We start from the raw sequence: 115,343 nt of genomic DNA, 5'->3' as shown, positions 1-115,343 counted from the left end.
TGTACGGCACCGGAACCAAGGCGTTCCCCGACGCAGAACGGGACGGCCTCCTCCCCAGCCGCTGGCTCAACACCGACGACCCCACCCGCCCGCCCGATGCCCCGTGGGGCGAACGCGACCGCCGGGCCTTCGAGTTCGTCCTCGATCACTTGCACCGGCAGGGCGTTGGCATCGACCGCCTTCGCATCATCGCCCCTTTCCGGGCCCTCGTGGCCGAATGCCAGAAGATCTGCCGCGGTCGCGAAGGCTGGACGTCGCAACTGATCGAGGAGCGGTGCGCCACGGTCCACCGAGCCCAGGGCAAGGAAGCCGATGTCGTCATCCTGGTGCTCGGCGGCGGCCGGCCCGGCGCCCGCGACTGGGCCGCCCGCACCCCGCACCTGCTCAACGTCGCCGCGAGCCGCGCCAAACGCCGCCTCTACGTCATCGGCGAGCGCGGCCTGTGGGCCCCGCTCCCCCACTTCGACGTCCTCGCCTCCGAACTGACGGAGTTCCACCATCTCAGCGACCGAACCACTTGGCCGCCGGACATGGAGTGACCGCCAACGCTGTGCTGCGGGGCGGAGGCTACATACCCGTCACGACGCAAGGCCGCGAGCCGCGGATCAGCGCGCGGTCGTGGGGGCCGGGCACCCCGGCAGGGCCGGCCGGTCCTTCGTGCGTACGGCGGGGAGCCAGGCCGTGGGGGGTGTGGAGCCGGGAGGGAGGCGGACGCGGAACCAGCGGGTGGACTGCTGGTCCTCCTCGTTGATGATGGGCTGCCCGTCGGAGACCTGGCAGTCGGCGGCGAGGACGTCGCCGTGCCACACCCGGGTCGCCACGACGTTGTCCGCGGCGTACGGCCGCCGGGGGTCGATCGCCAGGCCCAGACTGCACTGCCGGTCCCGGTCGGCCCGCTCCCGACACCCCTTCTCGGCGTTGAACACCCGGATCGCGCCGGCCTTCGCCTCCGCGCCGCCGGGCGGTGCGGACGGGTTCGCCCGCACCGTGTCCGACCACAGGGTCGCGCCCGCGATCCCGCACAGCGCGGTGGCCAGGACGGCGGCGCGTGCCCGGCCCCGAAGCCGGCCCGCCCCCGTCCCGCGGGTTCCCTGTTCGGCGGCGATACGGGCGAGCAGGCTCTCGGCGGTGTGCGGGGCGCGCGCCGCGTGGGTGGGGGCGAGGCAGTCGGCGGCCAGCGCCCGCCAGAACGGCGGCACCGCGGGGTCCATGCGCAGCGGCACCCGCCCTTCGCCGTACCCCTGCACGGCGGCGCCCCGGGCCATGGGTGTGGCGCCGGAGAACGGGGAGGCGCCGGACGCGAACACCTCGTGGATGATGATGCCCAGGGCCCAGATGTCGGCGCTCGGCCGGACCTGTACGCCGAGTTCCCCGAGCGGCGCCCGCCAGCGCTCGGGCGGGAGGTAGTCCAGGGTGCCTATGGGCGGCGCGTACCCGTGCGTGCCCGTCATCTCGGTGGCGAGGCCGAAGTCCGAGAGCTTCACGGAACGGTCGGTGCCCAGCAGGACGTTCTCCGGCTTGAGGTCGGCGTGGACCCAGCCCGAGCGGTGGAGGTGGGCCAGTCCCTCGCAGATCCCCGCGATCAGCCGGGGGCGGTCGGCCTCGGCCGCCCCCACGTCGAGGAGTTCGCGCAGGCTGCCCGCGGCCCGCTCCATGACCAGCACGATCGCGCCGTCCAGCGTGGGGCGGTCGGGTGCGGCGAGGACGAAGGAGTCCAGGAGACCGATCAGCCGGGGGTGGCTCGCCCTGCGCCCGAGTTCGACCTCGCGGCGCGCGGATTCCACGATCCTGCGCGTCTGGCGCGGGGCGTACCCGGCGGTCAGCATGATTTTCAGCGCGACATCGGCTGGTCCCGCCGGCCCGCCCGCAGGGGCCACCCCGCCGGTCCGCCGGGTCCGCCCGGGGTACCCGTCGGCCGGCCGTGCCGCGTAGACCGTGGACCAGCCCCCGGACCCGATCAAGTCGGTGACCGTCCAGTCCCGCACCCGGTAGCCGGGCGGCAGGAGGTCCCTGCGCTCGCACTCCGTGGTGTCGCGCAGGCCGTTCGGCGGCGTCATCGCGCGCTCTGCCGCTCCCGCCCGCCGGCCCCCGTCAGGGGCGGCAGCAGCGTGAGGTGCTCCTCCCGTACGAGCCCGAACCGCAGCGCGAGCCCGACGATCTCCTCCCGCTTGCCGTTGCGGCGCTCGCTCCTGCCGGGTTCGCGCAGGTCCGGGGCGCCGATGCGCAGCTTCTCCTCGGCGAGGTAGTCGATGTGCGAGCTGATCGCACGCGCGGTCAGCGTGCCGCAGGCGGGGTGTCCCCTGAGCCGCTCGACGATCTGGGGAGTCGTGGGGACCGCCACGCGGGACTGGTCGCGCAGGCGAGGTTCGCAGAGCGCGACGAGTACGAGGAAGTAGGCGGCCGTCTCGTCCAGGGAGTACGCCGTGACCGTGAGGCGGCCCCAGGGGGCGCCCATGGCGTCCGGGTCCAGATAGACGTGGTCGGGCGCGAACACCTGGAAGGACACGGTGACGTCGCTGCGGGTGGGCAGCACCACGCGTGAGAACTCGAACGGGACGGGCGCACCGACCCGGCGCGGCGGGACCCTCAGGTACTCCCCCGCACCTTCCGGATTCTCCACCAGGTAGCTGTGGGTGGCGCTGTGGTTGGTCAGCTGCCAGTGGTCGTCGGCGACGCGGATCTCCCCGGCGAGCCGGGAGATCGCCGGGTCGGCGAGGCGCAGTTCGACGGGGACCGTCGCGGAGCCCCGTCCGAAGCAGGCGGCCTCGCCCGGTCCGAGCCGCAGCGTCACGGGGTCACCGTACGGTTCGCCGCCGTCGGCGCCACTGCACCCCTGCGGCAGATGGACGACTACACCGCTCACGGTTCCCCCTGTTCCACGCGTCGCTGCTCGGACGAGTGGAACAATACTCATCTCTCAAGGGAGTTCATCGGCGTACTTCGGCCACTTCGGCAGGGCGGCGCCGGCTCGGCTTCCGCCGGGGCGGGACGCCTACCCTGGCGGCCGTGGAAGCCTCCCGGGTCTCCCTTCGCATCCGGCTCACCCACCCTCCCGCAAGGGCCGCCCGTTGTGTGCCGGGTCACGTCGACTCCGTGTCAACAGTGGCGCTTTGGGGCTCTTTTCGACTCTCTGCCGAGCGGATCGGAGCAGCAGACAGTGCGGGCGGCACAGGGGCATCGGAGTGGTATCCGTCCCTCCGGCCGTGGCCGCCGATGGCCTGCCCCGGCCCCGGCAGGGTGGGGAAGGTCACCGTGCCCGGGGGGTCACGGCGCCGCCTGCCCGCCCGTTTTCCCCTTTCACTTGGCGAAATCCACACTCCACGATCCGCCCTCCGCGCACCGCCCTCCGCGCTCAGAGAGCGGGACTGCCCGATACGACGGGGGCGGCCGCTCGGTCGCCGAAGGCCGTCCACGGCCGCCATCCGCCGCTCGGCCGGTCCTGGACGCGGGTGCGGATCCGGCCCTCGGCGGTGACGGCGAAGACGTGCGTGCGCCCGGTGGAATCGAGCGCGGTGGCCGGGGTGGCGGCGAGCCTGATGCCGGGCTCGCCGAACTCCCCGCCGGAATCCCAGCTTCCACCCGGGGTGGTCTGCCAGCGGTGGCCGAGCCGGGCGCCACCAGGCGTCAGGGAGAAGGCCTCCAGGCGGCCGTCGGCGTTGACGGCGAACGCCGGGGCGGCGGCGCTCCAGCCGAACAGGGGCAGCCAGTCGTCCCAGCCGCCGTTCGCCGCGGACTGCCGTCGGCCGAAGGTTCCCACGCCCGACGGTCCGATCGCGGCGACCGTGAGCCGGCCGCTCCCGTCCCGGGCCACCCGCGGTGCGGCGCCCGCCGCGGTGCCGAAGCGGTGCCATGCGGCGGTCCAGGCACCGCCCGGGGTCTCCTGCCACCGGTGGAAGATCCCGGAGCCGCCGGGCGAGAGGGCGAACACCTCCAGGCGGCCGTCCGCGTTCGCCGCGACCACCGGGGGCGCGCCCGCGGCCCCGCCGAAGCCGGGCTCCCACGGGTCCCAGGCCGGGGAACCGGGTGACCGCTGGCGTCGCCGGGCGACGGAGGCGCCGCCGGGGCTCAGAGCGAAGACCTCCAGCCTGCCGTCGGCGTTACGGGCGACGGCAGGGGCGGCGCCGGCCGGGCCTCCGAACTCCTCCCAGTCGTACCAGCCTCCGTCCGGCCGCTGCACCCGGTGGTGCAGGTTGGCTCCGCCCGGGGCGAGCGAGAACACCTCGAGCCTGCCGCCGGCGCCCTGGCCGAGGGTGGGAACGGCCCCGGTCGGACCTCCGAAGGGCTCCCACTCCGACCAGGCGTCGGTGTCCGGGGCGAGCTGGACGCGCCGCAGCATCGAGCGGTCGGAGGCGTCGAGCGCGAACACCGTGAGGCGGCCGCCGACGTCCAGGCCGGCCACCGGATTGTCCGCGCTCTGCCACGGCGGCGGGGTGTCCCGCCACTCCAGGGGCGCCACGTGCAGCCCGTAACGGAACCAGCCCGCGGCGCTGGCGTACCAGGTGTCCCCGTCCGCGAAGACCTCGACGGCGTGGCCGGACACATGGCCCGCGTAGCCGTCGAGGCCGAAGCGGTACGGGTCCCGGGACGCCAGCACGTCCGTGCCCTCGTAGCCGCCCCTCGGTCCCGTGAACAGGTAGTACCAGCCGTCCCGTTCGACCAGGTACGGCGACTCGGTGACCGAGACGGTCGCGTCCGTGGTCGCGTCGGTGAACGCGACGCCCGGCTCGCTCCAGTGCAGCAGATCGGCGGACCGCCGGAAGGCCACGACGTGGTGACCGCCCGCGCCGGAGAGCTCCGTGTAGTACATGACCCATTCGTCGCCGACCCGCAGCACCATGGGGTCGCGCGCCGCGAGTCCGCGGAAGAGCGGGCCGGACGGCTCGCGCGTCCAGGTGAACAGGTCGGGCGAGGTCGCGAGGTTGATCGCGGCGCCGCCCGTGCCGCCCGCTCCGCCCGCGGCGTAGAACATCCAGAACCTGCCGCCCGCGGCGACGACGTGGGGCGCCCACAGGTGTTCCTCGCCGAAGTAGGAGGGGTCGACGGTGAGCGCGTCGGCGTGCGTGGTCCACGGACCGTTCGGGCTCGGCGCGGAGGCGTGGACGAAGGAGGTCTCTCCCGTGCTGTCCGGGGATTCGCCGCGCGGAGCGCTGTCCCCGACGATGCTGAACAGGTGCCAGCGGCCCTGGGCCTTGATCAGGGTGTGGTCGTTGAGGTAGCGCGGGCCCGCGGGGGTGGACGGGTCGTAGACGTACGCGAAGGGGCCAGCGCCTACCCACCGGGCGGGCGGCACGGCATCGGCGGCGCGGTAGGCGCCGGCCGGGGCCGCGGCCGCGGTCCGGCCGGTGTCCAGGAACGGGAGCGCGCTTGCCCCGGCGGCGCCCCGCAGGAGGGTGCGTCTGCTGATCGCGGGCATGGGTCTCTCCAAGGAGGCCGCGTGGTCGGCCGTGCCCGAACGGGGGGCACGGCCGGCCACGGGGCGCGTGTGGGGCGGTCGGAGACCGGTCAGCCCTGGGTGGGGCCGGCGGTGGTGTTGAGCCAGGTCCATTCGGACCAGGTGGAGAAGCCGGTCTGCCATTTGTGGAAGGTGCCGGTGCGGTTGGTGCCGAAGACTTCCATCCGGCCGTCGGCGTTGGTGACCGCCGTGACCTCGGTGCCGCCGCCGCCGAAGGCGTTCCAGTCGCCGTACGCCCCGTTGACGGCGCGCTGCCAGGTGTGCATGGCCGTACTGCCGTTCATGGCGAAGACCTCGACCCGGCCGTCCGGTGTGCGTTCGCTGCTGAGTTGCGCGTCGGCGGGACCGCCGGTCCCCTCCCAGCCCGACCAACTGGCCGCGCTGGTCTGGTACTTGTGGAACACCCCGTTCGGGCCGGAGGCGAACACCTCCAGGCGGCCGTCGGCATTGTGGTCGACGGTGAGGTCGTGGCCGCCGCCTCCGAAGGCCTCCCACGTTGACCAGCCGCCGTTCGGGGCCGTCTGGTAGGCGTGCTGGAAGGAGTCGGCGCCCAGGGCGAACACCTCCAGGCGGCCGTCGGGCGACTTCTCCATCTCCACCCGGCTGTCGGCGGGGCCGCCACCGGTGGCCTCCCACTCCGACCACCCGCCGTTGGGGGCGAGTTGGTACCGGTGGAAGAGGCCGACGGGTCCGGAGGCGTAGACCTCGATGCGGCCGTCGGCGTTGACACCGGCCGCGGTGTCGCGGCCGCCACCGCCGAAGGTCTCCCAGTTCGACCAGCCACCGGAGGGAGAGAGCTGCCAGCGGTGCTGGAAGGTGCTGCCCGACAGGGCGAACATCTCCAGACGGCCGTCGGCACTTGGTGCGATCGCCAGCTCGGCGTTGCCCGGCCCGCCGAGCGGTTCCCAGGCCGACCAGTTGCCGTTCACCTCCTGCTGCCAGGCGTGGTGAACCCCGTCGGCGCCGGCGGCGAACACCTCCAGCCGTCCGTCCACCGACCGCGCCGACACCACGCGGCCCGACTCCGCGGGATACACCAGCGGCTTGGGCCGCGGCCCGCTGCCCGGGGTGCAGGGCAGGACGACGCCCCGCTCCGCCAGGTAGACCTCGGGGTCGATGCCGTAGGAGGCGGACTGATCACCCCAGATCCGGAGGTGGAGGTGGGGGCCGTCGACGTTGGTGCCCTCCGCGCCGACCAGGGCGATCTGCTGGCCGGCCACGACGTGGTCGCCCTCGAAGACGTCCCGCCTGGACATGTGCCCGTACTCCGAGATCCGCCCGTCGGGGTGCAGGATCCGGATCCACTGGCCGTAGTCGCCGACGTATCCGGAGATGGTCACCTCGCCGTCGCCCACCGCGTAGATCGGCGTCCCGACGTCGGCCCCGATGTCGACGCCGTTGTGTCCACTGTGGAAGTGCTGGGTCACGGGCCCGGTGGTCGGGCAGGCCGCGGTGAGCTCGGCGGTCCGTGCCTCGGCCGAACCCGTGGCGGCCAGCGCCGACAGCGCCGCAAGGAGTACGGCAGTCGCCGCGAGGACGCGGCTCAGGGGGCCGTTCACGCCTTGCGCAGCCGGTCGATGATGCCATTGATGTCGGCCTCCAGCAGTTCCCGGCGGACATAGTGGCCGCCGCCCACCTCGTGCTGCTCGTAGGGGATGCCCGCGCGGTCGAGGTTCCACTTGAACTCCCGCTGGGTGGCCAGCACCAGGGTCTCGTTGGCGTATCCCTGGATGTCCTCGGGGCTGGTGCCGGCGACCAGGAAGACCCGCTTGTTGCGGTAGCTCTCGATGCGCTCGCACGGGTTGTCCGCGCTGACCCGGGCCTGGTCCCAGAAGGGCACGCCATAGATGCTGCCGCCGTTCAGTTCCACCGCGGCGGAGGAGGCGTTGGCCCAGTGGGTCACCAGGTCACCGTTGCCACCGCGCAGGTTGGCCGGGCCGGAGTGGGCGCTGACCGAGGCGAAGTGGCCGTAGTACTTGGCCGCGTACTTCAGGGCGCCGAAGCCGCCCATGGAGAACCCGGAGACGGCGCGGCCGTCGTATTCGGCGTAGGTGCGGAAGTTCGCGTCGATCCACGGGATCAGCTGACCGATGTGGAAGTACTCCCAGTTCCGGGCACCGATGTTGGAGCTCACCGGGTTGGAGTACCAGCCGGCGCGCCCGCCGTCGGGCATCACGACGATGAGGTCCTTCCAGGCGGTCAGACCCCGGATGTCGTGGAACCGGTCGAAGGTGATGAAGTCCTCCAGGCCACCGTGGAGCAGGTAGAGGACGGGGTAGCGGCGCCCGCTGGTGTGGTAGCCGTCGGGGAGCAGCACGTTGACGGCCGGGGTCCAGCCGCCGATGGCGGAAGTCTGGAACCGGTAGTACCACATCCGGGGATCCTGCTCGCCGCGTTCCGTGATGTGCAGGCCGGGAATGTCACCGACGGCGGAAGCGGTCGACGCGGCGGCGAGGACTCCCGCGCCGCCCATGGCCATCGCGGCCGTGAGGCCACCGGCGGTCTTCAGGATGTTCCTGCGGCTGGGGTGCTGCGCGCTCACTGTGTCCTCCTGGTCGGGAGCCTGACGGTGCGTCCGGAAGGTAGCAACGGTGCCGGGGCCGGGAGACCCCGGAAGATTCCGGACTGACAGGGGCGGGCGCGTCGGCTAAGGGCTGTGGCGGGGGCTCGGGGAACTGCCGGAGCCGGCGTCGGCGTCATCGGGATTTCATCGCTCCTCCCTAGCGTGGCCGCGGTCAGACGAAGGCCCGGACCACAGGGGAAGGACGGCTCGATGGCGCTGAGGAGATTCAGAGCGAGGCTGCCGATGGTGGCCACGGCCTCGGTGGCGGCGGTGATGGTGAGCACGATGGCGGCCACCGGGGCGCCGGCTCCGGGACAGGCGCCCGACAAGCCGACCATCCGTTACACCGAGTACGGAATCCCGCACATCATCGCTTCCGACTGGGCGGGACTGGGCACGGGCTACGGATACGCCGCGGCGAAGGACAACATCTGCACCTTGGCCGACACCTATCTGATGGTCAACGCCCAGCGGTCCCGCTATCTGGGGCCGGACGGCAAGGCGAGCCCCGGCGAGCACCAGAACACCACCACCAATCTCAACAGCGACATCTACTTCCAACGGATGAACGACAACCGGGTGGTGGAGCGGCTGATCGACCTGCCCGCGCCCAACGGGCCGGAGCCGGAGGTCAAGGAGGCCATTCGCGGCTACGTCCAGGGGTACAACCGGTACCTGGCCGAGACGGGCGTGGACCACATCACCGACCCGGCCTGCCGCGGCAAGGCGTGGGTGCGGCCGATCACGGAGCTGGACGTCTACCGGCACGCGCACGCCGAGATCATCATGGGCACCGCCGACGTGCTGCTCGACGGCCTGGTGAACGCGGCTCCCCCGGGCGCTTCGGCCGCCGCCCCGGCCGCCGCACCGCCGCCCTCCTCGGCCGCGGAGACGGCGTCGAAGATCCGTGACGCGATGGCGGTCAGCCGGCAGCAGAGCATGGGCAGCAACGCGCTGGCGATCGGCTCGCAGGGCGTGTCCGGGGGCACGAGCATGCTGCTCGCGAACCCGCACTTCCCCTGGCAGGGCAAGAACCGGATGTGGCAGAGCCAGCTGACGATCCCGGGCAGGATCAACGTCTCCGGGGCCAGCCTGCTCGGCTTCCCCGCGGTGAACATCGGGCACAACGATGACGTCGCCTGGAGCCACACCGTCGCCACGGTGGCCCCCTTCGGGCTCTTCGACGTACAGGTCGATGCACTGCACCCGACCAACTACCTGGTCGACGGCGCCTGGGAGGCGATGACCTCGCAGCAGGTCGGCGTCGACGTGCTGAACGCGGACGGTTCCATCGGCAGGGTCAACAGGACCTTGTGGGCGACGCGTTACGGCCCGATCACCAATCAGGTACTGACCGTCCCGCTGCCCTGGGTGGTCAGCGCGCACGCGGTGCGCGACGCGAACATGGACAACTTGCGGGCGCTGAACACCTGGTTCCGCCTCGACCAGGCCAAGGACGTCGACGAGGTGGTGAACACCCTGGAGACCACGCAGGGCGTCCCCTTCTTCAACACCGTCGCCTCCGACCGCAAGGGCAATGCCCTGTACGCGGACATCCAGGCCACCCCGAACATCACGGACGAGCACGCCCAGTCGTGCCTGACCCTGACCGGCCAGGCGCTGTTCAACCAGGTGCTGCGGCTGCCGAACGTGCCGCCGGTCTCCATCTTCGACGGCAAACGCAGCGCGTGCGACTGGCCCACCGATCCGAACGCGGTCGCACCGGGGCTGCTGGACCCGCACAGGCAGCCGCGGCTGATCCGCAAGGACTTCGTCGGCAACGCCAATGACAGCGCCTGGCTGGCCAATCCCGAGCAACCGCTTTCCTTCCCCCGGGTGATGGGCGACACGACGGCGCCCCGGTCGCTGCGCACCCAGGAGTTGATCCTGACCGCGCAGAAGCGGATCAACGGCACCGACGGCCTGCCCGGCCGGGGGTTCACGCCGGAGAACATGCGGCAGCTGCTGTTTGCCGACAACAGCCGGGCCGCCGATCTGGCCCTCGACGCCACGGTGACGATGTGCCGGGCCCAGCCCTTCGGGCTCATCCTGGTGGACGGCCAGCTGGTCAACGTGAGCGAGGCCTGCCCGATCCTGGCCGGATGGAAGAGCCACGACTTCACGGCGGACAGCCGGGGGTCCTGGCTGTTCGAGAACTACTGGTACGCCCTGCTCGGCGGCCAGTCGGTGGAGAAGCTGCCGTGGCGGATCCCCTTCGACCCCAACGACCCGGTGCACACCCCCAACTCGCTTGACTCCGGAAGCTCCGCCGTCCGCGACGCGTTCGGCCGGACGGTCATCGCCTTCCGCAATGCGGGGATTCCGCTGAACGCGGCGTTGTCGGACGTACAGAAGATCACGCGCAACGGCGAGCAGATCCCGATCCACGGGGCGATCCACGAGCTGGGCGTGCTGAACGTGGTCACCCCCGGCTCGGTCGACGGCAAGATGGACATCACCTTCGGCTCCAGCTTCGTCCAGCAGGTGCGCTTCACCGCCGACGGGCCGCCGCAGGCCTCCTCCGTACTGGCCTACTCCCAGTCGGCCAACCCGAATTCACCGCACTACGCCGACCAGACCAAGTTGTTCTCGGCCGGCCAGTGGGTGACCGAGCGGTTCACCGAGGAGCAGATCGCGGCCTCGCCGGCCTTGGAGGTCGAGGTCCTGAACTGAGACCGGTCTCCCGATCGGTCTCGCACCCGCACGACGACAGAACTCACGAGGGAGCACGCTGTGACGAGGACATCGAGTCGGTGGCGAATGGTGGTAGCCCTGATGGCCGCCGTGGTGGGAATGACGCTGCCGGCGGGTACGGCACAGGCCGCCGAAGGCACCGAACCGCCGAGGATGACGGACGGGTTCGGCCTGACCCAGGTCGACACGACGGTGGGCGGTCCCACCAACTTCTACATCACCGTGACCACACCCGAGGTCTCGGGCAAGCACCACATCAAGATCATCCTGCCGAGCGGTTACTACGACGACCCGGCCAGGCGCTACCCAGTGCTGTACTTCCTGCACGGTTCGCCCGACGACCCGATCCAGCAGAACTACGCGGCGCTGACCACCTCGAACGAGATGATCACCGTCATCCCGGACGGGGGCGCCCGGGGCTGGTACGCCAACTGGCTCAACCAGAGGACCGCGGCCGGTGCCCAGAACTGGGAGAACTTCCACCTCAAGCAGGTGATTCCGTTCATCGACGCGAACCTGCGGACCATCGCCGCCAAGAAGGCCAGGGCCGTCGCCGGTGTCTCCATGGGCGGGTTCGGGGCCCTGCACTACGCCCAGGTCCGCCCCGACCTGTTCAGCCAGACCGCCTCCCTGTCGGGTGACATCGACCTGTCGGTCCGGTCCATGGACCTGCGGATGGCCGTCGTCGCCTCCCTCGTCGGCTACTCCCCCGGCGTGGACAGTGACGCTGCGTTCGGCTCGCCCTACCCGGTGTTCAACGCCGACTGGAGGTTCAACGAGGTGGACCCCGCGGCGCACATGGACAAGCTCGCGGGAGTCGGGGTCTCCATCTACGTCGGCAACGGACGCGGAGACGTCACCGACCTGGAGTTCTGGGTGGAGAGCGCGTCCAAGCACGTCAAGGACAGCATGGACGCCCTGCGCATGCCCTACTACTACGTCGACTACGGCGACGGCGGCGGCTGGGGCACCAACTGCAACGGCGGCCACAACGCCTGGTGCTGGGAAGCGGACCTCCAGGACCTGATTCCGCGGCTGGAACGGTCCTTCGCCTCCTGACCGCGCGGAGCCGGGCCGCCCCGATCCGGTGGCGGCCCGGTCACCCCGGTGGCGCGGTCACCACAGAGACCCGGTCACCTCGGCGCCGTGGTGAGGCCGAGGCCCGCTTCGTCCCCGCGCAGGACCAACTGGCGCGTCCGCTGCAGCAGCCGGCCCGGAGGAACGCCGAGTTCCTCGGACAGCCGGCGGCGGGCCCGGTCGAACACGGTCAGCGCGTCGGCCCGGCGGCCGCTGCGGTACAGCGCCCGCATCAGCATCGCGGCCACCGGCTCGTGCAGGGGGTGGGCCGCGGACAGGGCGAACAGTTCGGCGACCGCTTCGGAGTGCTGCCCCAGCCGCAGCTGCCACTCCAGCTTCCGCTGCGCGATGGTGATCCTGCGCTCGGTGAGCCGCAACCGCTCCAGCTCGGCGAGCGGCCCGGGCAGGCCCGCCAGGGGCTCCCCGCGGAACAGGTCCAGCGCCTGCGAGCACAGCCGGACCGCCTCCGCCGGTTCTCCCGCCCGGTCGGCCGTCGCGATGTCGGTGACCAGCTGCTCCATGCGGGACACGTCCACGTCGACCAGGCCGGAGACCAGCCGGTAGCCGCACCGGTCGTGCTCGATCACCGCGTCGGGGCGGCCGTCCCCGGTGCGCAGGGTCTTGCGCAGCCGGTAGATGTACACCGGCACCACGTTCGTGACCGGCGAGTTGGCCCCCCATACTCCGTCGAGCAGTTCCTGCTGACCGACGGTGCGGCCCGCGCACAGCGCGAGTGCCGCCAGTACGGCTTGCTGGCGCAGATGCCCCAGCTTCAGCGGCCGCCCGTCCTGCCATGCCTGCAGCGGTCCGAGCAGGGAGATCTGCATCGTCGGGCCGGCATCCCGGCGGGTGGGGGCCCGCGGCGCCGGGTTCGTCGCCTCCGTACGCGGGCCGCGGCCGGCGACGACCAGGCCGCTGTCGAAGGCGTGGACGATGGCGGCGGCCCGGTCGCGCAGCCCGAGTTTCACGAGGACCCGCGCGAGGTGTCCCGCGACGGCGTCCTCCGAAAGGGCGAGGGCGACGGCTATCTCGTCGTCCCGCAGGCCGCAGCCGACCGCGTGGAGCACCTCGCGCTCCTGGTGCCCGAGCCCGGTGGCGATCGGTCGGCAGATGGTGGCGGTCGTCGGCATCGCTGCTCCCCCGGGCTCCGGGCTGATCGGTTCGGTCGGTCGGTTCCGCAGGTCTGGCGGAAGCCGTCGACAAAGTAGGGGGGAGAGCGCCGGGCCAGGCATCCGGAACGATCCGGAGTGACAGACGCGAAGCCCTCGACGTCCCTGGACACTGCGCCGCCGCCGCGGCGTGGGACCGATGGCCCATCTTCCCTGCCAGCCAAGGGGGTTGCCGATTCCATCGGCATTTCATCGGTGCGCCCTACTGTCGGCCGCCGACGACGGGAGAGGTTCCGGTGACGACTTTAAGATCATGGTGCGGCAGAGTGCTCCTGCTGCTGATAGCCGGCGCGGCCGCCGTCGCCGCGACCGCGCCCACTGCCGCGATGGCGGCCGTCTCGTCCGACCGCGGCGGCCCGATCACCCGTAGCGAGGTGATCTGGCGGGCCCAGTACTGGATGGACCAGCATCCCCCGTACAACCAGCAGGGTTCCGCGCCCGACGCCGGCGGCGATTTCCGCTACCGCACCGACTGTTCCGGTTACGTCTCCATGGCGTGGCATCTGAACGCGAGCCCGAATACCCAAGGGCTGCCCGGCTATTCGCACGAGATCGCGCGGGACGAGTTGCGCGCGGGGGACATTCTCAATTCGTTCTACGACCACACCCTGATCTTCCACAAGTGGGAGGACGATCACGGCGGGTTCTCCTACTACAGCTTCGGCGGAGGTTCCAGCGGCGTAGAGCCTCCGGGGCACTTCCGCACGAACATCAACAACGCCACGATCGACGGTCACCCCAACGGCGACTACAAGGCACTCCGGTACGACAACATCGTCGAGGAGTCCGCGACGCGGCCGCACCCGTACGCCCCGGGCCGGGTCACCTCGGGGCGGTCCGCGGACGGGCGGCTCGAGGCCTTCGCCGCCGGAGCCGACGGCGTGTACCACTCCTGGCAGACCGCGGTGAACGGCGCCTGGTCGCAGTGGCGGTTCGAAGGCGGACCCCGCAACGCGCAACTCTCCGTAGCCGCCAACGCCGACGGACGACTCGAAGTCTTCGCCCTCTCCGACGCCACCTTCGACCACATGTGGCAGACCGGGGTCAACGGCTCCTGGTCCACCTGGGCCAACTTCGGCGGCGGCGGATACCGACTCGCCACCGGCAACAACGCCGACGGCCGCATCGAAGTCTTCGCCTCCAACACCAACGGAGTCTTCCACCGCTGGCAGACCGCACCCAGCGGCAACTGGGCCAACTGGGAAGGCACCGGCGGCGGTCCCGCGACCTCACGCCTCGCCCTCGAGACCGCACCCGACGGCCGACTCGAGGTATTCGCCCTCTCCGACACCACCTTCCAGCACCTCTACCAGACCGGGGTCAACGGCGGCTGGTCCACCTGGGAGAACTTCGGCGGCGGCGGACACGACCTCACCGTGAATCACAACACCGATGGACGGCTGGAGGTCTTCGCCTCCAACGCCAACGGTGTGTTCCACCGCTGGCAGACCAGCCTTTCCGCCTGGTCCGGCTGGGAGGGGATGAGCGGTCCGGTCAACTCCGAGCTGGCGTCGGACCGTTCGGCGGACGGCCGGGTCGAGGTGTTCGCGATCAACGGCAGTACCGCCGCCCACATCTGGCAGACCGATCCGAACGCCCCCTATTCGGCTTGGGAAACCTTCGGCGGTGGCGGCACGGAGATCACCGCCGGCCACAACGCCGACGGGCGCATCGAAGTCTTCGCGACGAGCAGCGCCGGTGTCTTCCACCGCTGGCAGACCGGTTTCTCCGCCTGGTCCGAATGGGGCTGGGTGGGCACTTCCGCAGGACCGGGCATCGCGTGAACTCCGCACATTTCACTTCACGACAGAGGGGCAGACAATGGCGATAACTGATTTACGCCGCGTGTTCACCAGACTGGCCTTCGTGGCCGGCACCTGGGCGTTGGCCGTCGGGATGACCGCCTCGGTCGCCGTCGCCGCACACGCGCCCGTTCCGCCTCCGGTTCCGGGCAAGGACCACTCCGGGGTCTCCCGGTATTTCAGCGGCCCGCAGGGCTTCGCCATTCCGACCGTGCCGTGTGATCCGGCCGGTCCGTCGGCCGCCGACGGCATCATGGCCGACCAGCTCAACCCGCAGTTGCACGCGAAGATGGCCGGCTACATGGACGCCTACAAGGTGTCCTGCGCGCGGATGGTCACGCAGGCGGTCAAGGACCGGGGCCTCAACCAGAGGGCCGCGGCCATCGCGATCGCCACGATCATCGTGGAGTCCAGCGTCAACAACTACGCCCAGGCCGTCGACTACACCAGCCTCGGGCTGTTCCAGCAGCAGGACTGGTGGGGCACCCGTGAGGAGCGGCTGAACCCGGCCCACGCCACCAACGCCTTCTTCGACGAGGTGGAACGGATGTATCCGGGCGGCTCGTGGAACAACGAGGCGATCGGCGAGGTGTGCTGGCACGTCCAGCGACCGCGCGAGGACCTGCGCGGCCTCTACGCCATCGAGGCGGACGACGCGGTGATCATGGCCAACGCGCTGTGGTCCGGTACGAGCAGCACCGGTCCCAAGCACCCCTACGGCGCCGGCCGTGTGGTGTCCGGGCGGTCCGCGGACGGTCGGCTCGAGGCCTTCGCCGCCGGCACCGACGGCGTCTACCACGCGTGGCAGACCGCGGTGAACGGTGCCTGGTCGCAGTGGCGGTTCGAAGGCGGACCCCGCAACGCGCAACTCTCCGTAGCCGCCAACGCCGACGGACGACTCGAAGTCTTCGCCCTCTCCGACAGCACCTTCGACCACATGTGGCAGACCGGGGTCAACGGCTCCTGGTCCACCTGGGCCAACTTCGGCGGCGGCGGATACCGACTCGCCACCGGCAACAACGCCGACGGCCGCATCGAAGTCTTCGCCTCCAACACCAACGGAGTCTTCCACCGCTGGCAGACCGCACCCAGCGGCAACTGGGCCAACTGGGAAGGCACCGGCGGCGGTCCCGCGACCTCACGCCTCGCCCTCGAGACCGCACCCGACGGCCGACTCGAGGTATTCGCCCTCTCCGACACCACCTTCCAGCACCTCTACCAGACCGGGGTCAACGGCGGCTGGTCCACCTGGGAGAACTTCGGCGGCGGCGGACACGACCTCACGGCCGGCTACAACCAGGACGGCAGGCTGGAGGTGTTCGCCTCCAACTCCACCGGTGTGTTCCACCGTTGGCAGACCAGCCCGACCTCGTGGTCGGAATGGGCGGGCATGGGAGGGATCTCCAACGCCGAGCTGACCCACTCGCGGTCGGCCGACGGCCGCGTCGAGGTGTTCGCGATCAACGCCACCGCCGCGAGCCACGCCTGGCAGACCCGCCCGAACGCGCCGTACTCGGAGTGGGAGACCTTCGGCGGCGGCGGCACCGAGATCGCCGCGGGCAACGACGCCGACGGGCGCATCGAGGTGTTCGCGACCAGCAGCGCCGGTGTCTACCACAAGTGGCAGACCGGCTTCGCCACTTGGTCGGACTGGGCCTGGCTGAACAATTCCGGACCGGCGATCAACTAGCCGCCCCTGCGGGGATCCGATCCACGGACGGGAGCTCCGAAGGGCGCCCGCCGCCGTCCCGCCGACCGCACCCGCGGCAGGCGCCGGACGCCGGCGGGCGTTCGGCGCTCCGCCACGGCCTCAAACATCGGTGCTCCGTGCCTCCTCCTCAGGTCCAAGACACCGGCGCTCTGCGTCGGCCCGTCGCCCTGCACGGGGTGGGTGGCGAGGGGTGCTGACGTGGGGTTTCGGGTCAGCACCAGAGCAGCACGGGAGCCAGCGAGGCGTCCCCAAAACAGGTGTGACTCTGCAATTCCGGCACGGCCTCGCGACCAGTTCCGGAGGGGTTGCCCGGTTGGCCTACGGGTCATGTGGCGCGCGGGCACACCAGTGGCGGCCCGATTGTGATGGCGGGCCACATACACCGCCGAACTGCGGACTTCTACGTTGTGGCAACACCCGACGTCCCCGCAGGCCCCCCTGGAAATGGTTCACATGGTCTCCCCAGCATCCGCCCCGAAGTCCCCGGCGGGCGCACGACGCCGGCTACGGCACCTCGCTGCGTTGTCGGAACGCCCGAATACGCCCAGTATGGGGGCGCCCCTCCGCCTTGCGATGCACCGCATCCGACGCCGTGCGCCGATCCACCGGGGATTACGGGACAGCCCTTAGCCTGGAGGCATGGGCGGTGAGCTCGTGACGGTGTTCCTCGGCGGCGACGTGATGCTCGGGCGCGGTGTCGACCAGATCCTTCCGCACCCCAGTGATCCGGCCCTGGCGGAGGCGTTTGTCACCGATGCCCGCATGTACGTCGAACTCGCTGAGGCGGTCAACGGCACGGTTCCGCGGCGGGCGGCCTTCTCCTGGCCCTGGGGCGAGGCGCTGCGCCTCCTCGACGCGGCCGCGCCCGACGCCCGGATACTCAACCTGGAGACCTCCGTCACCCGGAGCGACGACGCGGCCCCCGGCAAGGCGGTCCACTACCGGATGCACCCCGCCAACCTCCCCTGCCTGGCAGCCGCCCGTCCCGATGTCTGCGTCCTCGCCAACAACCACGTCCTGGACTACGGCCGGCGCGGGCTGGCCGAGACGCTCGACTCGCTCGCCACCGAGGGGCTGGCGACGGCAGGCGCCGGAGGCAACCTCGACGAGGCGCGGCGGCCCGCGGTCCTCCCCCTCCCCCCGGCCGGAAACCGGCGTCTGCTGGTCTTCTCCCTGGGGATGGCATCGAGCGGTGTCCCCCACAGCTGGGCCGCCACCGCGGACCGCAGCGGCATCGACTTCGTCGCCGAGGCCTCGGACCGGGCCGCGGCAGCGGTGGCCGGCCGGATCCGGCGGGAGAAGGGACCCGGCGACCTCGCGGTCGTCTCGGTCCACTGGGGTTCCAACTGGGGCTACACCGTCCCGCGCGACCACGTCCGCTTCGCGCACGCACTCGTCGACGGCGGCGCGGACATCGTCCACGGGCACTCCTCGCACCATCCACGCCCGATCGAGGTGTACGGGGGCCGCCTGGTCCTTTACGGCTGCGGCGACCTGATCGACGACTACGAGGGCATCAGCGGCTACGAGCGGTACCGGGACGATCTGCGGCTGCTCTACCTCGTCGCCCTGGAGCCGGACACCGGACGGCTCGACCACCTGCGCATCATCCCCTTGCAGGCTCACCGGATGCGCCTGCGGCGCGCCTCGCAGCAGGACACCGCCTGGCTCTACGAAGTCCTCGCCCGCACCAGCCTCGGTTCCAGCACGCGCATCACCCGCGAGGAGGACGGCACCCTCCGCGCAGAGGAGGGAAAGCTGCACAATCGAGGGTGAGGAGCGCGGCGCCCGTGCTCCGGCTGGAGGGCAGTCGGATGCCTGGGACCCGGTCTCGTTCCCGCTGTGTCCCGGACAAGGGACTCACCACCCGCATGCGACGACCATGTTCCTGATCGGGCTGCTCTGCGTCGTCTTCGTGGCGCCCTGCTGGCCCTTCTCGGGGGCTCGTGGCCCACCATCCTGGTGATCTCGAGCGGCCTGTTCATCGCGCAGTTCTGGTTCAGCGACCGGATCGCGGCCTTCAGCATGGGCCCCCGCGAGGTCACCCCGGAGCAGGCGCCCGAGCTGCACGGTGCCGTGGACCGCATCTGCGCCCTCGCCGACATGCCCAAGCCGCGGGTGGCGATCGCCGACAGCGACGTGCCGAACGCCTTCGCCACCGGCCGCGGCGAGCGCACCGCGCTGGTCTGCGTCACCACCGGCCTGCTGCGTCGCCTGGAGCCGGAGGAGCTGGAGGATGTCCTCGCGCACGAGCTGTCGCACGTCGCCCATCGCGATGTGGCGGTGATGACCGTCGTCGTTCCTCGGTGTCCTCGCGGGAATCATGACCCGGGTCGCGCTCTACAGCGGACTCGGCCGCAACAGCCGCGACAGCAACGCCGTCGTCGTGGCGCTCCTGATACCACTGGTCAGCGCCCCCGTCTACGTGATCAGCTTTCTGCTGACCCGGCTGCTGGCCCGCTACCGCGAGCTGTCCGCCAGGCGGGTGGTGCCGGGTTCGCTCACACCGGCGTCGGCTTGGTGTGCTTCGCCAGCGTCGAAGGCGGTGCCTTCGCCGGGCTCCAGGAGGACGTACGGGAGCTCCTCGGCGCCGATACCGGGCGCGGGGGCGGTGGCGGCCTGCCGGTCGAGCCTGACCTGGGCCGCTGGTTACCGGTGTGGGGCGCTCCCGGGCTCGGCTGAGCCCGAGGCGTTCCAGTGGCGCGGGAAGATCGGCGAAGGGAGCGGCTTCCAGGACACCATGAGCACGCCGCCGATGTCGATCAGGACCGCTCCGATTCGTTCCATGGGACCGACCGTCCCCGACTTGCGCAGAGGCCGCAAATGGGATTGCTTCGAAGTAGGTGGGCACGAGGTTTCCGTCTCCCCTGCGTAGGGAGTGATCCACCGTGATGTTCGCCGACCGCACGGACGCAGGACAGCAGCTCGCCGAAGCACTCAGGCACCTGGTGAGGGAGGATCCCGTCGTCCTGGGCCTGCCCCGTGGCGGAGTTCCGGTGGCCTTCCAGGTGGCGCGGGCGCTGGGCGCCCCGCTCGACGTGATTGTCGTGCGCAAGCTCGGGGTCCCCTCCCACCGTGAACTGGGTTTCGGCGCCATCGGCGAGGGCGGCGTACGGGTCATCAGCGACGACATCGTCCGCATGGCCCGGGTCGGGCAGGAGGATCTCGCAGCGGTCGAGCGCGCCGAGACGGCGGCGCTCGCCAGTCAGGCGCGGCGCTTCCGCGGCGACCGGCCGCGCGTACCGCTCGACGGGCGGTCGGTGATCCTGGTGGACGACGGGATCGCGACCGGCGCCACCGCCGCGGCCGCGTGCGAGGTCGTACAGGCGCAGGGCGCGGCCCGTGTGGTGCTGGCGGTTCCGGTGGCGCCGCCGGATGCGGTCGCCTGGCTGCGTACCCAGGCCGACGAAGTGGTGTGCCTGTCCACACCGCGCGCCTTCCGCGCCGTGGGCGAGTGGTACCTGGACTTTTCCCAGACCCCCGACGAAGAGGTCCTCGCCCTGCTGACGCAGGCCGCACACGGCCCTGCGGAGCGGCTGTCTGCCGGGGCGGGCGAGGTGGCCGGGGCGGGCGAGGTGGTGGTGGACGCGGGCGGCGTCGCACTGGCCGGAGACCTCACCGTGCCGCCGGGCGCAGGGGTGGTCGTCGTCTTCGCCCACGGCTCCGGCAGCAGCCGCCACAGCCCGCGCAACCGGTCGGTGGCCGCGGCCCTGAACGGGGCGGGTCTGGGCGCCCTGCTCTTCGACCTGCTCACGCCGGCGGAGGAAGCCGACCGCGCGAACGTCTTCGACATCGAAACCCTCGGCCGGCGGCTGGCGGACGCCACACGCTGGCTGGAACACCTTCAGTCCCTGCCGTCCCTCCCGATCGGCTATTTCGGAGCGAGCACAGGAGCCGCCGCAGCGCTGTGGGCCGCCGCATCCGCCGACGCGGACATCGCAGCCGTGGTCTCCCGCGGCGGCCGCCCCGACCTCGCCGGGCCCCGGCTCGCCGACGTACGGGCGCCGACGCTCCTCATCGTGGGCGGCCGCGACACGACGGTGCTCGGCCTCAACCGCCAGGCCCAGCGTGAGCTCCGGTGCGAGAACCGGCTTGACGTCATCCCCGGCGCCACGCATCTGTTCGAGGAGCCGGGCGCACTGGACGAGGTGGCCGGCCTCGCCCGGGACTGGTTCACAGGGCACCTGACGACCGGGGCCTGACAGATCGGTCCGCGGGTCATCGCAGCTGGCGGCGGACCAGGTCGTGGAAGAGTCCGGCCGGGTCGGCGAGCAGTGCCGCGGGCGGGCCCTGCTGGACGACGCGGCCGTCCGACATCACGATCACCCGGTCGGCGTCCATGATCGTGGACAGCCGGTGGGCGATCACGAGGCGGGTGGCGCGCAGGGTGCGGGTGGATTCGATGACCACGCGCTGGGCCTCGTTGTCCAGCGCGCTGGTGGCCTCGTCGAAGAACAGGATGCGCGGCTTGCGGAGGAGGGCCTGGGCGATCATCAGCCGCTGGCGCTGGCCGCCCGACACGGTGCCGCCGCCGTCGGACAGCATGGTGTGCATGCCCATCGGCATGGCCTTGATGTCCTCGGCCAGGCCCGCCAGCGCGGCGGCTTCCCACGCCTCCTCCGGCGAGAACGCCCCGGTGCCGCATATGCAGTCGAGGATCGAGCCGGTGAAGGGCTGGGCGTTCTGCAGGACGACGCCGCACTGGCGGCGCACGGCCGCCTGGTCGAGCGCCGCCAGGTCCTGGCCGTCGTAGAGCACGCTGCCTTCGGAGGGCTTGTCGAAGCCGATGAGCAGCCTCAGCAGGGTCGACTTGCCGCAGCCGCTTGCCCCGACGATCGCGACGAACTCGCCCGGCCGGACCTGGAAGCTGACGTCGTCCAGGACCAGCGGGCCGTCGTCGCTGTAGCGGTAGGAGAGGTTCGCGGCCTCGATTGCGCCGGTCAGATCGCCCGGCCGGGTGCTGGATCGGGCCACCTCGGGGACCTCCCGCAGGAGCGGCTTGACCTGCTCGAACATCGGCAGCACCGCGGCAGCCGAGATGAGCGCGCCGGTCAGCTGCGTGACCGAGGACAGCAGCATCGTCAGGGCGGTGCTGAAGGTGAGGAACTCGGCGGCGGACATGGCGCCACGGGCCGGTCCGGCCAGCAGCACGAACATCACCAGCGTGCACAGCGGCAGGTAGACCGCGCCGAGCACCGTGATGACGTTCTGTATCCGGCCGATGCGCTGCTGGAGCTCGCGGGTACGGGCGAACTCTCGCGCCCAGGCTGCGTAGGCGAAGCTCTCGGCCGCGGCGACGCGCAGTTTCGGCAGTCCGCGCAGGGTCTGGAAGGCCTGGTTGTTCAGCTGGTTGCCGAGCTTGACCAGCCGGCGCTGGTAGCGCAGCTGCCACAGCCCCAGGCCCAGGAAGACCGCCGCGATGACGACCAGCATGGCGACGGCGGCCATGGCCAGCGGGACGCTGTAGACGAGCAGCAGTACGAGGTTCATCGTGCCCACCGCGCCGGCCTGTACGCAGACCGGGCCGATGCCGGACAGCACGCGGCGCATCGCGCTGATGCCCATGGCCGCTCCGGCCAGTTCGCCGGTGGAGCGGCCTGCGAAGAACTTCGTCGGCAGCCGTAGCAGGCGGTCCCACACCGCGGGCTGCAAGGTGGCCTCGATGCGACCCTCCATGCGCAGGATGGAGACGTTCTGCAGCAGCATGAAGGCGGCCGAGACGACGGCGGTCGCGATGAGGGCCAGGGCCGTCTGCACGATGAGGCCGTTCTCGGCGTCGGGCACGTACCGGCCGAGCACCTGGCCGGTGGCGATGGGCACCAGGGCGCCCAGGAGCACCGCGACCAGCCCGCCCAGGACGAGGCTGCGCAGCTCGGGGAGGGTGCCGCGGACACTGAAGCGCAGCAGGGCCGCCAGGCCCACGCGCCCGTCGGGGAGCGGGCGGTAGAACATGACGGCGCGCGGTTCGAAGGCGGCTTCGTCGCCCTTGCCGATGCGCTCGCGCGTGCCGGTGGCCGGGTCGAACGCCTCGTATCGGCCTCGCCGCCACAGCAGGGCGACCGGCGTGCCGTCCTGCTCGCGCAGGCCCACCAGGGGGCCGCTGTTCTCCCGCCACCAGGGTCCGCTGAGCCTGACCGTGCGGGTGCGGATCCGCGAGGCGAGCGCGATCCGCTCGACGGGGTCCATCCGCTCGGAGGCGGAAGACGCCTCGCCCGGTTCGGACCCCGGTTCGGACAGGGTGATGCGGGCCTCGCGGGCGACCAGGCGGCACACGGCGAAGGTCGCGTCGGCGTCCGCGCTCCGGAGGGAACGGCCTCCGGAGCGGCCGATGGAGGCCAGGAGCGCCCGGTCCGCCTGGGTGCGGGCGGTCTGACCGGCCTCGATGCCGGCAGCCGTACGGTCCTCGTGGTCGCGTTCGAGCTGCTCGATCCAGCGGTCCAGGGCGTACAGCAGCCGGTACTGCTGGTCGACCATGCCCTGCCACATCGCCGCGTCGACGAGGAGGGTGCCCACCGCCTCCGTCTCGTACGCGGCTCCGTACTGGACGGCGCCGGGGGTGATCTGCATCCACAGGATGTCGTCGTCGGCTCCGCCCTGCCCGGTGGTGGCGCGGCCGTCCAGCGGTGCCTGGTAGAGCACGCGCAGGCCGCGGCCGATGCCGCGCGCGAAGGCGTCGTCGAGCGGGCTCAGTTGTGGCGCGGGGGCGCCGTACACCCCTTGGCCGGCTGGGTCGGCTTGGTTGGCCCACCACTGCTGGAGCGGGGCGCCGTACTCCGGGCCGGGCAGCTCCCGCAGCTCGATGCGGCGCAGCTGGCACCCCTGCAGGGGCCGGCCGACCAGAGTGTGCTCGGGCCCCTCGGCCGGGCCCAGCAGGAGGGTTCCCGCCTCCAGCCGGCCCAGGAAGTGCCAGTGCCCGGCCTGCGCCGCGTCGACGGCGAAGAGGTCCAGTTCGCCGTGCACGACGAGCCACAGGACGAGCGGGCCCTCCAGCGACAGGCTGCGCAGGCCCGTGCAGTCGACCGGCGAGCCCAGTGCGCCGAGGGCCGCGACGACCGCGTCGCAGTAGTGGGCCGGGGCCCAGCCGGGGTGTGCGGAGGCAGCCGTGGCGTGTTGGGGGTACGTCACCTCAGTGCTCCTTGACCAGTTGGGCGTACGGGCCCTGCGCGGCCACCAGGTACTCGTGCCGCCCGCGTTCCACCACCGTGCCCCGGTCGAGGACGACGATCTCCTCGCTGTCGCGTACGGTGCTCAGCCGGTGGGCGATGACCACGCAGGCGCAGCCGCGGCGGCGCAGGTTGTCGATGATGACCTGCTCGGTCACCGCGTCCAGAGCGCTGGTCACTTCGTCGAGGACCATGATGCTGGGGCGGCGCACCAGCGCCCGGGCGATCTCCAGGCGCTGGCGCTGGCCGCCGGAGAAGTTGCGGCCGTCCTGCTCGACGCGGCTGTGGATGCCGCCGGGCCGGCGGGCGACCACGTCGTGGACGGCGGCGTCCTGCAGCGCGGCGACGACGGCCTCGTCCGGGATGGAGGGGTCCCACAGCGTGACGTTGTCGCGGACGGTGCCTTCGAAGAGGAAGACGTCCTGGTCGACGAAGGAGACGGAAGCGGCCAGCGCGCCGCGCGGGATGTCCTCCAGCCGCATCCCGTCGATGCGGATGGCCCCCTCCCAGGGGGTGTAGAGGCCGGAGATGAGGCGGGAGACGGTGGACTTGCCGCTGCCGGAGCCGCCGACGAGCGCGACCTGCTGGCCGGGGCCGACCGAGAGGGAGAAGTCCTTGAGCAGCGGGGCGTCCAGCGGGCTGTAGCCGAAGGTGACGTGGTCCAGCTGGACGTGGCCCTTGAGGCGGCGGGTGCCGCCGGGGGGCTCGCGCCGCGAGAAGACCGCGTCGACGGGAAAGTTCTCGACGTCCTTGAGGCGGGCCACGTCGGCCGCGAAGTCCTGGATCCGTCCGGCGACGCCGCCCAGCCGGGAGATCGGCGCGGTGAAGCTGGTCACCAGGGCCTGGAAGGCGACGAGCAGGCCGACGGAGAGGTGCCCGTCCACCGCCCGCAGGCCGCCGATCATCAGGATCAGCGCGCTGTTGAGCGCGGCCAGCGAGGGCGCGACGATCGCCAGCCACGCGCTGGGCACGCCGAGCCGCTGCTGCACGTCGAGGGTGACCGCGTGCTGTCCGGCCCAGCGGCGGAAGAAGCCGTTCTCGCCGCCCGTGGCCTTCATCGTCTCGATGAGCTGGAGACCGCTGTACGAGGTGTTCGTCAGCCGGGCGCTCTCGGCGCGCAGCTTCTGCGTGCCGGTGGCCCTCAGGTGGATCACGATCCGCATGGCCACCACGTTGAGCAGCGCGATCATCACGCCGACGAGGGTGAGCTGGGGGTCGTACGTCCACAGCAGCACCGCGTAGAGCAGGACCACGACGGCGTCCACGCCCGCGGCGGCCAGGTCCCGGGCGAGGGTCTCGGCGACGGCGTCGTTGGACTGCAGGCGCTGGACCAGGTCGGCAGGGCTGCGCTGGGAGTAGAAGGTCACCGGAAGTCTGAGCAGGTGCCGCAGGAAGCGGGCACTGCCCAGGGTGGAGGAGATGATGCGCCCGCGCAGCAGATTGGCCTGCTGGAGTGCGGTGAGCGTCGCGGTGAGCACCAGGGTGACGGCCATCGACGCGAACAGCACGCCCAGCAGGGACGTCTGGTCCCCGATGAGGAACATGTCGATGTACGTACGGTTCAGGGCGGGCGCCGACGCCCCGACCGCCACCAGCAGCAGGCTGGAGATCACGACGGCGGCCATGGTGCCCGAGGTGCCGCGCAGGCGGGCCGGCATCGCGCCCAGGACGCCCGGCTTGCGGCCGCCGCGGCGGAAACCGTCGCCGGGTTCGAAGGTGAGCACGACACCGGTGAAGCTGGTGTCGAACTCGTCCATGGGTACGAACCGGCGGCCCTTGCCGGGGTCGTTGACGTACACGCCCCTGCGGCCGAAGCGGCGGCCCGTGCCGTCGTAGACGACGTAGTGGTTGAACTCCCAGAAGAGGACGGCCGGGGCCCTCACCTCGGCGAGCGCGGCCAGGTCCATCTGCATGCCCTTGGCCTTCAGCCCGTAACCACGGGCCGCCTTGAGGAGATTGCTGGCGCGGGAGCCGTCGCGGGAGACGCCGCAGGCGATGCGCAGCTCCTCCAGCGGGACGAAGCGGCCGTAGTGGCCGAGCACCATGGCCAGGGCGGCGGCTCCGCACTCCACCGCCTCCATCTGCAGCACGGTGGGGGTGCGTACGGTCCTGGGCGTCTTGCCCCTGGCGGGGGCGGGCCTGCGGCGCGTGCCGCCCTTGGGCTCGGGGCGCTGGCGGCGGCGCCCGGCGGGGGGCAGCTGGGGCACCTGTGACTGCGGGGCGGTCACGGCAGCAGCCAGTCGACGGGGCGCTGGGCGGCGAGGTGGACTGCGCCGGTGACCGGCGTCGTCGAGCCGATGGCGTACGGGGGCCCGTCCCCGGAGGACCACTGGTAGCCGGACTTGGTGGCGGAGGAGCGCTCCAGCTGCACGAACACCGCGACCGGATTGCCCTGCCGGGCGAACTGTTCGGCGAGCCCCGTGTCGCCGAGGAAGCCGCTGATCTGCGCCTGCGTCTGGGGCGCGCGGCCGACCGCCTTGACGCGGCCGCGCAGCACGCCGAAGCGGGGCTGGGGGACGGACTGGACGCTCAGGTCGACCGGGGCGCCCACCGGGATCGTCGAGCTGCTGCCGGCCGGCACGTACAGCACGGCCACGAGCGGATCCTGTGGGTCCTGCACGCGTTCCACGGTCGCCACGTCCGCGCCGGTCGTGACGACCGAACCCACCTTGGCGACCAGGGTCGTCAGCCTGCCGCCGGTCACCGCGCGAACGGGCCGGTCGCCCTGGTCGGTACGGACGGTCAGCAGGGGCGCGCCGGACGACAGCGGCTGGCCCTCCTCGGCGAGGACGCCGGTCACCTGTCCCGCGACCGGGCTCTGCAGTACGTAACTGCCCTCGCCGTGGGTGAGGATGCCGGGTGCGCTCAGCTTGGAGGACACGGTGCCGGTGAGGGCCCAGAAGCTCGCGGCGGCCATGACGGCGACCGTGACGGCCAGTACGAGCCGCCCTTGAGGGCGCGCGAAGCGTACGGGCAGATCGAGTTCCTCGGGCGATTGCAGCTTGGAAAGCGCCTTTTGACGAAACTGCACGAACTATTCCTTCAACTGCATTTCGGATCGGCCGGGCACGCGGGCGGCCAGGCACGAACCCCGGAGCCGTGGGGGGGATGCTCCGGGGTTCATGGGGATATCTGTCCCGATCAGAGACCGGCGCGACCGACGTTCACCGAAACGCCGGTGATGCCCGAGACCAGGCCGGGGACGTGGGAGACGACGCCCTGCGCGGCCTGGACGGTGTGGAGGGAGCCCGCGAGGCCCACGACGTCGCTGACGTCGCTGGTCACGGCGCCGGCCAGGCCACCGGACACGCTGACGAGGCCGCCGGAAACGGCGTCCAGCTCGTCGTCGGCGATCTCACGGGTCTCAACGTAGTTACGCATTATGCGCACCTTTCATTTGTTGGGGGGATTCCGCGGAAGCCTGGCGGGCCGGAAATTCGGACGCCGTTCTTTGCGCTGCCGCAGCGGACATGATGAAAGCACGCGAAAGCGCTGGCCAGCCAATCCGGCTGATGCCCCTTCAGGGGTGGGCGACCGCTTCATTCACCGAATGGTGACAACTTCTCCGCAAGATCGAGTAACAGATACGGGCAGCCCGCCGACCACACGGAACCAACCAGGACGAAGGATCACCAATCGCATGGGGCATATCCGGCATACCGACGAATGGTGAAGGTGGCAGGCACGCACACGCACGCGATGTGCAGATTTCCAGGAGGATCATGTGGTGACAGGCTCATCACACCGGGTGAGACGCGGTGAATTGGTCCGAGTCCTTGGGGCGGGCCACGGCGTGGGCGGCGCGACGTGGACCGGGGGGCCGGTTCCAGGTGGGGGATGAACTTGGAGCAGTGGGTGTAGGCCTCTTCGACGGCGAGGCGGACCCGTACTTCGGGACTGCGCCCGCTCGTTCACCTCCAGCTCGCTGTCCTCGGCCTTCGGCTCGCCGGTTTGTCCCTGGGCCTGGGCCACCCACAGCCGCACGGCGGTCTCATGAAGCTGCGTGTCGACAGGACGGCCGAAAGCCCGCCTGCTTCGAGCTCCGCGCGAGACGCCCTCAGACGCAGTTCGCCGTCAACCAGCGTGAACTCCGCTCGTACGCTTTCGGGCGGGGAAGCCGACAACCAGTGGGCGACTCGACCACCCGGCGTGCGTCGGCGAGCGACCTCGTGCGTCCGATGCCGCGGGGCTTCCGCCCCAGCGTGTCCTGAGGCGGACCATCGCGCGGCGCAGCTCCCCCACGCTCTCGATGACCTCGGGGTGGGGGCCCGGCCCGGCCCCGAGAGCCTGGGGGCCGGGCCGGTGCGCTCCGACGGGAGCCTGGGATCAGCGCAGGGTGAAGGGTGCCACGTGGGTCGTGGTGTCCGCTCCGCTGATGGTGAATTCGAGGTTGTAGTCGCCGTTCGGCAGGTTCCGGGTGCTGACGGGGAGGCTGTAGGAGGAGAGGAGCGGGGTGTAGTTGAACCGGCCGGTGACGGGCCTGGTGACGGGGCCGGTGATGCGGCTGGCTGTCAGCACGGTGTTCGAGTTGGAGAGGTTGTTGCCGTTCGCGTCGCAGATCCGCAGGCTGATCACGACCTGGCCGAGCAGGCGGACAGGGCGGCTTGGGTCGTAGAGCAGGCAGATCCGGTACGCCACGTTGTAGGTGACGGTCTTGGTGGACGGGTTCGTGGCGTTGTCCGTGGCGTTGACCGTGAACGTGCGGGAGCCGAGCGTCGAGGTGTTGACCGGGCTGCCGTTGGGGACCGTGCCCACGCAGCTCGCGACTCCGGAGGCGGCGTCCGTGCAGGAGTAGGACGCGGTGACCGGCTGGCGGTACAGGTAGGTGCCGGCCGCCGGGCGCACGATGGTGATCGTCGGCCCCGCGGTGTCGAGCCGCACCGTGATCGTCTGCGGTGCGGAGGTGTTGCCGGCGGCGTCCGTGGCGGTGTACGTCACCGTGGTGACGCCGTTGGCGGTGATGGCCACGGTGGCTGCCGCGCCGGGGACGTCGGTGGATCCGGCCGGTTGGGCGCCGCTCGCACTGTAGGTGATCTTCGCAACGCCTGACCCGCAGGTCCCGTCAAGCGCGCCGATGTTGACGTTCGCGGGGCTGGTGGTGTTCCAGCCGGCACTGTTCGGGGTCGGCGAGATGCTTGCGAAGGTGGTGGGTGCGGAGGTGTCCGGGTCGTAGGTGAACCGGCCGGCGGGAGTGACCGGGCTGGTGCCGTTGGCGTTGGTCACGGTGACGTCCACGGTGCCCCGCGCCTGCTGGGGTACATCCGCAGTCAGTTCCTCGGGCCCGGTGACGTTCACGTTCGTGGCCGGGACGGAGCCGAAGCGGACCGTGGCGCCGCTCGTGGGGAACTCCGTGCCGCGGACGGTCACGGTGTTCACGCACTGGGCGAGTTCGGGTGCGTGGTTGGGGGTGACGCTGGTGACGGTGGGCGGGGACAGCGTGACGCGGTCCATCGCGGTGCCCCAGTCGCCGCCGAAGATCCCGGTGTTGGCGATGGCGCCGATCTGCTGGACGGTCCAGACGTCCTTGGGGTTGCCGGGGTCGCGGGCGGTGCCCGAGTAGTCGCCCCAGCGCACCCGGTTGGGGGCGCAGTTGCACGCGTAGGCCTGGGTCCCCGCGGCGTAGAAGTCGCCGAAGGTGTTCGCCGGGAAGTTGCCGCCCGGCACCGCGATGGCGACCGCGGTGGGGAACCTGGTGGAGGAGGAGGCGGTGAATCCGGAGAACAGGTCGTCCTGGGAGACGATCGGGTCCAGTCCTGATACCCCCACACCCGGCGGCCGGTGTCTCGCAGGCCGAACTGGTCGGCGGCGTGCCGTTAGGCGGCCAGCATCCGGTCTACGGTGGCGGGGGCGGGGGCGGGGGCTTCGAACATGGCGGTTCCTGCCTCGGGTGGGAGACGGCATCCTGTGCGACTTGGGCGTGACCCGCAGCGAGTCGTCGCTCTGCCGACAGCCGCACACCGCGCGGACGACCGGGAGCCGCCTGCGCCCTCAGGGGGCGCAGGCCTCCGCGATCGACAGGCTGTTCTCGTAGAGGTGGTGCCTGGTGATCAGACCGCCCTCGACGGTGAGGCGCAGCGCGAACGGGCCCTCGAAGGACTTTCCCGTCGCGCGTACGGTCCCCGACAGGTGCCCCATCAGGACGGCGTCGGCGCCGTCGACGAGGAAGGTGTCGACGGAGGCGCGCGCGTCCTCGGGCACAGTGTGCTCCATCAACTCCGTGAACTGGGCAGCACATTCGGCGGCGGTAGAGCGCGGGCGGATCCACGGGACGGCGGGGTTCTCGGCCAGCAGCCAGTCGACCTCGCCGGCGAAGAGCACGACGAGCCGCCCGGCATCCCCGGCCACCCGGGCGGCAAGGAACTTCTGCACCACGGCCCGGGTGGCCTCGGCGACGGAACTCGCGTCGGTGGCTGACCTGGGTGCGTTCGCTGTGGACTCGACGGACATGACGTTCTCCTCGCGGCTGCGGCCGGGTTCCCGTCGGGGGTTCCCGTCGGTGTGCTTGATCCTGCCGGTGGTGGAGAGAGCGGTCGATTACCCCAGGGGTAATGAGCGGCCAACAGGCATAGGGCGAGGGCGCACCTTCTTCGACGGAGGTCCGACAGAAGGGAAGGCCGCATCCGCAACACGCACAGCGTTGACAGGGAACCCTTGTGCGGGCCAGACGACGGGCTTCAGACCGAAGGCGCCGCGTAGCCGGCTTCCGCGGCTTGGGGTTCGCGGGGGCGCGCGTAGGGCTTGACGGTATTGAGGGACAGGGCCAGGCGGCGGGCGCATTCGAGTAGGCCGACGCCCTTGTCGAGGAGGTCGTGGATCTGGTGCCAGCGTTCGCGGGTGGTCTGCTCGTGGACACCGGCCGGGCGGGGCGTGTTCGCGGTCGCCCAGCAGGCGCTGTGGGAGCGGACCTCGGCCAGGTCGCGTCCCGGGCGCAGGACGCCGGCGTGGATCCGGGCCCGGACACCGGGCTCGGTGAAGCAAGCGCGCTTCACCGTGTCTGCGGCTTCCCTTGATCGTTTGAAGCGGTGTGAGGGTAGGCACCGTCCGGATTCGGGCGACTGGTCGCAGGGCAACGGGCATCGTGCTGGCCGTGTTGTGCGCTGGGGGCTGCGCGGTATCGGCCCAGCCGAAGCTGCCCACGTCGGAGCCGGCCCGCAGTGACCTGATCAAGGCCGCCCAGCAGGAGCTGGTGAACCGCTGCCTGACGGCCCGTGGCGCCGCAGGACCGCCTCCGCGGCAGGATGCGGTGTTCGGGACCGACCCGGCCGAGCTGTCGGTCACGCTCGCCACCGGGTACACGGTCCGTACGCACACCGACGGCTGCCTGGCCCAGGCGCACCGCTTCCTCTACGGAGACCAGGCCCGCTGGTTCCGTGCCGAGGTCACCGTGAACAACCTGCGCTCCGAGGCTCAGGCCCGGCTCGCGGAGGACCCCGGATACCGGGCGGCTCTCGCACGCCGCGCGGCCTGCGCCGATCAGGACGCCCGCTGTATCGGCGCAAGCGGCCTGCAGGAGCTACGCGGCCGGCTGGAGCCCGCCCGGCTCGCCGAGGTCCGCGCCGCACACCGCAGCGACATCGCCACCTACGACCAGTTGCGCGACCGCGCACTGCACCGGGCCGCCCGACTGCTGGCGGCCCACCACACCCCCCACCAGAAAGGCCATGACCCCTCATGAAGAAGAGCAGGCTGTTCACCTCCGCCGCCACGGCGCTCCTCGTCCTCACCGCAGGTCTTGCCGCAGCCGGTTCGGCCGGTGCGGCCGACTGCCCCAGCGGCGAGTTCTGCGCCTGGGAGCACGCCGACTACACGGGACAGCGCGCCAACTGGAGCGGCGACGACAACTGGTGGGAGAGCTATATCGCGGACGAGGACTCCTCCTGGGCCAACCACGGCATCTCCGGGCCGGGCATCAAGGACCACGTGAAGGTCTACTCCGGGTCCGGTCAGGGCGGGCACATGACCATCTGTCTCACCCCCGGCCAGGAGGTCAACTACAACGGCGCCGCCAACGACAACGGCGATTCCCACACCTGGGCCATGAGCTGCTGAGCTGCGACCTGCACACGGCCGTCCGCCCGGGCCGGCGGCCGTGGATCGTCGTCCCCGCAGCGGCGGGATCCATGATCACGGCCGGCTGGTGCCTAAGGGCTGTCCGACGGCTCGCGTGACTGCCGCATGCTCTGGTCGTTCCGGTTGATGCAGGAGCCAGGGGGCAGCCGCTCGGCTGTGGTTCCCGGTGCCGTCCTCGATGGTGCCGCAGTGGTCGGCTATTGCTCGCGGGCGGCTCCGTGGGCTGGTGCGCACCGCAGCATGACCCGGACGAGGCAGCGTCGGCGGGCGGCGTCGGGGGGCCTCGTAGGGCGTGCGGCCGTGCAGGACGCGCCGGTCGTCGATGACGAGGCAGTCGCCCCCCTCCAGCGGGATCGTGACCTTCAGTTCCGGGCGGGCCAGCACTTGGCGCAGGGTTTCGAGGGCCGCGCACTGCTCGGGCGGTATCGGCTCGCCGGTCAGTTCGGCGGCGGTCTCGATGCGTTTGAGATTGCATCGGACCTGGACGCGGCCGCCGGTCTGCTCGAACACCGGCACGCGTACCACCGGACTCTCGCCCTGGGGCGTGACGTGGCGGCGGTCCACGGGGTACGGCGTGCTGAGCGCTTCCAGGAGGCGTAGGGACCATCATCGAGTGGTACGACAACTCATTCGATCAGGGCTACGAACAGGGACTTTCCCTTAGATGAAGCTCCGTAGCCAGCACCGAACCAGCACCGCACAATTTCGTGATGGTGGGACGCGGGCGCCCCGGTACAGGCGCCTGGCCACAGCGTGCCAACGCTGGACGGGCACGGTCACTCACCGTAGCGTCCTCACGTCCGTCACCTCCACGGCTCCCGCAGGTGAAAGCAGTCGCCCGCGCCTGCTACTCCGCGCCGCCTTCGCAGGCACCCGGTGCGGGCTGCCCCGCCACTCGGCGGGGGTGTACCCGACGATCGCCGGATGGCCGCCGGAGCGCCCGGACCTTCAGCCTGGTGGCATGACACATCGCAGGCTCGAAGCAGAACCCGACACGGCCCGTCAGGCCCCGGCCGAAACAGCGGACCGTCGCGACACCGGGCGGCGCAGGAGCGCGTCGCGGGAGTTCCTCGGCATGACGGTGGCGGCGGGCGGCCTCTGCCTGGCGGTGGTCCGCCCCGAGCTCCTCGAAGCAGTGGTGCACACCGTTGCCGCGGCAGGTGCCGGACTGGCGCACTGAGCCCGCCGCCGCGGTGTCAGCGCCGCAGTGTCAGCAGACCGGGCCGGTAGGGCCACAGGCCGTAGTCGCCGTCCACCCTCGGGTCACGTCCCTGGTAGAGGAACTGCAGGTTGCAGGGATCGACGGTGAAGGTCTGGTCGGCGCTGGTGCGGATCAGTTCGCCGTGGCTGATGTCGTTCGTCCAGCCGGCGCCGCTGTTGGCCTTGCCGGCGAAGGGGTTGCTCTCGGTCGCCGCCTGGGGGGTCCAGGAACCGTCCAGGCTGGTGGCCGTGAACGAGCGGAAGTAGCGGCCCTGCGCGCCGATCGCCTCGACGATCATGAGGTACCGGTTCTGGCCCTGGAGCTTGTAGACCTGCGGGGCTTCGAACAGGTTGTTCGTCGTGTCGCTCATCACCACGGTCGAGGTCGTGCCGAAACTGCCCGGGAAGTTCCCGATCGGCATGCCGGCCCGGTAGATCTTGCCGTTGTCGCCGGCGAAGAACAGGTACATGTTCGTCCCGTCACCGATGAGCGTCTGGTCGATGGGTCCCGTTCCCGGCCCGGCGATACCTCCGGAGAAGAGCTCCTGCTCCGCCGACCAGCCGTTCGGGTTGGCCGGGTCGGTCGACGTGCGGTAGGAGAACGCGGTCCTGCCCCACTGGTAGGCGAGAACCCAGATGTTCTTCGGGGCGAAGTAGAAGAGCGTGGGCGCGACCGTGGAGGAGGACATCCCGTTCTGGGCGGCCGAGGCCATCTCCGACCAGTTGGTGAAGGGGCCGAAGTTCATCGAGCCCCAGTTCGTCCCCGTGTCGTGCGTCGTCGCGTAGACGAGCTGCCGGCCGTTGTAGGGGGCGACGGTGAAGTCCTTGAGCGAGGCCCACCCCTGCTTGGGCTGCGCCAGCGGGCCGGTCGATGTCCATCGGTACGCCGACGGGAGGCTGCACGTGCCGGGGGCACCGCCGCCGACCCGGACGAGCTGCCACTGCTGGTTGGTGCCGCCCCAGTCGTCGTACTGGACGACGTTCGCGTTGTCGGCGGTGGATCCGCCCTGCACTTCGAGGGCCTTGCCGCTGTGGCGCGCGATGAGCCGCACGTAGCCGTCGGGGCTGTCGGCGAGCCGCCACTGCTGGTTGGTGCCGCTCACATCGGTCCACTGCACGATCGGGGTGCCGTTCGCGGTGGACCCGTCCCGGACGTCCAGCACCTTGCCGGAGTGACGGGACGTGATGCGGTAGTAGCCGCCGCCGGAGTCGACGAACCGCCACAGCTGCTGGTTCTGGTCGTTCCTGGTCCACTGGGTGATCCGGGCCCCGTCGCCCGTTGCCAGGTTGTAGACGTCCAGGGCCTTGCCACTGTTGCGGTTGACCAGCACGTACGAGGCGCTCGGGTCGACGGCAGGCGCCGCGCCGGCGGGCTGCGCGCCGAGGAACGCGGCCAGGAGCAGCAAGGGCGCCAGCAGGACGAGCAGACGTCGTGTCAGGTGGGCTGGGAACGGATGGCGGAACCGCATCGGAGAGCTCCTTCGTAGGCGGGGGTGAGAGGGGACGAGAAGGTCTGCGGGCCGCCGGGCGCTCCGGCGGACTGGCGATGTTAGCGCTAACAATTTTGCGGTGGCCAGCCCCCCGTCCGTTTCGCTGCGGCTCCTCGGGAGGGGAGGTCGCATGCGCGGCCAGACCTTGGTGGCGCCCGCGGTGAGGCCGCCGGTCAACTGCCGCTCGGCGACGGCGTGGAACGCGAGGGCGCCGGAAGAAGCCGCGCGGAATGATGCTCGCCCGGTTCCGTGGTGGCGATGTTCCACCAGGCGGAGGCCACTGCCGTCGGCCGCCGGCACCGGGCCGGACGAGCCGCCATCGCCGCAGGCGGCGGTGAGCGACGCGGACGGAACGGTAGGCCCGAGAGCGCGAGGAAGCTCCGCCGACTCGGGGGTGTGCTCGCCATAGGACCTCCGGGGTGAGGAGAGCCGGCTCGTCGAGTTCGAAATCTTTCGTAACCTTCTCGAACCACCGCTGCCACAAACTAGAAACGTGGGGCCCTCCGGTCAAGCCTTCTCGCGCAATTGCCTTTAAGGGAAGCCCTCTTACTGCTTGACAATCGGTTCGCGCCGACCGGAAACTCCTCGAAAGTTTGCGATACCTGTCGATAGCGCGAGGCGTCCGCGCGGAGGAGAGAAGTTGAGCGAGCAGCGTCCGACCCTGGCCGTCATCGCCGCCGAGGCCGGGGTCTCCCAGGCGACCGTGTCCAAGGTGCTCAACGGCCGCCCCGATGTGGCGGCTTCGACACGCGAACGGATCGAGGGCCTGCTGCGGTCCCACCACTACCTCCCTCCCGGGCAGCGGCAGGGGAGGGCGCGCAGGTCGGGCCTGGTCGACCTGATCATCGGCGGTCTGGACAGCGCATGGGCTGTGGAGATTCTGCGCGGTGTCGAGGCCGAGTGCGCCCAGCGCAGCGTCGGCACCGTCGTGTCGCTCGTCCCACCGGGCGAGGCGACACCGTCGAGCTGGGCCGCGCTGCCGGTCCTGCACCACAGCGACGGCGTCATCCTCGTCACCGCCTCGGTCACCCGGGCCCAGCGCGCCCAGATCGAACAGGCCGGGGTGGCGCTGGTCGTCATCGACCCGATCGACCTGCCGGGCAACGGCGTGCCGAGCATCGGCGCGACCAACTGGGCGGGCGGCCTCGCGGCCACGGAGCACCTGCTGGAGCTCGGACACCGCCGGATCGCCGCGATCGGCGGCCGCAAGGAGATGCTCTGCAGCCAGGCCCGCATCGACGGGTACCGTGCCGCGCTGGAGCGGGCCGGGATCGAGGTCCGCCGTGACCTGATCCGGTTCGGTGACTTCCAGCACGAGGGCGGGTTCCGGTGCGCCCGGGAGCTGCTCGCGCTTCCCGAGCCGCCGACCGCCATCTTCGCGGGCAGCGACCAGCAGGCGATGGGCGTCTACGAAGCGGCCCGGCAAGGCGGACTGAGCGTCCCGGGAGACCTCAGTGTGGTCGGCTTCGACGACCTGCCGATGTGCGACTGGCTGTCGCCGCCGCTGACGACTGTGCGCCAGCCGCTGGAGGAGATGGGCCGGCTCGCCGCCCGCTCACTGTTCCAGCTGCTGGACGGCCAGCCCCTGGTCAGCCCCCGGATGGAGCTCTCGACCGAGCTCAAGGTCCGCCTCTCCACCGCCCCGCCCCGTCTCTAGGAGAACTCCTTGAACGAGCCCTGGCACGATCCCCTGCTGCCCGTGTCCGTGCGCGTCGCCGATCTGCTGGAACGGATGACACTCGAAGAGAAGGCCGGCCAGCTCACCGCCTTCTGGGCGCGGCCCTCGGATCCGGGGGCACCGGTGGCGCCCGTGGAGAACGAATCCGGCGGGTCCGCCCCCGGGCTCGACCACTTCGCCGCCCACGGACTCGGCCAGCTCACCCGGGTGTTCGGGACCGCTCCGGTCACCGCGAAGGCCGGGATGGAGCGGCTCGCCTCGCTCCAGCAGCAGGTGACCGCATCGAGCCGGTTCGGGATCCCGGCGGTCGTCCACGAGGAGTGCCTGACCGGGTTCATGACGTGGGGGGCGACCGTCTTCCCCGCGCCGCTCGCCTGGGGCGCGTCCTTCGATCCCGGGCTCGTGCGCCGCATGGCCGCCGCGATCGGCGCGGGGATGCGGCGAGCCGGTGTCCACCAAGGCCTGGCTCCGGTCCTCGACGTGGTCCGCGACTACCGGTGGGGCAGGACCGAGGAGTGCATCGGCGAGGACCCCTTTCTCGTCGGAGCGATCGGCACCGCCTACGTGCAGGGCCTGGAAGGCGCTGGCATCGTGGCGACGCTGAAGCACTTCGCCGGGTATTCGGCCTCGCAGGGCGGCCGGAACATGGCCCCTGTCGCGGTGGGGCCGCGCGAGTTCGCAGACGTGCTGGTCGAGCCTTTCGTGCGGGTGCTGCGCGAGGGAGGCGCCCGGTCGGTGATGAACAGCTACACCGACGTGGACGGCGTCCCGGTGGCCGCCGACGAACGGCTGCTGACCGGGCTGCTCAGGGGTGGACTCGGCTTCGCCGGAGTGGTCGTCGCCGACTACTACGCCGTCTCCTTCCTGGAGACCCGGCACGGCATCACCGGTTCACGGGGCGCCGCTGGCGCGCTGGCGCTGACCGCCGGGATCGACGTCGAACTGCCCACGGCCCGCTGCTACGGCGAGCCGCTGACCGAACTCGTGCGGTCGGGAAGCGTACCGGAGGAGCTCGTCGACCGGGCCGCGCGGCGTGTCCTGCTGCAGAAGGCCGAACTCGGCCTGCTCGACCCGGACTGGGAACCCGCCGCGCCCGAGGCGGTCGACCTCGACCCGCCGGAGAACCGGGCCCTGGCCAGGCTCATGGCCGAACGGTCCACCGTGCTGCTCGCCAATGACGGCACCCTGCCGCTGCGGCCCTGCCGGGTCGCGGTGCACGGGCCGTACGCCGACGAGCCCCGGGCCTTCCTCGGCTGCTACGCCCTTCCCAACCACGTCGCGGCTCCCGGCGCTCCCGGGCTGGAGATCCCCACGCTCGGCGAAGCGCTCGGCGCGGCCGGGTTCACGGTCACCTCGGACGACCCGGACGTGAACGTACTGGTGCTCGGGGACCGGGCCGGCCTGTTCGGCCGGGGCACGTCCGGAGAGGGCTGCGACGCCGAGACCCTCGACCTGCCCGGCGACCAGGCCGCCCTGGCCTCCGCCGTCCTGGACTCCGGGGTGCCGACGGTCCTGGTCGTCGTCTCCGGGCGGCCCTACGCGCTGGGCACGGCGGCCGAGCGCGCGTCGGCCGTCATACAGGCCTTCTTTCCCGGGGAGGAGGGGGCGACGGCACTGGCCCGGATCATCAGCGGGGCGGCGGAACCGTCCGGACGGCTGCCCGTCTCCCTCCCCCGCCGGGCCGGCGGCCAGCCCGGCACCTACCTGCACGCCGGGCTCGGCGGGCGCACCGACTGGAGTTCGGTGGACCCGACCCCGCTGTTCCCCTTCGGGCACGGGCTGAGCTGGACCAGGTTCGCCTTCTCGGAGCTCTCAGTGGATCCCGAGGCCCCGACGGACGGGGCCGTCACGGTCTCGGCCACCGTGCGCAACGTCGGCGGGGTGGCCGGGACCGAGGTGGTCCAGCTGTACCTCTCCGACCCCGTGGCGTCCGTCGTCCGGCCGCGGCAGTGGCTCGCCGGATTCGCCCGGGTCGAGCTGCCTCCGGGCGCGGCCGCCAGGGTCGCCTTCTCCGTCCATGCCGACCGGACCTCCTTCACCGGGCTCGACCTGCGCAGGAGGGTGGAGCCCGGGGAGATCGGGGTGGCCGTGGGACGGTCCAGCGGCGACCTGCCGCTCCAGGGCTCCTTCACCCTGCGGGGGCCGGTACGCCATCCGGCCGCCGACCGGGTCCTGTCCGTACCGGCCGAGATCGTCCCGGTTCCATGACCGGGTTCTCCGGGGACCCCTTACTGCCCGGGTTCCGGCCCGATCCGTCCGTCTGCCGGGTGGGAGCGGACTACTACCCGGCGACGTCCAGCTTCGAATGGTTCCCGGCCCCTCCCGTCTTCCACAGCCGTGATCTCGCGAACTGGCGGCGCGTCGGATCCGCGCTCGACCGCGCGTCACAGCCCGGCCTCTCCGGCCGCGCTCCCTCACGGGGCCTGTTCGCACCGACGTTCCGTCACCATGACGGACTCTGGAACGCAAACGACGCCCGGGCCCGTGTGGTGGACGAGGCCGCCGGCCGCACCGAGATCTGGATGCGCGAATACCTTTCCCGCGAACGACGTCTCACGGGGCCCGAGTACGTCCCGCCACCCTCTCCGCCGGCTGGAGCGCCCTGCGCACCCCACCGGCGACGGGCTCCGCCTCCGGCTCCGGCCCGAACGCCTCGGCGCGCGCACCACCCCGTCCCTCCTGGCCCGGCCCCAGGAATGGCCCGACTGCGGCGTCTCCACGGAACTGCGCTTCACTCCCGGCGCTCCGCACGAAGAGGCCGACCTTGCCGTGCTCTTCACCAGCGTCCCGCTCGGCCTCAACGCCACCTCCAACGGCCGCCCCTCCACCAGCCAAGCGCACTTCACGTGGTTCGACATCACGTACCCGAGCCGGCGGGAGCCGCCCGGACACCTGCGTCGGTGACGCCCGCGGCCCGCCCACGGTTCGCCCGCCGGCCCCGTCCCGGGCAGCCCCCACACACAACCGAAAGCGCTTCCCCTTCCCCCCACCGGAGGACCAACCATGCGCAAGTCCGTCCGAGCCGCATCCGCCCTGCTGGCCGGTCTCCTCGCCGGCGGTCTCGCCCTGCTCCACGCGGGCCCCGCGTACGCCGCCGACCCGACCGCGATGACCAGCGGCTTCTACACCGACCCCGACAACTCCGCCCTGCGGTGGACCGCCGCGAACCCCGGCGACGGCCGGGCAGCGGCGATCCGGACGTCCATCGCCAACACCCCGGCGGCCCGCTGGTTCGGCAACTGGAGCGGCGACATCGCCGCGGCCGCCGGCTCCTACGCCGGCCGCGCGGACTCCGCCGACAAGCTGCCGATCCTGGTCGCGTACAACATCCCCGACCGGGACATCTGCGCCGGTCATTCCGGCGGCGGCGCCGGGAGCCGAGCCGCCTACGAGAGCTGGATCGCCGCCTTCGCCACTGGCATCGGCAGCCGTCCGGCCGTCGTCATCCTCGAACCCGACGCGCTCGGTCACGAGAGCTGCATGACGTCCGGCCAGATCGCCGAGCGCAACGCCATGCTCAAGAACGCGATCGCCCAGTTCAACACCAAGGCGCCCAACACCTGGGTCTACCTCGACGCCGGGAACGCCGGCTGGATCGGTGCCCCGGCCATGGCGCAGCAGCTGGCCGCCGCCGGGGTCGGCGGGGCGCACGGCTTCGCGCTGAACGTCTCCAACTACTTCACCACCGACCAGAGCACCTCCTACGGCAACGCCGTCAACTCGGCCCTGCGCTCCTACGGCTACACCAAGCCGTTCGTCGTCGACACCAGCCGCAACGGCAACGGCTCCAACGGCCAGTGGTGCAACCCCGCCGGCCGCCGGACCGGTACCCCCAGCCAGCGCGGGGGCGGTGCCGAGATGCTGCTGTGGATCAAGATCCCCGGGGAGTCCGACGGCAACTGCGGCGTCGGGGCGGGTTCCTCGGCCGGGCAGTTCCTGCCGGAGGCCGCCTACAAGATGATCTACGGCTACTGAGCCCGCCCGCGGGTTCACTCCGCCGCGCTCTCTTCTTCCGTGCTCTTCCTTCCCTGCTCTCTGCCCTGGAGGCTCATTCATGGGATCGAACGCCATTCCCCCACCCCTCGTCCGCCGGATGACGGCGGGTCTGCGCGCGGCCCTTGCCGTCGCCGTCCTCGGTTCGGCCGCCGTGCTGGCGGCTCCGCCGGCCGCACGGGCCGCCGAGGGCACGCTCGGTGCCGCGGCGGCGCAGAGTGGCCGCTACTTCGGCGCCGCCATCGCCTCGGGCCGGCTGGGCGACCCCGCGTACACGACGATCGCGGGCCGCGAGTTCAACTCGGTGACGCCCGAGAACGAGATGAAGATCGACGCCACCGAACCCCAGCAGGGCCGGTTCGACTTCTCCGCCGGTGACCGCGTCCACGACTGGGCGACGCGCAACGGCAAGCAGGTCCGCGGCCACACGCTGGCCTGGCACTCCCAGCAGCCGGGCTGGATGCAGAACCTCGGCGGCGGCGCGCTGCGCCAGGCCATGACGAACCACATCAACGGGGTGATGGCCCACTACAAGGGCAAGATCGTCCAGTGGGACGTCGTGAACGAGGCCTTCGCCGACGGCACCTCCGGAGCCCGGCGCGACTCCAACCTGCAGCGCACCGGCAACGACTGGATCGAGGTCGCCTTCCGCACCGCGCGTGCCGCCGACCCCGGCGCCAAGCTCTGCTACAACGACTACAACATCGAGAACTGGACGTGGGCCAAGACCCAGGCCGTGTACTCCATGGTCCGGGACTTCAAGCAGCGTGGCGTGCCGATCGACTGCGTCGGCTTCCAGTCCCACTTCAACAACGACAGCCCCTACGACAGCAACTTCCGCACCACCCTGCGGAGCTTCGCCGCCCTCGGCGTCGACGTGGCCGTCACCGAACTCGACGTCCAGGGCGCCCCGGCCGCGGCCTACGCCAACGTGACCAACGACTGCCTGGCCGTCCCGCGCTGCCTCGGCATCACCGTCTGGGGGGTGCGCGACACCGACTCGTGGCGAGCGGAGCAGTCGCCGCTGCTGTTCGACGGCAACGGCACCAAGAAGCCGGCCTACGCCGCCGTGCTGGGCGCGCTCAACGCCGCCGGCTCCTCCGCTCCTGCCCCCTCACCCGGTTCCGGGCCGGTCAAGGGCACGGGTTCGGGCCGCTGCCTGGACGTGCCCGGTGCCGTGACCACCGACGGCACCCAGGTCACCCTGTGGGACTGCAACAACGGCACCAACCAGCAGTGGACCCACACCACCGCGGGCGAGCTCAGGGTCTACGGAGACAAGTGCCTTGACGCCGCCGGAACCGCCAACGGGACCAAGGTCCAGATCTACGGCTGCTGGGGTGGCGACAACCAGAAATGGCGCCTGAACCCGGACGGATCCCTCGTCGGAGTCCAGTCCGGGCTCTGCCTGGACGCCGCGGCCGGCGGCACCGTCAACGGCACCCTGATCCAGCTCTACTCGTGTTCGAGCGGCGGCAACCAGCGCTGGACCCGCACCTGAAGCCCGCCACGGCGAGGGTGGCGACACCCTCGCCGTGGCACGGTTCCTTCAGGAGCAGACCGAACCGCCGAGGGTGAAGCGCGCCGGGGGCGCGTTGGTACCCGAGTACGTCGCCTGGAAACCGAGGCTCGCGCTGCCGCCGGGCTCCAGCGTGGCGTTCCATCCGGCGTCCCGGGCGGTGACCGTGCTGCCCGACTGGCTCACCGTGGCGTTCCAGGCATTGCCGATCCGCTGGTCACCCGCGAAGCTCCAGCCGAGGGTCCACCCGGAGACCGCCGAGGTGCCGGTGTTCCGCACGCTCACGGTCGCCGTGAAACCGTTGCCCCAGGCGTTGTCGATCCGGTAGGTCACCGTGCAGGAGGCCGCCGGCGTGTCGTCGTCCGCCTCCGTCGCCGTGAACGTCGCCGACTGCACGCCGGGACCGCCGGCCGTGAACGTCGCGGTGCCCGGCGACGTGTCGGCGTCCTGCGCGGCGGAGACCCGAACCTGCTGCGCCGTCGCCCAGTCGGCCGGAGTGAACACCAGGGTCGCGGCCGCCGACAGGTCCTGGTCGCCGGAGCTGCGGGCCACGGTCACCGTGACGTCGCGGGCGGGCGCCGCCGAGAGCCGTACGCCCAGCTGAGCCGAACCGCCCTCCGGGACCGTCACGGCCGCCGGTACCACCTGGACCGCGGGCGTCGCCGGCGCGCCGCGCCGCTCGGCGGCGAAGGCCGCCAGCCAGGCCAGCGACGCGTTCCAGTTGATCGCCACCTCGTTGGTGGAGTACGAGCCGATGTCGTCCACGTAGCACGTAGCCGGCGCGCAGCCCGCGAGCTTCTCCCTGGCCACCGGGTCCTCCAGCGCCGCGTTCGGCCCGCCCGCGAAGGAGCCGGCGGGCGGGTGGGGCAGCGAGGCGTCGTTCTGGTGGGCCCAGAACCGGTGGTGCTGGTTCTCGGAGTGACGTTCGCCGTAGCCGGTGACGTAGGAGAGGTCGAGGGCGTTGCGGCCGAGCAGGTAGTCCAGGGACTCCAGCGCTCCGGCCCGGTAGCGCTGTTGGCCGGTGAGCTCGTACGCGACGGCCATCACCATGGCGTTGTTGGTGACCGAGCTGTTGGAGCCCCACGCGTACCCGGTGGCCGGGAGCGGCACCGGGTAGCCCTGGCCGGCCATGGTGGAGAGGTGGCCGTCGGCGGCGGAGGTCAGCAGACCGCGCAGCCGGGCGATGTCGTCGGCGGGCAGGCCCCCGCCGGGGACGGTGGCGAGGGTGATGCGGCCGAGGGTGGCCGTGCCGCCCCACCAGAACCCGTCGACGGGCCTGGCGTGGTGCGGGGAGGAGGTGACGGCGTCGCGGTACTGCGGCTCTCCGGTGGTGGTCAGCAGCTCCGCCGCCGCCCAGTAGAACTCGTCGGAGACGTCGGCGTCCTCGTAGGCGCCGCCGCCGGTGTTGTCGCTCGCCGGGGCGAGCACGTCCGGGTTGGCCTTGGCGGCCGTCCAGGCGCGGCGGGCCGCCTCCAGGCAGCGTGCGGCGAACGCGGCGTCGTACGGCGCGTACACCCGTGCGCACTGTGCGGCCGAGGCCGCCAGGTTCAGCGTCGCGGCGGTGGACGGCCTGTGCAGCTCGCGCTGCTCGGCGTCGAGTTCGGGCCGGGTCGGCAGGGCGGTCCACCGGGCGTCGTGCATCTTGTGGAAGGCCATCCCGGCCATCGGCTTCCCGGCCGGGACCTGCATCCGCAGCAGGAACTCCAACTCCCAGCGGGCCTCGTCCAGCACGTCCGGTGTTCCGTTGCCGCGCTCCGGTAGCCGCAGCGTCGCATCGCCGAGCGCCGCGTCGCCTCCCGAACGGCGGGCCCGCTCGAAGGAGTTGACCACCTCCCAGACGGAGATGCCGCCGTTGACGACGTACTTGCCGTGGTCGCCGGCGTCGTACCAGCCGCCGCGCGCGTCCACGCGGTAGTCGCACACCCCCGCCTGGCAGGGGACGTCACTGTCGCCCTTGTTCGGGGCGACACCCAGGTGCCCGGCGGGGCGGGCGTAGGGGCTGCCGCCGGCCAGGGCCGCGTCGATGGCGATGCCGCTGCGCTGCTGGTAGAAGAACGCCATGCTGTCCGCGCGCAGGGAGTCGTACAGCGACGGGGAGATGTCGAACGGGTGGCTGGTGCGGCCGTCGACGCCCAGGGTGTAGCCGGAGCCGGAGCCGGTGTACGCGCCGAAGTCCACCAGGTGCGTGGACTGCCCTGACGCCTGGTCCGCGCCGCGCACGGTGGTGGCGCCCGAGGCGACCACCGCGCCCGCGGCGTCGCGCAGTTGCCAGCCGAGCGGGGCGGTCGCGGCGCTGGCCACGGTGGCCCGCTTGGGGCCGTCGGGCAGGTAGCCGAGCTGGTTGACCCGGACGGGTGTGTCGGCGGCGGCCACGGGGGCGGCGGCCTCTGCCGGAAGGGTCAGGCCGGTCATGGACAGGCCGCCGACGGCGAGCGCCAAGCCGGCGAGTACGGCGGCCGCGCGGCGGGGCACGCCGCGCGCGGGGGTGACAGGAGGCACGGGTGGAGCCTTCCTAGGCGGGGGTGCGGGAGCGCTCCCCATCAGCGTGGGAGCGCTCCCAATCAAGCCAGCAGGCGACGCGGACCGTCAAGTGGGCTTGCGACAAAGGGAGTTGCCTCGGCGCGCACGCGCAGGCGGAAGCCCAGGGCTGCCCCGCTTCGCGCCGGTACGGCCCGGACGTCGGCGGCACGCCGGCGCGGTGGCTCTCCCCGCCCGTCGCGGGGCTGTGCGCGTCTTCAGGGTCCCGGCGCGGGGGCGGGGTTGCCGTAGTAGGCGTCCGGTCCGTGCTTGCGGGTGAAGTGCCGCTCCAGGAGGTGCCTCGGCGGGTCCGAGGCGCCCCCGAGGCGGAACCCCAGCGCAAGGGTGTGCAGCGCCATCTCCGCCACGGCCTCGCAGACGACGGCGTTCTCCAGTGCGGCCTTCGCGGTGGCACCCCAGGTGAAGGGGCCGTGCCGTGAGACGAGCGCTCCGGGGACCTCTTCGGCCCGTCGGGGATCGCCGCCGAGCCGGGCGACGATCACCTGGCCGGTGTTGTACTCGTAGTCCTTGGCGCACTGCGCGGCGGTCAGGTCCTCCGTCACGGGGACGGGCCCGTTGAAGGTGTCGGCGTGGGTGGTGCCGAGCACGGGGATCGGGCGGCGCGCCTGGGCGAAGGCGACGGCGTGCGCCGAGTGCGTGTGGGTGACACCCCCGATGGAGGGGAACGCCCGGTAGAGGCACCGGTGGGTTTCGGCGTCGGTGGAGGGCCTGAGGTGCCCGTCGACGACCCTCCCGTCCGCCAGCGCCACCACCACCAGGTCCTCCTCGGTGAGGTCGGCGTAGGAGACCCCGGACGGCTTGATCACGAACACACCGGCGTCCCGGTCCACTCCGCTGACGTTCCCCCAGGTGAGGGTGGCCAGGCCGGCGTCCGGGATGCGGAGGTTGGCCGCGAGGACCTCGCGGCGGAGCTCCTTGAGATCGGTCTCGCTCACTGCGCTCTCCCCGTCTTTCCGCCAATGGACCGACCGCGGGACGCATCGGCACCACGGCTGCGCTGCGGTTGCTGGCGCTTCAGATTGTGAACGCTAACAAGTGGAAAGCTCAAGGGCTTACTAGGAGATTCCCGTGGAGATTCCCGCTCACACCCCCAGAGAACGCTGCATAATGTGAGCGCCAACATAGATGCCCCGCCGACCGTCCCCCAGCCGGTTCGGTACCTTGAGGGAAGGCCGCTCGATGAGGAAAGGAAGAGAGTTGACCCAGCTCCCGGACGTCTCGCGAGCGCCCACGATGACGGACGTCGCGCGCGTCGCAGGCGTCTCCCACCAGACCGTTTCGCGGGTGCTCAGCGACCACCCGAACGTCAGCGCCAAGACCCGGGCCGCGGTGACACAGGTCATCGAGCAGCTGGGCTACCGGCGGAACTCGGCGGCCCGGGCCCTGGCCACGCGCCGGACCCACACGCTGGGCGTCATCGCGGTGAACACCACCCTGCACGGCCCCGCCAGCACCGTGGCCGGGGTTCAGGAGGCGGCTCGCGACCGCGGCTATCTGACGTCCGCCGTCACGCTCCGGACGGCCACGCAGACGGCCCTCGCCGAAGCCATGCAGCACCTCGCCGGGTGGGGCGTGGAGGGGATCGTCGCCGTCACCCCGCAGCGCGCCGCGGTGCGGGCGCTGGCGGCGTTGGAGGCACCGTGTCCGGTGGTCACCGTGGAAGGCGGCCACACCCTGGCGCTGCCCGGAGTGTCGCTGGACCAGAACCTCGGCGCCCGCATGATCACGGAACACCTCCTCGCCTCGGGCCACACCACCGTGTGGCATGTCGCGGGCCCCTCCGACTGGCTTGAGAGCGAGGCCCGCACCCAGGGATGGGAGGACGCGCTCCGGGACGCCGGAGCCGAGGTGCCGCCCCTGCTGCGCGGCGACTGGAGCCCCCTTTCGGGATACCAGGCCGGCCAGCAGCTCGCGGGGCGGGTCCGGGCGTCACGAGGAGGGGGATCTGGGCTCACGGCGGTGTTCGTCGCCAATGACCAGATGGCCCTCGGCGTCCTGCGGGCCTTGCGGGAAGCCGGACTGCGCACGCCCGAGGACGTGGCGGTCGCCGGCTTCGACGACATCCCCGAGGCCGAGTTCTTCCCGCCTCCGCTCACGACGATCCGCCAGGACTTCGCCTCGCTCGGCCGCGACAGCATCGGACTGCTCCTGGACCATATCGAGGGCCGGGCCGACGAGCCGACCCACCTGGTGGTGGTCCCCGAGCTCATCGTGCGCGCCAGCACGGCCCGCAGGATCGCCCTCCCCGGCGAATGACCCCCGGAACGGCCGGGGCCCGGCCCCTCCTGCGAGGAGCCGGGCATGCCGGGAGGGGAGGTGCAGTGGTCGCGAAACCGTCCGGAGCCCCACGGCCCCGGACTCGGATTCGGTCGCGGCGCCGGCCCCCGGAAGGCGCCGCCCGCGGACCGCCGTCAGCGCGCGGCGGCCCGGCGGCCGCCCACCAGGCGTTGCAGCACGATGAACGCGAGCAGCAGGGCACCGATGACGATCCGGGTCCACCAGGAGCTGAGGGTGCCCTGGAAGTTGACCAGCGTCTGGATCGTGCCGAGGACCAGCACGCCGAGAGCGGTGCCCAGGACGAAGCCGGTTCCTCCGGTCAGCAGCGTGCCGCCGATCACGGCGGCGGCGATCGCGTCGAGTTCCATGCCCATGGCGTGCAGGGCGTAGCCGGAGAGCGTGTAGAAGGTCAGCAGCACACCGCCGAGAGCGGAGCACAGGCCGCTGACGCCGTATACGGCGATCTTCGTGGTGCCCGTCGGCAGACCCATCAGGCGTGCCGAGGACTCGCTGCCTCCCAGTGCGTACACGTTCCGGCCGAAGCGGGTGTGGTGCAGGACGACGAAGGCGGTCACCAGAACGGCCAGCGCGATGAGCACGGGGACCGAGACGAACAGTCCGCCCGGGCCGTAGAGCCTGGTCTGGGCGACTCCCGCGGTGACGGGATCGTTGATCGTGATGGATTCGGTGCTGATCGTGTAGCAGAGCCCCCGGGCGAGGAACATGCCGGCCAGGGTGACGATGAACGGCTGGATCTCGAAGGTGTGGATGATCCAGCCCATGAGCGCCCCGCTCCCGGCGCCGACCAGCAGGACCAGGGGAATCACGATGGCCAGGGGCCAGCCGTGCGACTCGACCAGCCAGGCCGTGATCATGGTCGAGAGGGCAACCATGGAGCCGATGGACAGATCGATGCCCCCGGTGAGGATGACGAAGGTCGCGCCGACCGCGACGACCAGCAGGAATCCGTTGTCGATCAGCAGGTTCAGCACGACCTGCGCGGAGAGGAAGCCCTCGTAGCGCACGGATCCGACGCCGAACATGACGACCAGCAGGACCGCGGTGACGACCAGGGGGATACGGGTCCGGGCGCGCGGGGAAACGGCCGCGAAGGGGCGGGCCGTTCGCGCGGCGGCGTTCACGGTGCCGGTACTCATGCCCGTACCTCCTGCTCCTGCGGGGTGGTGCCCGCCGCAGCGTGGGATCGAGGGGCGGTAGCCCGGCGACGCATGACCCTCGCCCGGAAGACAGGGGACTGCACGAGGCAGACGATGACGACGACGAACGCCTTGAAGACGAGGGTGGTCTCGGGCGGGACGCCGAGGGTGTAGACGGTGGTCGACAACGTCTGGATGATCAGGGCGCCCAGGACCGTCCCTCCGAGGGAGAAGCGCCCTCCGGTCAGGGCGGTCCCGCCGATCACGACGGCGAGGATCGCGTCGAGCTCGATCCACAGGCCGGCGTTGTTGCCGTCGGCGCTGGAGACGTTCGAGCTGATCATCAGCCCTGCGACGGCGGCGCACAGGGCACTGAAGACGTAGACCAGGGCGAGCAGGCCGCCGGCCCGGATGCCCACCAGGCGGCTGGCGGCGGGATTGCCGCCGACGGACTCGATCAGCATGCCGAGGGCGCTGCGACGTGCGACGAAGGCGGTGAGCGCGACGAGGACGGCGGCCAGCAGGACGGCGAACGGGAGGAGCAGCCAGTAGCCGCCGCCGATCATCTTGTAGGGGGCGCTGGCCACCGTGATGATCTGACCGTCGGTGATCAGCTGGGCGACGCCGCGGCCCGCGACCATGAGGATCAGGGTGGCCACTATGGGCTGGACCCGCAGACCGGACACCAGCAGTCCGTTGGCCAGGCCCAGCACCAAGGCGACCCCGAGCGCGAGGGCGACGGCGGTGAGCGTGGTGGCGACGCTGCCGGGACGCGCCGCGGTGGAGATGTGTCCGCAGGCGAGCGCGCCGGCGATGGCGACGGTGGAACCCACCGAGAGGTCTATGCCCCGGGTGGCGATGACGAGGGTCATACCGAGCGCCACGAGGACGAGGGGCGCGCCGAAGCGCAGGATGTCGACGGGGCTGCCGTAGAGGTGGCCGTCACGTACCCGGACCGAGAGGAAGTCGTGGTGGAACGCGAGGTTGCCGAGGAGCAGGGCAAGCAGCACGAGTGCGGGCCACAGCAGGCGGTGGCGGGCCGTTCGCCGTCCGGGGCCGCCGGCGGCCCCGGATGTGGTTGGCTGGGAGGTCATGAGTCCGTTCCGGTGGCGATGGTCGTCAGGAGGCGATCGGGCGTGACGGAGTCGTCGTTGTCCAGGGTGGCCACCATGCGGTGGTCGCGGAGCACGGCGATGCGGTGACTCAGCCGGAGGACCTCTTCGAGCTCCGCCGAGACGAACAGCACCGCGGTGCCTTCGCCCGCCAGGCGGGCCACGAGCTTCTGGATCTCGGCCTTGGCCCCGATGTCGATGCCCCGGGTGGGTTCGTCGAGGATCAGGAGGCGGGGCTCGGTGAGCAGCCAGCGCGCGAGGAGGACCTTCTGCTGGTTGCCTCCGCTGAGGTGGCGTACCTGGGCTTCGGGGTCGGCGGGACGGATGTCCAGGGCCTTGATCCAGTGGCGCGCCAGTTCGTCCTGCTTCGCACGGATGAGGGGCCTGGTCCAGCCGCGGGCGGCCTGCAGGGCGAGGATGATGTTCTCGCGGACCGTGAGCTCGCCCACCAGGCCCTCGGACTTGCGGTTCTCGGAGCAGAAGGCGACGCGCCGGGCGATGGCGTGGCGGGGGCTGCGCAGGACCACCTTCCTACCCTCGATGCCCACCTCTCCGGCGTCCGCGCTGTCCGCGCCGAACAGCAGGCGCGCCGCCTCGGTGCGGCCGGAGCCGAGCAGGCCGGCCAGTCCTACGACCTCGCCGGCGTGGATGTCGAGGTCGTAGGGTTCGATCGACCCCGTACGGGTCAGCCCTCGGGCCCGGAGGAACGGCTCGCCGGCCGCCTGCCCAGCCCCCCGTCCGGGCGTACGGCCCGACAACTGGTCGAGGGCGGCCAGTTCTCCCCCGATCATCCGCTGGACGAGCGTCACGGGGGTGAGCTCGGCGATGGGGTACTCGCCTTCCAGGCGGCCGCCCCGCAGGACGGTGACACGGTCACAGAGGTCGAACACCTGGTCCAGGAAGTGCGTGACGAACAGGATGGCCACACCGCGGTCCCTCAGCCGCCGCACCAGCCTGAAGAGCTGGGCCACCTCCTCGCGGTCCAGGCTGGAGGTGGGTTCGTCCAGCACGAGCACCTTCGCCGAGACGTCCACCGCCCGGACGATGGCGACGAGTTGCTGAACCGCCAGGGAATGCGCGTGGAGCGGGCCGGCGACATCCAGGTCGAGCTCCAGCTCGATCAGCAGCTCGGCCGCCCGCCGCCGCATCTCGGACCAGCGGACGAGACCGAACCGGCGTGGTTCGCGCCCAATGAGGATGTTCTCGGCGACCGAGAGGTTGGGGCAGAGGTTGACCTCCTGGTAGACGGTGCTGATTCCGGCCCGCTGCGCCTGGAGGGGGTCCGTGAACGCGTGGGGGCTGCCATCCACGAGGACGGTGCCGCCGTCGGCGCGGTGGACACCGGTGAGCACTTTGATCAAGGTGGACTTCCCGGCGCCGTTTTCGCCCATCAGGGCGTGCACCTCGCCGGGGAAGAGCCGGAGAGCGACTCCGTCGAGGGCGAGTACGCCCGGGAAACGCTTGCGGACGCCGTGGGCTTCCAGGACCGGCCGCGGGCCGCCGGTGCCCGTGGGCGGCTGCGTGGACGGATGTGTCATCCGCCCTCCTCTCGTGGGGGGGGGTGGTGCGGGCTGGGTCGCCGGGCCTCGCGGGCCGGCGGGATCGGCAGGGGCGGCCGGGTGCGCCGGACTGCGGCGGCGGCTGGGCAGCCGCCCGTCAGTACTTCCGGGACGGCAGCGCGGCCGCGGCCTTGTCCTGCGGGAACACGCCCTCCTCGGTTTCGACCCGGGCGGGCACGCTCTCGCCCGCGACGACCTTCTTGGCCAGCTCCATCAGCTGGTCGCCGAGGAGCGGGTTGCACTCCACCACGACGTTGATCTTGCCCTCGGTCATCGCGACGAAGGCGTCCTTGATCCCGTCCACCGAGATCACCTTGATGTCGGTCCCGGGCTTCTTGCCGGACTCCTCGATGGCCTGGATGGCGCCGAGGGCCATGTCGTCGTTGTGGGCGTAGAGGACGTCGATGTGCTTCTGGGACTTCAGGAACGCCTGCATGACCTCCTTGCCCTTGGCGCGCGTGAACTCACCCGACTGCGAGGCGACGATCCTGAACCTGCCGTCACCCCGGATGGCCTCGCCGAACCCGGCCTTGCGGTCGTTGGCGGGTGCGGAGCCCGTGGTGCCCTGGAGCTCGACGATGTCGACGGGACCCTGCCGGCCGGCGTACGCACCGGTCAGCCACTCCCCTGCGGCCTTGCCCTCCTTGACGAAGTCCGAGCCCAGGAAGGTCTTGTAGAGGGATGTGTCCTTGGTGTCCACGGCCCGGTCGGTCAGGATGACCGGGATGCCCGCGTCCTTGGCCTCCTTCAGCACCGTGTCCCAGCCGGACTCCACGACCGGGGAGAAGGCGATCACGTCGACCTTCTGCTGGATGAAGGTGCGGATGGCCTTGATCTGGTTCTCCTGCTTCTGCTGCGCGTCGGAGAACTTGAGTTCGATGCCCGCCTTCTTGGCCGCATCCTGGACGGACTTGGTGTTGGCGGTACGCCACCCGCTCTCGGCGCCGACCTGGGCGAAGCCCATGGTGATCTTGCCGCCGGAGCCCGCCTTGGCCCCGGAGGCCGGGGCGGGACCGGTGGCGGGGCCCTGGGTCGAGCAGGCACTCAGCGCCGAAGAGGCGAGGAGTGCGGCGGTGAGGACGAGGACTGCTCTGCGAGCCATGGCGGGTGTCCTTTCGGGGTGTGCGGAAGGGGCTCCGCACGGCCGTGGGTGCGGCGGGGCCGAGTGCGGCGGCAAGGGGCCGCCGTCGAGAAAGGGAGCCGTCGCATTGTGAGCGCTAACAAGCACGGTTCTCAACCCTCTTGCTCGCGTTACCTGTCTGTTATCGCGACAGAACAGACTCTCAGGTAACTCGTCGGGCGATCTGAGCACACCCTCTTGCCCTCGACATTGTTAGCGCTCACACTGCATGGCGTCCGACACCCACACTCCTTCGGAAGGCACTCAGTTGACGTCACCCCACCCCCTCACGCCCACCGCCCGTTCCGGAGATCCGGAGCAGTACACGGTCGGTGTCGACTTCGGCACCCTGTCGGGCCGCGCCGTGGTGGTGAGGATTCGCGACGGACAGGAGCTGGCAGCGGCGGTCCACACCTACCGGCACGCCGTCATGGACCGGCACCTGCCCCACGGCGGTGCGCAACTGCCTCCGGACTGGGCCCTGCAACACCCCGAGGACTGGCGGGACGTACTGCGCCGCGCCGTCCCGGAGGCCGTGGCAGCAGCGGGAATCGATCCCGCGGCGGTGATCGGCATCGCCACCGACTTCACCGCCTGCACCGTCCTGCCCACCCTGGCCGACGGGACCCCCCTCGCCGAAACCGAGCTCGCCGGACGGCCGCACGCTTGGCCCAAGCTGTGGAAACACCACTCGGCCCAGCCGTACGCCGATCGCATCAACGAACTCGCCCACGCCTGCGGGGAGAAGTGGATCGCCCGCTACGGCGGCCGGATCTCCGCGGAATGGCAGTTCGCGAAGGCCCTCCAGGTCCTGGAGGAGGATCCGCTCGTGTACGACACCTGCGCGCGGTGGATCGAGGCCGCCGACTGGATCGTGTGGCAGCTCACCGGAACCGAGTCCCGCAACGCCTGCACCGCCGGCTACAAGGGCATCCACCAGGACGGCGCCTACCCGAGCGAGGAGTTCCTGGCCGGCCTGAACCCCCGGTTCGCCGACTTCGCCCGCACCCGCCTCGCGTTCCCGCTCTCCGCGCTGGGCTCACGCGTGGGCCCGCTCGGCACCGAGGCGGCGGCCTGGACCGGGCTGCGCCCCGGGATCGCCGTGGCCGCGGGCAACGTCGACGCCCATGTCACCGCTGCCGCGGCCCAGGCCGTGGAGGACGGTCAGCTGCTCGCCATCATGGGCACCTCCACCTGCCACGTCGTGAACGCCTCCGTCCTCGCGGACGTCCCCGGCATCTGCGGTGTAGTGAGCGGCGGCATCGTCGAGGGAGCCTACGGCTACGAGGCCGGGCAGAGCGCGGTCGGCGACGTCTTCGCCTGGGTACTGGACCAGGGCGTCCCACCGGACTACCTCGCCGAAGCGGCCGAGCGCGACGAGGACCTGCACACCCTGCTGACCCGGAAGGCCGCCGGCCGGCCGGTCGGGGGCCACGGACTGGTCGCCCTCGACTGGCTGGGCGGAAACCGGTCGGTCCTCGTCGACCACCACCTCTCGGGAGTCATCGTGGGTCTGACCCTCGCGACCCGCCCCGAGGACGTCTACCGCGCGCTGCTCGAAGCCACCGCGTTCGGCACCCGCGTCATCGTGGAGGCCCTGGAGGCGGGCGGCGTACCGGTGCGCGAGTTCATCGTCGCGGGCGGACTGGCCAGGAACGAACTGCTGATGCAGATCTACTCCGACGTGCTGCGCCGCCCCGTCTCCCTCGCCGCGTCGGACCAGGCCCCCGCCCTCGGGTCGGCCATCCACGCCGCCGTGGCCGCCGGCGCGTACACCGACGTACGGACGGCCTGCGCCTCCATGGGCCGCCGGCGTCCGGCCGTCTACACGCCCGACGCCTCCCGGGCCGATGCCTACGACGCCCTCTACGCCGAATACCGGCTCCTGCACGACCGCTTCGGCACAGACGGCCAGTTGCACCGCCTGAGGCGCATCCGCGACACGACCCGTACGGCGAACTGATCCGCGCCGCCGTCCACCCTCCCCGCCCGCCCGCTCCGACGCGTCGCGGGACGTCACCCCCAGGAGTCCATGTGCCCAGCCGAACGTCTCCCGCCCAGGAAATCTGGTTCCTCACGGGCAGCCAGCACCTGTACGGCGAGGAGACGCTGAAACAGGTCGCCGAACAGTCGCGGCGGCTGGTCGCCGCCCTGGACGAAGCCTCCGGCATTCCCGCACGTGTCGTGTGGAAGCCGGTGCTCACCGACGCCGACGCCATCCGCCGCCTGTGCCTCGATGCGAACGCCGATGACCGGTGCACCGGTCTCATCGCCTGGATGCACACGTTCTCCCCGGCGAAGATGTGGATCGCCGGACTGGACGCGCTGCGCAAGCCGCTGCTGCACCTGCACACCCAGTCGAACGTGGCCCTGCCCTGGGCCACCATCGACATGGACTTCATGAACCTCAACCAGGCCGCCCATGGCGACCGCGAGTTCGGGCACGTCCAGACCCGCCTCGGGGTGCCCCGCAAGACCGTGGCCGGACACGTCACCGACCCGGTGACGATCGCACGGATAGCCGTCTGGGCGCGGGCGGCCACCGCACGCTCCGAGCTGACCACCCTCAAGGCGGCCCGCTTCGGCGACAACATGCGCGACGTGGCCGTCACCGAAGGGGACAAGGTGGAGGCCCAGCTGCGCCTCGGCGTCTCCGTGAACACCTACGCCGTCAACGACCTGGTGGAGGTGGTCGACAGCGCGGAGGTGAGCGACGTGGCGTCCCTCGTCGAGGAGTACGCGGACCTCTACGACCTGGCGCCGGAGCTTCGACGGGGAGGCGAACGGCACGAGTCGCTGCGCTACGCGGCCCGCGTCGAGGCCGGCCTGCGCACCTTCCTCGAAACGGGCGGTTTCCGGGCCTTCACCACCAACTTCGAGGACCTCGGCGGGCTGCGCCAACTGCCGGGCCTCGCGGTCCAGCGGCTCATGGCCCAGGGGTACGGCTTCGGAGGGGAGGGCGACTGGAAGACCGCCGTCCTGCTGCGGGCCCTCAAAGCGGCCGCCACCGGACTCCCCGGCGGCACCTCCTTCATGGAGGACTACACCTACGACATGACACCGGGCAACGAGCTCGTCCTCGGCGCACACATGCTGGAAGTGTGCCCCACCCTCGCGACCGCCAGGCCCCGCTGCGAGGTCCACCCCCTCGGCATCGGCGGGCGGGAGGACCCGGTCCGGCTGGTGTTCGACGCCGCCCCCGGCCCGGCCGTGGTGGTCGGCCTCGCCGACCTCGGCGACCGCTTCCGCCTGGTGGCCAACGACGTCGACGTCGTGGCACCCCCGCACCCCCTGCCCGCCCTGCCCGTCGCCCGCGCGGTCTGGCGGCCCCGCCCCGACCTGCGGACCTCCACGGAATCCTGGCTGACAGCCGGCGGACCCCACCACACGGTCCTCAGCACCGCCCTGACCTCCGACCACCTCGACGACCTCGCGGAAATGCTCCGCCTGGAGCTCCTCCTCATCGAGGAGAGCACCACCCCGCAGCAGTTCCGGCGCGATCTGCGCTGGAACCAGGCGTACCAGCGACTGGCACTGGGATTGTGAACCAGGAGACCTGGGAGCGCTCCCACTGGCTGAGGCCCGACGGTAGCGCCAACCAGTGCACGGGAGAAGACGCGTTGGGGGGATTCGCGAGCGAAATGCTTTCGATCCTCCGCATACCTTGACGCGGGTGGGTGGCGTCCGCACAGTGGGAGCGCTCCCACTCGTTCACGGCTTGCGCACGGTCCCGCCGTGCCACGACCAGAACGGCGCTCCCGCCCCCGGGCGCGCTCTCCCCGGCCTGACCCTGGCCCGGTTCCGATGCCCGTGCCCTCCCCGTACGACGGAACACCCCCACCGGCGCCGAGCTCCGCCTGCGCGCCCCGACCTGAAAGGCACCCCGCGAAATGAGCCGCCTCATCCCCCGCACCGCGTTACTGGCAGCCCTCGGCCTCGTCACGGCCGCGGGCGCCACCGCCACCGTCTTCGGCACCCCCGCCGGCGCCGCCGCCGCCGGCTGCAAGGTCGAGTACCAGATCACGAACCAGTGGAACTCCGGGTTCGGCGCCAACGTGGTCGTCACCAACACCGGTGGTCCCCTCGCCGCCTGGACCCTGGAGTGGACCTACGCGAACGGCCAGCAGGTCACCCAGGGCTGGAACGCCGCCATCACCCAGTCGGGGGCGGCCGTGACCGCCAAGAGCCTCTCGTACAACGGGTCGCTGGCCACCGGCGGTTCGACGTCCTTCGGGTTCAACGGTTCCCACAACGGCACGAACGCCGCGCCCGCGACGTTCAAGCTCAACGGCGTCACCTGCAACGGTGCCACCGAGCCGACCCAGCCCCCCACCACTCCCCCGACGACCCCGCCCACGACGCCTCCGCCCTCGGGCGGCAAGGTCGACAACCCCTACGCCGGCGCCAGGGTGTACGTGAATCCCGAGTGGTCCGCCAAGGCGGCCGCCGAGCCTGGGGGCACGAGGGTGTCGAACCAGCCCACCGCCGTCTGGCTGGACCGCATGGCCCTCGTCACGGGCACCAGCGGCAGGATGGGCCTGCGCGACCACCTCGACGCGGCCCTGGCGCAGAAGGGCAGCGGCGAGCTCGTCGTCCAGCTGGTGGTCTACGACCTGCCCGGACGGGACTGCTCCGCGCTCGCCTCCAACGGAGAGCTGGGCCCGACCGAGATCGACAAGTACAAGACGCAGTTCATCGATCCGATCGCCGCGATCCTCGCCGATCCCAAGTACGCCGGTCTGCGGATCGTCACCGCCGTCGAGATCGACTCGCTGCCGAACCTCGTCACCAACGTCTCCGGCCGCCCGACCGCCACCCCGGCCTGCGACGTGATGAAGGCCAACGGCAACTACGTCAAGGGGGTCGGCTACGCGCTCGACAAGCTGGGCTCGATCGCCAACGTCTACAACTACGTGGACGCCGGCCACCACGGCTGGCTCGGCTGGGACGACAACTTCACCGCCTCCGCGGAGATGTTCAAGCAGGCCGCGACCGCCGAGGGCTCCACGCTCTCCAAGGTGCACGGCTTCATCGTGAACACGGCCAACTTCAGCGCGCTGAAGGAGGACAACTTCGAGATCGAGGACTCGGTCAACGGCACCTCCGTACGCCAGTCGAAGTGGGTCGACTGGAACCGCTACACCGACGAGCTGTCCTACGCCCAGGCCATGCGGGCCAAGGTGGTCTCGCTGGGCTTCGACGCCGGCGTCGGCATGCTCATCGACACTTCCCGCAACGGCTGGGGCGGCACGGCCCGCCCGACCGGCCCCGGCGCGACGACCAGCGTGGACTCCTACGTCAACGGCGGCCGCTACGACCGGCGCATCCACCTGGGCAACTGGTGCAACCAGGCGGGAGCCGGGCTGGGCGAACGGCCGCAGGCGGCACCGGCCCCCGGCATCGACGCCTACGTGTGGATGAAGCCGCCGGGCGAGTCGGACGGGGCGAGCAAGGAGATCCCGAACAACGAGGGCAAGGGCTTCGACCGGATGTGCGACCCCAGCTACACGGGCAACGTCCGCAACGGCAACAGCATGTCGGGCGCACTCCCGGACGCGCCGCTCGCCGGACAGTGGTTCTCCGCCCAGTTCCAGGAACTCATGAAGAACGCCCACCCGGCCCTGTGACGGAGCGCCGGTGATGGACCCGGAGCCGTGCGGAGCCGCCTGGCCGCCGTACGGCTCCGGCCCGTGCGTGCCCGGGCCCCGGCAGCGGGCGGAACCGGCGCGCGTCCTCCACCGCTCAGGAGGAATCCCGCACGATCAGCTCCGTGGGAAGGACCCGCCGCTTCTCCTCCCCCGCCGCCGGGCCGGCTCCGGGCCCCTCGGCGATCTTCTGCAGCAGCAGCCGCGTCATCGTGCGGCCCATCTCCTCGATCGGCTGGCGCACGCTCGTCAGGGGCGGATCCATCAGACGCGCGCCCACCGAGTCGTCGACGCCGACGAGGGCCACGTCCTCGGGGACCCGGCGGCCGGCCTCGCGCAGCACCCCCCGCGCTCCGGCGGCCATCACGTCGGAGGCGGCGAAGACCGCGTCCAGCCCGGGGGCGCGCTCCAGCAGTGCGCGCATCGCCAGCCTGCCGCCCTCCTCGGTGAAGTCCGCGATCTCCACGAGCGACTCATCGGGCGCGATCCCGGCCTCGGTGAGGCCCGCGCGGTAGCCTCCGAGGCGGGCGCGGGCCACGTACATGTCGAGCGGGCCGCTGATGGTCGCGATCCGGCCGCGGCCCCTGCCCACCAGGTGGGCGACGGCCGCGCGGCCGGCGCCGACGTTGTCGGAGTCCACGTAGTCGACGGGTTCCGCCTCGGAGCGCCGTCCGTTCATGACGACCGGCAGGCCCAGTCGCGCTATCCGGTCGGGCAGGGGGTCGTCCCCGTGGACGGATGCCAGCAGTACGCCGTCGACCCGCTGGGCGGCCAGGTAGTGTTCGAACCGCCGGCGCTCCGCCTCGGTCCGGACCAGGGTGAGCAGCAACTGCTTGTCCGCCCGGGAGAGTTCGGCACTGACTCCGCGGATCAGGTCCAGGAAGTACGGCTCCGAGAACACCCGGGCCTCGGCCTCCGGGATGACCAGGGCGACCGCGTCGGTCCGGCTGCCGGCGAGCGCCCTGGCCGCCTGGTTGGGTACGTACCCGAGCTCGGCGACCGCGCGGGCGACGGCTTCCCTGGCCTGCTCGCTCACACTCGGCGAGCCGTTGATGACCCGGGACACCGTGCCGCGGCCGACGCCGGCCAGGGCGGCGACCTCCTCCAGGGTGGGCCTGCCGTTCCGCTGTCCGCTCACGCCTCTCGAACTCCCCTCGCGCATCGCACTCCGCGTCGGCCCCGATCCGGTGGATCCGGCGAGCATGATGGACCCCGCCGCCTCGCGCGGCACACCTTACGCCGAGGAACACCGTGGGAGCGCTCCCACAGTACTCTTGATTACCCGAACACGTCACGCCCCAATTGGCGTTCAGCCCTTGACACTTGCACCTGCAAGGCAGGAACCTTCCGGCAGCAGCGTGGGAGCGCTCCCATACGTGGGGGTGCCGCAGCGTCGCTTCCGGTCCGCGCGGGCCCTCGCCGAGCCGCGAGCGAGCCGCCAAGACCCCTGGCGCACAACCAGCACCGCCTTGGACGAGGAGAGTGGAATGCGCATTTCCAGCAGCAGACACGGCCGCGGCCGCCGCACCGCGCCCATCACGGCCGTCGCCGTGGCGACCGCCGCGGCCCTGCTCAGCGGTTGCGGGGGCGGCGGGGACGCCGGCGCGGACGCCGGGGGACAGATCACGCTGCGGATCGCGACCTTCGGTTCCTTCGGCTACGACAACGCCACCGGGGCGAAGCTCTACGCCGAGTACGAGAAGTCCCACCCCCGCATCAAGATCGAGGAATCGAACGTCGCGGACGGCCAGAAGTACTGGGACACGCTCAAGCTCCGCCTCTCCCGCGACAGCGGCCTCGCGGACATCCAGGCCCTGGAGGTGGGATACATCGCCGAGGCGACCGGCCCGGCAATGGCGGACAAGTGGACCGACCTGGGCAGGACCGGCGGCGCGGACCTCGGGGCGTTCCTGGACTGGAAGGTGAAGCAGGCCACCACGGGTGACGGCAAGGTCATCGGGCTCGGCACGGACGTCGGCCCGATGGCCGTCTGCTACAACAAGGACCTGTTCGCCCAGGCCAAGCTGCCGACCGATCGTGCGGAGGTCGCCCGGCTCTGGGCGGGCGACTGGGCGAAGTTCCTGGCGGCCGGTGAGACGTACATGAAGAACGCCCCCGCAGGGACCGCGTTCCATGACTCCGCCGGCGGGCTGTTCAACGCGGTGATCTCCAGCGAAGCCGTGCAGTACGCCAACGCCAAGGGGGAGCTGGACTACGAGAACAGCCCCGGTGTGAAGAAGGCCTGGGACACCGCCGTGGCGGCGGCGCGGGGCGGACTGACGGCCAAGCTGCGCCAGTTCGACGAGAAGGGCACGTGGAACGCGGCCTTCAAGAACTCCAGGTTCGCCACGGTCGCCTGTCCCAGCTGGATGACGGGCATCATCAAGGAACAGGCGGGCCCGGAGAACCAGGGGAAGTGGGACATCGCCGCACCGCCCGTGGCCGGCAACTGGGGCGGCTCCTTCCTCGCGGTGCCGAAGGCGGGCAAGCACGTCAAGGAGGCGGCCGAACTCGCCGCCTGGCTGACCGCTCCGGCCCAGCACGCCAAGGTCTTCGGCGTGAACGGCAACATCCCGTCCTCCAAGGGCACCCTCGCCTCCCCCGCCGTCCAGGACGCAAAGCTGCCGTACTTCGGGGACACCCCGGTCGGCAGGATCTACTCGCAGGCCGCGGCCGGCATCACGCCCGCCCCGATCAGCCGCTGGGACGGCCAGGTGAAGACCTTCCTGACCGACAACGGAATCCTCGACATCGAGCAGCGCGGCACCGATCCGGCGAAGGCCTGGGAGAACGTCAGGAAGCTGGTCGCCGACAAGATCGACCGGTAACCCGGGCGTCCGTGACGGCCCGCCGCCACGTCGAGGCGGGCCGTCGGTCACACCGCCCTGACAGCACCGCACGCATCCACCTGGAAGGAAGCCCCCGTGGCCACCTCCGTACGGGCGGCGGGCGACGGCTCCGCGCCGCCCTCCGCACCAGTCCGGGTCCGCGGCGCCGGCCCCGGCTCCCCCAGCCGGCGGCCCCCCGGCCGCAGCGGCCTGCGCAGCACCCTCTACCGCCTCGATCTGAAGGCCGTCCCGTACGTCTTCGTCGCCCCCTTCTTCCTCACCTTCGCCGCTTTCGGCCTCTTCCCCCTGATCTACACGGGCTGGATCTCGCTCCACCGAGTCGAACTCGGCGGGGAGGCCCAGTGGAAAGGCATGGAGAACTACGCTTCTCTGGCGACCAGCGAGTTCTTCTGGAACGCGCTGGCCAACACCTTCACCATGGGTCTGCTCTCGACCGTGCCCCAGCTGCTGATGGCCCTGGGCCTGGCTCATCTACTCAACTACAAGCTCCGCGGCCGCGGGTTCTTCCGGGTCGCGGTCCTCGCCCCGTACGCCACCTCCATCGCGGCGGCGACGCTCGTCTTCGCCCAGCTCTTCAACACCGACTACGGCCTGGTCAACACGGTCCTGGGCTGGGCCGGCTTCGCGCCGGTCGACTGGGAGTCCTCCAAGTGGCCCGCGCAGATCGCGATATCGACGATCGTGACCTGGCGGTGGACGGGCTACAACGCGCTGATCTACCTGGCGGCGATGCAGGCCGTACCGCAGGACCTGTACGAGGCCGCGGCGCTGGACGGGGCTTCGCGCTGGCGCCAGTTCCTCAGCGTGACCGTCCCTTCCATCCGGCCGACGATCCTCTTCACCGCCGTCGTCTCGACCATCGGCGCCACCCAGCTGTTCGGCGAGCCGCTGCTCTTCGGCGGCAGCCTGGGGATCAGCGGCGGCAGCGGCAACCAGTTCCAGACCCTGAGCCTGCTGATGTACGAGAAGGGCTGGGTGACCGGCGCGCTGGGCCAGGCCTCCGCCATCGCCTGGGTCATGCTCCTGCTCCTCCTGCTCATCGGCGGCTTCCGGATCCTGGTCTCGCGACTGCGCACGAAGGCGGGGAGCTGAGCCCATGACCCGCACACCCGACACGACCGCCTCCAGGGCGCCGCGCGTCAGGCGCCTTCGCCCGTCGGCCGGCCGTCAGCACCACGCGGGGCCGCTGGCCTACGTCCTCCTGGTCTTCGCCGCCCTGGTCTCCCTCTTCCCCCTCTACTGGAACCTCGTCGCCGCCTCCCACACCGGCGAGCGGGTGGTCAAGGCCCCGGCGCCGCTGCTGCCGGGACCCCGGCTGCTCGACAACCTCTCCTTCGCCTGGAACCAGGTCGACATGGGCGAGGCGCTGGTCAACACGACGATCGTGGCCGGGCTGGTGGCGCTGTCCACCGTCCTGTTCTCCACCCTGGCCGGATTCGCCTTCGCCAAACTGCCCTTCAGGGGCCGGGGCGCCCTGCTGGCCCTGGTGGTGGCCACGATGACGATCCCGCCGCAGCTCAGCGTGATCCCGCTCTACCAGATCATCACGGACCTCGGCTGGGTGGATCAGCTCCAGTCGGTGGTCCTGCCTTCGCTGGTCGCCGCCTTCGGCGTGTTCTTCATGCGCCAGTACCTGATCGAGGCCCTCCCGGTGGAGCTCGTGGAGGCCGCCAGGATGGACGGCGCGCACAGCCTCCGCATCATCTGGCACGTGGTGTTCCCCGTGGCGCGGCCGGCGATGGCGGTCCTCGGGATGCTCGTCTTCGTCCAGGCCTGGAACGACTTCTTCTGGCCGTTCATCGCGCTGACCCCCGACGGCAACCCGACCCTGCAGGTCGCCCTGGCCGGCCTCGGGGCGGGCAACCACACGGTCGACCAGGCCGTCGTGCTGACCGGCGCCCTCATCTCCACGCTGCCACTGCTGATCGTCTTCGCCGTCCTCGGCAAGTACATCGTGGGCGGCATCACCGCGGGTGCCGTCAAGAACTGACGGCGCCTCACCACTTCATTCGAACCCGTGTTGGGAGCGCATTCCTATGACCGTGCCCGAGACCCGGCCGCTCACCGCCACCCGCACCTTCCCGTCCGGATTCCTGTGGGGCACGGCCACCGCCGCGTACCAGATCGAGGGCGCCGCCCGGGAGGACGGCCGGACCCCGTCCATCTGGGACACCTTCTCGCACACCCCCGGCAAGGTCTTCGCGGGCCACACCGGTGACGTGGCCGTGGACCACTACCACCGGTTCGCCGAGGACGTCCGCCTCATGTCCGAACTCGGCCTGGGCGCGTACCGGTTCTCCGTCTCCTGGTCCCGCGTCCAGCCGACCGGCCGGGGCCCCGCCGTCCGGAGGGGCCTGGACTTCTACCGCCGGCTGGTCGACGAGCTGCTCGCCGCGGGCATCGAGCCGGCGCTCACGCTCTACCACTGGGACCTGCCCCAGGACCTGGAGGACGCGGGGGGATGGCCGGAGCGCGTGACCGCCGAGCGGTTCGCCGCGTACGCGGGCCTCGTGGCCGATGCGCTCGGAGACCGGGTGAAGCGCTGGACGACGCTCAACGAGCCCTGGTGCAGCGCCTTCCTCGGCTACGGCTCCGGCGTCCACGCCCCCGGGCGGACCGACCCGGTCGCCGCCTTGCGCGCGGCCCACCACCTCAACCTCGGCCACGGCCTCGCGGTGCAGTCCCTGCGGGCCTCGCTGCCCGGCGACGCCCAGCTCGCGGTCTCCCTCAACCTCCACGCGGTCCGTCCCCTCAACCCCTCCCTGGAGGACTGGGAGGCGGCCCGCCGCATCGACGCCGTCGGCAATCGGATCTGGCTGGGGCCGATGCTGGAGGGCGCCTACCCCCGGGACCTGTTCGCGGACACCGCGCACCTGACCGACTGGTCCTTCGTCCGTGACGGTGACGCGGCGGCGATCCACCAGCCGCTGGACCTCCTCGCGGTGAACTACTACACCCCGACCCTCGTTTCGCACGTCACGCCGGGCGCCGAGCGGCCGCAGGACGACGGCCACGGCGACAGCGAGCACTCGCCGTGGCCCGGCGCGGACGACGTCGCCTTCCACCGGGGTCCGGGTGAACTCACCGCGATGGGCTGGTCGGTCGACCCCGACGCCCTCTACGACCTCATCGCCCGCACCGCCGCCCGCTATCCCGGCCTGCCGCTCGTCATCAGCGAGAACGGCGCCGCGTACGAGGACGAGGTCGGGCCCGACGGCACGGTGCACGACCCGCGGCGCGCCGCGTACGTCCACGCACACCTCGAAGCCGTGCACCGGGCGATCGCGGACGGTGCTGACGTGCGCGGCTACTTCCTCTGGTCGCTGCTCGACAACTTCGAGTGGTCCTACGGCTACGCGAAGCGCTTCGGCGCCGTGCACGTCGACTACGAGACCCTGGAGCGCACGCCTAAATCGAGCGCGCTCTGGTACTCCCGCGTGGCCCGGACGGGACGGCTGCACGCTCCGGACGGGGCGTAGCCCCGGCAGGCCCCGGAGGGCTCACACGGTCCGGGGGGCCGGCAGGCGGGCGGGGTCGGCGATGATCCGCTGGACGGTCGACCACGCCGCACCGAGTACCGGTCCGCGGCGCCCCAGGGCGGACGGTCGCATCGCCTCCGGGGCCCAGGGCCTGACGGTGACCCGGGCGGCCAGTTCGGAGCGTATCGGCGGGAGGAGCCAGTCGGCGAGTTCGGCGTAGGCACCGCCGAGGACGAGGCCGTCCGGGTCGATCAGGTCCACCGCCGAGACGAGCGCGAGGCCCAGGGCCCGGCCGGCCCGGTCCAGGGCGCGCAGGGCCGCCGCGTCCCCGGCGCCCGCCCGCTCGGCCAGCACGGTCACCGGGTCGCCGGCGTCCGCCAGGCCGGCCTCGCGCAGGACGGCCGCCTCGCCCGCGTACTGCTCCAGGCAGCCGCGGGCCCCGCAGGGACAGGGCGCGCCCTGCGGGTGGACGGGCAGGTGGCCGAGTTCGCCCGCGAACCCGCGGGCGCCCCGGAACAGCCGGCCGCCGATGACCAGCGCGGCGCCGATTCCGGCCTCGGCGGAGACGTGGACGAAGGTCTCGGCGGGGTGTCCCTGCTGCCGCTGCTCGGCGAGCGCTCCGAGGTTGGCCTCGTTCTCCGGCTCGGGCACGGTCCCTGGGTCAGGCCAGTGGTCGGCGGGGCGGACGTCCTTCCAGCCGAGGTTGGGGGCGTTGGCGACCAGGCCGCCGGGGGCGTTCGGCACCACCCCCGGGACGGCCAGGACGCGGCCCTCGACGCGCAGGCCGAGGGTGGCGGCCTCGGACTCCGCGTCGGCGGCGAGCGCGGCGGCCTCCTCCAGTACCCGTGCGGCCGGCCGGCCCGCGTTGGCCCGCTCCACGCGCCGCCACACCCGGGGTTCGCCGCGCAGGTCGACGACGCACGCGGCGAGGTGGGTGACGCCGATCTCCAGGCCGAGCCCTGCGGGGCCCCGGTCGTTGAGGGCCAGGGCCCTCCCGGGGCGGCCGACGCGGCCGCTCGGTGTGGATTCCGTCTCGGTCAGGGCGGTGCGGCCGATCAGCTCGTCGACCAGGGAGGAGACGGCCGGCCTGGTCAGGCCCGTGTGTCCGGCGACGTCCGCCCGGGAGAGCGGGCCGTGCGCGGCGACCGCGCCGAGCACCGCGGCGAGGTTCTGCCTGCGCATTCCCCGCTGGGAGGCGGGTGCGGTATCCGCGCCCCCGCCGGGCCTGCCGAGCGCGGTCATCGCCCCCGTCCTTCCTGTCGCTCTTGCGGCGGTGCCTCCTGCAGGGCCCGCGCCCGCCGCAGCGTACCGGTGATCCGTTCGAGCGTGTCGTCGTCACGGGGTACGGGCTCCAGCACCCTGCCGTCCGCGGTCCGCCAGCGCCGGGCGACGGCGTCGGCGGGCTCACCGGTGAGCAGGGCGGCGGCCTGAGCGGCGGCCCCGAGCGCGACGAGTTCCCGGGCCTCGGGCACCTGGACGGCCCGGCCGGACAGCCGCAGGACCGTCTGCTGCCAGGCCCTGCCCGCCGCTCCGCCGCCGATCAGCAGCAGGGGTTCGTCCGCCGCGGCCGGGTCCTCGCCTCCGGCGCGCAGTACGTCGTCCAGGGCCGTGAGCAGGGCGTGGGCGGCGCCGTCGTAGGCGGCCTGGAGCAGCTGGCCCGGTGTCGTGTCGTGGCGCAGCCCGTGGACCAGACCGGAGGCACCCGGGAGGTCCGGGGTGCGCTCGCCGTCGAGGTAGGGGAGCACCACCACCGTGCCGCCGCCCTCGACGTCCTCGCGGTCGCGGCAGGCGAGGGCGGCGAAGCGGTCGACGGCGAGGGTGCAGTTCAGCGTGCAGGCGAGGGGCAGCCAGCCGCCGAGCGCGTCGGCGAAGCCGGCGACGGTTCCGTTCGGGTCGGCGGGCCGGGTCCGGCCGACGGCGTAGACGGTGCCCGAGGTGCCGAGGCTCAGCACCGGGCGTCCGGGGGGCAGGCCCAGCCCGAGGGCGGCGGCCATGTTGTCGCCGGTCCCCGTGGCCACGGGCACGCCCTCGCGCAGGGGCGTCCCGGCGCGTACGAGGCCGGCCCGGGCGCCGGGCGCGAGGACCTCCGGCAGCAGGGCGGAGTCGAGCCCGATCCGGGCGAGGAGTTCCCGGTCGTAGCCGTCGGGGCCCCACCAGCCGGTTCCCGACGCGTCACCGCGGTCGGTCACCGCCTCGCCGGTCAGCCGTTCCGTCAGGAAGTCGTGGGGAAGCCGGACCGCGGCGACGCGGTCCGCGGCGGCAGGTTCCTGCGTTCGCAGCCAGGCCCATTTGGCGGAGGTGAAGGCGGCGGTCGGGACGCTTCCGGTGCGGCGGGCCAGTTCTGCCGGGCCGAAGGCAGCCGCGAGTGCGGCGGCCTGCGGGGCGGGGCGGACGTCGTTCCACAGCAGTGCGGGGCGCACGGGCCGGCCGGCCGGGTCGAGGGTGACCAGGCCGTGCTGCTGGCCTGCGATCGAGCAGGCGGCGGCCCGGTCCGCCCAGCCGGTGGCCGCCGTGGCCTCACAGAACGCCCGCCACCACTGTTCGGGGTCGCTCTCGCGTCCGGGGCCCGCGCTCACGGTGTGCGCGGCGCGGCCCTCGCCCAGGACGGCGCCGGTCCCGACGTCGACGGCGAGGGCCTTGGTGGACTGGGTCGAGCTGTCGACACCGATCACGACGCGCTGTGCGGGCATGGGTCCCTCCGGTGGGGTTCCTTCTGGCGTCTCGGCATACTAATTTGTTTTTCGCCCTTACAAATAGACCTCGGCCCGATCCGGAGCGCCCATGAGCAGCGACCCGCTCGTCCCCACCCCCGCGCACAGGTTCACCTTCGGCCTGTGGACCGTCGGCTGGCAGGGGCGGGACCCCTTCGGCGACGCCACCCGGCCCGCCCTCGACCCGGTCGAGAGCGTGCACCGGCTGGCCGGGCTCGGCGCCTACGGGGTCACGTTCCACGACGACGACCTCATCCCCTTCGCCTCCGGCGAGGCCGCCCGCGAGCAGGCGGTCAAGCGCTTCCGCACCGCACTCGACACGGCCGGGCTGAAGGTGCCGATGGCCACCACGAACCTCTTCACCCACCCGGTGTTCAAGGACGGCGCGTTCACCGCCAACGACCGCGACGTGCGCCGGTACGCGCTGCGCAAGACGATCCGCAACATCGACCTGGCCGCGGAACTCGGCGCCACGGTCTACGTCGCCTGGGGCGGCCGCGAGGGCGCGGAGTCGGGCGCGGCCAAGGACGTGCGCACGGCCCTCGACCGGCTGAAGGAGGCCTTCGACCTGCTGGGTGAGTACGTCGAGGAGCAGGGCTACGACCTGCGCTTCGCGATCGAGCCCAAGCCCAACGAACCGCGCGGCGACATCCTGCTGCCCACCATCGGTCACGCCCTGGCCTTCATCGGCAGGCTGGAGCGGCCGGAGCGGGTCGGCCTCAACCCGGAGGTCGGCCACGAGCAGATGGCCGGGCTGAACTTCCCGCACGGCATCGCCCAGGCACTGTGGCACGGCAAGCTGTTCCACATCGACCTCAACGGCCAGAGCGGGATCAAGTACGACCAGGACCTGCGTTTCGGCGCCGGCGACCTGCGCCAGGCCTTCTGGCTGGTCGACCTCCTGGAGTCGGCGGGCTACGACGGCCCCCGCCACTTCGACTTCAAGCCGCCGCGCACGGAGGACCGCGAGGGCGTCTGGGCTTCGGCGGCCGCGTGCATGCACAACTACCTGCTCCTGGCCCAGCGGGCCCGCGCCTTCCGGTCGGATCCGGAGGTCCAGGCCGCGCTCGCCGCCTCCCGGCTGCCCGAACTCGCCCTCCCCACGGCCGAGGACGGCCTGGCCGGGCTGCTGGCCGACCGGTCCGCGTTCGAGGGGTTCGACGTCGACGCGGCCGCCCGCCGTGGCATGGCCTTCGAGCAGCTGGACCAGCTGGCCCTCGAACACCTCCTCGGCGCCCGCTGACATCGGCGCGCCCGCGGGCCGGGCCGCGCCCTTGCGCGCCCCGGCCCCCGAAAGAGATGTTAACGCTAACAATTCGCGCGTCAAGGACCGCTGCGCCGCCGTCACCGCGGAAGCACGGCCTCCTGGCCCCATCCGACGACCCGGGGGCACTCACGCCCCGGACAGCAGTTTCCCGCAGCGGAGTTGGCCCCGCACAGTGATCCGCACAGACCCTTGACGGCGCTCTTGTGAGCGTTAACACTCGGGTTCGCCAGGCCGGAGGGCGCGCTGTGCCGGTCGCGGACCATCACTGGAGGAACTGTGCGGAAGCTTTCAGCGGGCCTCGCCGCCCTGGGCATGACCCTGGCGCTGGCGGCCTGCGGCCAGAGCGCCAACGGAGGGGGCGGCGGCGACGCCCAAGGCGGCCTCGTCGGCATCGCGATGCCGACCAAGTCGTCGGAGCGCTGGATCAACGACGGCACCAACATGGTCAAGGAGTTCCAGGCCAAGGGCTACAAGACGGACCTCCAGTACGGCGACAACGTCGTGGAGAACCAGGTCTCCCAGGTGGAGAACATGATCACCAAGGGAGCCAGGCTGCTGGTGATCGCCGCCATCGACGGTTCCTCGCTCACCAATGTGCTCCAGCGGGCCGCCGAAGCCCACGTCCCCGTGATCTCCTACGACCGGCTGATCCGCGGCACCGGCGACGTCGACTACTACGCGACCTTCGACAACTTCAAGGTCGGGGTCCTCCAGGGCAGTTACATCGTCGACAGGCTCGGCCTCAAGGACGGCAAGGGCCCCTTCAACATCGAGCTGTTCGCCGGCTCCCCGGACGACAACAACGCCGCGTTCTTCCACAACGGCGCGATGAGCGTCCTCCAGCCGTACATCGACGACAAGAGGCTGGTCGTGCAGAGCGGTCAGACCTCCCTCGCCCAGATCGCCACGCTGCGCTGGGACGGCGGTCTCGCCCAGTCCCGGATGGACAACCTGCTGAGCAAGTCGTACACGGCCGCCCGTGTCGACGCCGTCCTCTCGCCGTACGACGGCATCTCGATCGGTGTCATCTCCTCTCTCAAGGGCGTCGGCTACGGCACACCGGGCCGGCCCCTGCCCGTCGTCACGGGCCAGGACGGCGAGCTGGCCTCGGTGAAGTCGATCATCGCGGGCGAGCAGACCCAGACCGTCTACAAGGACACCCGCCAACTGGCCAAGGCCGCGGTCCAGATGGGCGACGCGCTGCTGACCGGCGGCAAGCCCGAGGTCAACGACACCCGTCAGTACCACAACGGCGTCAAGACCGTTCCGGCGCAGCTGCTCCAGCCGGTCAGCGTCGACAAGGAGAACTACCAGAAGGTCCTGGTGGACAGCGGCCAGTACACCGCGGACCAGCTCAAGTAGCCATCGGCGGGTGCGGTGCCCGGGGGGACCCGCGGGCACCGTGCCGCCCCGACGATACGGACGCACAGCCATGGCCCGACCCGTTCTCGAAATGCGGTCGATCAGCAAGACGTTTCCCGGTGTCACAGCACTTTCCGAGGTCAGCCTGACCGTCGCCGCCGGCGAGGTGCACGCCGTCTGCGGTGAGAACGGCGCCGGCAAGTCCACCCTGATGAAGGTACTCAGCGGGGTGTACCCGTACGGCGGCTACGAGGGCGATATCTGCTTCGAAGGCACCCCCTGCCGGTTCCGGGACATCCGGGCCAGCGAGCAGCGCGGCATCGTGATCATCCACCAGGAGCTCGCGCTGGTGCCCTACCTGTCCATCGCCGAGAACATCTTCCTCGGCAACGAGCACGCCTCCCGGGGCGTGATCGACTGGCACCGGACCCTGGCCCACGCCGCCGACCTGCTCCGGCAGGTGGGACTCGACGAGAGTCCGCACACCAGGGTGGCCGATCTCGGGGTGGGCAAACAGCAGTTGGTCGAGATCGCCAAGGCGCTCGCCAAGAAGGTCAAGCTGCTCATCCTGGACGAGCCGACAGCCGCCCTCAACGACGAGGACAGCCGCAAGCTGCTCGACCTGATCCTCGGACTCAAGGCCCGGGGCATCTCGTGCATCCTCATCTCGCACAAGCTGAACGAGATCGCCCGGGTCGCCGACGCCGTCACCGTCCTGCGCGACGGGCGGACCATCGAGACCCTCGTCATCGGCCCCGGGGGCATCTCCGAGGAGCGGATCATCCGTGGCATGGTCGGCCGAGACCTGGAGCACCGCTACCCCGAGCGCTCCCCGCGGATCGGCGAGGTCGCCTTCGAGATCGAGGACTGGAGCGTCCGGCATCCGATCGACCACCGGCGCAAGGTGGTCGACGGGGTCTCGCTGAACGTCCGGCGAGGTGAGATCGTCGGCATCGCGGGCCTCATGGGCGCCGGCCGCACCGAACTCGCCATGAGCGTCTTCGGCCGCTCCTACGGGAGCTGGACCGGCGGCCGGGTGCGGCTGGACGGCCACGAGATCCGTACCCGGACGGTACCGGAGGCGATCGGACACGGCATCGCGTACGTGACCGAGGACCGCAAGCAGCTCGGCCTCGACCTCAACGCCGACATCAGCCGCAACATCTCGCTGAGCGCCCTCGGCAAGGTCGCCCGGAGGGGCTGGGTCGACCGGCACGAGGAGGCCCGGATCGCCGAATCGTTCCGGCGGACCATGAACATCAAGGCGCCGTCGGTGTTCGCGCAGGCCGGCAAGCTCAGCGGCGGAAACCAGCAGAAGGTCGTCCTCAGCAAATGGATCTTCGCCGAGCCGGAGGTGCTGATCCTCGACGAGCCCACCCGGGGCATCGACATCGGCGCCAAGGCGGAGATCTACACCGTCGTCGCCGAACTCGCCGCCCAGGGCAAGGCGGTGCTCGTCATCTCCTCGGAACTCCCCGAACTCCTGGGTCTGTGCGACCGGATCTACACCATGGCCGCGGGCCGGATCACCGGTGAGGTCAGCCGTGCGGCCGCCACCCAGGAATCCCTCATGCGGCTCATGACCATGAGCGCGGCATCCCCCGACAAGCAGGTGTGAGGCATGGCGCAGACCAAGACCACCCCCGATTCCACACCGGGCACCCGGGAGACCGGCCGACGGGCCTCGGGCAGTGCCGTACTGGCCCGCGCACTGCGCGGCAACATGCGCCAGTACGGGATGCTGCTGGCGCTGGCGCTGATCGTGCTGCTGTTCCAGTTCTGGACGGGCGGCATCCTGCTCCAGCCGCTCAACGTCACCAATCTGATCCAGCAGAACGGCTACATCCTCATCCTGGCCATCGGCATGATGATCGTCATCATCGCGGGGCACATCGACCTGTCGGTCGGGTCGCTCGCCGCCTTCGTCGGGGCGGCCGCCGCGGTGATGATGGTCGAGCACGGGACCCCCTGGCCCGTGGCACTGGCGGCCGCGCTGCTGATCGGGGCACTCGCCGGAGCCTGGCAGGGATTCTGGATCGCCTACGTCGGGATCCCCTCGTTCATCGTCACGCTGGCCGGCATGCTGCTCTTCCGCGGTGGGACCCAGATCCTCCTCCAGGGCCAGTCGGTGGCGCCTTTTCCCAAGGGCTTCCAGAACATCAGCAGCGGCTTCCTCCCCGCGGTCGGCCCCCACACCGACTACCACAACCTCACCCTCCTGCTGGGCCTCGTGGTCCTGGCCGTCGCGATCCTGCAAGAGGTGCGCGGGCGGCGCCGGGCCGCCGCGTACGGACTTCAGCCGCTGCCGGCCGGGCTGTTCCTGGTGAAGCTCGGCTCCATCACCGCCGCCGTGGTGGCCTTCACCCTGCTGCTGGCCAGCTACCACGGCGTGCCCATCGTCCTGCTGGTCCTCGGCGTCCTGCTGGTCCTCTTCGGGTACGTGATGCGCAACTCGGTCCTCGGCCGCCACACCTACGCCATCGGCGGCAACGAGGCGGCGGCGCGGCTGTCCGGGGTGAAGAGCAAGCGGGTCGTCTTCCTGGCCTTCGTGAACATGGGCGTTCTCGCGGCCCTCGCCGGGATGGTGTTCGCCGCGCGGCTCAACGCCGGTACACCGCAGGCCGGCATCAACTTCGAGCTGGAGGCGATCGCCGCCGCCTTCATCGGCGGGGCCTCCGCGAGCGGTGGTGTGGGGACGGTCCTCGGTGCGCTCACCGGCGGTCTGGTGCTCGGCGTGCTGAACAACGGCATGTCGCTGGTCGGCGTGGGCACCGACTACCAGCAGGTGATCAAGGGCCTGGTCCTGCTGGCGGCCGTCGGCTTCGACGTCTACAACAAGCGCAAGGCCGGAGCCTGACGCTCTGGAAGCAGCCGCCCGTACTTCACGCTCCGGGGGGCGCGGTGGTCTGTTCGTCGTTCAGGCGGGCTCGCCACTGGCTGACGTGTTCATCGGACAGGGAGGCCAAGCGGGCGATCTCGGCATCGCTGCGTCCGTCGGACCAGGCCAGGATCCGTGTCACGGTGCGGTTCCGTCCGGCGCGGAATTCCTTGAGCAGGTTCTCGAGGCGTTCGACTTCCTGGCCTTCGAAGCGGAGCTGCTGGTCGACGCCGGCGCGTTCCTCAGCTCGCAGGTTTCGGAGGTAGGTCCCGAGTCCGGTCAGGACGAACCCGTGTTCGCGCGCGCTGTTCTGGAACCTGTCGGTCAGGTCGGTCAGCACGTAGTCGGGGACGTCGGCGAGGGTGGCTCCGGGGGGTTTGGCCGCTTCCCAGGTGCTCTTGCCGGCTTCTGTGGTCTCCAGCCAGGTGCGGGCGTCAGTCGGGGTGCGGTCGCCGGACGCCTGTGCACGGTAGGTGTACAGGGCGGCGCGGTGGCCGTAGAAGGTGAAGCCGTCCTCGATGTGCCTCCCGGCGATGTGGCAGGTTCTGCCTGGTACTCCCCCGTAGCCGGTGGCGGGGTGGTAGTCGGCGTAGGCGTCGAGTTCGGCGTCGGGGGCCACGGCCCAGGAGGGGTCACAGAGCTCGGGGTTGGCGTCCAGGAAGGCGCCGACCTCGACGCGCCAGGCCGGGACCGGTGTCGTGCGCGGTCGGGGCCAGCGGAGTTCTCCGGAGGGATCGAAGGCGGGGGTCGCGGCCTGCTCGATGTCGTCCCAGGCGGTGGCCGCCTCCGCCGACCATTCCAGCTCGCCTTCGGGCTCGATCCGGTGCATCGAGTCCACGAGTCGCTGCACGGCGGGCAGGACGCGCACCGCGAGCGCGTGCAGTTCCTCGGCGTTGAAGAAGCGCCACGTGCAGCCTCGTTGTTCGTCGTGGCTCAGGTGGCCGAGCAGCTGCACCATGATTCCGGGGTCGGGGACGGCCCCGTCACCGAGTGCCTTGCGGAGGATGCCGGGGAGCCGACTGCCCGGGGACTCCTGCGGGGCCCGCCAGTCGGTGTCGCCGAACCAGACGGCACCGTCGCGGGCGTCCACCGCCAGCCACTGCCGGTAGCCGGCTCCCGGGCCGTAACGCTGGTCCTGCTGTTCGGCGTTCTCGTCGTGCCAGACGTACTCGGCCGGCGGCGGGTCCAGCTCTGCGGCCATGAAGCCGTCCTCGGGGCGGTAGCCGGTGAGGACGTGCGCCGTTCCGGGCGCGAAATCGGCTGCGGTCATGAGGGGTTTCCTCTCGGTGGAACGTCAACCGCGGCAAACGTAGTGTGCCCGTCACACCATAGTTTAATTTTCAGCCATCGCGTCCGATAGTCGGACACGATGGGAAGTCCGGCATGCCGGTGGGGTCTACGCGCGTGCGGTGGCCGCCAAGTTGGCCGCTTTTGACGTAGCCTCCACGATCCGTTCACCCCCACGACCTCGGGACGCCGCGCTCCTCAGGAGAGCGCGGCCAGCGCCTGGGCGGCGAGCATCTCCTCCAGGTCCAGGACGGCCCGCGGGGCGTGCCGGGTGTCGATGCGGACGGCGTAGATGAAGCGCGTCAGCTGCGGCTCGGCCAGCGGGCGGGCCACGACCTCGGCGTGGGTGCGGGGCAGGGCGAGTCGCGGCATGACGGCCACGCACAGGCCCGCGGCCACGAACCCGAGCACGGTGTTGAAGTCGTCCCCCTCGTATTGCAGGCGGGCCTGGAAGCCCGGCGTGTTGGCCATCTGCGAGAGCAGTTCGAGGCGCAGCGCGGCCTCCGGAGCGGCGATCCACGTCTCGGAGGCGAGGCTGGCCAGGTCGATGACCTCCCGGTCGGCCAGGTGGTGGTGTGCGGGGACGACGGCCACCACCGGATCCCGTGCGACCAGTGTCCGGCGCAGCATCCGGGGCGGCGGGACGGGGATGAAGTCGTAGTCGTAGCTCAAGGCCAGGTCCATGTCCCCCCGTTTGAGCCGGCTGTAGCCGGCCTCGGGCTCCAACTGGCTGAGGCTGACCTGCACGTGGGGATAGGCGGCGTGAAGTCGGGCCAGTGCCTGCGGAACGATGCCGGTGGCGGCCGAGGCGAAGGCGCCGAGCCGGATCCGTCCGGCCGTACCGGCGCGCATGGCGCCCAGTTCGACCGACGCCGCCGCCAACGCACTGCGAACGCCCTGCTCCGCGCCGAGGAGGACCTCGCCGGCCGGTGTGGCGCGAACGGGGCGGCGCTCCAGGACCCTGAGGCCGGTGCGGCGTTCGAGTTCGGCGATCTGCTGGGAGACGGCGGGCGCGCTGTAGCCGAGTTCGCGTGCGGCGGCGCTGAAGGAGCCGTGCCGCACGACGGCTTCGAGGGTGGCGAGCAGGCGGGGGTCGAGTGCGTGCACGGAGTTAAGGCTCACTTATCTGTCGCGAAGATGTGTTTTCTTGTGATTGGAGATAAACGCCAGCAGGATTCTTGCTCGCGGCAAGAAAAACGCAAGCCTGCGCTCTTGGACCGCGAACACCCCTCCCCCGCCGTCCCGGTGACCTCCGCCCGCACCACCTCGCCACCCGCCGCAGCCTGCCGTGGCGGGGCGTTCGGTTCGGCTCCGGCTGTCGACGGTCACCCCTCATGCCCCGAAAGGAAGTGGCATGCCCCAGCCACCACTGATCGGACTCACCACCTACCTCGCCCACGCGCAGTGGGGTGAGTGGGACCTGCCCGCCGCGGTGCTGCCCGCGGCCTACGCGGACTGCGTCCGGGCGGCCGGCGGCCGCGCCGTACTGCTGCCACCGGACGCGCCGGAGGCCGCGGCAGACGTGGTCGAGCGTCTGGACGCCATCCTCCTGGCGGGAGGCGAGGATCTGGATCCCGCCCTGTACGGAGCCGTGCCCCATCCGCGTACCGGGCCGCCGGTGCGCGAGCGCGACGGGTGGGAGCGGGCCGTGCTGGCGGCCGGCCTCGCCCGCGGCATACCCGTGCTCGGGGTGTGCCGGGGGATGCAGCTGATGAACGTACACGAGGGCGGCACCCTGATCCAGCACCTGCCCGACAGCGTGGGCCACGACGGCCACAACCCCTACCGGGGCCACTTCTGCGCCCACGCCGTGACCACCGTCCCCGGGACACGGGTCGGCGACCTGCTGCCGGGGACGCACCAGGTCGCCACGCACCATCATCAGGCGGTGGACCGCCTCGGCGCGGGACTGGTCGTCGCCGCCCGCGCGGCGGACGGCACCGTCGAGGCGATCGAGAGCACCCGGCACCCCTTCGCCGTGGGCGTCCAGTGGCACCCGGAGATCGGTGCCGACGCGCCGGTCGTGCAGGCCCTGGTGGCCGCCGCGGGCTCCGCCGAGGGTACCGGTCCCGCCCGGACGGCCGGACGGAATACGCGCACGGTGCGAAGCGCGCCGGGCCGGACTTTCCCGACACAGGTGCCTTGACACCCCGGGGCGGACCCCCCAGGATCACAGCGTGAACCTGTCAGACAGCCAGACAGGTGGCCCCCTCCCGCGGCGCGTCAGCGCCATGGAAGCGGTCTTCGGCCACCTGCGCAGCGCCATCGAGCGCGGTGAGTACGTCGTAGGCGACAAGCTCCCCTCCGAAGCCGAGTTGTGCCGCACCTTGGAGGTCAGCCGGCCCGTACTGCGGGAGGCCCTGCGGGCCCTGCAGGCCATGGGACTGACCGTCTCCAAGAGCGGCAAGGGCACCTTCGTCGTGGCCAACACGGTCGAGGACCCCACCTTCGGCGACTACGCCGCCAGCGACCTGCTGGAGGTGCGCCGGCACGTCGAGATCCCGGTCGCCGGGTACGCCGCGCTGCGCCGCACCCCCGAGGACCTGGACCACCTGGGCCATCTGCTGGACCGGATGGAGCAGGAGACCGACACCACCGCGTGGGTGGCGATGGACACCGTGTTCCACCTGGCGGTGGCCGAGGCCTCCCGCAACCCCGTCTTCCGCCGCGTCATCGAGGAGATCCGCGACGCACTGGCGCGTCAGTCGACCTTCCTCAACGAACTGGGCGGCCGGCGCGAGCAGTCCAACTGCGAGCACCGGGCAATCCTGGAGGCGCTGGCCGACGGCAGCGAGCACGACGCGGTGGAAGCCATGTCCCACCACCTGCTACGGGTCGAGACGACCCTCACCGACATCGTGCGCCCCCAGCGCACCACCGCCCCTACGGAAGGCAGACCCGAGGCGTGAGCGAGCAGTTCCTCAAAGACGAGAAGCGCCCCACGACCCGTCACGTCGACGCCGGCGACACCGGCTACAGCAAGTCCCTGAAGCCCCGGCACGTCAACATGATCGCCATCGGCGGTGCGATCGGGACGGGGCTCTTCCTCGGCGCGGGCGGACGCCTCGCCGAGGCCGGTCCCTCCCTGTTCGTCGCCTACGCCGTCTGCGGGATCTTCGCGTTCCTCGTCGTGCGCGCGCTCGGCGAGCTGGTCCTCTACCGGCCGTCCTCCGGTGCCTTCGTCTCCTACGCGCGGGAGTTCCTCGGGGAGAAGGGCGCGTACACCGCGGGCTGGATGTACTTCCTCAACTGGGCGACCACCGGCATCGCCGACATCACCGCCGTCGCCACGTACACCCACTACTGGCACCTGTTCTCCGATGTCCCCCAGTGGGTGATCGCCCTCATAGCCCTGGCCGTGGTCCTCACCGTGAACCTCATCTCGGTGCGGATCTTCGGCGAACTGGAGTTCTGGTTCGCCATCGTCAAGGTCGGCGCCCTGGTCGTCTTCATGGGGATCGCGATCTTCCTCCTGGTAACCCGGCACCCCGTCGACGGCACCGTCCCGGGCCCGGCCCTGATCACCGACAACGGCGGGATCTTCCCCAACGGCCTGCTCCCCATGCTGCTGATCATCCAGGGCGTCGTCTTCGCCTACGCCTCCGTCGAACTGGTCGGCGTCACGGCCGGCGAGACCGAGAACCCCGAGAAGATCATGCCGAAGGCGATCAACTCGATCATGTGGCGCGTGGGCCTCTTCTACGTCGGCTCGGTCGTCCTGCTGTCGATGCTGATGCCCTGGAACAGCTACGGCGCGGGCCAGAGCCCGTTCGTGACCGTGCTCTCCCACATCGGCGTCCCGGCGGCCGCCGACGTGATGAACCTGGTCGTCCTCACCGCGGCCATGTCCTCGCTCAACTCCGGCCTCTACTCCACCGGCCGCATCCTGCGCTCGATGGCCGTCAACGGCTCCGCCCCGCGGTTCACCGCACGGCTCAGCCGGACCCAGGTCCCGTACGGCGGCATCCTCCTCACCAGCGGCATGTGCGTCCTGGGCGTCGGGCTCAACTTCGTGGTCCCCGCGGACGCGTTCGAGATCGTCCTCAACCTCGCCGCCATCGGCATCCTCGCCACCTGGGGCATGATCATGGTCTGCCACCTCCTCTTCTGGCGGAAGACCCGCAGCGGCGAACTCGCCCGCCCCTCGTACCGCCTGCCCGGCTCCCCGTGGACCGAACTGGTGACGCTGGCCTTCCTCGCCTCCGTCCTGGTCCTCATGTACGCCGACGGAGGAGCGGCGCGCACGACCGTGCTGTGCGTGCCGCTGATCGCCGCGGCGCTGGTCGCCGGCTGGTACGCGGTCCGCGGCCGCGTGGCACGCGCCGCTGCCGGGAGCGACGGCTGAGCCGGACGCCCACCCGTCCCCCCGGTCAGCAGCGACCCACCACAGAACGAGGCAGTGATGCGCAGCAGTTTCCTCGCGGACGCCCCCGCGATCCGCGAGCCCCGGCACGCCCCCGTCGCCCACGTCGTGCGGGGCGGTGTGATCGAAGGGGTCCACTACGGCTCCGTCGTCGTCCTCGACAGCGGGGGCGGGGTCCGGATGGGCCTCGGAGACATCGAGGCCGCCTGCTATCCGCGCTCGGCGCTCAAGCCGGTCCAGGCCGTCGCGATGGTGCGGGCCGGACTGCCGCTCGACAGGGGCCTGCTCTCCCTCGCGATGGGCAGTCACTCCGGCGAGGAGCACCACCTCGCGGCTACCCGGCTGATCCTGGAGCTGGCCGGTCTTACCGAGGCCGACCTGCGCAACGTCCCCGACCTGCCCTACGGCCCGGCCGTCCGGGACGCCTGGGTGCGTGAGGGCCGAGGGCCGTCCCGGCTCGCCCACAACTGTTCCGGCAAGCACGCGGCGATGCTGTACCTGTGCAAGCTGTCCGGGTGGCCCCTGGAGACCTATCTCGATGCGGACCACCCGCTCCAGAGGGTGATCGCCGAGACCGTCGGGGAACTCACCGGCCAGCACATCGCGAACGTCACCGTCGACGGCTGCGGATCCCCGCTGTTCGCGGTGTCCCTGCACGGCCTGGCCCGCGCCGCGGCCCGCATCGCCACTGCCGCGCCGGACACCGCCGAGCACCGCGTGGCGAACGCACTGCGCCTCCACCCGGAGATGGCCTCCGGTACCGGGCGGGACACCGCCGCACTGATGCGCGCGGTGCCCGGGCTGCTGGCCAAGGACGGCTTCGAGGGCGTCCAGGTCGCCGCGCTGCCCGACGGCCGGGCCATCGCCGTGAAGATCGCCGACGGGGCCGACCGCGCGCGTACGGCCGTGACGGCCGCCGCTCTGGCACGTGCGGGAGTCGAGCCCCGGCTGCTCGCCGGGTTCACGGGCGAGCCGGTGACCGGCGGCGGCCGGACCGTCGGGGGCATCCGCCCGGTGGCGGACCTGGACCCGCCCGGCCCCCCGGTCACCGCGACCGCCTGACTCCCGCTCGGCCCCTTTCACCACTTTGATCCGCCCACCTCAAGAAGAGGACCGCACCCCCATGACCGCCGCCAGCCGCAGTGAACACGACCTGCTCGGAGACCGCGACGTCCCCGCCGACGCCTACTGGGGCGTCCACACCCTGCGCGCCACCGAGAACTTCCCCATCACCGGCACGCCGATCTCCACCTACCCGCACCTGATCGACGCCCTCGCCGCCGTCAAGGAGGCCGCAGCCCTCGCCAACGGGGAACTCGGCCTGCTGGAGCCCGCGAAGGCAGCTGCCATGGTCGCCGCCTGCCAGGAGATCCGCGGCGGCAAGCTCCACGACCAGTTCGTCGTCGACGTCATCCAGGGCGGCGCGGGCACATCGACCAACATGAACGCCAACGAGGTCATCGCCAACCGGGCTCTGGAGCTGCTGGGCCGCACCAGGGGCGAGTACGGCCACCTGCACCCCAACGAGGACGTCAACCTCGGCCAGTCCACCAACGACGTCTACCCCACCGCCGTGCGGATCGCGACGGTCTTCGCGGTGCGCGGACTGCTCGACGCCATGGCCGTCCTGCAGAACGCCTTCGCCCGCAAGGCCGCCGAGTTCCACGACGTCCTGAAGATGGGCCGTACCCAGCTCCAGGACGCCGTGCCGATGACGCTCGGCCAGGAGTTCTCCGCCTTCGCCGTCATGCTGGACGAGGACCGCAGCCGGCTCGCGGAAGCCCTCGGACTCATCCACGAGATCAACCTCGGCGCCACCGCCATCGGCACCGGTCTCAACGCCCCGGCCGGATACGCCGAGGCCGCCCGCCGTCACCTCGCCGACATCACCGGACTGCCCCTGGTCACCGCTCCCGACCTGGTCGAAGCCACCCAGGACTGCGGCGCCTTCGTCCAGATGTCCGGCGTCCTCAAGCGCATAGCCGTCAAGCTGTCCAAGACCTGCAACGACCTGCGCCTGCTGTCCTCCGGGCCCCGCGCCGGCCTCGGCGAGATCAACCTGCCGCCGGTCCAGGCGGGGTCGAGCATCATGCCCGGCAAGGTCAACCCGGTGATCCCCGAGGTCGTCAACCAGGTCGCCTTCGAGGTCATCGGCAACGACATCACCATCACCATGGCCGCCGAAGCCGGACAGCTCCAGCTCAACGCCTTCGAGCCGGTCATCCTGCACTCGCTGTCGAAGTCCGTCACCCACCTGCGCGCGGCCTGCCTCACCCTCGCGGAACGCTGCGTGAGCGGCATCACCGCCAACACCGACATGCTGCGCGCCACCGTCGAGAACTCCATCGGCCTGGTGACCGCCCTGAACCCGCACATCGGATACACCGCCGCCACCGACATCGCCAAGGAGGCCCTCGCCACCGGCCGGGGTGTGGCCGAACTCGTCCTGGAACGGGGGCTGCTGCCGGCCGAGCGGCTCACCGCCCTGCTGCGTCCCGAGGTGCTCGCCGGAACCGGCCCCGCCCGTCCCTGACCTGGACCGAGCCGGCACCTCTCCCGGGCCGTCCCCGCCCGCGCGAGGGGTGCCGGCCACTTGGCGGGGGTGTACCCGACGATCGCCGGATGGCCGACGGGCGGCCTGGGCTCCCAGGCTGGGGGCATGACACAGCCCGCACAGGAACCGCACGTCCGCGAGACGCTCAAGGCGCTGTACCGGTACGTCCGCCCGCACCGAGGTGCCGTCGTACTCGGTCTGCTGCTGGCGCTGATCGGGGCCGCCGGCGGGCTGCTCCAGCCCCTGGCCACGAAAGCGCTGGTCGACCGGCTCTCGTCCGGCGGCACGGTCGCCACCATCCTGCTGGTCCTGACCGTGCTGGTGCTGCTGGGCACCGTCGCCGAGGCGTTCGGCGCCTATGTGCTGGAGCGGACGGCGGAGTCGGTGGTCCTGGCGGCTCGCCGCAGCCTCATCGGCCGGCTGCTGCGGCTGCGGCTCGCAGCGGTGGACCGGATGCAGCCGGGTGATCTGATGTCACGGGTGACCTCCGACACCACGCTGCTGCGGGCCGTCAGCACCCGGGCGGTGGTCAACGCCGCGACCGGGACGCTGACGCTGATCGCGGCGGTCGTGGTGATGGCCTTCCTGGACGTCGTCCTGCTCGGCGTCGCCCTCGTCGTGGCCGCGGTCGTCGCCGCGGCTGCTGCCTTGGTCATGCCGGAGATCGGACAGACCGCCGAGCGCGCGCAGGAGGCCGTCGGGGAGATGTCCACCGGCCTGGAGCGGGTCTTCGGCGCGTTCCGCACGGTGAAGGCGTCCGGCGCCGAGGAGCGGGAGACCGCTCGCGTCGAGGCGTCGGCCCGGCGGGCCTGGCGCCACGGCGTGCGCGGCGCGAAGTGGGAGGCGCTGCTGGGAACGGCGGACAACCTCGCCGTCCAGCTGGCGTTCCTCGCCGTGCTCGCGGTCGGCGGGGCCCGGGTGGCGTCCGGGGACATCCCCGTCTCCACGCTCATCGCCTTCCTGCTGTACCTCTTGTACCTGATGGAGCCGGTGTACAAGCTGGTCGAGGCCGCCACCGCGTACCAGGAGGGGGCGGCCGCGATCTCCCGGATCGAGGAAGTGGACCGCCTGGCGGCGGAGCCGCCGGCCCCGCAGCGGCCCGTACGGGCCCAGCCCTCGGAAGCCGTGCGGGGTCCGGCCTCTGTCCGCTTCGAGGGTGTGTCCTTCCGCTACGCGCCCGGGCTGCCGTACATCCACCAGCAGGTGGACTTCGAGGTGCCGGGCGCCGGGATGACCGCCTTCGTCGGGCCCTCCGGTGCGGGCAAGTCGACGGTCTTCTCGCTCATCGAGCGGTTCTACGAGACGACCGGTGGCCGGATCCTGGTCGACGGCGAGGACATTCGCCAATGGCCGCTGGCCGAGCTGCGGTCCGTCATCGGGTACGTCGAGCAGGACGCGCCGGTGCTGGCCGGCACGCTGAGGGAGAACCTGCTCTTCAGCGCGCCCGACGCGACGGACGACGACATCCACGCCGTCCTCGTCCGGACCAGGCTCGACGCCCTCGTCGAACGTCTCCCGCACGGCCTGGACACCCGCGTCGGGCACCGCGGCTCGAAACTGTCCGGCGGCGAGCGCCAGCGCGTAGCGATCGCCCGCGCGCTCCTGCGCACACCTCGGCTGCTGCTCCTGGACGAGGCGACCTCGCAGCTCGACGCGGTCAACGAGCTGGCGCCATCGGCCAGGCCGAGAACGGCGGGAGCTTCGAGGACCTGCTGCCGGCCATCGCCCGCCACGTCTGACGGGGCGAGCCCCGAGGCCCCGGGCCCCCGTCCCCGACCGCGGCGATGCCACCGCCGTCCCCGCCCCCGGCCGGCCGCCGGGCCACCCCACGACCCACGCTCACGCCCCGGGAGGGCACCATGACGTACACCGGGCTCGCCTCCGGGGCCGAGCTCCCCGGAGCCGGCGCAGGGGACTACGAGTGGCAGGAGGACTTCACTGCGTACGTCCGAATGCGGCGCCCCGCCCTGCTCCGCACCGCCCGGCGCCTGGTGCCCGACCCCGCGGACGCCGAGGACCTGGTTCAGGCGGCGCTCCTGCGCACCCATGCGCGCTGGGACGGCATCGTCGACAGGTCCCTCGCCGACGGCTACCTGCGCCGCGTCATGATCAGCGTGCGGACCGACTGGTGGCGCGCCCGCAAAACGGACGAAGTACCGGTGGAGCGCCCGCCCGAGCTCCCCGGAGAAGACGGCACGGACCAGCTGCTGGACCGGGCCGAACTGCTGGAGGTCCTGACGGTGCTCAGCACCAAGCAGCGCGCCGTGGTGGTACTGCGGTACTGGTCGGAGCTCAGCATCGAGGTGACGGCCGGGGCACCGGGCGTCTCCCGGGCACGGTCAAGAGCACCCTGCACCGGGCGCTCCGGGTTCTGCGCCAGGAACTGACCGGGCGCGAGGCCGCCGCTTGAGGGACGCGTGCGCCGTACGCCGGAGCCAGTGGCCCTTCCGTCGGTGTGGGCATGCGCCATGCCGGCGACCCGACTGATCCTGGAGTTCACGAACCCGCACCGAGTACTCGGACACCGATCGGTCTCCGGCCCGAACAGCGGGCGGACGCCGAGGATTGAACGGGAGGTGGCGACCTGGTTGCACACTCCGTCCGCCGAGCAACTCATCGACGCGGGCGGCCCCTTCCCGTACCGGCAGGACGGTGTCGTCTTCCAGAACCGTGAGCGCCTGCTGCCCAGCCAGAGCAGGGGCTACTACCACGAGTACACGGTCATCACCCCGGGCTCCCCGACCCGCGGCGCGCGCCGCATCGTCACCGGTCGGCAGGGCCAGGAGGACCACTACACGGCCGACCACTACGCGACCTTCAAGCGGGTCGACTTCGGCTGCTGAGGCCGGCCGTCGGGTCGGTATCGCGGTACGGCGGCCCGCCTCCCCCAGGAGGCGGGCCGCCAGTGCCTACAGCCGGATCCCGGCAGCCGTCACCGGGGCGCCATCAGCCTGGCGCACGCCGTCGGAGCCGTTCGGCGGGGCACCGGCCCGTGCCCGCGCGGTATCCGGGGCGGGTCGTGAAGGCTGCCCGCCCCGGGCCGGCATCACCGGATGTACTTCGCCGGCTTGGTGGCGGCGTTGAGCAACGCCTCAAGCGGTCCGCGGCGGAAGAAGCGGGACCAGAGCGCCGCCAAGACGATCGCCCCGAGGATGAGCGCGATCACAGGTACCCAGGACACCTGGGTGCTTTCGCCGGCCGATACGCCGAGCAGCGTCTGCACGAGGAAGTGGCCGACGTAGGCCGTCAGGGACATGGTGCCCACGGCGATGACCGGCTTCGCCAGGCGCCGCAGGCGGGGCAGGCGGTCCATCAGCGCCATCGCGCCCACGATCACGAGGATCGCGACGCCGACGCTGCCGATGATGTCGAACGTCGTGCCGGTGTGCGGCCCGGCGGACAGCAGTTCCGAGGCCGACCGCGGGGTCTGGAAGGACCCGCTGCCGAAGGAGGACGCCGCCTCGGACCCGGCGGACGACTTCCCGTCCTCCGCCATGCTCCGCAGCGCGTCCTTGCCCGCCAGCAGCAGGGACAGCCCGTACGCGCCCACGGTGAGGGCGGCACCGAGCGCGGCCAGCCGCCGCTGGACGGCGACGGCGGACAGGTCGAGGCGGGCCAGCGCCATCCCGGCGACCACGAACGACATCCACGTGATCGCCGGGTAGAAGCCGGTGAGCAGCAGATCGAGTACACCCACCTCGCTGAGCTTCTTGAGCGGGTCGTAGGCGTTGATGCTCTGCTGGACGGACTCGCCGAGCAGCGAGTTCAGGGCGAACGCCAGCTGTGGCGTGACGAGCGCGAGCCCCGCGGCGGTGATCGCGAGAGGCCTGACCGGCAGCCGCAGCAGGGGCAGGGCGAAGAGGAAGTAGACACCGTAGAAGCCGAGGATGATCACACCCCCGTACTCCATCGCCAGCACGGTGCCCAGCGCCAGCAGGACCACGGCGCGGATCGCGATCCGGGCCTTCGCCTGCCGGCCGGCCAGGCCGGTCTTCGGCTCACGGCGGCCGGCGATCAGCATCAGCGAGAACCCGGCGAGGGTGGCGAAAAGGACCGACGAGTGTCCGTCGGCCAGGTAGCGGACCCAGGTGCCGACGCCGGACGTCGCCGAGAGCACCGGGCCGATGTGGACGATGTACATGCCGAACACCGCCAGCGCACGGGCCAGATCCACTCCTGCCAGGCGTCCCAACGAGGGCCCGCCCGCGAGCTTCCCGGCGGAGTCGGGCGGGGCTGCGTGCCGTGGAGGCGAGTTTTCCTGCGGAGCCGATGTCTCCTGCGACGGCCGTATCTGTGTCATACGAAGAATCTCCCGGTGCTGCGGGGAGGCGGACCATCCGGCAGGCTTCGGTGACGCCCCCGCCGACCGGCCGGGACCACCCCGCCGACCGGCGGGCCAGGGCGTACGATCTCGCGGCCCGAGGCACGGGCTTTGGCCGCACACCTTCGCGGGCGTAGGGTCTGACGCCGTAACGAGGAGGGTGGGCATGGGGCTCATGGACGCGGACCACGCGGGCCTGGTCATCGCGGCGCAGGCCGGGGACGACCGGGCGCGTGAAGAGCTGATCGCCGCCTACCTGCCGTTGATCTACAACATCGTCCGGCGAGCCGTGAGCGGACACGCGGACGCCGACGACGTCGTTCAGGAGACGCTGTTGCGCGTGGTGCGCGATCTGCCTGCCCTGCGCGCTCCCGACAGCTTCCGCTCCTGGCTGGTGTCGATCACGCTCCGCCAGATACAGACCCATTGGCAGCGGCAGCGCGTCTTCGCCGGCCGGACCGCGGTCATGGAAGAGGCACTCCACATACCGGATGCCGGCCCCGAACCCGAGGACGCTGCGATCCTGCGTCTCCACGTGTCGGACGAGCGCCGTCAGATCGCCGAAGCCGGCCGGTGGCTCGACCCGGACCACCAGGTGCTTCTCTCCCTGTGGTGGCAGGAGCGCGCCGGGCTGCTGAGCCGTGAGGACATCGCCGCCGCGACGGGCCTCACCGTCGCCCACGCCGGAGTGCGCCTGCAACGCATGCGCGAGCAGCTGGAACTGAGCCGGACGATCGTCGCCGCGCTGGCGGCCCACCCGCGGTGCCCGCAGCTGGGGGAGACCGTCGCCGGATGGGACGGTCTGCGTACATCGGTGTGGCGGAAGCGCATCGCGCGGCACACCCGCGACTGCCCGGTGTGCACGGCGACGGCGACGAACCGGGTCCCTGCCGAGCTGCTGCTCCTCAGCCTCGCACCCCTGGCCGTCCCTGCCGGACTCATCGCCACGCTGACCGCCAAGGGCCTGCTGTCCGGTGCGGCCGCGAGCGCCGCCGGGTCGGCCATGGTCCCCGTAGCCGCCGGCGCGGCGGTCAAGGGAGGCGGTCTGCACGGCGCGGTGGCGGGCAAGCTGCACGCCGTGACCGCTCAGCAGCTGGCGGGCCTCGCCGTCGGCGCGGTCCTCGTCGCGGGGGCCGCCACCTACGCGGCCTGGCCGGAACCGGCGCCCCGGATGCCCGACGTCAGCGCCGCTCCCGCCGTCGGTCCCACGACCGGCAACCCCACACCGATCCCGTCGGGCACGCCCACGTCCGCCGGACTGCCGTCGGCGAGTCCGTCCGCCGTCGCAGGAGGCACCGTTCCGCTGGGTGCACGATCACTGGAGTCCGTGGACCAGCCCGACCTCTACCTGACGTATTCCGGTGACTTCGCGTCGCTGGGCCCGGTCTCCGCGTCCAGCAGCGCGCAGGCACGGCAGCGCGTCACGTTCACGGTGGTCCGGGGGCTGGCCGACACACGGTGCGTCACCTTCCGCGCGGCGGACGGCCGTTACCTCCGGCACCACTACCTGAGGCTGCGGCTGAGCACCGACGACGGCAGCGAACTGTTCCGGAAGGACGCCACCTTCTGTCCGCGCCCCGGGGCTGTCGCGGGGTCGGTGACCCTGGAGTCCCGCAACTACCCGGGATCGGTCATTCGCCACCGCGACGGCGGCATCTGGCTCGACGGCTCCGACGGTACCCGGGCCTTCGCCGGCCAGGCCTCCTTCGTCGTCCGCGAGGCCCGGTCCTGAGCACCGCTCGCTGAGCAGCAGGCCGACCGCCGGCCGGTGCCGCTACGAACAGCACCGTGGAGCGGCACGGCCTCCCCTTCCCCATGGACGACCGGACCGACGGGCCGGACGTAACACTTTTCGCCTGCGAGATGCATCACGGGGTGATCGTCGGAATCGCGCGCCTTTTTTGTTACGCGGTCCCGCGTTCGGAAGCCTCCACTTCGTGGGGTTCTTTCCGCCGCTCACCATGCGAGCCGACGTGACGGGTGCCCCACCACCCATCGGCACATCCCCGGAAGAAGGCGCCCCATGACGCGAGATACCCGTGAACGCCGCACGCCCAGCACACAGGAGCGAGACCACCGAGGAGCATCATGAAGGGCCTGCACCGGCGCGGTCGGGGTCGCCGGACACTGACGATCGGACTGTCGGCCGCGGCGCTGGTGGCCGGTGTCCTGACGCTCCTCCCCGGCTCTGCCGGAGCCGCGACGCCCTTGGGCACGCAGGCGGCGCCCTCGGGCAGGTACTTCGGCACCGCCGTGGCCGCCGGCAGGCTCGGCGATCCGAGGTACGCGGCCGTCTTGGACCGGGAGTTCAACATGGTCACCCCGGAGAACGAGATGAAGTGGGACGCCACCGAACCGTCCCGCGGCAATTTCACCTTCGGCCCGGCCGATCAGGTCGTCAACCATGCCGCGGCACACGGTCAGCGCCTGCGCGGCCACACCGCCGTCTGGCACTCGCAGCTCCCGTCCTGGGTCAGCTCCATCGGTGACGCGAACGCGCTGCGCGGTGTGATGAACAACCACATCACCACGTTGATGACCCGCTACAAGGGCAGGATCCACTCCTGGGACGTCGTCAACGAGGCGTTCGCCGACGGCTCCACCCAGCACCGCAGCTCGGTGTTCCAGAACGTGCTGGGCAACGGCTTCATCGAGGAAGCTTTCCGCACCGCCCGGGCAGCCGACTCCTCCGCCAAGCTCTGCTACAACGACTACAACATCGAGAACTGGTCGGACGCCAAGACCCAGGGCGTCTACAGCATGGTCAAGGACTTCACGTCACGAGGCGTACCGATCGACTGCGTCGGGTTCCAGAGCCACTTCGGCGCCGGCGGCCCCCCGGCGAGCTTCCAGACCACCCTGGCCAACTTCGCCGCACTGGGCGTCGACGTCCAGATCACCGAGCTGGACATCACCCAGGCGTCGCCGGCCCATTACACCAGCGCGGTGAAAGCCTGCCTCTCCGTGGCTCGGTGTACCGGCATCACGGTCTGGGGGATCCGCGACAGCGACTCCTGGCGCAAGGGTGAGAACCCCCTGCTGTTCGACGGCGACGGCAACCCCAAGGCCGCCCACACCGCCGTCGTGAACGCCTTCAAGACAGCCCCCGGTACCTCCTCCGGGAGCGGCCCCGGCACGATCAAGGGCGTCGCCTCCGGCCGCTGCATCGACATCAAGGGCTCCACCACGGCCAACGGAACCCAGGCGCAGCTGTGGGACTGCCACGGACGGGCCAACCAGCGCTGGACCCACACCGCCGGCAAGCAGCTGACGGTCTACGGCAACAAGTGCCTGGCCGCCAAGGACAAGGGCACCCGCAACGGCACCGCGGTGGTCATCGAGGACTGCAACGGCGGCGCCGGCCAGCAGTGGAACATCAACACCGACGGCACGATCTCCGGGGTCCAGTCCGGGCTGTGCCTCGACGCCGTCGGCGCGGCCACCGCCAACCGCACCGGGATCCAGCTGCACTCCTGCTGGTCCGGCGGCAACCAGAAGTGGACCGGCCCGTCCGGGGCTCCGGCCCCGGCGACGCCCGCGCCGTCGGGCACGTGCGCTCTTCCGTCGACGTACCGGTGGACGTCGACGGGTGCGCTGGCACAGCCGGCGAACGGGTGGGCCTCTCTGAAGGACTTCACCCACGTGACCCACAACGGCAAGCACCTGGTCTACGGGTCGAACTTCTCGGGCTCTTCGTACGGCTCCATGATGTCCGGGCCCTTCACGAACTGGTCGGACATGGCGTCGGCCCGCCAGACCGGGATGAGCCAGGCCGCGGTGGCCCCCACGCTGTTCTACTTCGCGCCCAAGAAGATCTGGGTGCTGGCGTACCAGTGGGGGGCGTGGCCCTTCATCTACCGCACGTCGAACGACCCGGCCAACCCCGACGGCTGGTCCGCGCCGCAGCCGCTGTTCACCGGCAGCATCCCCCGCACCGACTCCCCCACCGGACCGATCGACCAGACCCTGATCGCCGACGACCAGAACATGTACCTCTTCTTCGCCGGTGACAACGGCAAGATCTACCGGGCGACCATGCCGATCGGGAACTTCCCGGGCAGCTTCGGCTCCTCGTACACGACGGTCATGAGTGACACGCCCGAGAGGCTGTTCGAGGCCCCGCAGGTCTACAAGGTCCAGGGCCAGAACCAGTACCTGATGATCGTCGAGGCGAGGGGCGCGAACGAGGCCCGCTACTTCCGTTCTTTCACGGCCTCCAGCCTGAACGGTCCGTGGACCCCCCAGGCCGCCACCGAGAGCAACCCCTTCGCGGGCAGGGCGAACAGCGGTGCCACCTGGACCAACGACATCAGCCACGGTGACCTGGTCCGCGACAACCCCGACCAGACCATGACCATCGACCCCTGCAACCTGCGGTTCCTGTACCAGGGCAAGGCACCCACGGCAGGCGGCCCCTACGACCGGCTGCCGTACCGGCCGGGTCTCCTCACTCTGCAGCGCTGACCCGCCCCGATCCACAGGAATACGCAAGGAGAACACCCCCCATGAAGAACCCCCCGAACGCTGGGCGCCGCGGACGCCACCGCCGTCGCTGGACCGGGACCGGCTTGCTGCTCGGTGTGCCCGCCGTCCTCGTGCCGTACCTCCTCTACGTGCAGGACGACTCGCAGGCCGCGACGGTCGACGGCGACGCCTACTACCGGCTGGTCTCCGTACGCAGCGGCAAGGCGCTGGACGTCAACGCCTTCTCCACCGCCGATGGCACCCGCATCCAGCAGTGGACCGACCAGAACACTGCCAACCAGCAGTGGAAACTGCGACCCACCGGAGACGGCTACTACGAGCTGGTGAACCGCAACAGCGGCAAAGTACTGGGCATAGCCGGCGACTCGACCGCCCAGGCGGCCGCCGCCGAGCAGCAGACCGACAGCTCTTCCACCTCCCAGGAATGGCGTATGGACGAGGTGGGCGGTTCCGACGCCGTCGTCCTCACCTCCCGCAGGAGCGGCCAGGTCCTGGACGTATCCGGTGGCTCCACGGCCGACGGCGCGGCAGTCATCCAGTACCGCGGCCATGGCAGCACCAACCAGCAGTGGAAGCTGGTGAAGACGGCCGAGACCAAGGCTCCCGGATCCGGACCGTACACGTGGCGAAACGCCCAGGTGGTGGGCGGCGGTTACGTCACCGGACTCGTGTTCAACCCCCGGGAGAAGGGCCTGCTGTACGCGCGTACCGACATGGGCGGCGCCTACCGCTGGGACACCGGGGCCGAGCAGTGGATCCCGCTGACCGACTGGCTCGGCGAGAAGGACTGGAACCTGCTGGGCATCGACGCGCTGGCCACCGATCCGGTCGACGCCAACCGGCTCTACCTCGCCACGGGCACCTACACCAACGACTGGGCGGGCAACGGCGCGATCCTGCGCTCCACCGACCGGGGCCGTACGTTCCAGCGCACCGACCTGCCCTTCAAGCTGGGCGGTAACGAGGACGGCCGGGGGGCGGGCGAACGGCTGGCGGTCGACCCGGCGGACAACGGCACCCTGCTGCTGGGCACGCGCAAGAACGGCCTGTGGCGCAGCGACGACCACGGCGCGACCTGGAGCCAGGTCTCGTCGTTCCCCGTCAAGGACGGGGCGGGCAGCGGCGCGGGCATCTCCTTCGTGACGTACGGCCCGGCCGGCAGCAAGACGGTCTACGTCGGCGTCGCCGACAGGTCCACCTCCCTCTACCGCTCCACCGACGGCGGCCGCACCTGGCAGGCCGTCCCCGGTCAGCCCACCGGACAGATGCCGCAGCACGGCGTGCTCTCCGGTGACGGCTCCCTGTACCTGACGTACACCAACGCCCTCGGCCCCAACGGCGTGACGGCGGGCTCGGTGTGGAAGCACGCGCCGGCCGGCGGCGCGTGGAAGAACATCTCCCCGTCCCAGGGCAGCTACGGGTTCTCCGGCGTGTCCGTCGATCCGCGCAATCCCTCCACGGTGATGGTCACCACCCTCGGCCGCTGGTGGCCGGAGGACGAGGTCTACCGGACCACCGACGGCGGCACGACATGGAAGGCCCTGGCCGACAAGTCGGTGCGGGACGCATCCGCCGCCCCGTACGTGGGCACCGGCACCGGGCACTGGATGACCGCCCTGGCCATCGACCCCTTCGACTCGGGGCACGTGCTGTACGGCACCGGCAGCGGCATGCTGCGCAGCAGGGACGCCAACGCCTCCGACAGCGGCGGCACCAGCCACTGGAGCGTAGGCGCCCGGGGGCTGGAGGAGACCGCCCTGCTGGACGCGATCGCCCCGCCGGGCGGCGCCCACGTCATCACGGCCATGGGCGACCTGGGCGGATTCCGCCACGACTCCCTGACCGAGGTGCCCCCCGGGCGGCTGAAGAACCCGATGATGACCAACAGCACATCCATCGACTTCGCACAGTCCAACCCCTCGATGATGGTGCGCGTCGGCCGGGGCGGCGCGCAGGACGGCGCCTATTCCACCGACGGCGGCCGCAGCTGGAACGGCTTCGCGTCCGAACCGGTGGCCGGCGCCGACAGCGGCCGGGTGGCGCTCTCCGCCGACGGCTCGGCCATCATCTGGACCCAGGCGGGCCAGGCCCCGTACCGGTCGACCGACAAGGGGGCGAGCTGGTCGAAGGTCAGCGGCCTGAGCACCGGCGCCGTCGTCATCGCCGACCGCTCTTCGGCCGGGACGTTCTACGCACTGGCCGGCGGCACCCTGTACGCCAGCACCGACGGCGGGGCCTCCTTCACCACCCGCGCCGCCGGCCTGCCCGCCGACGGCCGGCTCAAGGCCGTCCCCGGAGTCGCGGGGGACCTGTGGATCGCCGGCGGCGGCCAGGGGCTCCTGCACTCCACCGACGGCGGCCGCACCTTCACCCGGCTCGCCCCGGTGAAGTCCGTCTCCGCCCTCGGCTTCGGCAAGCCCGCGCCGGGCGCCTCCTACCAGGCCCTGTACCTGATCGGCACCGTCAAGGACGTCACGGGCGTCTTCCGCTCCACCGACCAGGGCGCCACCTGGCTCCGCGTCAACGACGACGCGCACCAGTGGGGCAGCATCGGCGGCACCGGCGTCATCACCGGTGACCCCGACGTCTTCGGCCGCGTGTACGTCGGCACCAACGGACGCGGCCTCCAGTACGGCGACCCGTCCTGACCCCTGCGCTCGGGCCCGGCCGCAGGCTCGACGGCCTGCGGCCGGGCCTCGCCCGCCGGCCCGCCGACGGGCCGGAGCGGACCCCCCGAACGGCTGGAGCCGGCCCGCCGGGTGTCCACAGCGCAGGGGTGATCACGCCACCGCGTACCCTGCCGGGCGTACGGTCGGCGTCAGGCGAGCACCGTACGGGCGCGCGGAGCGCCCGGGTGTACGGGTGTACGGGTCACCGCGAAGCGGGACAGGGCAGACGAGAGTGTGAGGCGGAACGCCGGTGATCCGGGTAGTGGTGGTGGACGACGAGGCCCTGGTGCGGTCCGGCTTCCAGATGATCCTGAACGCGTCCGACGGCATCGAGGTCGTGGCGACCGCGGAGGGGGCGCAGGCAGCCGACGTGGTCCGCCGCGAGGTGCCGGACGTCGTTCTCCTCGACATCCGCATGCCGGACGTGGACGGCCTGACGGTGCTGCGGCAGATCCAGGAACTCCCCGAACCACCGCACGTGGCCATGCTGACCACCTTCGACACCGACGAGTACATCCTCACCGCCCTGCGCTCGGGAGCCTCCGGCTTCCTGCTCAAGGACACCGAGCCCGAACAGCTCGCCCAACTGGTCCGCACCCTGGCCGCGGGCGGGGTGGTGATGTCCCCGAAGGCCTCACGCGCGCTGCTGCGCAGCCATCCGGGAGCGGGAGCACCCCAGGACTCGGACGTCGCACGCGTCGGCCTCCTCAGCGACCGGGAACGCGACGTCCTCGTCCTGATCGCCGACGGACTGTCCAACGCCGACATCGGCACCCGCATCCACCTGAGCCAGGGCACCGTCAAGGACCACGTCAGCTCGATCCTCACCAAACTGCGGGTCACCAGCCGCGTCCGGGCCGCACTGCTCGCCGAGCGCGCCGGCCTCCTCACCAGCGGCGACGACGGCACGACCCGGGACAACGGCCGATGAGCACGGGCCGGGCACTATGGCGGCGGGTACCGTCTTGGGCCATCGACGCGGGCCTGGTCGCACTGGCCGCGCTCGACGCATGGATCAACCTCTTCGGCGAAGCAACCCCGCTGATGTGGGCGTGTGCCGCCGTGGGCTCGGCCGGACTGTTCCTGCGCAGGCGCTTCCCCCTGGCCGTCTTCCTGCTGACGCTGCCCATGGCCCTGTTCATGGACGTGGCGGTCGCCCCGATCGCCGCCCTGTACACGCTGGCCGCATCCACCCGCAACCGCCCGCTGCTGGCCGGCTGCGCCCTGCTGAACGCGGCTGCGGACACCCTCGTCTGGCCCCTGTCCCACACGTTCACGGGCGACCGGACCTGGACGCTCGTCCAGTTCGTCTACACGCTGGCTACGGCCGTCACCCCGGTGCTGTTCGGCCAGCTCGTGCAGGCCAGGCGCGACGTGGCCCGCCAGCTCGTCGAAGTCGAAGAGGCCCGGGAACACGAACGCGCCCTGTACGCCCAGACCGTCCTCGCCCGCGAACGTGCCCAGCTGGCCCGCGAGATGCACGACGTCGTCTCCCACCAGGTCAGCCTCATCGCCGTCCAGGCCGGAGCCCTGCAGATGGCCGCGAAGAGCCCCGACGCCCGCGAGGCCGCCCGCACCATCCGCACCCTCAGCGCGAACACCCTCGACGAACTCCGCCACATGGTGACCCTGCTGCGCGCCTCCGGCGGCAAGGCGACCGAACTCACGCCCCAGCCCACCCTCGCCGACCTCCAGCAGCTCATCGCCAACAGCGGCATCGAGACCACCCTGACCGGAGAGCTCCCTCCCGGCATCAGCACGACCGCCCAGCGCACCGTCTACCGCACGGTCCAGGAAGCCCTCACCAACGTCCGCAAACACGCCCCGGGCGCCCGCGCCGACGTACGCCTGTGGCACGACGCCCACCACTTCGGCGTCACCGTCACCAACACCGCCCCCACCCGCCCGACCGTCGCCCTGCCCAGCGCCCGCCACGGCCTCGTCGGCCTGAAGGAACGCGCCGAACTGCTCCACGGCACCTTCACCGCCGGACCAACCCCGGAGGGCGGGTACGAGGTCGAACTACGAGCTCCCGCGCTGCCCGGCTGAACGGCCGAACGACTGGTTCGGATGGGTTCACCGTGCCTGATGTCGTTCGTCCGGCAAATGTTCGACCGGCCCCCTACCGGCCGGCGTCGCCCGGGCCGGCATCACACTGCGGGCTGAGGCTGGCGAAGTTCGGCCTGGCCGAAGAGGAGTGCGTAGCCATCGGGAAGTTGCCGGAGGATCCGGTTGAGGAGGTCGGGACCGGTGAGCCGTGTCACGACGGCGAGGACGGCGCCGGTGTCCCAGCGGGCGATGGCCGGGCTGGTGCCTGTGCGGGTGGCCATGTCCTTGATGAAGGCCCAGCCGGTGAGCCGTTCGTTGGCGGGGATCTGGGCGGTCAGGGCGAAGGCGGCTTCGACGGGCAGGGCCTGGGCGAGGTCGACGCGTTCGTCGCCGACGAGCTGGCGGCCGAGAGCGGCGAGGACCGTGCGGACGGCTTCTTCGGCGCGTTCGCGGGTCGGGTAGGCGCCTTCGTAGCGCACGCGTTCCAGCATCTGCTCGAACGTCATGGCGGGCTGGGCCTGGTGCGGTCGAGGCTGGTCGTACATGGTGCTGTGGTTGCCTTTCTCTTCGTTGGGTCGGTCCTCGGCCGGCGGTCAGGTGGGCTGGGGGTGGCCGAAGAGGAGGTCGTAGCCGGGCGGGAGCTGGAGCAGGGCTTCGCGGGTGAGGACGTCTCCGGCCGCGGCGGCCACGGTGGACAGGACCGCGCCGATGTCCCACAGGGCGGTCTTCTCGGTGGCGCCGTCGATCCAGGCGGCGGTCGCGCGGACGAAGCGTTCCGGGGAGAGCGGCTCCGCGGCCTGGAGGGGGTTGAGGAGGATCAGGGCGTAGGTCTCGGGGAGCCGGGCGGCGAGCTCCGCCCGCACGGTCCCGACCAGGTGGGCGCCGAGCAGGGCCAGGACGACGCGGGCCGCGCGTTCGGCTTCCTCCCGGGTCTGGTACTCCCCGTGTTCCTGGACGTGGTCCAGGAAGGCTTCCCGGCGCATCGACATCTCACGTCACCTCCGGAGGAGGGGTGAACGGACAAGGGTGCGGAGGACGGGGTGCCGGAGGGGGATCGGGTTCCCCGTCCTCCGCTGCTGGTACCAAGTGGTTGCCGGGCCGGTCAGCCGGAGATCTGCTTGCGGCCGGATTCGCCGCCGATGGCGATCTTCCGCGGCTTGGCGCGCTCGGCGATCGGGATCCGCAGGGTCAGGACACCCGCGTCGTAGTCGGCTTCGATGTGCTCGGTGTCGAGGGTGTCGGCCAGCACGATCTGGCGGGAGAAGACACCGAGGGGCCGCTCGGAGAGCTCCATCTGCACGCCGTCGGACTTCTCCGCGGGCCGGCGCTCGGCCTTGACGGTCAGCATGTTCCGCTCGACGTCGATGTCGATCGCCTCGGTGCTGACGCCGGGGAGGTCGAAGGCGATCACGTACGTGTCGCCGTCGCGGTAGGCGTCCATGGGCATCACGGACGGCTTCGACCACGTGCCCGACGCGCCCGAAAGCTGCTGAATGATCCGGTCCATCTCGCGGAACGGGTCGGTGCGCATCAACATCGCGAAACACCTCCAGTTGGTTCAGGCAGGAACTGCCAATGCGCTTCAACGTGCTCCCGTTGTAACATGTCATCGAAACGATGACAAGCACGACGTCATCTGGAGGATGACATGCCACGGAGGCCGTCATGAGCGAACCCGCAGAGCCGACCGCACCCGTCACCTTCCTGGCCGCCGCTGCGGCGCTGGAGACCATCGACCAGGCCCTCAGGGAAGCGCAGCAAGCCTCCACGAAAACCTCGGCGGCGGCGCCGGCAGTGGGCGCGGGCCCCCACCCTGCCCTGGCCGCCCTGCTGATGCTGCGCGAGGTCCGCGAGCAGCTGAACGGCTGGGAAACCGGCCTGATCGAAACCGCCCGCAGCGAGGGCGCCAGCTGGGCCGACCTCGCCGCCCCCCTCGGAGTCGCCAGCCGCCAGGCCGCCGAGCGCCGCTACCTGCGCCTGCGGCCGGGGAAGGCCGGGAGCACGGGTGAGGAACGCGTCCAGGCCACCCGGGACGCCCGCGCCGCCGACCGCAGCGTGGATGCCTGGGCCCGCGACAACGCCGCCGACCTGCGCCGCCTCGCCGGCCAGGTCACCGCCCTCACCGGCCTCGCCGACGACGCCGAAGGCGCCATCGGCGACCTGAACCAGGCCCTCGCCGACAACGACACCGCCCGCCTCGTCCGCCCCCTGACCGGCACCCGCGCCCACCTGCGGCCCGAGGACAACGAGCTCGCCGAGCGCATTGACGCCATGACCCGGCACACCGACCGGCTCCGCCAGGACATCCGCGATCAGCGCAGCACGTGACCCCTGCCCCCGGCGTCCGGAGCGGGCGCATTCGTAGACGCAAGGAGTGATCGCCATGGCCGGACAGCTTCCCCGGCATCCCGGCGGCAACCGCATCGACGTGGAGATCCTGGACCACGCCGTCACGATCAGGCCCACGGGAGAGATCGACATCGCTACGGCACCCGCCTTGCACCTCGCCCTCTCCGAGGCCCTCGCCCACGCTTCGGCGGCCAAGCCCGTGGCGGTCGACTGCAGCGGCCTCACCTTCTGCGACTCCTCAGCGCTGAACGCACTCCTCGCCGCGCGCCGCGCAGCCCAAGAGGCCGGCACCGTCATCCGCCTGGCGGCCCCCAGACCCCAGCTCCAGCGCCTCCTGGAGACGACAGGCGCCCGGCCCCTCTTCCCTGTGGACCCAGACCCGCCGGCCGGTCGACAGGTGCAGGGGTAGGTACTGCCTGACCGGACGCGCCCGCCAACGCCGGCAGCAGGGGCCGAGCCCTGGTGGCCGCACGGATGGTGGACGAGCCCGGGAACCCGCTGCCCGGGGCGCGGTGGCGATAGGGGATGAGAAGTAGACGGCGAGGCATCCGAGCCCACCCCGCGCCGCGACTCCCTGGAACGCTGGAAGAGGAGCGCGACCGGGCGGCGATCCGAGTCGCGAGCCGTGCTCGATCCTGGCCCGACTGCCTGGAGCTCCTCGATGCCCTCGGTCTCGATTCCGACCGGCCCTCTTCGGCGACGCGAGAACCTCCCCTCCGTCACCCTCAGTCGCGAAAACCACTGCCTCGACTCAGCACCAGGTCAGCACCAAGTCCGCACGGGTTCTCCAGAAGACGCCCCCGCGCCGCGCAGCCGGGGCACTCGCAGATCAGCCGGCGGCAACCGATGGCGAGTCAAGCCACGTCCACCGCTTCCAGTGTGTGGTTCACCAACATGGGCCGCCGGCCTGCAAGTTCCTACGCTGTGGTCACCCCGTCCCCCCTCCGGAAGTGGTGACCATGAGCGCCTCCGACGTCCAGAAGAGCGCAGGAGGCTCGCTGTCACGAGTCGTGGCCGCGAGCCTCATAGGAACGACCATAGAGTGGTACGACTTCTTCCTCTACGGCTCCGCCGCGGCCCTGGTGTTCAACACGCTGTTCTTCCCCGCCAGCGACCCCCTCGTCGGCACCCTCCTCGCGTTCCTCACCTACGCCGTCGGCTTCGCCGCGCGGCCGCTCGGCGGGGTGGTGTTCGGGCACTACGGGGACCGGATCGGGCGGAAGCGGCTGCTCGTGGTGAGCCTCTTGATGATGGGCGGGGCCACCTTCGCGATCGGGTTGCTGCCGACGCACGCCGCCGTCGGCGGGGCCGCGCCCGTGCTGTTGACCGTGCTGCGGCTGGTGCAGGGGTTCGCGCTCGGGGGTGAGTGGGGCGGGGCGGTGCTGCTGGTCGCCGAGCACGGGGACGACCGGAACCGGGGGTTCTGGGCGTCGTGGCCGCAGGCGGGTGCGCCCGGCGGGAACCTGCTGGCCACCGGGGTGCTGGCACTGCTGGCCGCCGTCCAGTCCGACGAGGCGTTCCTCGCGTGGGGGTGGCGGGTGCCGTTCCTGCTGTCGGGGGTGCTGGTGGTCGTCGGGCTGTGGATACGGGTCTCGGTGTCGGAGTCGCCGGCGTTCCTGGAGGCGCGGGCCCGGGCCGAGGCCGAGGAGGCGGCGGGGGTCCGGCAGCGGCCGCCGGTGGTGGAGGTGCTGCGGTCGGGCCGGCGCGGGGTGCTCACCGCCATCGGGGTGCGGCTGGGGGAGAACGTCTCGTACTACGTGCTGACGGCGTTCCTGCTCGTCTACGTGACCGTGCACCTGCACCTCCCCAAGGGCGACGCGCTGAACGCCGTACTGATCGGCTCTGCGGTGCACTTCGTGACGATCCCGCTGTGGGGCGCGCTGTCGGACCGGATCGGGCGGCGTGCGGTGACCCTCGTGGGATCGGTCGGGATGGCGGGCTGGGCGTTCGCCTTCTTCGCCCTGCTGGACACACGGTCCTTCCCGGTGATCGCCGTCGCGGTCACCGTCGGGCTGCTGATGCACGGGGCGATGTACGGGCCCCAGGCGGCGTTCATCTCGGAGATGTTCGACACCCGCGTCCGCTACTCGGGGGCCTCCATGGGGTCGCAGGTCGCCTCCATCATCGGCGGTGCCCTGGCCCCGGTCATCGCCGTGGAGCTCCTCAAGGAGTACGGGTCCTCCGTGCCGGTCTCCGTCTACCTCTGCGCGGCGGCGCTGATCACCACGGCGACCGCCGTGGCCGCCCGGGAGACGCGCGGCCGCAGCCTCGACCGGCCCTCCCGTACGGCCGGGCCCGTCCCCGTCAAGGGCTGACCGGGTCTCCGCCCGTATGCTCACCACCGTGACGGAAGGCATACGGGAGCTGCTCGGCCTGCTGGCCCAGGGGGCGCCGGCGGAGGAGTTCGCGCGGCCCGCGGCGGCCGCGCGCGCCGCCGGGGCCTCCGAGGCCGAACTGGCCGCCCTCGACGAGGCGACGGGGGTGGCACTGGAGGTCCACCGGACGCTGGGCCGGCACCGCACGCGCGAGGCGGAGCTGACCGCGCTGTTCGACACCGCCGGGGACCTGGCCGCGCTGCGCGACCTGGACTCGGTGCTGCGGGCCATCACGCACCGCGCGAAGCAGCTGCTGCACACGGACGTCACGTACCTGTCGCTGATCGACGAGGCGGCGGGCGACACCTTCATGCGGGTCACCGACGGCTCGGTGTCCGCGGCGTTCCAGCAGCTGCGCCTCGGCATGGGCGAGGGGCTCGGGGGACTCGTCGCCCAGACGGCCCGCCCGTACGCCACCGGCGACTACCAGCGCGACCCGCGCTTCCGGCACACCGGCCCCATCGACAGCGCCGTCGGCGAGGAGGACCTGCACGCCATCCTCGGTGTCCCGCTGCGGCTGGGGCCGAAGGTGATCGGGGTGCTCTTCGCCGCCGACCGCAGCCCGCGCGAGTTCAGCCCGCGCGAGGTGGCGCTGCTGTCCTCGCTCGCCGACCACGCCGCCATCGCCATCGACGGGGCCCGGCTGCTGGAGGAGACCCGCCGGGCCCTGGCCGAACTGGGCGCCGCGTCCCGGACCATCCAGGAGAACAGCGACGCGCTGCGCCGGGCCGAGCGGGCGCACGACCGGCTGACGGGTCTCGTCCTGCGCGGCGGGGACGTCGCCGAGGTGGCGGCCGCGATCGGCGCGCTGCTGGAGGGCGGCACCCTGGTACACGACCCCGACGGTACGGAGCTGGCCCGCGCGCAGGCCGGGCCCTGCCCGCCGCCGGCCGGGGCCGTGGCCGCCTCGCGGTCCGGCGGCCGGGCCGTCGCGGAGGGCGGCACCTGGGTGTGCGCCGTGCTGGCGGGTCCCGAACTCCTCGGCAGCATCACGCTGACCGGCCGCCCCGGCCTGGACGAAGCCGGGCGGCGCCTGTTCGAGCGTGCGGCGACGGTCACGGCCCTGCTGCTGCTCCTGAGCCGTTCGGTGGCGCAGACCGAGGACCGGATCCGCGGGGAGCTGCTCGGGGACCTGCTGAGCCCGTCCGCCGATCCCGGGAGCCTGGCCGTGCGGGCCCGCCGGCTGGGCGTGGACCTGGCCCGCCCGCACGCCCTGTTCGTCCTGCACAGCGATGCCGCGCCCCGGCCGCGCCTGCTCACGGCTGCCGCGCACCACGCCCGCGAGCGCCGGGGCCTGGCGGGGGTCCACCACGACCACGCCGTGCTGCTGGCCCCCTCGGAGGCGGCCGGCGCCGACGCCGCCCGGCTCGCCGCAGCCCTCGGGCGGAGCGTGGGCGCGCCCGTCACGGTGGGTGCGGCGCGGGCCGGCGACGGCCCGGGCGCGCTGCACGCCGCGCACGCGGAGGCGCTGCGCTGCCTGTCGACGCTGCGGGCGCTGGGCCGGGCCGGCGACGGGAGCACGCTGGGGGACCTCGGGTTCCTCGGGGTGCTGCTGGGCGACCGGGCGGACCTGTCGGGCTTCGTACGGACCGTGCTCGGGCCGGTGCTCGACTACGACGCCCGGCGCGGCAGTGATCTCGTGGGGACGCTGCGGGTCTACTTCGCGACGGGCATGAGCCAGGCGAGGGCGAAGGAGGCCCTGCACGTCCACGTGAACACCGTGGTGCAGCGCCTGGACCGCGTCGGCCGTCTCCTCGGTCCCGACTGGCAGTCCCCGGACCGCTGCCTGGAGCTCCAACTCGCCCTGCGCCTGCACCAGGTGTCGGCGTCGGCGGATCCCGGGCCGGTTTCCTCCTGATCGTGGCGTCCGCCGTTTGACAGGGCCGCACCCTCGCCCCACTATTCCCTTACTCATCTAGTGGATTCACTGAAAGGGGGGAGGCTGTGCGAAGCACGACCACTTCCGGCGCGGCCGACGGCCGATGGGCCCTGGAGGCGCGCGGGCTGGGCAAGAAGTACCGGCGGGGCTGGGCGCTGCGGGACTGCTCCTTCCGGATACCCGCCGGCCGCGTCACCGCCCTGGTGGGGCCCAACGGGGCGGGCAAGAGCACCCTGCTGAGCATGGCGGCGGGCCTCGCGCAGCCCTCGGCCGGTGACCTGAGGATCTTCGGCACCCCCGCCGGCTCCCGCGCCTCCATGCCGCTGTGGGCCTATCTCGCGCAGGACAAGCCGCTGTTCAAGCGGTTCACGGTGGCGCAGACCCTGCGGCTGGGCCAGGAGCTCAACCCGGCCTGGGACCAGGGGGTGGCCGAGCGGATCGTCCGCGCGGGGATGATCCCGCCGGACGCCCGCGTGGGGGACCTGTCGGGCGGCCAGCGCACCCGCGTGGCCTTCGCGCTGGCCTTCGGCAAGCGCCCCGACCTGCTGCTGCTGGACGAGCCGATGGCCGATCTGGACCCGGTGGCCCGGGACGAGATGGGGGCCCTGCTGCTGTCCGAGGCGGCCGAGCACGGGACCACCGTCGTGATGTCCTCCCACCTGCTGAGCGAGATCGAGCCGATGTGCGACTACGTACTCGTGCTCGCCGACGGCCGGGTCCGGATGGCCGGGGAGGCCGACGAGCTGGTCCCCATGCACACCCTGGTCAGCGGTGTGAGCACGGAGGCCGGGCCGCCCGCCTCCCTGAACGACCACACCGTCATCGAGGTACGGACCTCCGGGCGCCACTTCACCGCGCTGGTGCGGCGCCAGGGCCCGCTGGACGAGGCGTGGCAGCAGGCGGAGCCGAGCATGGAGGAGGTGCTGCTCGCCTACCTCCGCTCACCCGGGGCCCCCGCGCTGCTCTCCCCCACCGCCGTCCCGCTGCACCGAGAGGAGTGCGCGGTATGAGCGCACCGACCGCCGGCGCGTCCCGCACCGCCACCGCGGCCGCCCGCCCGCGCCGACTGCGCGGGCTCGCCTGGCTCCTGGCGCGCCAGCACCGCACCGCCGTGATCACCTGCGCCGCCCTGACGGTCGTCGGAGCGGCCTGGATCCTCTACCAGCGCGCCGAGATGCTGGACGCGCTGCACGCCACCGGCTGGCCCGTCACCTCCCCGCACACCATCGACCGGGCCGTCCACGACCGGGCCGGCGACGACCTGGACTCCTTCGGCAGCACGCTCGCCTTCCTCCCCGTGCTGTTCGGCGTCCTGCTCGGCGCCCCGCTGATCTCCGCCGACCGGGAGCACGGGACGGCGCGGCTGGTCGCCACCCAGTCCGTCCGGCGCGGCCGCTGGCTGCTGTGGAAGCTGTGCTTCGCCCTGGCGCTGGCCGCGGTGCCGACGGCGGTCCTGAGCCTGCTCTACTCCTGGTGGCTGGACTCCGCAGGCCCGCTCGCCCCCGGGAACTGGCTCAACGGCCCGGCGTTCGGGGCCACGGGCCCGGTCCTGGTGGCCTCGGCCCTGTTCTGCACCGTGCTCGGCATCACGATCGGGGCACTGGCCCGCCGGTCGCTGCCGGCCATGGTGGCGACGTTCTTCACCTCGTACGCCGCCCTTCTCGCGGCGGAGCTGCTTCGGGAGCGGCTCGCCACGCCCCGGACGCTCGCCTACCCGCTGGGCTCCGCCCAGCCGGCCGCGCTCGACCACGTGGTGCAGGTGGACCAGTGGATCGGGACCGCCTCCGGCAAGCTCTACGGCTGGGGCACCTGCGTGCACGACAGCTCCCCGGAGGGCTGCCGGACCTCGCTCGGCATCGTCAACTCGGTCTGGGCGTACTTCGGCCCCGACCAGATGGCGGGCATGCAGTGGACCGCGGCCGGGATCCTCCTGGGGCTGACCGCGCTCCTGGTGGGCGCGTTCCTGCGGTGGGCCCGGCACTCGGCGCTCTGATCCGGAGCACCCCCGCGGACGGCCTAGGCTGGAACGTCACCCCGGAAGCCCGGAACCCCGGAAGCCCGGAAGCCCGGAACCGGAACCCCGGAACCCCGAAGGACCGAGAAGCAGCAAGGAGGCGGGCACGGTGGTCGTGTTTCGCATCGAACGCCGCAGCGGCCTGCCCGCCTACCTCCAGATCGTGCAGCAGGTGGAGCAGGCCATGCGGATGGGGGCGCTGGCCGAGGGCGACAAACTGCCGACGGCGGCGCAGGTCGCCGCGACCACGAAGGTCAATCCCAACACCACGCTCAAGGCCTACCGCGAGCTGGAGCGCTCCGGCCTCGTCGAGGTGCGCCAGGGCTCCGGCACGTTCATCACCCGCTCGCTGGCCACCCCGCAGACGGCGCCCGAGTCCCCGCTGCGCACGGGCCTCGGGGAGTGGATGCGCGAGGCGCGCGAGCAGGGGCTGAGCGCCCGCGACGTGTCGACGCTCTTCGGCGCGGTACTCGGTGAGCATTACCCACCCACACCCTGAACCTTTCATTCGTTGCAGGATCGTGAATACGATCTTTCATATCAAGATAAAACCCGGATCCGTGCCTACTGTTCAGAGGTACCTCGCTTGACGCGTTCTTCTACCTCTGGATCCCACGATGTCTGCTGCCTCACCGCGCCGCCGCCGCACCGCCCTCGCCCTCACCACCACCGCGACCGCCCTCGCGCTGCTCGTCTCCGGCTGTGGGTCCGGGGGCTCGGAGGGCAAGCGCATCCGCGTGGGCGTCTCGGGAGACTCCCCCGAGTGGGACGTCCTCGCCAAGGAGGCCAAGAAGGAGGGCCTCACCGTCGAGACGGTCGTCTTCGACGACTACTCGCTGCCCAACAAGGCGCTCGCGGCGGGCGACATCGAGCTCAACGCCTTCCAGCACCTGGTCTTCCTCGCCCAGTCCAACACCGAGAACAAGACCGACATCGCCCCCGTCGCCGCGACCACGGTGGTGCCGCTCGGCCTCTACTCCGGCAAGCACAAGCGGCTCGCCGACCTCCCCGACGGGGCCTCGGTCACCCTGCCCAACGACCCCGCCAACCAGGGCCGCGGACTGCGCGTCCTGGAACAGGCCAAGGTCATCGAGCTGAAGAAGGACGCCGGGCTCTTCGCCACCCCCGACGACATCACCGCCAACCCCAAGCACATCAAGATCACCCCGGTGAACGCCCAGCAGACCCCGCGCACCCTCAAGGACGCGGACGCCGCGATCATCAACGACGGGGTCGCCGAACTCTCCGGCATCGACGCCAAGACCGCCCTGTTCAAGGACGACCCGGCGAGCCCGCAATCCGTTCCGTACCTCAACGTCATCGCAGCCCGCGCGGACCGCAAGGACGACCCGGACTACGCGAAGATCGTGAAGCTGTACGCCTCCCAGGCCGTGCAGGACGAGGTGCGCCGCACCAGCAACGGCACCGCCCACCACATCGACCTGCCCGCCCCGGAGCTCCGGGCCGAGCTCGCCCGCATCACGAAGCAGCTGGCGAAGTGACCGCCTCGGCATCAGGGCACCCGGCAGCGGCCCCCCACCCGGCGGTCGAATTCCGGGCCGTGCGCAAGGAGTTCCCCGGCGGGGCCGTCGCCGTGGACGACGTCGGCCTGACCGTCGAGGCGGGCACCGTCTTCGGGGTCGTCGGACACAGCGGGGCCGGCAAGTCCACCCTGCTGCGCCTGGTCAACGGCCTGGAGGAGCCCACCTCCGGCAGCGTTCTGGTGGACGGCCACGACCTGGCCGCCCTCGGCGAGCGCGGGCTGCGGCCCGTACGCCGGGAGATCGGCATGGTCTTCCAGCAGTTCAACCTCTTCCGCTCCCGCACCGTCCTCGGCAACGTCGTCTACCCGCTGCGCCTGGCCGGCCTGGACCGCGCCGCCGCCCGGGCCCGCGCCGAGGAGACCCTGGAGTTCGTCGGGCTCTCCGGGTACGGCAAGCGCTACCCCGAACAGCTCTCCGGCGGGCAGCGGCAGCGGGTCGGCATCGCCCGCGCGCTCGCCACCCGCCCCAAGGTGCTGCTGTGCGACGAGGCCACGTCCGCGCTCGACCCGCAGACCACCGGCGAGGTGCTGGCCCTGCTCCGCCGGGTCAACCGCGAACTGGGCGTCACCATCGTGCTGATCACCCACGAGATGGAGGTCGTACGCAGCCTCTGCGACCGGGTCGCGGTCATGGAGGACGGCCGCGTGGTGGAGACCGGCGAGGTGTACGAGGTCTTCGCGCGCCCGCAGCACCCCACCACGGCGGCCTTCGTCCGCTCGGCGCTGCACGGCGAACCGGACGGCCCGCTCCTGGAGCGGCTGCGCGCCCGCCATCCGGGGCGGCTCGTGACGGTACCGGTCGTCGACGGCGTACCGGTCGTGGAAGGCCTCTCGCCGCTGCTGCGCGAGCACGGCGTCGACTTCACCTTCGTCCACGGCGGGGTCGGCGAGGTCCGCGGGCGTCCGCTGGGCAGCGTGACCATCGAGCTGCGCGGCGAGCGGGCGGCGGTCGAGGCCGTCGAAGCGGGCCTCGCCCTGTCCGGCCCCCGGAAGGCGGGTGTGCGGTGAAGGCCGACTGGAGCACCTTCTGGCCGAAGGTCCTCGACGCGACCGGCGAGACCGTCTACATGGTGCTGATCACCCTCGCGCTCTCCAGCGTCGGCGGCCTCGCCGTCGGGCTCGCCCTCTACGCCACGCGCAAGGGCGGCGTCCTGCCGAACCGGGCCGTGCACGCGGTGCTCGGCACGTTCATCAACGTCATCCGGCCCATCCCCTTCATCATCGCGATCGTGGCCCTCGCCCCCGTCACCCGGGCGGTGGTCGGCACCATGATCGGCACCGATGCCGCGATCTTCCCGATGACGGTCGTGGCCACCTTCGGGATCGCCCGGATCGTGGAGTCCAACCTGCTGGCCGTGGAGCCGGGCGTCGTCGAGGCGGCCCGTTCCATGGGGGCCGGCCCGCTGCGGATCCTGCTCACGGTGCTCGTACCGGAGGCACTCGGGCCGCTGGTGCTGGGCCTGACCTTCATGCTCGTCGCGCTGATCGACTTCTCCGCGGTGGCGGGCACCGTCGGCGGCGGCGGGGTGGGCAACCTGGCCATGACGTACGGGTACCTGCGCTTCGACACGTCCGTGATGGTGGTGACCGTACTGGTCCTGATCGTGCTGGTGCAGTCGGCCCAGTTCCTGGGCGACCGCGTCTCGCGCCGGATCCTCAGGCGCTGACCCCCGGCCGCGGCGAACGGCGGCGCCCCCCTGCGATGGGGGGCGCCGGCGGCGGTCAGTAGGTGTAGCTCAGGCCCGACTTGTACGGGGTCAGCGTCCGCTGGCTCACCACACCGCGGTACGTGTACCAGCCCCACTTCTTGCACATCGTCTGGTAGCTCAGGGTGTTGTACGCCCCCGATCCCACCCGGACGCGCGGGTAGATGACGTTGTCGCCCCAGTCCCCGCCGGCCGGGCCGCTCGAATAGGCGTCCACCCCCCAGTACACCCCGACGACGGAGCCGCCGGCCGGGCAGTTCCAGCTGCCGAAGTTGACCCAGACGTTCCCTCCCGTCCAGGCACTGGCCGGAGCGGCGCTCAGGCCGACGACGCCGAGCGCCAGCAGTGAACCCGTCAGCACCGCACGGGATTTACGCAGCAGTGATCCACGCATCTGACCTCCCCGGTCACGGCCGGGCGCCTTCGCACCCCCTGCCGTGCGCAGCAGGCTGCCACACGAGTCACGTGATTGTCCGACTTTCGATGTGATCGCCTCCAAGTCGAACTATTGCATGAAATAAGCCTGTTCGGATCGGGGCTCTCTCCGGCCCTTCAGGCGGCCACGGCCGTGGTGACCACCAGCGGGGGCGCCTCCCGCTCGGCCGTCCAGGGGCGACTGTCCACCAGCCCGGCATCGGCCGCCTCCCCGGCCTCCGCCACCGTCGGACGGTGCTGGACCACCTCCCGGAAGCCGGCCCGCTCCAGCAGTCCGGGCAGGAGGCCGACGGGCCAGGCGTGGTTGCGGACCTCCTGCCAGGAGCCGTCGGTGCGCCTCAGCCGTACGGTCAGCTCCTGGCCCGGCGCGTACACGGCGCCCGGTTCCCCGATCCGCAGGGAGGCGTACTCCGTGCCGGTGCAGGCCGGGTCGGTGGCCAGCAGGACGAACGGGCCGCCGGGGCGCAGCAGCCGGCGGACCTCCCGGAACACGGCCAGCACCGCTTCCTCGTCCGGCAGCGAGGCGAGCACGTGGCTGCACATGACCGCGTCCGCGCCGCCGTCCGCCAGGGCGGCCACCCGGCCGCCCTCGACGAGGTGGTACTCGGCCGCCCCGGTGTCCGAGGCGCGGGCCAGGGCCAGCATCTCGGGCGAGGTGTCGACGCCCACCACGCGCGCCCCCAGCAGCCGGGCGGCGTGCCCGGCGACTTTGCCGGGACCGCATCCGTAGTCCACGAGGACCGTCCCGGCGCCGATCCCCCTGCGGGCCAGGGCCCGGAAGACGAACGGGTAGCCGAGCAGCCAGTCCGTGGCCGCCTCCAGCGCGGCGAAGGCCCGCGCTCCCTCACGTCCGGACCAGGCGGCCGCCTCGGCGGCGCCCTGGTCCCCGGAATCCCGCACCGAGTCGCTCACAGCCCCCACTATCGACCCGGGCCGGCCCCGGTGCGGTGCCGCGACACGGCTGCCGGACCCCTCTGCCCGTGCTCGGAGAGGCCGATGCGGTCGTGCAGCCTGCGCAGGGGCGCCGGGGCCCACCAGTTGGCCGGGCCGGCCAGGCGCATCAGGGCCGGTACGAGCACGCCCCTGATCAGGGTCGCGTCCACCGCCACCGCCAGGGCCATGCCGACGCCCAGCTGCTTGAGGAAGACCACCCGGCCGGTGGCGTACGCGGCGAAGGAGGCCGCGAGGACGAGGGCGGCCGCGGTGACCAGGGGCGCGCTGCGGGCGATGCCGAGGGGTACGGAGGCGCGGGCGTCGCCGGTGCGGTCGTACTCCTCCTTGATGCGGGCGAGGAGGAAGACCTCGTAGTCCATGGAGAGCCCGTACGCGATGCAGAACATCAGGATGGGGATGCTGGGCTCGATCACCCCGGTGGGCGTGAAGCCGAGCAGGTCCGAGAGGAACCCTTCCTGGAAGACCACGACGAGGACGCCGAACATCACCGACAGGCTCAGGAGGTTGAGCACGGTGGCTTTGAGCGGGGCGATCACGCTTCCGGTCATGAGGAAGAGCACGGCGAAGGTCACCACCACGATCAGCACGGCGACCAGCGGCAGCCGGTCCGTCACCCCGTCGCGGTAGTCGGTCAGTTCGGCCGGGTATCCGCCGGCCTCGACGGCGAACGGCGCGGGCAGGGCGCGTATCTCGCGCACCAGGCCCGTCGCGTCGGACTCCAGCCGGGCGGAGGCGGGCACGACGCTGATCCGCTGGCCGCCGTCGGCGGCGGTGAACTCCCCGGCCGGCGCCGGGCCTGCGGGCTTCCCCTCGCGGAAGGACCCGGCGGAGGAGTCGACGCGGGCGACGCCTTCGATCCGGGAGAGCCCGGCGGCGTACCCGGCGACGGCCCCCGGGTCCGCCGCGGCCGCGACGAGCTGGACTGCGTCCGCCTCTTCGGCCGTGAAGCCGGCACGGACCTGGTCGTACATCTGCCGGGCGGGCGCCGACGCGGGGAGCACGCGGTCGTCGGGCAGCCCGAACCGTACGCCGAGGAAGGGCGCGCCGAGGAGCAGCAGGAGGGCGAGGGCGGCTCCGCCGTAGGCCAGCGGGCGGCGCATCACCCGGGTCGCGGCCTTGAACCAGAAGCCCTCGGTCTCGGGGCGGACGGGTCCGGGCCGCTCCACGCGGCGTCCGAGCAGCGCCAGGGCGGCGGGCAGCAGTACGGTCGCGCCGGTCACGGCGGCCAGTACCACCGCGACTCCCGCGTAGGCGAAGGAGCTGAGGAAGGGGAAGGGGAAGGCCAGGAGCACCGACAGGGAGGCGGCGACCGTCACTCCGCTGAAGAGTACGGTCCGGCCCGCGCCCCGCACCGTGCGGGCGACGGCCTCCGCGACGCCGGGCCCGCGCCGCAGTTCCTCGCGGTAGCGGAAGACGACGAAGAGGCCGTAGTCGACGCCGAGTCCGATGCCCATCACCAGGGCGATGTTGGAGGCGAAGGCGGACACGTCGGTGAAGGCGACCACGGCGCGCAGCAGTGCGAGCGAGCCGAGCACGGCGAACAGTCCGATGCCGACGGTGAGCAGTGCGGCCGAGATCCGCCGGTAGACCCGCCAGAGCAGGAGCAGCACCAGGGGGAGGATGAGGAGTTCGGCGCGCAGGAAGTCCTGGCGGGCCTGTTGCATGGTCTGCCGGAAGACCTCGTCGCCGCCGCCGACCTCGACCTTGAGGACGTCGGTGGTGCGGGTGAACTCCGGCGCCAGTCGCGGGAGGATCTCGCGGCGTACGCGGTCGGCGTCGCCGGGTACCCAGGCCAGTACGAGGGCCTGGCGGCCGTCGGCGCCGCGCAGGGTCTCGGGGCTGCCGGCGGTCCAGTACGACCAGGCCCGGCCGACGCCGGGGCGGGCGGCCAGTTCCCGGGTGAGTTCCCGTCCGGCCCGCTCGGCCGGGGCGTCGTCGACGGTGCCCTGCCGGGCCGTCACCAGCAGTGCCAGGTTGGGGCTGCCGGTGTGGTGGTCCCGGGCCAGGACGTCGCGCACCCGCATGGACTCCGAGCCCGGGGCCTCGAAGCGGTTGAGCGAGAGCGCGTTGAGCGTGCCTGCGCCGATGGCGCCGGCGAGGAGCGCGACGGCGATGCCTGCCACGACGATCCACCTCGCCCGCTCCGCGATGAACCTGCCGAGCACGGTTCCCCCTACCGGTAAGATTTACGAATGATGATTCGCGTTCTTTCGCGACAGTGGCGAGATTACGAATCATCATTCGCATTTTCAACCGGTGCCCACGGGCTGAGATCTGACGGAGGACCACATGGCGGGAGAGGCGCGCACGGCGGGCACTTCGGGTGCCGCGGAAGGGGCCGCCGCCCCGGACGCGCGGCCGGCGGCCCGGCGGCGACAGGCCCGCGGCGAGCAGCGGATGGCGCAGATCCTCGACGCCTCGGCGGCGGTCTTCGCCCGCGCGGGCTACGAGAAGGCGACCACGATCGCCATCGCGGCCGAGGCGGGCATCTCGCCCGGCTCGCTCTACCAGTTCTTCTCCAACAAGGAGGCCGTCGCCCAGGCGCTCGCCGACCGTTTCGTCACCCAGCTGCGCGCGGCCCACCAGGAGGCCTTCGACGAGGCCCTCTTCACCTCGCTGCCCCTGGAGGGGCTGCTGGACAAGATGGTGGACCCGATCCTCGCCTTCAACGTCGCCAACCCCGGCTTCAAGGCGCTCTTCGCCCGTACGGACATGCCCGCCGGACTCGCCGACGCGGCACGGCCGGTCCAGGCGGCCCTGCTGGCCCGGGTCGAGGCGATGATCGCCGCCCGCTCGCCGCGGCTGCCCGCCGCGGAGCGCTCGCGCACGGCCCTCGTGGGGATCCGGATCTTCCAGGCCATGGTGCCCCTGGTGGTCGCCGCCGAGGGCGCGGAGCGGGCGGCGCTGGTGCGCGAGCTCAAGCGCGCGCTGCGCGGCTACCTCTCGGACACCATCGGCTGAGACCGGGCCGGCTCCGGCGGCCGGAGCGCGCGGGCGGCGAGGGCCGCGAAGGCGCAGCAGGCCACCGGCAGCAGCAGGGCCTGCCCGAGCGGTACGAGGCGGGTCAGCGGGCCGATCACCGCGGGGCCGGCGAGCATGCCGAGGTAACCCAGGCCCGCGACCCGGGCGACGTTGGCCCCGGCCGCCCCCGGGTCCGCGCCGCCCGCCGCGCTGAAGAGCTGCGGGACGCAGCCGGAGAGGCCGGCGCCGAAGAGGGCCCAGCCGGCGAGGGCCACGGGGACGCCGGGCGCGGCCACGGCCAGGGCCAGGCCGGCCGCGGCGAGGGCGGCTCCGTAACGCAGGACCGCGACGGGTCCGGTGCGCGCCGTCAGGCCGTCGGCGAGGAACCGCCCCGCGGTCATGGCGGTGGCGAAGGCCGCGTAGGCGAGTGCGGCGGTGGCGGCGGGCGCGCCGAGGGAGTCCTCCAGGTGGAGCGCGCTCCAGTCGTTGGCGACGCCCTCGCAGAGCATCAGCAGGAAGGCGAGTACGGCGAGCATCCGCACGCGCGGCGAGGCCCGGCGGGCGGGGCGCCCGGCCGGGGTGCCGGCCGGTGCGGGGTCCGGCTCCAGCAGGGCGGGGGCGGCGAGGAGCGCGAGGACGAGACCGCCGAGTGCGGTGGCCCCCAGGGTGGCGGCGGCCGGGAGTCCGAGGCCCAGGGTGAGGGCGCCGGCCAGGGCTGCGAGGGCGCCGCCGACGGAGAACACGGCGTGGAAGGCGGACATGACGGGGCGCCCGTAGCCGCGTTCCACCTGGACGGCGTGCGCGTTCATGCCGACGTCGAGGCAGCCGTTGCCGAAGCCGAGCAGCAGCAGCGCGGCGCCCAGCACGGGCGCGTCGCCCGCCCAGGCGGGCGGTACCAGCGCGACGGCGCACAGGGCGGCGCCGGCGGGGACGGTCACGTGCGCGCCGAAGCGGTCGGTGAGCGGTCCGGCCATCCGCATGCCGGCGAAGGCACCGGCGCCGAGGAGGAGCAGGAGCCAGCCGAGGAGGGCGTGGCCGGCGCCGGTGCGCTGCTGCACCACCGGGATGTGCACGATCCACATGCCCATGAGGAAGCCGTTGAGGGCGAAGTAGGCGAAGGTGGCCCGCCGCCCCTTCCGCAGGCGTGCGGAAGGGGGCGGCCCTTGGAGTCCGGGTCCGGGTCCGGGTGCGATTGGCTGCATGCAATCGAACATAACAAACACCCTTGATGTTCGATACTTGCCTTTCGAACACCGTCGATGTTCAATTCGGGTATGAGTGCAGACCGCCTGAGGCAGATCACCGACGCCGTCCGCGCGAGCGGCAGCCGCAGCGTCACGGAGCTCGCGGAGCTCACCGGCGCCTCCGAGATGACCATCCGCCGCGATCTGGAGGCCCTCGCCGAACAGGGGGTGCTGGAGCGCTACCGGGGCGGGGCGCGGAGCCTGCTGCTGCGCGGGGAGGAGACACCCTTCCCGCTGCGCGCCCGCGACGGGCTGGAGGCCAAGCGGCGCATCGCCGCCGAGGTCACGACCCTGCTGACGGACGGGGAATCGGTCGTCCTGGACAGCGGGACCACCTGCCTGGAGGTGGCCCGCGCCCTGCACCACCGCAGGCTCACCGTCATGCCGCTGTCCCTGCACGCCGCCAACGCCCTCACCGACGCGCCCCGCATGACACTGCTGCTGCCGGGCGGGGCGCCGCGCAAGGGCGAGCTCGCCCTCACCGGGCCGCTGACCGAGGCCTCCCTCGCCGCCCTGCGCTTCGACACCGCCGTCATCGGCTGCTGCGGCCTGAGCGCGGAACACGGCCTGACCGCCTACGACCTGGCCGACGCCGCCGTCAAGCGCGCCGCGATCGCCTCCGCGCGCCGCGTCATCGCCGTCACCGAGTCCGCCAAGCTCTCGCGCACCGCCCTCGCGCACGTGCTGCCCGCCTCCGCGCTGCACGCCGTGGTCACCGACCAGGGGGCGCCGCAGGACGAGGCCGACGCCCTGGCCGCGGCCGGCGTCACCGTACGGAAGGTGTGAGGCGATGGACGACACCGGGATCCTGCTCTTCGACATGTTCGGCGTCATCGCCCGCCTCCAGTCACCGCAGGGCAAGGCGCGCCTGGTCGAGGCGGCCGGGGTGCCCGAGGAGGCGTTCTGGGAGGCGTACTGGGCACTGCGGCCGCCCTACGACAGCGGGGCGGTGGACGGACCGGAGTACTGGCGCCTGGTGGCCGGGGCCCTCGGGACCGGCTTCGGCCCGGAGCGGGTCGCCGCGCTCGTGGAGGCCGACATCGCGAGCTGGAGCGCCGTGGACGCGGAGATGGTGGACCTGATCGGGGAACTGGCCGCGTCGGGGCGGCGGATCGCGCTCCTGTCGAACATCCCGGAGGAGCTCGCCGTCCACTACGAGCGCCACCACCCCTGGCTCGCGCACTTCGAGGTGCGGGGCCTGTCCTGCCGCATCGGCCACGCCAAACCGGCGCCCGGCGCCTACGAGTGGTGCCTGCGGGCACTGGACGCGGCACCCGGCCGGGTCCTGTTCGTCGACGACCGGCAGGAGAACGTCGACGCCGCCCGCGCCCTCGGCATCCGGGGCCACCGCTTCACCTCGGCGGCCGCGCTGCGCGAGGCGATCGCACGCACGCCGGGCGGCGACGGTCCGGGCGCGCGACCATGAGGGAGTGGAAGAGGCGCCCCTGAGCGGTGCCGCCGGTCTCGGCGCTTTCAGCGCGCCGGGGCGGGTGGCGGCCGAGGGCGAGGGCATCAGCGCCGAGGAGCTGGCCCTCGCCGCGCGCAACCACGGGCTGCCGCTGGAGGCGCTGCGGTACGAGGTGACGCCGCCCGGGCTGCACTACGTACTGGTCCACTACGACATCCCCGCCGCCGACCCCGGCGCCGGCGGCTGGCGGCTCGGCGTCGGCGGCCGGGTGCGGACGCCGCTGTCCCTGGACCTGGCCGCGCTGCGGGCGCTGGCGCCCGTCACCCGCCGGGTCACGATGGAGTGCGCGGGCAACGGGCGGGCGCGGCTGACGCCCCGGCCGGTGAGCCAGCCGTGGCTGGTCGAGGCGGTGGGCACCGCCGACTGGACGGGGGTGCCGCTGCGGACCGTGCTCGCGGAGGCGGGGGTGCTGCCGGAGGCGGTGGAGGCGGTGTTCACCGGCGCCGACCACGGGGTGGAGCGCGGCGTGGAGCAGGACTACCGGCGCAGCCTGCCCCTGCCGGTCGCCACCGGGGCGGATCCCGAGGTGCTGCTCGCGTACGCGATGAACGGCGCGCCCCTGCCGCCGCAGCACGGCTTCCCGCTGCGGCTGGTGGTGCCGGGCTGGTACGGCATGGCCCATGTGAAGTGGCTGCGGGACATCACCCTGACCGACGAGCCCTTCACCGGCTTCCAGCAGGCGGTGGCCTACCGGTACCGGCGCACGGCCGAGGAGCCCGGCGAGCCGGTGACCCGGATCGCGCCGAGGGCCCTGATGGTCCCGCCGGGGTTCCCCGACTTCATGTCCCGCGTCCGGGTGGTGCGGCCGGGGCCCGTGGGGCTGGAGGGGCGCGCCTGGTCGGGGCACGGGCCGGTGACCCGGGTCGAGGTGAGCGGCGACGGCGGCCGTACGTGGGCGGACGCCGAGGTGGCGGCGCGGGAGCCGGGCGACTGGGCCTGGCAGGCCTGGCGCGCCCCGTGGACGGCCGTTCCCGGCAGCCACACGCTCGTGGTCCGCGCCACGGACGCGGCGGGCCGCACCCAGCCGCTCGAACAGGCTTGGAACCGCGGGGGTTTCGGCAACAACCTGGTCCAACGGGTGCCGGTGGTGGTGCCGGCGGCGGGGGCGTGACCCACGGGCTCTAGAACAGCCGCGCCATGCCCACCGACGCGGGTGCGGTCTCGGCGAAGCCGTACTTCGCGTAGAGGTGCCGGGCGTCCCCGTCGGCGATCAGGGACACGTACGTGCCCTGCGGCGCGCGCCGTTCCAGCTCGGCGGAGAGTTCCGCCATGATCAGCTTGCCGAGGCCCTGGCCCTGGTGTTCGGGGAGCACGCAGATGTCGACGATCTGCAGGAAGCAGCCCCCGTCACCGATGATCCGGCCCATGCCGACGGTTTCGCCGCCGTGCCGGACCGTGACGCAGTACCAGGAGTTCGGCAGTCCGAGGGCGGAGCCCTCCACGCTCTTGGCGCCGAGCCCGGTCTCGCCGCGCAGCCGGCGGTAGGTGGCGACGTCGGGAACGCCGGGGCGGATCTCATAGGCGGCGTTCGCTGTGCCGGAGGTCATGTGTGTCCTGTCCGTGAGGTGCAAGGGGTCGTTGGTTCAGGATAGTTGGGCGTCTTCGAGGAGCTCGGGGCCGTTGTTGCGCACGTTGTTGACCGCCGTGTTCACCGCGCGGGCCTCCAGGCGGCCTCCGGCGGGGGCGGCGAGCAGGGCGCGCAGCGCGTCGGGGTCCTCGTGCGCGGGATCGAGCCAGGCCCCGTAGTCGGCGGGGGCGAGGGCCAGGGGCATCCGGGGATGGACGCGGCCGGCGGCGTCGGTGGCCTCGGTGGTGATGACGGTGCAGGTCGCCCACCAGGCGGAGGGGTCGTCCCCGTCGGTGACGGCGGGGTCGCGCCAGAACTCGTACAGGCCCGCCATCGCCATCACCGTGCCGTCCTCGGGGCTGATGAAGTACGGCTGCTTGTACGCCTTCACGGACCCGGCCGCCGGGACGGACTCCCATTCGTAGAAGCCGTCGGCGGGCAGCAGGCAGCGCCGCTTGGCGAAGGCCCGGCGGTAGGCGGGCTTCTCCCCCACCGTCTCGACCCGGGCGTTGATCATCTTCGCCGCGCCGCCCGGCCCCTTCGACCAGGACGGCACCAGGCCCCACCGCAGCGCCCTCAGCTGCCGTTCCAGGACCCCGCTCTCCCGGTCGGCGCGCTCCAGCACCGCCCACACCTGATCGGTCGGGGCGACGTTCCAACTGGGCGGCAGCACCGGGTCCGGGGCGGGACCGGGGACCTGGAAGAGGCCCGACAGGTCCTCGGGGCTGCGGGTGGAGACGTATCGGCCGCACATGCCCTCCAGCCTGCCACGCGGCCGGGGCCGCGGGGCGTCGCCCGGGCCCGGTGTGTCAGCTGTACAGGTCGTTCCGGGCGCACTGGGGGCCGTGGTAGCGCTCCGGTTCCTCCAGCGACTTCTCCGGCTTCTCCAGGGCCTTGGAGACGCTCGCCCGGGAGGGCGCCGCCCCGGGGTCCCAGGTGTCCGTCTGCCACAGGCCGGAGCGCAGGAAGGCTCGGGAGCGGTGGAAGCAGATCTCCTCGGTCTCCACCAGCAGGGCGAGCGTGGGCCGGTGGCCCTTGACGGTCATCGTGTCGAAGAACGGGGCGTCCCGCAGCAGCCGGGCGCGGCCGTTGACGCGGAGGCGCCGGGCGGCCGCCGCCCGCTCCTCCCGCTCGCGGGCCCACTGCTCGCGGCGGACCCGACCAGTTCACAGCCGGCGAGTATCGCGAGCACCCCGTACGCCACGGCCACCGGGTGGCGGTGCCGCACCACCAGAAGGGCGGGCCCGAGCAGCAGCAGGATCCGCGCGGACCAGTCCAGCGCCACCCGCCCGCTCTGCACCTGCGCGGCCCGGCCGGAGCCGGCCTGCTGGACGACGGCCACGAGCAGCGCGGACCGCCAGGCCGGGCCCCGCCCGGTCCGCTCCATCCACTGCCGCCACGGTGGTCCCGGGCGTTCGCTCCGCGTTTCCATACGGTCAAGCCAGACCGGCTCCCCCGTCACCGGCGTCACCCCTGCGCAGCGTTCCCGGCCTACTCCCCCGGTGGGGGGGGGGGGGGGGGGGGGGGGGAGGGGAGGGGGGGGGGGGGGGGGGGGGGGGGGGGGGGGGGGGGGGGGGGGGGGGGG

Annotated in this window: 88 protein-coding genes and 7 pseudogenes (1 of these 95 running past the window's edge); 57 read left to right on the top strand and 38 right to left on the bottom strand. The window is 71.9% G+C overall.

Going from position 1 to position 115,343, the window contains the following annotated elements; translation table 11 throughout:
• Positions 1-539: the final stretch of a DEAD/DEAH box helicase gene (locus tag ACZ7IF_RS26440; protein ID WP_470975932.1), read on the top strand. It extends 3,196 nt beyond the left edge of the window; 539 of the gene's 3,735 nt are visible here — the last part of the coding sequence; its start codon lies off the left edge, out of view; its stop codon occupies positions 537-539.
• Between the two features lie 66 nt (positions 540-605).
• On the opposite strand, the gene ACZ7IF_RS26435 is transcribed toward ACZ7IF_RS26440, so the two are convergent.
• The 5 genes from ACZ7IF_RS26435 to ACZ7IF_RS26415 form a co-directional block, all read right to left on the bottom strand.
• Positions 606-2,057, bottom strand: a complete 1,452-nt coding sequence (locus tag ACZ7IF_RS26435) for a serine/threonine-protein kinase (RefSeq protein WP_470975929.1) — start codon at positions 2,055-2,057, stop codon at positions 606-608.
• Positions 2,054-2,863, bottom strand: coding sequence for a serine/threonine protein kinase (locus tag ACZ7IF_RS26430; RefSeq protein WP_470975926.1), 810 nt, complete (start codon positions 2,861-2,863; stop codon positions 2,054-2,056). Before ACZ7IF_RS26430 ends, ACZ7IF_RS26435 begins: the two co-directional genes overlap by 4 nt.
• A 489-nt stretch (positions 2,864-3,352) precedes the next feature.
• Positions 3,353-5,413 (bottom strand): DUF8189 domain-containing protein, encoded by a 2,061-nt coding sequence (locus tag ACZ7IF_RS26425; protein WP_470975923.1) that lies wholly within the window; start codon positions 5,411-5,413, stop codon positions 3,353-3,355.
• 89 nt (positions 5,414-5,502) lie between these two features.
• Complete coding sequence (locus ACZ7IF_RS26420) at positions 5,503-6,957, bottom strand: DUF8189 domain-containing protein (protein WP_470975970.1); 1,455 nt, start codon at positions 6,955-6,957, stop codon at positions 5,503-5,505.
• Between the two features lie 50 nt (positions 6,958-7,007).
• On the bottom strand, positions 7,008-7,994 hold the full coding sequence (locus tag ACZ7IF_RS26415) for an alpha/beta hydrolase-fold protein (RefSeq protein WP_362066656.1): 987 nt from the start codon (positions 7,992-7,994) through the stop codon (positions 7,008-7,010).
• Positions 7,995-8,225: 231 nt separating this feature from the next.
• On the opposite strand from ACZ7IF_RS26415, the gene ACZ7IF_RS26410 reads away from it, so the two are divergent.
• Both ACZ7IF_RS26410 and ACZ7IF_RS26405 read left to right on the top strand, forming a co-directional pair.
• The gene (locus ACZ7IF_RS26410) at positions 8,226-10,688 is read left to right on the top strand and encodes a penicillin acylase family protein (protein ID WP_470975920.1); all 2,463 of its coding nucleotides are present in this window, start codon (positions 8,226-8,228) and stop codon (positions 10,686-10,688) included.
• A gap of 87 nt (positions 10,689-10,775) precedes the next feature.
• Positions 10,776-11,768 carry an alpha/beta hydrolase gene (locus ACZ7IF_RS26405; RefSeq protein ID WP_470975917.1) on the top strand — a complete coding sequence of 331 codons (993 nt, stop codon included), beginning with the start codon at positions 10,776-10,778 and terminating at the stop codon, positions 11,766-11,768.
• A gap of 74 nt (positions 11,769-11,842) precedes the next feature.
• On the opposite strand, the gene ACZ7IF_RS26400 is transcribed toward ACZ7IF_RS26405, so the two are convergent.
• Positions 11,843-12,916 carry an AfsR/SARP family transcriptional regulator gene (locus ACZ7IF_RS26400; RefSeq protein ID WP_470975914.1) on the bottom strand — a complete coding sequence of 358 codons (1,074 nt, stop codon included), beginning with the start codon at positions 12,914-12,916 and terminating at the stop codon, positions 11,843-11,845.
• 305 nt (positions 12,917-13,221) lie between these two features.
• Between ACZ7IF_RS26400 and ACZ7IF_RS26395 the strand changes: the two genes are divergently transcribed.
• The 5 genes and pseudogenes from ACZ7IF_RS26395 to ACZ7IF_RS26375 all read left to right on the top strand — a co-directional run bounded on the left by ACZ7IF_RS26395 (position 13,222) and on the right by ACZ7IF_RS26375 (position 20,670).
• On the top strand, positions 13,222-14,739 hold the full coding sequence (locus ACZ7IF_RS26395) for a PLL family lectin (protein ID WP_470975911.1): 1,518 nt from the start codon (positions 13,222-13,224) through the stop codon (positions 14,737-14,739).
• Between the two features lie 37 nt (positions 14,740-14,776).
• A complete protein-coding gene (locus tag ACZ7IF_RS26390) occupies positions 14,777-16,447 on the top strand; it encodes a PLL family lectin (RefSeq protein WP_470975908.1) in 1,671 nt (556 codons plus the stop codon).
• Positions 16,448-17,107: 660 nt separating this feature from the next.
• On the top strand, positions 17,108-18,244 hold the full coding sequence (locus tag ACZ7IF_RS26385; protein WP_470975905.1) for a CapA family protein: 1,137 nt from the start codon (positions 17,108-17,110) through the stop codon (positions 18,242-18,244).
• 95 nt (positions 18,245-18,339) lie between these two features.
• Positions 18,340-18,953 (top strand): annotated as a pseudogene (locus ACZ7IF_RS26380) (M48 family metalloprotease); the annotation flags it as partial.
• Positions 18,954-19,356: 403 nt separating this feature from the next.
• A complete protein-coding gene (locus ACZ7IF_RS26375) occupies positions 19,357-20,670 on the top strand; it encodes a phosphoribosyltransferase family protein (protein WP_470975902.1) in 1,314 nt (437 codons plus the stop codon).
• Between the two features lie 16 nt (positions 20,671-20,686).
• Here the strand turns inward: ACZ7IF_RS26375 and ACZ7IF_RS26370 are convergent, their stop codons facing one another.
• The 7 genes and pseudogenes from ACZ7IF_RS26370 to ACZ7IF_RS26340 form a co-directional block, all read right to left on the bottom strand.
• Positions 20,687-23,593, bottom strand: a complete 2,907-nt coding sequence (locus ACZ7IF_RS26370) for an NHLP bacteriocin export ABC transporter permease/ATPase subunit (RefSeq protein ID WP_470975899.1) — start codon at positions 23,591-23,593, stop codon at positions 20,687-20,689.
• Position 23,594: 1 nt separating this feature from the next.
• A complete protein-coding gene (locus tag ACZ7IF_RS26365; RefSeq protein ID WP_470975896.1) occupies positions 23,595-25,859 on the bottom strand; it encodes an NHLP family bacteriocin export ABC transporter peptidase/permease/ATPase subunit in 2,265 nt (754 codons plus the stop codon).
• Complete coding sequence (locus tag ACZ7IF_RS26360) at positions 25,856-26,662, bottom strand: hypothetical protein (protein WP_470975894.1); 807 nt, start codon at positions 26,660-26,662, stop codon at positions 25,856-25,858. The genes ACZ7IF_RS26365 and ACZ7IF_RS26360 overlap by 4 nt, the downstream gene beginning before the upstream one ends.
• A gap of 110 nt (positions 26,663-26,772) precedes the next feature.
• Positions 26,773-27,012: a hypothetical protein gene (locus ACZ7IF_RS26355; protein WP_469112906.1), complete on the bottom strand. Its 240-nt coding sequence runs from the start codon at positions 27,010-27,012 to the stop codon at positions 26,773-26,775.
• 945 nt (positions 27,013-27,957) lie between these two features.
• Positions 27,958-29,397 (bottom strand): OmpL47-type beta-barrel domain-containing protein, encoded by a 1,440-nt coding sequence (locus ACZ7IF_RS26350; protein ID WP_470975891.1) that lies wholly within the window; start codon positions 29,395-29,397, stop codon positions 27,958-27,960.
• A 222-nt stretch (positions 29,398-29,619) separates the two neighbouring features.
• Positions 29,620-30,078 carry a nuclear transport factor 2 family protein gene (locus ACZ7IF_RS26345; protein ID WP_470975889.1) on the bottom strand — a complete coding sequence of 153 codons (459 nt, stop codon included), beginning with the start codon at positions 30,076-30,078 and terminating at the stop codon, positions 29,620-29,622.
• A gap of 260 nt (positions 30,079-30,338) precedes the next feature.
• Positions 30,339-30,548, bottom strand: a pseudogene (locus tag ACZ7IF_RS26340) (ISL3 family transposase); the annotation flags it as partial.
• 170 nt (positions 30,549-30,718) lie between these two features.
• Between ACZ7IF_RS26340 and ACZ7IF_RS26335 the strand changes: the two are divergent.
• The gene (locus tag ACZ7IF_RS26335) at positions 30,719-31,306 is read left to right on the top strand and encodes a hypothetical protein (RefSeq protein ID WP_470975886.1); all 588 of its coding nucleotides are present in this window, start codon (positions 30,719-30,721) and stop codon (positions 31,304-31,306) included.
• A complete protein-coding gene (locus ACZ7IF_RS26330) occupies positions 31,303-31,680 on the top strand; it encodes a peptidase inhibitor family I36 protein (protein WP_470975883.1) in 378 nt (125 codons plus the stop codon). Before ACZ7IF_RS26335 ends, ACZ7IF_RS26330 begins: the two co-directional genes overlap by 4 nt.
• 75 nt (positions 31,681-31,755) lie before the next feature.
• Here the strand turns inward: ACZ7IF_RS26330 and ACZ7IF_RS26325 are convergent, their stop codons facing one another.
• A complete protein-coding gene (locus ACZ7IF_RS26325; RefSeq protein ID WP_470975880.1) occupies positions 31,756-32,265 on the bottom strand; it encodes a TauD/TfdA family dioxygenase in 510 nt (169 codons plus the stop codon).
• 397 nt (positions 32,266-32,662) lie between these two features.
• On the opposite strand from ACZ7IF_RS26325, the gene ACZ7IF_RS26320 reads away from it, so the two are divergent.
• Positions 32,663-32,881 carry a hypothetical protein gene (locus ACZ7IF_RS26320; RefSeq protein ID WP_470975878.1) on the top strand — a complete coding sequence of 73 codons (219 nt, stop codon included), beginning with the start codon at positions 32,663-32,665 and terminating at the stop codon, positions 32,879-32,881.
• Between the two features lie 16 nt (positions 32,882-32,897).
• Here ACZ7IF_RS26320 and ACZ7IF_RS26315 read toward each other — a convergent pair whose 3' ends face one another.
• Positions 32,898-34,370: a non-reducing end alpha-L-arabinofuranosidase family hydrolase gene (locus ACZ7IF_RS26315; RefSeq protein ID WP_470975875.1), complete on the bottom strand. Its 1,473-nt coding sequence runs from the start codon at positions 34,368-34,370 to the stop codon at positions 32,898-32,900.
• A 661-nt stretch (positions 34,371-35,031) separates the two neighbouring features.
• On the opposite strand from ACZ7IF_RS26315, the gene ACZ7IF_RS26310 reads away from it, so the two are divergent.
• The 7 genes and pseudogenes from ACZ7IF_RS26310 (at position 35,032) to ACZ7IF_RS26280 (ending at position 41,563) form a co-directional block, all read left to right on the top strand.
• Positions 35,032-36,048: a LacI family DNA-binding transcriptional regulator gene (locus tag ACZ7IF_RS26310; protein ID WP_470975872.1), complete on the top strand. Its 1,017-nt coding sequence runs from the start codon at positions 35,032-35,034 to the stop codon at positions 36,046-36,048.
• 9 nt (positions 36,049-36,057) lie between these two features.
• A complete protein-coding gene (locus ACZ7IF_RS26305) occupies positions 36,058-38,277 on the top strand; it encodes a glycoside hydrolase family 3 N-terminal domain-containing protein (RefSeq protein ID WP_470975870.1) in 2,220 nt (739 codons plus the stop codon).
• Positions 38,274-38,471 (top strand): annotated as a pseudogene (locus ACZ7IF_RS26300) (family 43 glycosylhydrolase); the annotation flags it as partial. The gene ACZ7IF_RS26305 and the pseudogene ACZ7IF_RS26300, both read left to right, overlap by 4 nt.
• Positions 38,472-38,517: 46 nt before the next feature.
• Positions 38,518-38,784 (top strand): annotated as a pseudogene (locus ACZ7IF_RS26295) (glycoside hydrolase family 43 protein); the annotation flags it as partial.
• 54 nt (positions 38,785-38,838) lie between these two features.
• A complete protein-coding gene (locus ACZ7IF_RS26290) occupies positions 38,839-38,973 on the top strand; it encodes a hypothetical protein (RefSeq protein ID WP_470975976.1) in 135 nt (44 codons plus the stop codon).
• Between the two features lie 99 nt (positions 38,974-39,072).
• Entirely contained in the window at positions 39,073-40,044 is a 972-nt protein-coding gene (locus tag ACZ7IF_RS26285; RefSeq protein WP_470975867.1) for a glycoside hydrolase family 6 protein, read from the top strand.
• Positions 40,045-40,123: 79 nt separating this feature from the next.
• On the top strand, positions 40,124-41,563 hold the full coding sequence (locus tag ACZ7IF_RS26280) for an endo-1,4-beta-xylanase (RefSeq protein ID WP_470975864.1): 1,440 nt from the start codon (positions 40,124-40,126) through the stop codon (positions 41,561-41,563).
• Positions 41,564-41,611: 48 nt separating this feature from the next.
• On the opposite strand, the gene ACZ7IF_RS26275 is transcribed toward ACZ7IF_RS26280, so the two are convergent.
• Complete coding sequence (locus tag ACZ7IF_RS26275) at positions 41,612-44,080, bottom strand: glycoside hydrolase family 9 protein (protein WP_470975861.1); 2,469 nt, start codon at positions 44,078-44,080, stop codon at positions 41,612-41,614.
• A gap of 236 nt (positions 44,081-44,316) precedes the next feature.
• A complete protein-coding gene (gene araD / locus ACZ7IF_RS26270; RefSeq protein ID WP_470975858.1) occupies positions 44,317-45,054 on the bottom strand; it encodes an L-ribulose-5-phosphate 4-epimerase AraD in 738 nt (245 codons plus the stop codon).
• A gap of 244 nt (positions 45,055-45,298) precedes the next feature.
• Here araD and ACZ7IF_RS26265 point away from each other — a divergent pair, with 244 nt between their 5' ends.
• The gene (locus ACZ7IF_RS26265) at positions 45,299-46,375 is read left to right on the top strand and encodes a LacI family DNA-binding transcriptional regulator (RefSeq protein ID WP_470975855.1); all 1,077 of its coding nucleotides are present in this window, start codon (positions 45,299-45,301) and stop codon (positions 46,373-46,375) included.
• 155 nt (positions 46,376-46,530) lie between these two features.
• On the opposite strand, the gene yjfF is transcribed toward ACZ7IF_RS26265, so the two are convergent.
• The 4 genes from yjfF to ACZ7IF_RS26245 all read right to left on the bottom strand — a co-directional run bounded on the left by yjfF (position 46,531) and on the right by ACZ7IF_RS26245 (position 51,326).
• Entirely contained in the window at positions 46,531-47,553 is a 1,023-nt protein-coding gene (gene yjfF / locus ACZ7IF_RS26260; RefSeq protein ID WP_470975852.1) for a galactofuranose ABC transporter, permease protein YjfF, read from the bottom strand.
• On the bottom strand, positions 47,550-48,647 hold the full coding sequence (locus tag ACZ7IF_RS26255; protein ID WP_470975849.1) for an ABC transporter permease: 1,098 nt from the start codon (positions 48,645-48,647) through the stop codon (positions 47,550-47,552). The genes yjfF and ACZ7IF_RS26255 overlap by 4 nt, the downstream gene beginning before the upstream one ends.
• Positions 48,644-50,203, bottom strand: a complete 1,560-nt coding sequence (locus tag ACZ7IF_RS26250) for a sugar ABC transporter ATP-binding protein (protein ID WP_470975846.1) — start codon at positions 50,201-50,203, stop codon at positions 48,644-48,646. The genes ACZ7IF_RS26255 and ACZ7IF_RS26250 overlap by 4 nt, the downstream gene beginning before the upstream one ends.
• 118 nt (positions 50,204-50,321) lie before the next feature.
• Complete coding sequence (locus tag ACZ7IF_RS26245) at positions 50,322-51,326, bottom strand: ABC transporter substrate-binding protein (protein WP_470975843.1); 1,005 nt, start codon at positions 51,324-51,326, stop codon at positions 50,322-50,324.
• Positions 51,327-51,612: 286 nt separating this feature from the next.
• Between ACZ7IF_RS26245 and araB the strand changes: the two genes are divergently transcribed.
• From araB to ACZ7IF_RS26230, 3 genes are all read left to right on the top strand, one after another.
• Positions 51,613-53,307, top strand: a complete 1,695-nt coding sequence (gene araB, locus ACZ7IF_RS26240; RefSeq protein ID WP_470975840.1) for a ribulokinase — start codon at positions 51,613-51,615, stop codon at positions 53,305-53,307.
• Positions 53,308-53,378: 71 nt separating this feature from the next.
• Positions 53,379-54,890: an L-arabinose isomerase gene (gene araA, locus ACZ7IF_RS26235; RefSeq protein ID WP_470975837.1), complete on the top strand. Its 1,512-nt coding sequence runs from the start codon at positions 53,379-53,381 to the stop codon at positions 54,888-54,890.
• A gap of 344 nt (positions 54,891-55,234) precedes the next feature.
• Positions 55,235-56,971: a glycoside hydrolase family 6 protein gene (locus tag ACZ7IF_RS26230; protein ID WP_470975834.1), complete on the top strand. Its 1,737-nt coding sequence runs from the start codon at positions 55,235-55,237 to the stop codon at positions 56,969-56,971.
• 115 nt (positions 56,972-57,086) lie between these two features.
• Here ACZ7IF_RS26230 and ACZ7IF_RS26225 read toward each other — a convergent pair whose 3' ends face one another.
• Positions 57,087-58,151, bottom strand: coding sequence for a LacI family DNA-binding transcriptional regulator (locus ACZ7IF_RS26225; protein WP_470975832.1), 1,065 nt, complete (start codon positions 58,149-58,151; stop codon positions 57,087-57,089).
• A 325-nt stretch (positions 58,152-58,476) separates the two neighbouring features.
• Here ACZ7IF_RS26225 and ACZ7IF_RS26220 point away from each other — a divergent pair, with 325 nt between their 5' ends.
• From ACZ7IF_RS26220 to ACZ7IF_RS26205, 4 genes are all read left to right on the top strand, one after another.
• Positions 58,477-59,817 (top strand): ABC transporter substrate-binding protein, encoded by a 1,341-nt coding sequence (locus ACZ7IF_RS26220; protein WP_470975829.1) that lies wholly within the window; start codon positions 58,477-58,479, stop codon positions 59,815-59,817.
• Between the two features lie 96 nt (positions 59,818-59,913).
• Positions 59,914-60,930, top strand: coding sequence for a carbohydrate ABC transporter permease (locus ACZ7IF_RS26215; protein ID WP_470975826.1), 1,017 nt, complete (start codon positions 59,914-59,916; stop codon positions 60,928-60,930).
• 4 nt (positions 60,931-60,934) lie between these two features.
• Positions 60,935-61,828 carry a carbohydrate ABC transporter permease gene (locus tag ACZ7IF_RS26210; protein ID WP_470975823.1) on the top strand — a complete coding sequence of 298 codons (894 nt, stop codon included), beginning with the start codon at positions 60,935-60,937 and terminating at the stop codon, positions 61,826-61,828.
• 46 nt (positions 61,829-61,874) lie between these two features.
• Positions 61,875-63,317 (top strand): GH1 family beta-glucosidase, encoded by a 1,443-nt coding sequence (locus ACZ7IF_RS26205; protein WP_470975820.1) that lies wholly within the window; start codon positions 61,875-61,877, stop codon positions 63,315-63,317.
• Positions 63,318-63,338: 21 nt separating this feature from the next.
• On the opposite strand, the gene ACZ7IF_RS26200 is transcribed toward ACZ7IF_RS26205, so the two are convergent.
• A complete protein-coding gene (locus ACZ7IF_RS26200; RefSeq protein ID WP_470975817.1) occupies positions 63,339-64,559 on the bottom strand; it encodes an ROK family protein in 1,221 nt (406 codons plus the stop codon).
• The gene (gene xylB, locus ACZ7IF_RS26195) at positions 64,556-66,007 is read right to left on the bottom strand and encodes a xylulokinase (protein WP_470975814.1); all 1,452 of its coding nucleotides are present in this window, start codon (positions 66,005-66,007) and stop codon (positions 64,556-64,558) included. Before xylB ends, ACZ7IF_RS26200 begins: the two co-directional genes overlap by 4 nt.
• Positions 66,008-66,098: 91 nt before the next feature.
• Here xylB and xylA point away from each other — a divergent pair, with 91 nt between their 5' ends.
• From xylA to mmsB, 4 genes and pseudogenes are all read left to right on the top strand, one after another.
• Positions 66,099-67,271, top strand: coding sequence for a xylose isomerase (xylA, locus tag ACZ7IF_RS26190; RefSeq protein ID WP_470975811.1), 1,173 nt, complete (start codon positions 66,099-66,101; stop codon positions 67,269-67,271).
• 300 nt (positions 67,272-67,571) lie between these two features.
• On the top strand, positions 67,572-68,657 hold the full coding sequence (gene chvE / locus ACZ7IF_RS26185) for a multiple monosaccharide ABC transporter substrate-binding protein (protein WP_470975808.1): 1,086 nt from the start codon (positions 67,572-67,574) through the stop codon (positions 68,655-68,657).
• 142 nt (positions 68,658-68,799) lie between these two features.
• Positions 68,800-70,275: pseudogene (gene mmsA / locus ACZ7IF_RS26180) on the top strand (multiple monosaccharide ABC transporter ATP-binding protein); the annotation flags it as partial.
• A 3-nt stretch (positions 70,276-70,278) separates the two neighbouring features.
• Entirely contained in the window at positions 70,279-71,514 is a 1,236-nt protein-coding gene (mmsB, locus tag ACZ7IF_RS26175; protein WP_470975805.1) for a multiple monosaccharide ABC transporter permease, read from the top strand.
• A gap of 25 nt (positions 71,515-71,539) precedes the next feature.
• Here mmsB and ACZ7IF_RS26170 read toward each other — a convergent pair whose 3' ends face one another.
• Both ACZ7IF_RS26170 and ACZ7IF_RS26165 read right to left on the bottom strand, forming a co-directional pair.
• Positions 71,540-72,805 (bottom strand): hypothetical protein, encoded by a 1,266-nt coding sequence (locus tag ACZ7IF_RS26170; protein WP_470975803.1) that lies wholly within the window; start codon positions 72,803-72,805, stop codon positions 71,540-71,542.
• Positions 72,806-73,020: 215 nt separating this feature from the next.
• The gene (locus tag ACZ7IF_RS26165) at positions 73,021-73,929 is read right to left on the bottom strand and encodes a LysR family transcriptional regulator (RefSeq protein ID WP_470975801.1); all 909 of its coding nucleotides are present in this window, start codon (positions 73,927-73,929) and stop codon (positions 73,021-73,023) included.
• 247 nt (positions 73,930-74,176) lie between these two features.
• Here ACZ7IF_RS26165 and ACZ7IF_RS26160 point away from each other — a divergent pair, with 247 nt between their 5' ends.
• The 8 genes and pseudogenes from ACZ7IF_RS26160 to ACZ7IF_RS26125 all read left to right on the top strand — a co-directional run.
• Positions 74,177-74,968, top strand: a complete 792-nt coding sequence (locus ACZ7IF_RS26160) for a gamma-glutamyl-gamma-aminobutyrate hydrolase family protein (protein WP_470975798.1) — start codon at positions 74,177-74,179, stop codon at positions 74,966-74,968.
• Positions 74,969-75,053: 85 nt separating this feature from the next.
• A complete protein-coding gene (locus tag ACZ7IF_RS26155; protein WP_470975967.1) occupies positions 75,054-75,731 on the top strand; it encodes a FadR/GntR family transcriptional regulator in 678 nt (225 codons plus the stop codon).
• Positions 75,728-77,167 carry an amino acid permease gene (locus tag ACZ7IF_RS26150; RefSeq protein WP_470975796.1) on the top strand — a complete coding sequence of 480 codons (1,440 nt, stop codon included), beginning with the start codon at positions 75,728-75,730 and terminating at the stop codon, positions 77,165-77,167. The genes ACZ7IF_RS26155 and ACZ7IF_RS26150 overlap by 4 nt, the downstream gene beginning before the upstream one ends.
• A 57-nt stretch (positions 77,168-77,224) precedes the next feature.
• On the top strand, positions 77,225-78,247 hold the full coding sequence (locus tag ACZ7IF_RS26145; protein WP_470975793.1) for an asparaginase: 1,023 nt from the start codon (positions 77,225-77,227) through the stop codon (positions 78,245-78,247).
• Positions 78,248-78,308: 61 nt separating this feature from the next.
• Positions 78,309-79,718: an aspartate ammonia-lyase gene (aspA, locus tag ACZ7IF_RS26140; protein ID WP_470975790.1), complete on the top strand. Its 1,410-nt coding sequence runs from the start codon at positions 78,309-78,311 to the stop codon at positions 79,716-79,718.
• 126 nt (positions 79,719-79,844) lie between these two features.
• Positions 79,845-81,602 carry an ABC transporter ATP-binding protein gene (locus ACZ7IF_RS26135; protein ID WP_470975787.1) on the top strand — a complete coding sequence of 586 codons (1,758 nt, stop codon included), beginning with the start codon at positions 79,845-79,847 and terminating at the stop codon, positions 81,600-81,602.
• A gap of 89 nt (positions 81,603-81,691) precedes the next feature.
• A pseudogene (locus ACZ7IF_RS26130) lies at positions 81,692-82,149 on the top strand (SigE family RNA polymerase sigma factor).
• A 202-nt stretch (positions 82,150-82,351) separates the two neighbouring features.
• A pseudogene (locus ACZ7IF_RS26125) lies at positions 82,352-82,582 on the top strand (guanyl-specific ribonuclease); the annotation flags it as partial.
• 203 nt (positions 82,583-82,785) lie between these two features.
• On the opposite strand, the gene ACZ7IF_RS26120 reads toward ACZ7IF_RS26125, so the two are convergent.
• Positions 82,786-84,039: a DUF418 domain-containing protein gene (locus ACZ7IF_RS26120; RefSeq protein ID WP_470975784.1), complete on the bottom strand. Its 1,254-nt coding sequence runs from the start codon at positions 84,037-84,039 to the stop codon at positions 82,786-82,788.
• A 187-nt stretch (positions 84,040-84,226) separates the two neighbouring features.
• Here ACZ7IF_RS26120 and ACZ7IF_RS26115 point away from each other — a divergent pair, with 187 nt between their 5' ends.
• The 5 genes from ACZ7IF_RS26115 to ACZ7IF_RS26095 all read left to right on the top strand — a co-directional run bounded on the left by ACZ7IF_RS26115 (position 84,227) and on the right by ACZ7IF_RS26095 (position 93,263).
• On the top strand, positions 84,227-85,792 hold the full coding sequence (locus tag ACZ7IF_RS26115) for a sigma-70 family RNA polymerase sigma factor (protein WP_470975782.1): 1,566 nt from the start codon (positions 84,227-84,229) through the stop codon (positions 85,790-85,792).
• Between the two features lie 356 nt (positions 85,793-86,148).
• Complete coding sequence (locus ACZ7IF_RS26110) at positions 86,149-88,524, top strand: non-reducing end alpha-L-arabinofuranosidase family hydrolase (RefSeq protein WP_470975779.1); 2,376 nt, start codon at positions 86,149-86,151, stop codon at positions 88,522-88,524.
• Between the two features lie 41 nt (positions 88,525-88,565).
• Positions 88,566-91,193 carry an RICIN domain-containing protein gene (locus ACZ7IF_RS26105; protein ID WP_470975776.1) on the top strand — a complete coding sequence of 876 codons (2,628 nt, stop codon included), beginning with the start codon at positions 88,566-88,568 and terminating at the stop codon, positions 91,191-91,193.
• Positions 91,194-91,518: 325 nt separating this feature from the next.
• Positions 91,519-92,145, top strand: a complete 627-nt coding sequence (locus ACZ7IF_RS26100; protein WP_470975965.1) for a response regulator — start codon at positions 91,519-91,521, stop codon at positions 92,143-92,145.
• A complete protein-coding gene (locus ACZ7IF_RS26095) occupies positions 92,142-93,263 on the top strand; it encodes a sensor histidine kinase (RefSeq protein ID WP_470975774.1) in 1,122 nt (373 codons plus the stop codon). The genes ACZ7IF_RS26100 and ACZ7IF_RS26095 overlap by 4 nt, the downstream gene beginning before the upstream one ends.
• A 101-nt stretch (positions 93,264-93,364) precedes the next feature.
• Here ACZ7IF_RS26095 and ACZ7IF_RS26090 read toward each other — a convergent pair whose 3' ends face one another.
• The 3 genes from ACZ7IF_RS26090 to ACZ7IF_RS26080 all read right to left on the bottom strand — a co-directional run bounded on the left by ACZ7IF_RS26090 (position 93,365) and on the right by ACZ7IF_RS26080 (position 94,800).
• Entirely contained in the window at positions 93,365-93,808 is a 444-nt protein-coding gene (locus ACZ7IF_RS26090) for a DUF2267 domain-containing protein (RefSeq protein WP_470975771.1), read from the bottom strand.
• A gap of 48 nt (positions 93,809-93,856) precedes the next feature.
• On the bottom strand, positions 93,857-94,252 hold the full coding sequence (locus tag ACZ7IF_RS26085) for a DUF2267 domain-containing protein (RefSeq protein ID WP_470975768.1): 396 nt from the start codon (positions 94,250-94,252) through the stop codon (positions 93,857-93,859).
• A 113-nt stretch (positions 94,253-94,365) separates the two neighbouring features.
• Complete coding sequence (locus ACZ7IF_RS26080) at positions 94,366-94,800, bottom strand: Hsp20/alpha crystallin family protein (protein ID WP_470975765.1); 435 nt, start codon at positions 94,798-94,800, stop codon at positions 94,366-94,368.
• A 128-nt stretch (positions 94,801-94,928) separates the two neighbouring features.
• Here ACZ7IF_RS26080 and ACZ7IF_RS26075 point away from each other — a divergent pair, with 128 nt between their 5' ends.
• The 10 genes from ACZ7IF_RS26075 to ACZ7IF_RS26030 all read left to right on the top strand — a co-directional run bounded on the left by ACZ7IF_RS26075 (position 94,929) and on the right by ACZ7IF_RS26030 (position 105,090).
• The gene (locus ACZ7IF_RS26075; RefSeq protein WP_470975762.1) at positions 94,929-95,591 is read left to right on the top strand and encodes an HSP18 transcriptional regulator; all 663 of its coding nucleotides are present in this window, start codon (positions 94,929-94,931) and stop codon (positions 95,589-95,591) included.
• Between the two features lie 55 nt (positions 95,592-95,646).
• On the top strand, positions 95,647-96,021 hold the full coding sequence (locus ACZ7IF_RS26070) for an STAS domain-containing protein (RefSeq protein WP_470975760.1): 375 nt from the start codon (positions 95,647-95,649) through the stop codon (positions 96,019-96,021).
• A 550-nt stretch (positions 96,022-96,571) separates the two neighbouring features.
• Entirely contained in the window at positions 96,572-97,927 is a 1,356-nt protein-coding gene (locus tag ACZ7IF_RS26065; protein WP_470975757.1) for an MFS transporter, read from the top strand.
• A gap of 16 nt (positions 97,928-97,943) precedes the next feature.
• A complete protein-coding gene (locus ACZ7IF_RS26060; RefSeq protein WP_470975754.1) occupies positions 97,944-99,845 on the top strand; it encodes a helix-turn-helix domain-containing protein in 1,902 nt (633 codons plus the stop codon).
• A gap of 86 nt (positions 99,846-99,931) precedes the next feature.
• Positions 99,932-100,876 (top strand): ABC transporter ATP-binding protein, encoded by a 945-nt coding sequence (locus tag ACZ7IF_RS26055; RefSeq protein ID WP_470975751.1) that lies wholly within the window; start codon positions 99,932-99,934, stop codon positions 100,874-100,876.
• Positions 100,873-101,859, top strand: a complete 987-nt coding sequence (locus ACZ7IF_RS26050) for an ABC transporter permease (protein ID WP_470975748.1) — start codon at positions 100,873-100,875, stop codon at positions 101,857-101,859. The genes ACZ7IF_RS26055 and ACZ7IF_RS26050 overlap by 4 nt, the downstream gene beginning before the upstream one ends.
• A gap of 130 nt (positions 101,860-101,989) precedes the next feature.
• Complete coding sequence (locus ACZ7IF_RS26045) at positions 101,990-102,379, top strand: GntR family transcriptional regulator (RefSeq protein WP_470975746.1); 390 nt, start codon at positions 101,990-101,992, stop codon at positions 102,377-102,379.
• Positions 102,380-102,497: 118 nt separating this feature from the next.
• Complete coding sequence (locus ACZ7IF_RS26040; protein WP_470975744.1) at positions 102,498-103,382, top strand: MetQ/NlpA family ABC transporter substrate-binding protein; 885 nt, start codon at positions 102,498-102,500, stop codon at positions 103,380-103,382.
• Between the two features lie 59 nt (positions 103,383-103,441).
• Positions 103,442-104,431: a methionine ABC transporter ATP-binding protein gene (locus tag ACZ7IF_RS26035; protein WP_470975742.1), complete on the top strand. Its 990-nt coding sequence runs from the start codon at positions 103,442-103,444 to the stop codon at positions 104,429-104,431.
• Positions 104,428-105,090 carry a methionine ABC transporter permease gene (locus ACZ7IF_RS26030; RefSeq protein ID WP_470975739.1) on the top strand — a complete coding sequence of 221 codons (663 nt, stop codon included), beginning with the start codon at positions 104,428-104,430 and terminating at the stop codon, positions 105,088-105,090. The genes ACZ7IF_RS26035 and ACZ7IF_RS26030 overlap by 4 nt, the downstream gene beginning before the upstream one ends.
• Positions 105,091-105,145: 55 nt before the next feature.
• On the opposite strand, the gene ACZ7IF_RS26025 is transcribed toward ACZ7IF_RS26030, so the two are convergent.
• From ACZ7IF_RS26025 to ACZ7IF_RS26015, 3 genes are all read right to left on the bottom strand, one after another.
• On the bottom strand, positions 105,146-105,523 hold the full coding sequence (locus ACZ7IF_RS26025) for a hypothetical protein (RefSeq protein WP_470975737.1): 378 nt from the start codon (positions 105,521-105,523) through the stop codon (positions 105,146-105,148).
• A gap of 158 nt (positions 105,524-105,681) precedes the next feature.
• Positions 105,682-106,476: a class I SAM-dependent methyltransferase gene (locus ACZ7IF_RS26020; protein ID WP_470975735.1), complete on the bottom strand. Its 795-nt coding sequence runs from the start codon at positions 106,474-106,476 to the stop codon at positions 105,682-105,684.
• A gap of 8 nt (positions 106,477-106,484) precedes the next feature.
• Complete coding sequence (locus ACZ7IF_RS26015; protein WP_470975732.1) at positions 106,485-108,683, bottom strand: MMPL family transporter; 2,199 nt, start codon at positions 108,681-108,683, stop codon at positions 106,485-106,487.
• Between the two features lie 124 nt (positions 108,684-108,807).
• Between ACZ7IF_RS26015 and ACZ7IF_RS26010 the strand changes: the two genes are divergently transcribed.
• The gene (locus ACZ7IF_RS26010) at positions 108,808-109,479 is read left to right on the top strand and encodes a TetR/AcrR family transcriptional regulator (RefSeq protein WP_470975729.1); all 672 of its coding nucleotides are present in this window, start codon (positions 108,808-108,810) and stop codon (positions 109,477-109,479) included.
• Here ACZ7IF_RS26010 and ACZ7IF_RS26005 read toward each other — a convergent pair.
• Entirely contained in the window at positions 109,455-110,681 is a 1,227-nt protein-coding gene (locus tag ACZ7IF_RS26005; protein WP_470975726.1) for an MFS transporter, read from the bottom strand. The two genes, ACZ7IF_RS26010 and ACZ7IF_RS26005, sit on opposite strands and share 25 nt — an antisense overlap.
• Positions 110,682-110,753: 72 nt before the next feature.
• On the opposite strand from ACZ7IF_RS26005, the gene ACZ7IF_RS26000 reads away from it, so the two are divergent.
• Genes ACZ7IF_RS26000 through ACZ7IF_RS25990 form a run of 3 tightly spaced genes read left to right on the top strand, consistent with a single transcriptional unit; the run spans position 110,754 to position 113,302 of the window.
• A complete protein-coding gene (locus tag ACZ7IF_RS26000; RefSeq protein WP_470975723.1) occupies positions 110,754-111,509 on the top strand; it encodes a DeoR/GlpR family DNA-binding transcription regulator in 756 nt (251 codons plus the stop codon).
• A gap of 4 nt (positions 111,510-111,513) precedes the next feature.
• The gene (locus ACZ7IF_RS25995) at positions 111,514-112,149 is read left to right on the top strand and encodes an HAD family hydrolase (protein ID WP_470975720.1); all 636 of its coding nucleotides are present in this window, start codon (positions 111,514-111,516) and stop codon (positions 112,147-112,149) included.
• Between the two features lie 4 nt (positions 112,150-112,153).
• Complete coding sequence (locus ACZ7IF_RS25990; protein ID WP_470975717.1) at positions 112,154-113,302, top strand: sulfite oxidase; 1,149 nt, start codon at positions 112,154-112,156, stop codon at positions 113,300-113,302.
• Between the two features lie 10 nt (positions 113,303-113,312).
• Here ACZ7IF_RS25990 and ACZ7IF_RS25985 read toward each other — a convergent pair whose 3' ends face one another.
• From ACZ7IF_RS25985 to ACZ7IF_RS25970, 4 genes are read right to left on the bottom strand one after another with little or no spacing between them, the layout of a single operon-like run.
• On the bottom strand, positions 113,313-113,738 hold the full coding sequence (locus ACZ7IF_RS25985) for a GNAT family N-acetyltransferase (RefSeq protein WP_470975714.1): 426 nt from the start codon (positions 113,736-113,738) through the stop codon (positions 113,313-113,315).
• A 36-nt stretch (positions 113,739-113,774) separates the two neighbouring features.
• Positions 113,775-114,512: an SOS response-associated peptidase gene (locus ACZ7IF_RS25980; protein ID WP_470975711.1), complete on the bottom strand. Its 738-nt coding sequence runs from the start codon at positions 114,510-114,512 to the stop codon at positions 113,775-113,777.
• A 55-nt stretch (positions 114,513-114,567) separates the two neighbouring features.
• Positions 114,568-114,804, bottom strand: a complete 237-nt coding sequence (locus tag ACZ7IF_RS25975; protein ID WP_470975708.1) for a hypothetical protein — start codon at positions 114,802-114,804, stop codon at positions 114,568-114,570.
• On the bottom strand, positions 114,801-115,145 hold the full coding sequence (locus ACZ7IF_RS25970) for a hypothetical protein (RefSeq protein WP_470975705.1): 345 nt from the start codon (positions 115,143-115,145) through the stop codon (positions 114,801-114,803). Before ACZ7IF_RS25970 ends, ACZ7IF_RS25975 begins: the two co-directional genes overlap by 4 nt.
• Positions 115,146-115,343: the final 198 nt, after the last annotated feature.

The sequence above is a fragment of the Streptomyces sp. NPDC037421 genome (assembly GCF_055602105.1).
Note: the sequence above shows the minus strand (reverse complement) of the source record. Positions and strands in the feature narration are given on the sequence as shown.

Coding starts and splice junctions, on each gene's coding strand:
- ACZ7IF_RS26435 (WP_470975929.1), bottom strand. CDS start 2,057: ATGACGCCGCCGAACGGCCTGCGCGACACCACGGAGTGCGAGCGCAGG.
- ACZ7IF_RS26315 (WP_470975875.1), bottom strand. CDS start 34,370: ATGCGGTTCCGCCATCCGTTCCCAGCCCACCTGACACGACGTCTGCTC.
- ACZ7IF_RS26050 (WP_470975748.1), top strand. CDS start 100,873: ATGAGCGCACCGACCGCCGGCGCGTCCCGCACCGCCACCGCGGCCGCC.
- ACZ7IF_RS26145 (WP_470975793.1), top strand. CDS start 77,225: ATGCGCAGCAGTTTCCTCGCGGACGCCCCCGCGATCCGCGAGCCCCGG.
- ACZ7IF_RS26075 (WP_470975762.1), top strand. CDS start 94,929: ATGAGCGAACCCGCAGAGCCGACCGCACCCGTCACCTTCCTGGCCGCC.
- ACZ7IF_RS26005 (WP_470975726.1), bottom strand. CDS start 110,681: ATGCAGCCAATCGCACCCGGACCCGGACCCGGACTCCAAGGGCCGCCC.
- ACZ7IF_RS26245 (WP_470975843.1), bottom strand. CDS start 51,326: ATGGCTCGCAGAGCAGTCCTCGTCCTCACCGCCGCACTCCTCGCCTCT.
- ACZ7IF_RS26345 (WP_470975889.1), bottom strand. CDS start 30,078: ATGTCCGTCGAGTCCACAGCGAACGCACCCAGGTCAGCCACCGACGCG.
- ACZ7IF_RS26355 (WP_469112906.1), bottom strand. CDS start 27,012: ATGCGTAACTACGTTGAGACCCGTGAGATCGCCGACGACGAGCTGGAC.
- ACZ7IF_RS26095 (WP_470975774.1), top strand. CDS start 92,142: ATGAGCACGGGCCGGGCACTATGGCGGCGGGTACCGTCTTGGGCCATC.
- ACZ7IF_RS26220 (WP_470975829.1), top strand. CDS start 58,477: ATGCGCATTTCCAGCAGCAGACACGGCCGCGGCCGCCGCACCGCGCCC.
- ACZ7IF_RS25970 (WP_470975705.1), bottom strand. CDS start 115,145: ATGGAGCGGACCGGGCGGGGCCCGGCCTGGCGGTCCGCGCTGCTCGTG.
- ACZ7IF_RS26135 (WP_470975787.1), top strand. CDS start 79,845: ATGACACAGCCCGCACAGGAACCGCACGTCCGCGAGACGCTCAAGGCG.
- ACZ7IF_RS26230 (WP_470975834.1), top strand. CDS start 55,235: ATGAGCCGCCTCATCCCCCGCACCGCGTTACTGGCAGCCCTCGGCCTC.
- ACZ7IF_RS25985 (WP_470975714.1), bottom strand. CDS start 113,738: ATGACCTCCGGCACAGCGAACGCCGCCTATGAGATCCGCCCCGGCGTT.
- ACZ7IF_RS26100 (WP_470975965.1), top strand. CDS start 91,519: ATGATCCTGAACGCGTCCGACGGCATCGAGGTCGTGGCGACCGCGGAG.
- xylB (WP_470975814.1), bottom strand. CDS start 66,007: ATGCCCGCACAGCGCGTCGTGATCGGTGTCGACAGCTCGACCCAGTCC.
- ACZ7IF_RS26400 (WP_470975914.1), bottom strand. CDS start 12,916: ATGCCGACGACCGCCACCATCTGCCGACCGATCGCCACCGGGCTCGGG.
- ACZ7IF_RS26390 (WP_470975908.1), top strand. CDS start 14,777: ATGGCGATAACTGATTTACGCCGCGTGTTCACCAGACTGGCCTTCGTG.
- ACZ7IF_RS26205 (WP_470975820.1), top strand. CDS start 61,875: ATGACCGTGCCCGAGACCCGGCCGCTCACCGCCACCCGCACCTTCCCG.
- ACZ7IF_RS26000 (WP_470975723.1), top strand. CDS start 110,754: ATGAGTGCAGACCGCCTGAGGCAGATCACCGACGCCGTCCGCGCGAGC.
- ACZ7IF_RS25995 (WP_470975720.1), top strand. CDS start 111,514: ATGGACGACACCGGGATCCTGCTCTTCGACATGTTCGGCGTCATCGCC.
- yjfF (WP_470975852.1), bottom strand. CDS start 47,553: ATGAGTACCGGCACCGTGAACGCCGCCGCGCGAACGGCCCGCCCCTTC.
- ACZ7IF_RS26060 (WP_470975754.1), top strand. CDS start 97,944: ATGCTCACCACCGTGACGGAAGGCATACGGGAGCTGCTCGGCCTGCTG.
- ACZ7IF_RS25975 (WP_470975708.1), bottom strand. CDS start 114,804: ATGACCGTCAAGGGCCACCGGCCCACGCTCGCCCTGCTGGTGGAGACC.
- ACZ7IF_RS26160 (WP_470975798.1), top strand. CDS start 74,177: ATGCCCCAGCCACCACTGATCGGACTCACCACCTACCTCGCCCACGCG.
- ACZ7IF_RS26070 (WP_470975760.1), top strand. CDS start 95,647: ATGGCCGGACAGCTTCCCCGGCATCCCGGCGGCAACCGCATCGACGTG.
- ACZ7IF_RS26040 (WP_470975744.1), top strand. CDS start 102,498: ATGTCTGCTGCCTCACCGCGCCGCCGCCGCACCGCCCTCGCCCTCACC.
- ACZ7IF_RS26410 (WP_470975920.1), top strand. CDS start 8,226: ATGGCGCTGAGGAGATTCAGAGCGAGGCTGCCGATGGTGGCCACGGCC.
- mmsB (WP_470975805.1), top strand. CDS start 70,279: ATGGCGCAGACCAAGACCACCCCCGATTCCACACCGGGCACCCGGGAG.
- ACZ7IF_RS26330 (WP_470975883.1), top strand. CDS start 31,303: ATGAAGAAGAGCAGGCTGTTCACCTCCGCCGCCACGGCGCTCCTCGTC.
- ACZ7IF_RS26425 (WP_470975923.1), bottom strand. CDS start 5,413: ATGCCCGCGATCAGCAGACGCACCCTCCTGCGGGGCGCCGCCGGGGCA.
- ACZ7IF_RS26285 (WP_470975867.1), top strand. CDS start 39,073: ATGCGCAAGTCCGTCCGAGCCGCATCCGCCCTGCTGGCCGGTCTCCTC.
- ACZ7IF_RS26280 (WP_470975864.1), top strand. CDS start 40,124: ATGGGATCGAACGCCATTCCCCCACCCCTCGTCCGCCGGATGACGGCG.
- ACZ7IF_RS26110 (WP_470975779.1), top strand. CDS start 86,149: ATGAAGGGCCTGCACCGGCGCGGTCGGGGTCGCCGGACACTGACGATC.
- ACZ7IF_RS26320 (WP_470975878.1), top strand. CDS start 32,663: ATGACACATCGCAGGCTCGAAGCAGAACCCGACACGGCCCGTCAGGCC.
- ACZ7IF_RS26080 (WP_470975765.1), bottom strand. CDS start 94,800: ATGTTGATGCGCACCGACCCGTTCCGCGAGATGGACCGGATCATTCAG.
- ACZ7IF_RS26010 (WP_470975729.1), top strand. CDS start 108,808: ATGGCGGGAGAGGCGCGCACGGCGGGCACTTCGGGTGCCGCGGAAGGG.
- ACZ7IF_RS26065 (WP_470975757.1), top strand. CDS start 96,572: ATGAGCGCCTCCGACGTCCAGAAGAGCGCAGGAGGCTCGCTGTCACGA.
- ACZ7IF_RS26025 (WP_470975737.1), bottom strand. CDS start 105,523: ATGCGTGGATCACTGCTGCGTAAATCCCGTGCGGTGCTGACGGGTTCA.
- ACZ7IF_RS26255 (WP_470975849.1), bottom strand. CDS start 48,647: ATGACCTCCCAGCCAACCACATCCGGGGCCGCCGGCGGCCCCGGACGG.
- ACZ7IF_RS26265 (WP_470975855.1), top strand. CDS start 45,299: ATGAGGAAAGGAAGAGAGTTGACCCAGCTCCCGGACGTCTCGCGAGCG.
- ACZ7IF_RS25980 (WP_470975711.1), bottom strand. CDS start 114,512: ATGTGCGGCCGATACGTCTCCACCCGCAGCCCCGAGGACCTGTCGGGC.
- aspA (WP_470975790.1), top strand. CDS start 78,309: ATGACCGCCGCCAGCCGCAGTGAACACGACCTGCTCGGAGACCGCGAC.
- ACZ7IF_RS26250 (WP_470975846.1), bottom strand. CDS start 50,203: ATGACACATCCGTCCACGCAGCCGCCCACGGGCACCGGCGGCCCGCGG.
- ACZ7IF_RS26155 (WP_470975967.1), top strand. CDS start 75,054: ATGGAAGCGGTCTTCGGCCACCTGCGCAGCGCCATCGAGCGCGGTGAG.
- ACZ7IF_RS26115 (WP_470975782.1), top strand. CDS start 84,227: ATGGGGCTCATGGACGCGGACCACGCGGGCCTGGTCATCGCGGCGCAG.
- xylA (WP_470975811.1), top strand. CDS start 66,099: ATGAGCAGCGACCCGCTCGTCCCCACCCCCGCGCACAGGTTCACCTTC.
- ACZ7IF_RS26120 (WP_470975784.1), bottom strand. CDS start 84,039: ATGACACAGATACGGCCGTCGCAGGAGACATCGGCTCCGCAGGAAAAC.
- ACZ7IF_RS26085 (WP_470975768.1), bottom strand. CDS start 94,252: ATGTCGATGCGCCGGGAAGCCTTCCTGGACCACGTCCAGGAACACGGG.
- ACZ7IF_RS26225 (WP_470975832.1), bottom strand. CDS start 58,151: ATGCGCGAGGGGAGTTCGAGAGGCGTGAGCGGACAGCGGAACGGCAGG.
- ACZ7IF_RS26105 (WP_470975776.1), top strand. CDS start 88,566: ATGAAGAACCCCCCGAACGCTGGGCGCCGCGGACGCCACCGCCGTCGC.
- ACZ7IF_RS26405 (WP_470975917.1), top strand. CDS start 10,776: ATGGTGGTAGCCCTGATGGCCGCCGTGGTGGGAATGACGCTGCCGGCG.
- ACZ7IF_RS26200 (WP_470975817.1), bottom strand. CDS start 64,559: ATGACCGCGCTCGGCAGGCCCGGCGGGGGCGCGGATACCGCACCCGCC.
- ACZ7IF_RS26210 (WP_470975823.1), top strand. CDS start 60,935: ATGACCCGCACACCCGACACGACCGCCTCCAGGGCGCCGCGCGTCAGG.
- ACZ7IF_RS26090 (WP_470975771.1), bottom strand. CDS start 93,808: ATGTACGACCAGCCTCGACCGCACCAGGCCCAGCCCGCCATGACGTTC.
- ACZ7IF_RS26385 (WP_470975905.1), top strand. CDS start 17,108: ATGGGCGGTGAGCTCGTGACGGTGTTCCTCGGCGGCGACGTGATGCTC.
- ACZ7IF_RS26170 (WP_470975803.1), bottom strand. CDS start 72,805: ATGACCGCAGCCGATTTCGCGCCCGGAACGGCGCACGTCCTCACCGGC.